Consider the following 115,343-nt stretch of genomic DNA (forward strand, 5'->3'; position numbering starts at 1 on the left):
CATCCCCTATAACACCAGTAACCTGTTTCGGAGATTCCGATGGTGTGATGTCCTTACAGGTAAACAATTATGGAGGATCATATACCTATCAGGTATTCAGATCCAATGGCACGGCGTTGACCGGTATTGTTACATCAAACACCTCAACGAACCCAATAAGTATTACTGGGTTACCGGCAGGCAACTATTATGTAAATGTTATAGCTACCGGCACACCGTTCTGTGATGATGTTTCAAATACCATTAATATAAAATCACCAAGCAGTCCTCTTCAATTGAATACAGACATTTCTATTGAGATAAGCTGTACTGAACCAGGACAAATAACGGCCAACGCATTTGGAGGATGGGGCACATATACTTATGCCATCGCTCAAGGAACACCACCAGCGGCAGGATCTTTTAGCACTAATAATATTTTTGGCGGACTATCAGCAGGCACCTATGAGATATATGTTAGGGATTTGAACGGATGTGAGGTTTTCTCAACAGAAACCTTGGTGCAGCCTACCCAAATTACAGCAACTGCATTAGCAACCGCAACAATTTTATGTGAAGGCGATTTTGGAGGTCAAATAACCACTACGGTTACAGGTGGGGGAAGACCCGCTCTGGATTCTACTGCGAGATATAACTACATCCTTAACTTTTTGGATCAAGGATTGGTTGGTGCGCCACAAACGTCGAATATCTTTAACGATCTACCAGCAGGAAACTATTCAGTGACAGTTACAGATAGTTGGAACTGTGATTTTACCACGGCAACCGTATTAATAAACGAACCTTCAAAAGTGACGGCCTCTTTGGTAATAACGACGTTGAATACCTGTACTGTTGGTGCCGATCTTAGGCTGACAGCCATCGGAGGCACTGCGCCTTATAGCTATAGCACCTTAGCCTCTGGAGTGTTTACGCCAATGGGCGGAAGTACCGTATCGTTTACCAATATGGCGGTAGGTGCTTATCAATACTTTATTAGGGATGCCAATGGATGTATTTCAAACGTATCGAATACGGTAACTGTAGACGCAGTACCGGAACTGGTTATTACACCTCAGACTATTGTTAATGTGGGATGTTATGGGGAGGCCACAGGTCTGATCCAAGTAAGGGCCATTGGAGGATTAGGAAACTATTCTTATACCTTATTTGCACAAGATCAGATCACAGTGATTAGACCTGCCCAAAGCAGTACTATCTTCAACAATTTGACTGCGGGGACGTATTATATTCAAGTGGACAGTCAGGATTGTATGGATAGGGAACAAGTAGTCATCACTGAAGGAAATGTTTTGACAGCTAACACCCCAATTGTAAATAATCCAATATGTGCTACTGATTTTGGCAGCATAGAAGTTGGTTTGGTAGGTGGTACCGGTACATATCAGTATGCTATATCCCCAAACCTGAATCAGTTTAGCACTAAAAATGTGTTTACAGACTTGGTGCCTGGAACCTATACTATCATTGCACAGGATTCTAATGGTTGTTTGCCATTTATATTTGATCTTGAGATTGTAGCACCACTTCCTGTGGAAGTAACTACTACCTCGGTTCAATCAGAAATTTGTGCCGGTAGCGAAGATGGATCCATAGCGATTAATATTACAGGTGGAACAGCACCATATAGTGCGGCCTTCAACTCTAATAATCCATCGGATTTTGTGCCTGGTCAAACATCGTTCACCGATTTGGGGGCAGGGACCTATGTAATCTTTGTAAAAGATAGTCAAGGCTGTGAAACCAACATCATCGTTGAGATAGAGGAGGGAGTTAATCTAAACGCTGTAATAGCCCCTGTATACGAGTGTACAGAGGCTATGCCAGAGGCCTCCATTATTCTTACTTTGGAGGATGCATCAGTTTCTGGTGATGTATTATACGCCTTGGATTCAACGGATCCAGCGGACATGGTATTGGATCCCAACTTTACCAATATTACCCCAGGCCAACATTATATTACGGTTTCCCATGCCAATGGATGTATCAGGACCATTAATTTTGAGATTGAACAATACGAACCTTTAATGCTAGTATTGGAACAAAATAACATCAATGAAATAACAGCGGTTGCAACAGGAGGAAGACAAAATTATACCTTCTATCTAGGGGATAGGGATAGGGGATCGGATACTACGTTCTTCATTAACAGAACTGACACCTATACGGTAACCGTAGTGGATGAAAATGGCTGTGAGGTTTCCCAACAGATATTTATAGAATTTATAGATATTGAAATTCCAAATTTCTTTACTCCTGATGGAGACGGGCAAAACGACTTCTGGAAACCAAGGAATGAAGAATCATGGCCCAACATACTAACCATAATATTTGACCGTTATGGTAGAGAGGTGTACAGAATGAGATTAAATGATCAGGGATGGGATGGTCTCTACAGAGAAGCAGAGCTACCGACCGGTGATTATTGGTACGTCCTCAAATTGAAGGGAGAAGAAGATGACAGAGAATTTGTAGGACACTTTACCCTATATAGATAAAAAGACTTAACCTAAGTAGAATTATGCGAAATACGGTGTTAACCCTAGTGTTGCTTTTTGTTGCGCTGGCCTCCAGAGGACAGGAGCTGACCCTACCCCAGCTTTCCCAATATTTGGCGGATAACCCTTTCGTTATTTCCCCTACCTATTCGGGTATTGGGGATCATATCAAGATCAGGATCAATGGGCTTACCCAATGGGTAGGCATCAAAGATGCGCCGGATACTCAATCTTTGGCTGCAGATGCCAGGGTTGGCGAAAAGTCGGGCGCAGGAATACTCTTGTACAATGACAGCAATGGGGAGACCAAGCAACGCGGAGCCAGGCTTTCTTTTGCGCACCATTTAACACTAGACAGGTACGATGATCAGTTTTTATCCTTCGGTATCTCCTATAATTTTAATCAGTTCCGAATCGATATTGAAAATTTTAGGGATAATAATGATGCTTCCGTAACAGATGACCGATCCACGACCAACCACAACTTTGACGTAGGGTTCTTATATCGGAAGGATAAATTTTATATGAGTGTCAATGCGTCTAACTTGTTGGATAAGGATTTAACCAAGTTCAATCCTGTTTTTGAGCCCAATAGGCTTAGGAACTACTATATTTACACAGGATACAGATATAAAAAGAGCAAGAATAGTGATATGGAGATAGAACCCTCTGTCTTCTTTCAATACTTTGAAAGTGATGGGCGTTCCGTAACCGACTTAAACTTAAAATTCCGATGGTATGATTTTGAGGATTACTATTACGCAGGGGTAAACTACCGTTTTCTTAATGATCAGATAGGGAATCCTCTTTATATTGCTCCTATCGTTGGTTTTAAGAAGAACAATTTCTATTTTGGATATTCCTACCAAGTAATATTGAATGAGATATTAGGGTTTAGTTCTGGGACACACGTGGTCACCTTAGGGGTAGACCTTTTTCAAGGGCTTAGTAATTGCAGGTGTATGTACTAACTATTCCATACAATTGGATTAAATTTGTTGAAATTTAGAACGATTGTGGGAAAAGTAAAATTAAGTAACATTAAAGCTTATGGTCATCATGGCTGCCTCCAAGAAGAAGCAATCATAGGAAGCGATTACAGAGTGGACCTTGAGGTCGTGGCCGATCTTACCAAAGCGTCACAATCAGATAATTTATTGGATACCGTAGATTATGTGCACCTCAATCGCATTGTAAAGGAAGAGATGAAGATTAGGGCGAAACTCTTAGAACATGTCGCAAAGCGAATTGTGGATAGAGTTTTTTCTGAACTTGCTATGGTAGAAGAAATAAAAATCTCTGTCTCCAAAATTAACCCCCCTATAGGTGGAGATGTAGAAATGGTCTCGATAAATTTGCAAAGAATTCGTTGAAAAACAACGGTTCGTTTTTGTAAAGTTAGAAATTAAAGTACATTTGTTTTAGTAATTGGCATTGTGGTCGAAATGGATAGACGGGGTCCCGCAAGGACCTTTATAGTGGTTCGAGTCCACTCGATGCCTCAAACAAAAACGGTCTTAAATTCTTAAGACCGTTTTTAATTATAAAGAAGGGAATTCCTCTTTTTTGATCATTAGGGAAGGAACCGTAACACTTGGTTCGGTTTAAAGAAAACTACTTTAAAATTAATTTTTTTTAGAATTAATTTTTGTAGATTTGCAATCCAAAATTGGCATCGTGGCCGAGTGGCTAGGCAGAGCTCTGCAAAAGCTTGTACAGCAGTTCGAATCTGCTCGATGCCTCAAAAAAAACCGTCCAACTGGACGGTTTTTTTATTTTATAAGATTTCGAGGTTAAAAAGTATAAATGTTCATTTTTATGCCTGTAATAAGAAAACCAAAAAGATGGCAGGGATAAAATATACTGCAATGGTCTTTGCCCCTTCGTAGTCTTTGGCTATTCGTTGTCCAAACAACAACATTAACAGGGCTGCACAGGATATAATGGCACTATAAAATGCAAGCTGACTTTCTCCTACCATGGCTAATTGGAACAAACCAACGGCAGACAGGACCCCTGCAATCATTTCCGTGACCACCACGATGCCCAATAACATAGGAACCATATTTTTTAGAGGTGTTTCAGCGAAATGGCCAGTTAACCATGATAGGTTGCCCTTCCAATCGATTAGTTTATCAATACCACTTTGTAAAAAGGTAATTAATAAGAAAAGTAATAATAGTATTTCTGTAGCATTATTAGTAATGTTTTCCATATTAGACTTAAGTTTAAAAAATTAGGTTTATTGGGATTATGCGGCCTTCTTATGAAGTAATCGCGTAAGTTTTATAGATAGGTCTGTCAGTATTATTTTAGAGTTCCCGTTGCGTTCTATATGATAGATGGCAGCTTCCAGTTCCTGAGTAATCTGTTGAATATTGTTTTCATGTATAAATGGGGCAAATTTTGCCAACTGGAAACCTTCTACATGAATTTTCATATAAGTCAGTTCAGACACATTGTAATTGGTCAACATAGCCTGTCTCATAATCGCAAGGCAGTAAAGCATAAATTTTTTTTGTGTTTCCCTTCCCGTTTTGGCGACCTCTTCGCTCCATAGGATAAGATCATGAATGGCAGCTTTGTTGCCTTTTGCCTTAAAAGCACTCCTCACCCATTGTACAAACCATCTTTCAAAAACTAGATCTTCAGAATCTTGGTTCATCAAATCCAATGCCTTCTTAAAATTACCATCAGCTTCATGGGAAATTCGCAAGGCCTCTTCTTTACTAAGGCCCTTTTCCAATAGCCCTTGGGCAATAACCTCTTCGGCCAATGGGGGAAAGTGCAAAATCTGACATCTGGAACGTATCGTCTGTATAATTTGTTCCTCCTCTTCTGCAATCAGAATAAAAACAGTCTTCGCAGGAGGCTCCTCTATTAGTTTTAACAATTTATTTGCTGCAGAATTATTCATTCTATCGGCCATCCAAATAATCATCACCTTATATCCTCCTTCATAGGATTTAAGGGCTAGTTTTTTCACGACCTCCTGTGCTTCATCCACGCCAATCATCCCCTGTTTTTTTTCTATGCCGATAAGTCGGTACCAATCGAAGAGATTGCCATAAGGCTGATCCCTTAGAAACTCTCGCCATTCCTCCATATAATGGTTACTAACGGCGTGACTCTTTATCTTATCGCTATTGGATACAGGAAAAGCGAAATGAACATCGGGATGTGATATGGAGTTGCATTTTGCGTTACAGGCGGTATGATCTCCTGTATTCTCTCCTTGAGTATTTGCACAAATGACATATTGCGCATATGCCATGGCCATGGGTAATGTTCCACAACCTTCTTGACCAACAAATAACTGGGCGTGCGGAATACGACCCGCATCAGCACTGAAGGTTAAGTGTTTTTTTATATGGGATAGTCCTAAAATGTCTTTGAAAAGCATAGGTCAAATATAGTTTATTTGCCTGTTCTTCCATAATAGCAACACCAATGTCACTTTCAATGGACCAAGAGCATTTTTAAAGGGGTTGGTTGCCAACTGGTTATAAAGTAATCAACAACAGGTAGTTTTGTGCCGGAACCCTAAAGAATATGCTTCCCTGGTTTAAACATACTAGAGAAATCTTTACATTTGCTTTTCTCAAAAAAATTCTTGTAAAGATGAAAACCATTAATGATTTTAATTTTAAAAATAAAAAAGCCTTAATCCGTGTTGATTTCAATGTTCCTTTGGATGCAGATTTTAAGGTAACAGATTCCAATAGGATTGAAGCTGCTAAACCAACAATCATCAAGGTTTTAGAAGATGGAGGAAGTGCAGTTTTAATGAGCCATTATGGTAGACCACATGGCACCCCTAATGCAGAGATGTCTTTGGGCCACATTTTAGATAAGGTTTCTGAAATCATTGGTGTACAGGTAAAATTTGTCAATGATTGTGTTGGTGAAGTCGCGGAGAAAGCAGTTGCCGATCTAAAGGATGGTGAGGTATTGATGCTAGAAAACCTTCGTTTTCATGCCGAAGAAGAAAAAGGAGACAGGGAATTTGCAGAGAAACTTTCAAAGTTAGGGGACATTTATGTAAACGATGCCTTTGGAACGGCTCATAGGGCACATGCCTCTACTACCGTTGTGGCTCAATTTTTTAAAGAAAAAAGATGTTTTGGAAGTTTGATGGCCAAGGAAATTGAGGCGATTGAAAAAGTAATGAGAACGGGAGAAAAGCCGGTAACTGCTATTTTAGGGGGTTCTAAGGTTTCTTCTAAAATTACTATCATAGAGAACATACTTAGCAAAGTAGACCATTTGATTATTGGAGGAGGTATGACCTATACTTTTATCAAAGCAAAAGGAGGAAAAGTAGGAGATTCTATATGTGAAGATGATAAGATGGAATTGGCTTTGGATATTCTAAAACAGGCCAAACAAAAAGGAGTAAAAGTCCATATTCCGGTGGATGTTTTGGCGGCTGACAGTTTCAGCAATGATGCCAACACCAAAATTGTAGCTGTAGATGCTATACCGGATGGATGGCAAGGATTGGATGCAGGTCCAAAAACGTTGGCTAATTTTAAAGAGGTTATCTTAGAAAGTAAGACCATTTTGTGGAATGGTCCTATTGGAGTTTTTGAAATGGATAGTTTTGCCAAAGGCACCATAGCAATAGGTAATTATATAGATGAGGCCACTAGTAAAGGAGCATTTTCCCTAGTTGGTGGAGGAGATTCTGTTGCGGCGGTAAAACAGTTTGGTTTTGAGGAAAAGGTAAGTTATGTTTCTACTGGTGGTGGGGCAATGTTAGAAAGTCTGGAAGGAAAGGTTTTACCCGGAATTGCCGCAATATTAGAGGATTAGAATCGTTATAAAAAGTATAAGAAAGTTCGTTTACAAATACTTTAAGAGGTTATGTTTTAATCTTTGAAAAATTTGTACGATTTTCGTCGCTTCCCATTTTAAATTGAAGAAAGCTTATGATGAAATTAAAAAACATTGGTCTAGTGCTTTGTTGCCTTTTAGCGGTGTCTGCTATGGCACAGGAAAAGGAAGGTGCGCGTAAAAAACAACGAAAGAATAACGTAGTTCAAGAGGCTTCCGTAGATACCGTTGCTATGGATATGGAAGGGGTTGAACAAATGGAACTCATGGAATCTCCTGGACAATTGGAGGATTCTCCAGCCATATTGGTCAAGGTTAGCAACAAATATAATTTGTCCGATAGGAACGATACTGCTAAATATGACAAATTGTGGCTAAAGGAACTCTACGAAAACCAAAGTCTTTTTGATTCCATTTACAGCACTGTAACCAATTTGGAAGTAGATTCACTTTACCATTACGATTTAGATACGGAGACACTTAAGGCTAGATTGAAGATATTGGATCAAAAGACGCCCTTTAACATCGCCTACAACCCATCTCTTGAAAATGTTATAAAGACATTTTTAACTAGAAAAAGAGGATTGATGCAGCGCATGCTAAAGGTAAGTCAGTTTTACTTCCCTATGTTTGAACAGGAACTGGATAGTTACAACGTGCCATTGGAGTTGAAGTATTTGGCCATTATTGAGTCGGCCTTAAACCCTAGGGCGAGATCCAGAGTTGGGGCTACAGGCTTATGGCAATTTATGTACAGCACGGGAAAGATGTATGACTTAGATGTGAGCAGTTATGTGGATGAACGCAGTGACCCAATTGCCTCTACCAAAGCAGCGGCAAAATATCTATCTAAACTTCATGGTATTTTTAACGATTGGGACTTGGCTTTAGCTGCCTATAATTCAGGACCAGGGAATGTGAATAAGGCAATTAGAAGATCTGGAGGATATACCAACTATTGGAATATAAGAAGAAACCTCCCTAGGGAAACAGCAGGATATGTGCCTGCATTTTTAGCGGCTATGTACATTTTTGAATATGCTGAAGAACACGGTTTGCAGCGAGAGAGGATTGAAAGACCAATTTTTGATACCGATACGGTGCATGTTAAAAACCTTATCACTTTTAATCAGATTTCTGAGTTGGTAGATGTTTCTATTGAAGAACTACAAATATTAAATCCTTCCTATAAATTAGATGTTATTCCATATGTAGAAGGAAAAAATTATGTGTTGCGATTGCCAAGAGAGGCCATGGGTAAATTTGTAGCTAACGAGACGGCTATTTATGCACATGTAAAAACAGAACTGGAAACAGAGGAGAAACCTTTGCCAGATCTAGTTAAGGCACAAGATAGGATCGTCTATAAAGTTAGAAGTGGGGATTATTTGGGAAGAATTGCAGAAAGACATGGTGTTGGGGTAAGCCAAATAAGACAATGGAATGGATTAAGGGGTAATACTGTGAGGATAGGACAACGACTCACTATCTATGCAAAAAACCCTGTAGCTTCAAATGTTTCTAGGACATCATCTTCATCATCAAATAATGCAACAAAGTCAGCAATAGCAAGCGACACAAAGATCCATACAGTAAAGAGTGGGGATTCGCTTTGGACCATTTCGAAAAAATATCCTGGAATTAGTATTGAAAATTTACGAGAATGGAACGGTATTAGAGGGAATGACATTAAAATTGGCGCTAAATTAAAATTGTGCAGTTGTTAAACCTAAATACTAAAACCAAAATGAAAAAATCAGGAACACTTCTTCTTGTTCTTTTAATGGCAGTTACTTCTTGTAAGGAGGGAAAAAAGATAGAGTACAAACCAGAATCAATTGGGTCTATAAATTCGGTGTCCGTAGTCATGGACAATGAGCTTTGGAAAGGGCCTGTAGGCGATAAGGTTAGAGAATACTTTGCTGCGCCTGTTCTTGGCCTTTCTTGGGAAGAGCCTTTATTTACAATAAACCATATGTCCTTAAATGTTTTTACGGGAGCCGTAAGAAACACTAGGTCTGTATTGTTTGTCGCTAAGGATTCCTTGAACTTAGGGCACATCAAAACTGATATGTATGCAAGGCCACAAAAAGTTGCTGTGATAAAGGGAAGTACAGATGCTGAAATCATCGATAACTTAGATGAGAATGCTGCAGAGATAATTGAGGCTTTTAAGTCAGTGGAAATTTCAGAAGCTCAAAAGAGATTTCTAAGATCTGTGAATAAAGAAAAAGTCCTCGAAGAAAAATTTGGAATAACCTTATCCATGCCCTCAGCCTATAAGGTTGGTAAGCAAGAGGATAATTTTGTTTGGATAGATAGGCAAATCCAGAAAGGGAATATGAATATTATTGTTTATAGTATGCCAGAAGATAGTTTTTCAAGTGACGCCACCTTTGTCAAGGATATTGTTGCTATGAGGGATTCCATTGGTAAAAAATATATCCCCGGACCAGATGTTCCAGGAAAAGTGACGTATATGATGACGGAAAAGGCTTTTTCTCCCTATGTTTCTCCTGTTGTAATTGCTGGTAAAATGGCTGTTGAGGTAAAAGGTATCTGGGAGATGAATGGCTATCCAATGGCGGGGCCATTTTTATCCTATATTATCAATGATGAGGCGAATGATAGAAAACTGGTCATAGAAGGCTTTACATTTGCTCCTTCTACAGAGAAAAGAGATTATATGTTTGAACTAGAAGCCATTTTGAAATCTGTCAAATTTGATATTCCTAAAAAATAGGGTACATGTATAAAAACTAAAACAAGAGCGACCTACACGGGTCGCTTTTTTGTTTTAATGGGGGTAATTATCTCATGGGCTTTAAAGGTGTTTTAGGCTGCTATGAGAGCAAATGGCAACTAAGGCAATGCTTTTTCTGGCTAATTAGTATTTATGGACAGGATCCATTAATAAAGGGCCACTGCAGCGACCCTTTATTTTAATTCAGAAACATATACGTAACCATTTTTGTGGAAAAATAGTATTTTAAAGATGTTACTTTTTTAATCGAAGGCATAGCCCGTTATCAATCTAAAAATAAAGGCATAAACCACAACTGCAAACAATCCAAAGCAAAACCATGAGAGTGCCTTAAAATAGTTTTTGATAAGTAAATTTCCTAGGTTTTTAAAACCCTCAAGATATATTTCTTTAACAAGTAGTAGTTTGCTCATAATCGTATTTTTTCGGATTAATACCTTATAAAGGTAATTCTACTGTACGTGTATTTATAATTTAATGGCTTAAGTGAGGATAAAACAGGTGTACGAAAGGCCCCAATAAATTTAATCTATGAATGGGTTTTTTTGTAAGACGAACGGTGTAGTCTGTTGAATAACAATTGGTTAATTGAATCGATAAAATGGTGTTTAGTGACTAAACACTAATGAGGCTTCAATTTGTTTCGGATATATTTAATTTCATAGAGACATTGAGGAACTGTTCCTCTTAAGAGAGAATAACATTTGGTGAAGGACATAAAAAAACCCCTATGGATATTTCCATAGGGGTTTTATATATGCTATTGGAATTTAATTAATCCCAAACAAATCCTGTTGACATTCTGAAAACCAAAGCGTACATGGCAACTGCGATTAATGTAAAACAAACCCAAGAAAACACCTTTAGGTAGTTCTTTAAGATGAGATGTCCTATATTTCTAAATCCTTCTAAATAAATTTCTTTGATAAGTAATAGTTTTGTCATACCCCACGTTTTAAGATTAAGTTAAAACAAAGGTCGGGGACATATGGGAGCTAACGAAAATTACTAGCTTAAATGGTCGCTTCTGCGGATGAAAATACGAATATTGTATACTAAATGATGAAGTGTAATTATATTCGATAAACTGTTAAGACGAAAGGAATAAAAAATCAGATAAACGGAAATAGGGCCTGTGATTCAAATTGTGGTAGGCTAATAATTAGGAGTATATAAACTGAGGACTAGGATACTACAATGAATATTTTAAGTAAGTGTTAAAATATAGGCCCAAATAATAAAGCTATTGATTTATTATTTGGGCCTTAAAACTTTAGTTTAATTGTGCTATAAAAAACAAATAAGTATAGCTATTGAATAATTTACATATTCACTATAATAATTTCCGACCGTCTGTTTAATTCGTGCTTCGTTCCAGAACAAGGAACCCTATTTGTACATTCATTTATCAATTGCTCTTCACCATACCCAATTGCACTTTCTATTCTTGTAGCGTTAATACCCTTCGAAATTATATAATCTCTGGTTGATTTTGCCCTTCTGTCCGATAGGTATTTATTGTAAACATCATTACCTCTAGAATCGGTGTGGGATTCAATCTTTATCACCATATCGGGATATTCGTTCATGACACTTACCACCTTATCTAACTCTAAACTTGCATCGGTTCTAATATTGAATTTATCAAAGTCGAAATAGATAATGTCGGTCTTGAGTTTCCTTATCCCATTTTCAATGGCAATGAGGTCTTTTAGCTTTTTAATGGAAACATCCACATTTATCAATTCATTATCTTTAGTGGTTACAGGAAATTCTTGATCAAAATAGGAGTCTTGGGTAATTTTTAAGACGTATTTGGTATTCCCATCTAAATCTTCAAAAACAAAGGTACCATCGTCCCTAGTAACGACCTCTTTTAGTTTGATGTTGTTTTCGTCTAATAAGGAGACCAAACTTTGTGGCATTACGTCTCCTGTAATTAGCTCCGTAACAACTCCAGCAATGGCATTTTGGTTTGGCACTACTTCTTCTACCAACAAACGCTTAAAGGAATAGATATCATCATCTCCTTTTCCACCTTTTCGGTTAGACGCGAAATAGCCTTTTTGGTTTTCTTCATTTACGATATAAGAAAAATCGTCTTTATTGCTGTTGATGGGCTGCCCCATATTCAATACTTCTTTAAAACCTTCCTCGTCGTAAGCAACTTCATATACATCTAGACCCCCCAGACCTATATGACCGTTAGAGGAGAAGTAAAGCTTTTTGTCATTTATAAACGGGAACATTTCCTTTTGTTCTGTATTAATTCCTGGGCCAAGATTTTTTGGTGCAGAATATTGTCCGTTTTCCAAAACGTCCACAACAAAAATATCTGTCTGACCAATGCTTCCGGGCATGTCGGAAACAAAGTATAGTTGTTTCCCGTCTGGACTTAGGGCGGGATGGCCCGTGGAGTATTCATCACTATTGAAGGGCACTTCCTCTGCTTCTGTCCATTCACCATCCACTTTAACTGATCGGTATATTTTCAGGTTGTTAATTCCGTTTTGATCTCTTTTTAATTTTTTACCATAATTATTTCTGGTAAAATACATGGTCATATTATCTGGAGTAAACGTAACCGAAGCCTCATGATACTTCGTGTTAATTTTTTTTGAAAATTTAATGGCGCTTTTTAAATCTTGTGATTCACCATTTATTTTGGATACGTACAGATCTAAATAGGGTTGATTGTTCCATTTATACCTCCTGGTTTTTAAAAAGGAAGAATCCTTAGCGGAGGCAAAGACTATTTCATCTCCATTGTGAAACATAGGTGAAAATTCAGAATACTTTGTGTTAATAGCCAAATTCTTTAAACCAAAATCCTGTTCTTTAGTTAAGATGTTATCCAGTACAGCTTCTTTCTTTTCTGCGTTCAGTGCTGTCCTGGTATTATTAGGCTTATTAGACTTCATGTTTTGATCATAAAGACGCATCAAACGCTTAGATCGAGCATATTTTCCTGTACCCTTTAAGGTATGGGCATATTTAAACAATTGATCAGGAGAAAGATCTTTCTCATAACGTTCATATAGGATATTGTACCAATAATAGGCCTTGGGCATATCGGTATTGTAATAATAGGCATCACCCGCTTTTTGAAGTACGGCAAAGGAGTAATTTTTAGAATCCTTTTTTAAAGCCTCTTCATAAAGTTCGGCAGCTTCTGCATACCACATTTTATTAAAGTACTCATCCGCTTTTTGAATCAGTCGGCTAGTATTGGGGTTGTCTTTTTCTTTGGAATAGGTTATTTGCCTTCTATTAGTCCTTCTTTTGGGTTTTTCGTCCTCCACCTCATCAACAGTATTGAGCATATCATAGGTAACTTCGTCTATGGACAATTCTTGTTCGCTCTTGGAATTGTTTTTTAATGGTTTTGTCTCCTGCAGGGGAGTTTTTGTCCCAGCCTCAACAGGAGATGATGGAATCGGAGATGTTGTCTTGTCCTTTAAGTCTATTTTATTGGCTTTTCCGCCATTATCAACATTCATCAACCAAAGAGGTTCAGTATAGGAGCCATTTAATTTGGAGTTACAGGACTCAATTGCTTGGTCTAAAGATTCATATTGAGCCAAATAGACATAATTAAGGCTATTTTCAGAATTCTTTATAAATCCAGCGGAAAATCCTTTCCCTTTAAGTTTTTGAACTAATTTTTTAGCGTTGATTAAATCGGAAAATACTCCGGTTACAATATAATACCCTTCACCTGCACCTTTCAGGTTATAGAAAGTTCTACTATGGATATTGTTTTTAGTCGCTGCTCTTTTAAACGCCTCTCCAGAAACTCTCTTGTTAGGTACAGAGGAATTACGAAATGTGGTCTTATTAACACGGGTAAGTGCAGCATAATCACCATTGCTTGCCATATAATTCTTCTCTATACCCTGCGCACTGCAAATTGCAGCGATCAAAAAAATATAGGCTGTAAGAAGGTTTTTCATCGATGCAGCTATTTGTTGGGATTATTGGTTTAAAGATCTTGGAATGATAACGTAAAAACCAACTTATTTATTGGGTTGGCATAGTGTTCTGATTTTCAGCAAGTTTAAATCCCTATTATCTTTAAACTACGAATTTAGCGGATGAAGTACCATCCAATTACTTTTTGTTGTGAAAGTGATGCATTTTGTCGTAAACAAGGGATTTATGGTTAAGAGGTAGATGGTAAAGATTGCTATTCTCAAAGAAAAGAGGGATTTCCACAAACTCTTGTAAGGATGGCATTAAATATTTTTTAATGCAATTATGGCATTAGCAGCCAAAGAATAGTAGATGTTAAAACAAAAAAAACACCCACAAGGGGCGTCTGGTTTTTTAGAATATATAAACTTATTTTTTTTCTTCGATCTTGTCATTTGGGGTATCATCTTCCTTTGAGGCGTCCTTAAATTCTTTAATTCCGCTCCCAAGTCCACGCATTAATTCCGGAATTTTCTTTCCACCGAACAATAAAAGAATAACCAAAACCACAATAACTATTTGCCAAGGGCCAACTGCTAAAAAAATGTTTGAAGATATCATTTCAGATGATTTAAATAGACTACAAATGTACTAAAAAAGTAACAAGTAATCCGTTATTATTATAAAGGAAATACTAATTTAACGATGTAAACCAAATCCTATTAATAAGCGTATACATTTTAACGATGGATTATATGTCTATGGTAGAATTATTAAATCTGCTCTTAATTATTCGAGAGTAACATTATATTTGTAGACTATGGCCAATAAAGGTGAAAAAAGAAAGGAAATAAAAAAGAAGCTTTTACATAAGTATCGCTTGGTGATACTTAATGAAAACACTTTTGAAGAAAAAATCTCCTTTAAATTGAGCCGATTAAATGTTTTTGTTACGGGCTCCCTTTTTATTGTGGCCCTTATTGCGTTTACAACGGTACTTATCGCCTTCACACCTTTAAGAGAGTATATTCCTGGCTATTCTTCAACTAAATTAAAAAGACAAGCCACTGAATTAACCTATAAGACAGATTCCTTAGTCACCGTTTTAAATTACACCAACAAGTATTTAGATAATATTAGAATGGTACTTAATGGTGATATAGCAAATAACCAAGTAAATAGAGATTCTTTGTTCGAACAGTTCAAGTTGGATCCATCTTCCATAGACCTTACTCCTATACGAGAAGATTCCTTATTGAGGGAACAAGTTGAAATGGAAGACAAGTACAGTTTGTTCGAAAGAGATATCAAAGATGTGAACCTTGTGCTTTTTCCTCCTGTAGGGGGAACCATTACCCAAGAATATAATCCACAGAAGAAGCACTATGCTGTAGATGTGGTTGCAGTTACTAATACACCTGTAAAGGCCGTAGCAGATGGGATGGTTATTTTTGCAGAATGGACAGCAGATACAGGATACGTCATTATTTTAGAACATAAAGAAGGCTTATTGTCTGTTTACAAACACAATGGTTCTCTAAACAAACAACAGGGAGATATGGTCAGGGCCGGAGAGGTCATTGCCTCTGTAGGTAACACAGGAGAATTAACTACTGGACCGCATCTTCATTTTGAACTTTGGAACAATGGTGGTCCGGTTAACCCTTTGGATTATATCGATTTTAAATAAATAAGCTATGTCACTAAAGTCTTTTGCAGCGCGGATTTTTGCAAGACGAATTTCAAAGAGGAACGCCAAATGGATTAATAACCCATTACAGGCACAAGAAAAGGTCTTTGCTCAATTGATTAAAAAGGCACAGCATACAAAATTTGGTCAAGACCATAACTTCGATGCCATAAAATCATATTCAGATTTTTCTAATAATGTCCCTATTAGGGATTATGAAGAATTAAAACCGTATGTTGATGAGGTAGTAGCGGGTAAAGAAGATATTTTGTGGCCGGGGAAACCTGCCTATTTTGCAAAAACCTCTGGCACTACTTCAGGTGCTAAATACATCCCTATTACCGATGAGTCTATCAAATACCAGATAGAGGCCTCCAGAAATGCCATCTTGAATTATATTGATGAGACGGGGAATGCCGATTTTGTGACCGGTAAAATGATATTCCTACAGGGAAGTCCGGAGTTACATGAAAAAAATGGCATTAAATTGGGAAGGTTATCTGGAATCTCCGCCCATTATGTGCCTGCCTATCTGCAAAAAAATCGACTCCCATCTTGGAAAACCAATTGCATTGAAGATTGGGAAACAAAGGTCAATGAGATTGTAAAGGAGACGGAACAGGAGGATATGACTGTTATTGCAGGGATTCCTTCATGGGTGCAGATGTACTTTGAAAAATTGAACCAAAAATCAGGGAAGAAGGTTGGTGAGCTTTTTAAGAACTTCCAGCTTTTTATCTACGGGGGTGTAAACTTTGAACCCTACCGGGCAAAATTTGAGAACTTAATGGGCAAAAAAGTAGATAGTATAGAGCTTTTCCCTGCCAGTGAAGGTTTTTTTGCCTATCAAAATTCCCAAAAGGAAAAGGGCATGCTTCTTTTGTTGGATTCGGGAATCTTTTACGAGTTTGTAAAATCAGATGAGTTTTTTGAAAAAGGTGCGCAACGATTGACTTTAAAGGACGTTGAAATCGGAGTGAATTATGTGATGATTATTTCTACCAATGCTGGGTTATGGGCCTATAATCTGGGAGATACTGTTCAGTTTATTTCCTTAAAACCTTATAAAATTATTGTATCCGGAAGGATTAAACATTTTATTTCTGCCTTTGGGGAGCATATAATTGGCAAGGAAGTAGAAGAGGCCATGCGAAAGGCGATCTCGGCATCAGATGCCAGAATCAACGAATTTACCGTAGCCCCACAGATTGCACCAGAAGGAAATCAGTTGCCCTATCATGAATGGTTGGTGGAATTTGAAAAGGAGCCAACAGATCTTGTAACGTTTATAAAAATACTGGATAAGGAACTGCAGGATCAGAACAGTTACTATTTTGATTTGATAGAGGGGAAGGTACTCCAAACCCTAAAAGTAACTCCAATCAAACAAGGAGGGTTCAATGAATATATGAAATCCTTGGGCAAATTAGGAGGGCAGAATAAGGTGCAACGATTATCTAACGACAGGAAGGTAGCCGGTGCCCTAAAGGCCTATACAATAGACTAGTAACAATCCTATTTTAGAAAATAAGCGCACTTATGGGATATCCTAAATAATAACCGTAATTTTGCCAGCAGAATTATGAATAAATTAAAACATACAACGAGAGCTCAAGAGTCTACCAATGCTATTGAGCGGTTATATATTACCATGCGCCACCTATTCAATAGAGGGTTTTACAAACCAATGGGCGTTTCAGGGGAGACCCTGAGAAATGCCTTATTGCAATTGCGACCAGAGATTTACGGTTCTATTGCGGAAGAAAAGACAGAGTTGAACGGATTGATTTATGTCTTGGAACGTTTGCCAGAAGGAATTGAACAGTGCAGGTTTATAAACCTTACATCTGATGAAGGCTATGCAAAATCACATTTCAAGGCAATTATTCCTCCCAAAAGAAGAAGAAACTGCTATCGTATAGACGATGAGCAGATGAATATTGAAATTACCAGGGGACGTTCGGACATTTATGACATCCTTACCCATCTTACCTTTTTGTTTGTCGAGTCCCAAAAAATAGCCAAAAGGGTTTTAATAGAGGATACCGATAGGACCATTAGGGACTGGATGAAATTGGAGGAGGCCATTTCAAAGAATAAATTGACCCAAACAGAAAGGGAGGTGGCATTGATTCATACAGCCAATATATTGGGAAGGTCTTTTACGGAAGCCATAGAAATACACAAAAAATTTGCTACAAAAACAGAACCAGATCGATTTCTTAAGATTGTTTATTGGTTAGGGAAACTAGCTATAGAGGAAGAAATTACTGGTGATAAAAGGGCTATTACCTTTACCCCTCTTTTACGGGAGCGCCTGGGTCACCACATTCATGGAGAACGATGGGCCAACGCAATTAAGGAATGTTTGAATGAGCATGGACTTTTGAAAAGGCCAATTCACATTATCAGTGCGAATATGCATAGTGTCATGAATTCGCTATTTGCCAAAAATGCCCTTGTAAAAGAATTTGGAAACAAACCAGAATTGGAAATTTATGAAGCACTTAGTTCACCTGAAAATGGGGCATTGAGAAACAAGGTGACATCTGTGGCGAAGAAAAATGGAATGCTTACTGTGGATGATACTTCAGGTACCAATATAGATGTGCAAATATTTGATACCGCCAAATTAGGAAAGGATGTCTGCTGCTTTGAATTAAGGGAAGGAATTCCTGATGATAAAAAGCCTGTTATTTTTGTAATGGACTATGCGTTCGGGGAACAAGCTTATGAAACTATTGATGAGTTTTTAAAACCTTATAAAAAGAAAAAAAACCAAGAGGTATTCTTAGATGTAGCTTCTATTTCCATTATGGGAAAGGCGGGGATCTTGGAAGGCGGCAAAGGAGATCTGATGATTCCAACCTCCCATATTTTTGAAGGTACGGCAGATAATTATCCTTTTAAGAACGAGTTCAGCGCCAAAGATTTTGAAGGCAACGGACTTAAGGTATTGGAAGGCGCCATGATCACGGTATTGGGAACGTCTTTACAGAATAAGGATATTTTGAAATTCTTCCATGAATCCACTTGGAATGTCATAGGTTTGGAGATGGAAGGGGTGCACTATCAAAAAGCGATACAAGCAGCTTCCAAAGTGCGTAAGAGCATACGGGAAGATGTAAAAGTACGCTATGCCTATTATGCGTCAGATAATCCTTTGGAGACAGGAAGCACTCTGGCCTCTGGAGGCTTGGGGACTACAGGCGTAAAGCCAACTTATTTGATCACAGATAAAATACTAACACAAATATTTAATTCATAGCATATGGCTAACCAGCAACCGGTAAATAACAATTCATCTTCTGAGGAAGTAGATTTAGGCCAATTGTTCCAATTGATTGGCAATGGCTTTAGAAAGTTTTTTAATTTTATTGGGAATATCTTTAAGGGGATTTTCAATATTATCATCCATTTTTTACTCTTCATCCAAAAGCATTTTTTAAAGTTTGCTATAGCAGCTATGGTAGGCCTGGCTATTGGAGTTTATTTGGATATCATTAAAGAACTTAAATATATTTCTACTATGGTGGTAGAACCCAATTTTAACAGTGTACAGCAATTATACAACAACGTTAATTTTTATAATGAATTGGCAGAGACACAAGATTCTACAACATTGGCAGAGGTTATGAATATTACCACTTTAGAAGCCAGTCACATAATAGAATTTACAGTGGAATCCTATTCCGATGAAAATCAGAAGATACTTTTGTTCGATAGGTTTGTGAGGAGTTTAGACACAACTACCCAAAAAGCCATTGACATGGAAAAGTATATTTTGAATTTTAATTCCTTTGATGCCCGTTTTCACACCATTTCAGTAACGGCAACGGACAATAGTATCGCCAAAAAAATCCAACCAGCAATCATTAATTCAATTTCTAATAACGATTATTTCAGCTTACAAAAGGACATAAGTGATATAAATCTTAATCTTCAAGACAGCCTACTTAAAAAGCAAGTTACTGAAATTGATTCCTTGCAGTTGTTGTATAAACGAGTGATGATTAAGGAAGCGGACAAACTAATGCAAGGCACAAATATCAGTTTAGGAGAAAATGGCGGTAAGGATAATAGAGAATTGGCACTGATTAATAAAATTGAGGATTTAAAAAATGGCTTAGTTCTCATCAATGAAGAACGAGCTAATAAATCAAGTATCCTAAATGTGATCTCATCTTTCCCTAAAAGTGGAGTAGAGATAAAAGGGATATTGGATAGTTTTAAGTTTTGGATACCATTTGGTTTTATTGGTGTTCTGCTATTGATATTAAGTGTTTTGGAATTAAACAAATACCTAAAGAAATTTAAATAAAATAAAGTATGAAAATTTTAATAACCGGGGGAGCCGGATTTATAGGGTCTCATGTAGTTCGTAGATTGGTGAATATATATCCAAAGTATCAAATCTTTAATTTAGACGCACTGACCTATGCTGGCAACTTAGAAAATTTAAAAGATATAGAAAATGCCCCTAATTACACTTTTATCAAAGCAGATATCACCGATGCTAACTTTATAAATACACTTTTTAAAAAGTTTAAATTTGATGGGGTTATTCATTTGGCGGCAGAATCGCATGTTGACAGATCAATAACAGACCCATTGGCATTTGTAAAAACAAATGTTATCGGAACAATGAATCTATTGAATGCTGCTAAAGAATTATGGAAAAATGATTTCCAAGGAAAACGCTTTTATCATATTAGTACGGATGAGGTATATGGGAGTCTGGGTGAAACTGGACTTTTTACGGAATCAACCTCTTATGACCCTAATTCACCTTATTCTGCATCCAAGGCAAGTTCAGACCATTTTGTAAGGGCGTACGGGGAAACTTATGGTCTGCCATATGTGATTACAAATTGTTCCAACAATTACGGGCCCAATCATTTTCCTGAAAAATTAATCCCCTTATTTATTAATAACATTATTCAGGAAAAACCATTGCCAGTTTATGGCGATGGAAATTATACCCGTGATTGGTTATATGTAGAAGACCACGCTAGAGCGATTGATTTGGTTTTTCATAAAGGTAGAAATACCGAAACGTATAATATAGGCGGATTCAACGAGTGGAAAAATATAGACTTGGTAAAATTATTGTGTAAGATAATGGACGCCAAATTAGGAAGGGATAGTGGCAAAAGTGAGGAGTTGATTACCTATGTAAAAGATAGGCCAGGCCATGATTTGCGTTATGCCATAGACGCAAATAAAATAAATAAAGAATTAGGGTGGAAGCCTTCGGTTACATTTGAAGAAGGATTGGAAAGAACAATTGATTGGTATTTGGAAAATGAAGTTTGGTTAAATAATGTCACTTTTGGAACTTATCAGGATTATTATAAAAAACAATACCATTAAAACATATTCAATATGAAAGGAATAATTTTGGCAGGAGGTTCAGGAACTAGGTTGCACCCACTTACGTTGAGTGTTAGTAAACAGTTAATGCCCATTTACGACAAGCCTATGATTTACTATCCTTTGTCTACTTTGATGTATGCGGGGATTAAGGAAATATTGATAATTTCTACTCCTAAAGACCTTCCGCTTTTTAAGGATCTATTAGGTGACGGCACCAAGTACGGTTCTACCTTTCAATATGCTGTACAAGAAGCTCCTAATGGACTTGCTGAAGCTTTTATTATTGGGGAGGAATTTATCGGTGATGATAAGGTGGCTTTGATTTTAGGAGATAACATATTTTATGGTTCAGGATTGGCGAAATTGCTACAAGCAAATAGTGATCCTGATGGAGGAATCATCTATGCATATAGGGTTCATGATCCTGAACGATATGGTGTAGTAGAGTTTGATGCTGACGGAAAAGCCATTAGCATTGAAGAAAAGCCAGAAAACCCAAAATCAAATTATGCAGTTCCAGGAATCTATTTTTATGACAATGATGTTGTAGAAATCGCAAAGAATATACCTCCAAGTCATAGGGGAGAGCTCGAAATTACTGATGTAAATAAGGTGTATTTGGAAAGAAACAAGCTTAATGTTAGTATTTTAGATAGGGGCACGGCTTGGTTAGATACCGGAACATTTGCATCTTTAATGCAGGCCTCTCAGTTTGTAGAAGTAATTGAGGAAAGACAAGGCCTAAAAATAGGAGCCATAGAAGGCGCTGCTTATGAAATGGGATATATAAGTAAGGAGCAATTTATTGCTTTGGCAGAACCTCTAATGAAGAGCGGATATGGTAAAAATTTATTAGGAATATTGAATAAGAATTAATGAAAGTAACAGAAACGGAGTTAAAGGGGTGCTTTATTTTAGAACCTACTTTATTTAAAGATGAACGAGGATATTTCTTTGAAAGTTTTAATGCTAAAAACTTTAATGAAGCAATAGGTGAAGAAGTATCATTTGTGCAAGACAATCAATCTTACTCTTCAAAAGGAGTAGTAAGGGCAATACATTATCAACAAGGCAAGTTTACCCAAGCTAAATTGGTACGTGTGCTTAGTGGAAGGGTATTGGATGTTGCTGTAGATTTAAGAAAAGGCTCCCCAACTTTTGGGCAACATTTCTCGATTGAATTATCTGCCGAAAATAAAAAGCAACTGTTTATTCCAAAAGGCTTTGGGCATGGCTTTTCTGTATTAAGTGAAACAGCAGAGTTTTTTTATAAGTGTGATAATTTTTATAATAAAGCATCTGAAGGGGGAATTGTTTACAATGACCCGAGATTAAATATTGACTGGCAAATACCATTAAACGAAATAAAGGTGTCTGAAAAAGATTTGGAACTTCCTACAATGCAAATTGCATCTTTATAATGGAAGAACCAATTAATAAATTCATCAAAATTTTAGTTACCGGAGCTAAGGGACAATTAGGAAGATGTTTACAGGATGTTGCTATTCGTTTTCCGAACTATGATTTTCATTTTAAATCATCAACTGATTTAGATATAACTTCTAAGGCAGGTATAGAGACCTTATTTGAAAGCGAAAAATTTGACTATTGCATTAATTGTGCGGCCTATACAGCCGTAGACAAAGCAGAAACAGATCAGGAAAAAGCGTTTTTAGTAAATGCTGAAGCTGTAAAGTATTTGGCAGAGGGTTGTAAAGAGCATAAGACTATCCTAATACATATTTCTACTGATTTTGTGTTTGACGGAGCTAAAAGAACACCTTATACTGAGGAAGATATTCCAAACCCAAAAAACGTTTATGGGGCATCTAAATTAAAGGGAGAGCATTATGTTCAGGAAATTTTGGAACATTATTTCATCATACGAACCTCATGGGTTTATTCAGAATACGGACATAATTTTGTTAAAACAATGTTGCGTTTGGGAAAAGAAAGAAAGGAAATAAGCGTTGTAAATGATCAATTGGGTTCACCTACATATGCTGGAGACTTGGCTTCTGTAATATTGAAAATAGTAAGTTCAAAAAAGGTGAGATATGGACTATATCATTATAGTAATGAAGGAGTTGCAAGTTGGTATGATTTTGCTAAAGCTATTTTCGACAAAATTGGAAACGAAATACATATAACACCTATAACTACTTTGGAATTTCCAACACCTGCTAAAAGGCCTGAATTCAGTGTTATGGACAAATCTAAATTTAAAAATATATTCAAAGTTGAAACGGAAGAATGGAAGGATAGTCTGAATAAAGTTCTTCCGCTTATCAAATAGGCATTTTCCATAAATAATCATTCATTTATTTTATTATAGTAAAGCCTATTAATTCGTCCTAAACCCAGCATATGAAACTTATAGAACGAATTAAACGACTTTTTAAGGACCAGGATAATAGAACACTACTTTCTAGTTTCATTTCCTTGAGTGCACTTCAGGGTATTAATCTTGTACTACCACTGGTTATATTACCATATTTAGTTCGAATTCTTGGCATGGAATTATATGGACTAATAGCCTTTTCAGCAGCATTTGTTTATTACTTTCAGGTAATTACGGACTATGGATTTAATTTAACGGCGACCAGGGAAATTGCAATACACAGAAATAATCAAACAAAAATTATTGAAATATATAATTCGGTCATGATTATTAAACTAATACTTCTTTTGTTTAGTTTTTTAATTATGACGATGATTATTTTTAGCTTCAAGGTTTTAAGGGATAACTATGAAATATACTATCTTACATTTGGTGTTGTAATAGGTAATGCGTTATTGCCAACATGGCTTTTTCAAGGAATGGAAAGAATGAAATACATGACAATTCTTAACCTAATTACTAAGGTCTCTTTTACAGTTCTTATTTTTATTTTTGTCACTAAAAAAGAAGATTATTTGTTAGTGCCAATTTTCACATCAGCGGGCTACATTATATCAGGTCTTCTTTCCTTTCTAATTATAAAAAAATCGTTTAAAATAACATTATCAAATCAGCCCATTAGCGTTTTAAAAACCTATTTAAAGGATGGATGGTTTATTTTTCTTTCTCAATTGAAAATCACTTTTTTTTCTAATAGTAATATTTTGATTTTGGGGTTTTTTACTGGTAATATTGAAGTAGGGTATTTTTCAAGTGCAGAGAAAATTATTAGAGCCTTGTCTGCATTACAAACACCTATTGTAAGTGCAATGTTTCCGTATATTTCAAAAAATATACAAAAAAATCCAATTTTGATAATAAGTCGAATTCATAAAATTGCCAAAATTGGAACAGGTCTTTATTTAATAATTATAGTGTCGATTTTTCTTTTTGCGGAAAACATTGTTTTAATTATGTTTAATTCAGTAATACAACAAGTGGTTTTAACCTTAAGAATTATATTAATAATACCTCTATGTGTGTTCCTTAATAATTTATTTGGCACACAGATACTATTGAATTTAGGAAAGGATAGATTATTTTTTAGAGTTCTCTTGATGACAGCACTGATTAATTTAGGTCTAGTTTTTCCCTTAACCTATTGGTATAGTTATATTGGAACGTCAATATCAATGGTCATTTCTGAGATTTTTCTATTATCTGGGATGTATTATTTTGCCCAAAAGATCGAGTTATAGTTATAAAGTGACAAAAGCTGTGAGATTAATTCTAAAATTCATATTTATATTTACTCTTATAGAACTTTTCATAGGAGGAGGTGGTCGCGTATTTGAATTAGGCCCCCTTACATTGAGAATAATATTATTTTTTATAAATATAGTATTTGTTCTAGTACTATATATTTATAAGAGAAAAATTCCAAAATATGTCATTGTAGTATTATCAATAGCAATAATAGTTTTAATATTAAATTCGCTTATAGGATTAGTTAACGGGGCAGAAATTAGTTTTATAATCGAAGATGTAAAGCCATTGTCTTATTTCTTTAGTATTCTTTTTTTTAGTTACTACATAGATTCAACTAAAAGGATTCAACTTATTATTTCAATTCTCAAAAGAACAAGCTTTTATATTGCTTTGGTCTATATTTTCATTCAAATTCTTTTTTACTTCAATAAATTAGATTTTAGTGTATTCTATTCTTACGTAAATACTGAAATATCTTCTTCGGACTTTTTCTTTAGAGGAGAATCAGGGTTGTTTTTTTATAAAGGATTCTTTTTCATGGTTGTAGGTCTAATATTTTGGATTCATTGTTCTAATTCCAATAAAAAATTAGTTCCTATCATAACCATAATAATAGCTATGATATTATCGGGCACAAGGGGGTTCATAGTAATTTTTGGTCTTATTTATGCTCTATATTATGGGATCCCTCTCTTGTTAAGACTTAATTTAAAAATACTTTTTCTTACCACTGTTGTTTTATTGTTAAGTTTAAATTTTTTTAGCAATGCAGATATGGGTAATAAGGTAATCAGTGATTCTGTAAGATTCCTACAAATAGAGCAAGTATTTAAAAAGATCAATCCTGTTAGTTTTTTAATAGGCCATGGGTTTGGAATTGGCGTACCAATAAGAGAAGTTCATTTTGAAATCGCTTATTTAGAGGTTTTTCATAAGCAGGGTGTTATCGGCTTATTTTTATGGATAATCTTTTTTATAGTTTTATATAATGAATTCAAAATGGAAAGGAATCAATATGAGATTAGAAAGGCTTTTTTCTTAAGTGTAGTATTTACTTTTTTGCTTTCATTTACAAACCCATTCTTTAATAATCCTATTGGACTGTCATTATTGTTGATTTCTTGGGTGTCTTTTAAAGTCTTAAATAAAAACTCCATGGATGTTTCGTAGTGTGATATTAAAAATGAAGACAATTAGGAACATATCTTTTTTAAATAGGGTTTTTTTGGCAATGATTGCTGCTCTATTTTTTAATTTAGTTTTTGGGTATTTTTTAAAAGTTTCGTTGTCTCAACAAGAATACACACTCGAAGTAGAGGCAATATATAATTCGGATAGTAGTATGCAGTTATATTATGACTCTGGATCAGATTTTAATTCGAATCATATGGCCCATAGAGCACTAAAACAGGGCTCAAATCTTATTAATTTTTTTTTCAAACTAAAAGGAAAAGAGCACTTGAAATATATCCGTTTGGATTTTGGTAAAGACAGGGGTTTATCAAATGTTCAAATTAAATCTATAAAGCTAATTTCGAAAAGGAAAACAATATTTCATTTAAATGGAGGTGAAATATTTAAACAAATAGGATATAAATCAGATATAACCTCAATCGATTTATCTAAGGGAATAATGTATATTAATAATTGCAGCAAAGCTTTCGATCCTTATATAAATTTTAACCCAGTTAATGAGCTTATATATCCAAAATGGTTTTGGGTATTATTACTTGTGCTCCCCTTTATAATTTTATTTTTTACCCCAATCTATAAATGGCTATATAAATTAATTAAGGATAGAGATTATGGTTTATTTCTGATCTCTTTATTTTTGTGCTCTATTCCACTTAAAACTGCATGGGTTTCTTTCACGTCAATCTTGATGTTGTTTTATGCATTTTATCATTTTTATATTAACATTAAAATTAAATTAAAACCGGCACTTCTGGCTATAACAATGTTGTTTGTAATTCCTATGTTTTTCATTCAGGATGATAATTTTTCAAGTATAGATAAAACATTTGGATTCGTCATATTTCCGGTAATATTTTCAATATCCAATTATTCCGTAAAAATTACCCAAATTAAGAAAACATTTACAAATATTTTTTTAATTATTATGTCTTTAACTATTGTTAGTTGGTTGGTTTTGATTCTTGACAAAGGATTTTATTACAATATAGATATATATAATTATTTTATACACATCAAGATATATGCTAATAGAACATTGTATTGGCTTTATTATGATCATCCTACGTTCCTTGCTTTTTTTATTTTAATAGGATCAGTGTTTTTACAAGACCTCTTTAAGCGGAAAGAAATAACAAGAAACTATACCATTGTTTATTATATTTTAAGCTTAATTTTTATTATACTGATAGGCTCTAGATTTGCAATTATAATATTCTTTTTAATACCTTTACTGTATAGGATTAACACAAATTTCTTAGCAAAACTAATAGCTCCATTATGTATTATAATTGGAGGTGTTGCCACATACTTTATGGGTGCTTTTGATATTATGAGAGCACAATTATGGAAAATATCATGGACCGCATTTAAAGACAAAATTTGGTTCGGTTTTGGTACAGGGGCATCTGAAAAAATCATTAAAAACCCTCAGATGGTAAAAGAGGCAGGGTTTGAAAATATTTTAGATTTAAATCATCCTCATAACCAATACCTTACATATTTACTTGAAAATGGGATAATAGGAACTACCTTAATAATTTTAACCTTATTTTACCTACTTAATAAATTTGGATTGGATTTTAATAAACCGATGCTGTTAATATTCTTTATAATTTTGATGCTTATGTTTATTGAATCTCCTTTAAAAACAGCAACTCCAGCATATTTGATAAGCTTTTTGCTTTCAATTTTTGCAGCTCAAGGAGCGGATTCATGCAGAAATTAGTTTGTGTTATTAAATTTATATTATAATCAATGCCCTTGTTGATATTTAAAAAATAAAGTAATTATAATTTAATTTGATTAAAGAATTCAATATTTCTGTTAGTTATTATGAATAAATTCATTACTTCTTTAAGTATTATAATAGTTGTATATAATAAGGCTATTCACGAGTGTGAATCATTTCGTTCTATTTTGGAAATGAGAACAGATGATTCAAACCTTGATATATTTGTTTATGATAACTCTCCTGTGTCACAAAAAATAAATTACCACAAAGGAATAACAATTTATTATATGCACGACCCTAATAATTCGGGTGTTAGTAGAGCATACAATGAGGGGGCTTTATATGCGGCAAAAAACAAAAAATGTTGGGTGCTGTTATTAGATCAAGATACCTTGTTGCCAGTAAACTTGTTGGAAACATGCCAAAAGGCAGTATCAAAGTATCCTGAGATTAAATTATTTGTTCCCGTTTTAGAACTAAAAAGTGGCAAAATATTCTCACCTTGTAGATATAAGTTCAAAAGAGGTTTCTATATTAAAAAAATATCCGAAGGAATTCATAGTTTAGATAAATTATCACCTGTTAATAGTGGAATGTTAATTGATATTAGTTCATTTATTGATGCTGGAGGTTATAATAATAATGTGAAGCTTGATTTTGGTGATTTCCAATTTATAGAACGGTTTAGAAAAAAGTATAAATATTTTTATGTCTTAGATGCTAGATGTATTCAGGACTTCTCTAATGACGAGGTGTCTTACAAGAGCCAATTAACAAGATTTAAATTTTTTTGTGAGGGCGCTAGAAATATTGAAAAAGAGTTTAAGTCAGATTGGTTAACTTATTCGCTTCTCGTTGGGATAAGAGCAATAGTCCTAACGTTGAAACATAAAAAGTTTTCTTTTATTTTTACATACTATTATTCATTTCTGAAATCAAAATAATCGTTTGTGAATAATATTTAATAATTAAAAACAAAATGAAGATTTCAGTCTGTATGGCAACATATAATGGAGAAAGATATTTAAAAGAACAAATTGATTCTATTTTGAGACAACTTGGTTCAGATGATGAATTAATAATATCAGATGATGGATCCAAGGATAGTACAATTAACATTATTAAGTCCTACGATGATAGAAGGATAAAGCTGTATCATTCAATACATAGGAATTTAATTTTTAATTTTGAGAATGCATTATATCATTCAGAAGGAGACATCATATTTTTATCTGATCAAGATGATATCTGGAACGATAATAAAGTAACAAGAACACTACCTTTCTTAAAAAACCACACACTAGTTTTTTCTAATGCCACCATATTTAGCGAAAACCCTCGAGAGTCTGATAAGTTATTATTTAATAAGAAGCTTGAAAACCTAGGGGGATTTAAAAATCTATTTAAAAACAATTATATCGGAGCAACTATTGCTTTCCAATCGAGACTGTTAAAAAGTACTCTGCCATTTCCAAAAAAAATCCCAATGCACGATATGTGGCTGGGTTTAATGGCTAGTTGCGTAGGTAAAACCTATTACATAAAAGAACCATTAATTTATTATCGGAGACACGAAAATAACGTCTCTATGACTGGGCAAAAAAGCAATTTTTCTTTATCTGAAAAATTGTTATTACGATGGGAAATATTAATTCAATTAATATTAAGGGTATTAAAATTCAGGCAGCACAAATAATATTATTTATTTGATATTAATTAACTATGATTTTTTGAAATGGATATAAATATTACTGGCTGTATAGTTTTATACGACAATAATGCAGAAATGTTAAAAAGAGTTATTGATAGTTTTTTAAATACAACTTTAAACGTAAAACTATTCCTCATAGATAATTCTTATTCAGATAGATTAAGGGATATTGCCACTGACAATAGGATAGATTATTTTCATAATCCTTCAAATCCTGGTTTTGGGACTTCTCATAACATTGCAATATTAAAAGCAATAGATTTAAAGTCAAAATATCATCTTATTTTGAATCCAGATATTTATTTTGATAAAGAAGTAACCAATACGTTATTTGAATATGGTGAAATTCATCCAAATATTGGATTAATGATGCCATTGGTTTTATACCCTAATGGTTCTATACAACATCTATGTCGCCTATTGCCCTCACCTTCTGGTTTATTTTTTAGAAGGTTCTTTTCGAAATTTAATTTTGTTAAAAAAATCAAAGAAAAATCGGAATTAAAATTTACAGGATACAATAAGATTATTAATGTTCCTTATTTGTCCGGTTGTTTTATGTTTTGCAGAACAGAGGTTTTATCGGAAATTGGCGGATTTGATGAACGATTTTTTATGTACATGGAAGATGTTGATTTAAGTAGAAGAATACATAAAAGGTATAATACAGTTTTTTATCCTAATGTTAAAATTTATCATAATTTTGAAAAAGCGTCTTTTAAAAATTTAAAAATGTTTAAATACCACATCATATCAGCAATAAAATATTTTAATAAATGGGGTTGGATTTTTGATATCGAAAGAATAAAAATTAATAGGCAATGTCTTAAAAATTTAAAATAGCAAGATGTATTTTCTCGAAACCGCCATAGCATTATTTATTGGAGCATTTCTCCTTACTTATTTAACAATACCTAAAATAATAGGTGTGGTTGAGCATAAGAGATTAATGGATGATCCTAACAAAAGAAGTTCTCATTTAAACAAAACACCAACTTTAGGTGGGGTTGCGTTTTTTTATACGCTTATTTTCGCGCTTTTTTTTATTAAAGGTTATAGTATCTCTAATGAGGCAATGTACATTATACCCGGTATCACAATTCTCTTTATTGTTGGTTTAAAAGACGACCTTGTTGTTTTGTCTGCGGGAACAAAGCTTATAGCGCAAATTGTTGCCGTAACGTTTATCTTGACAAATGATAGCTTCATAATTTATTCTCTCAACGGATTTTTAAATATCTATGAAATACCTCATTATTTGTATTTAGGGATTGCTGGTTTTATGATGATAACCATTATTAATTCTTATAATCTTATTGATGGAATAGATGGATTAGCTTCTGTAGTTGGGATTGTTATAATGGTGATTTTCACTACTATATTCTATTTAACTCAAGAATATTTTTATGCTTTGCTGGCAATTTCCTTGAATTCGAGTTTAATGGCATTCTTGGGGTTTAATATTTCCTCGAATAGAAAGATTTTTATGGGAGACACAGGCTCATTAATTGTCGGTTTTATTATTAGTATTTTAACATTGAAGTTTTTAGCGCTTAAGCCAGATTCATATATAGAACTCCCTTTCCTATTGGAAAATGCGCCCTTAATAGCGATTAGTATTTTGATAGTTCCACTTTTTGATACTGCTAGGGTTTTTGCCATTAGGCTGGCAAACAAAAAGAGCCCATTTTCTCCTGACAGAAATCATACACACCATGTTTTGATTGATTATTGGGGGCTTAGCCATAAACAAGCAAGTTTTATAATTGGATGCTTTAATTTAATATTTGTTATGCTTTTTATTGTATTAGGAAGCAAGGCAAAAAACACTGGCATGGTTATAATGTTGGTGTCCGTTGTGGTTTTCCTTGCATATATATTCTTTAAGTATAATTATAACTTTAGCACCCTAAAGCAGAAAATAATTCTAAAAAGAAAGGTGGATAAGATTAAGGCTAAGGTTGAGGTTGCAGGTAAAAAAACGATATCCAAATAGAGTAACAAAAACATTACAAATTAAATAGCTGTTGAGTAATAAGTTTTGGTGGCTTGAAATTCGATAGTTTATATATTCAAAACTGGTCATTATTTATGGATATTAAAATTGTTATCCAAACAGTATTAAACGCCATATCCGGAGAGGAAAATGCATATTAAATATAGTTACAACGTTTAAAATGAAAAAGGTTCTTATAACTGGAGCTGCAGGCTTTTTGGGTTCTCATCTCTGTGATAGATTTATTAAAGAAGGATTCTATGTTATTGGCATGGACAACCTAATTACGGGTGATCTCAAAAATATAGAACACCTGTTTCGTTTGGAAAATTTTGAGTTCCAGCATCACGATGTGACTAAATTTGTACATATTCTAGGTGAGTTAGATTATATACTTCATTTTGCTTCTCCAGCAAGTCCAATCGATTATTTAAAGATTCCCATTGAAACCCTTAAAGTAGGATCTTTGGGGACCTTAAATTTATTAGGGGTGGCCAAAGAAAAGAATGCTAGGATATTAGTAGCATCTACCTCGGAAGTATATGGAGATCCATTAGTGCATCCACAGAGCGAAGAATATTACGGGAATGTTAGTCCTGTGGGTCCTAGGGGCGTTTATGATGAAGCGAAACGATTTATGGAGGCTATTACAATGGCCTACCATCGTTTCCATGGTGTAGACACGCGTATTGTGCGAATCTTTAATACGTATGGTTCAAGAATGCGTCTGAATGACGGAAGAGTAGTACCTGCTTTTATGGGGCAAGCCTTACGTGGGGAGGATTTAACAGTCTTTGGGGACGGTTCTCAAACCCGATCTTTTTGTTATATAGACGACCAAGTTGAAGGAATCTATCGCTTATTGATGAGTGATTATACAAATCCCGTCAATATTGGGAATCCACACGAAACCACTATCAAGCAATTTGCTGAAGAGATTATCAAATTAACTGGAACAGATCAAAAAATCATTTATAAGCCCTTACCACAAGATGACCCAATGCAAAGAGAACCGGATATCACCAAGGCCAAGGAGATTTTGGGGTGGGAACCTATGGTAGAAAGGGCAGAAGGACTAAAAAAGGTTTATGAGTATTTTAAGTCACTTTCTCTAGACGAATTACAGAAAAAGGAGCACCGAAGTTTTAATGGGTTATAAGATCATATTGAATTAAAAATTCCCTTCAAAAGCTGGAGGGGATTTTTGTTTTATCTCTAGGGTAGCCAAAGTTTATTGAATAGAATCCAATTCCAATTCCTCTAGTTCTTTTAGGGCTTCTTTTTTTGAAGTTTCCATTTTTTCTTCATAGGCCTTTTCAATGATTACTTCTTCTGTAGTAAAGAACATTTTCCCAAGACCAACCAATACCAAAAGTACACCAATCCCTAATAACCCTTTTATAAAGAAGGTTTTAGTATCGCTAAGTTTAAAGGCTAGAAGAGAAAATGTTACTGCGGCTAAAGCAGGAATTAGTGCAATGGATCCCATGGGAAGGAAAGCCAAGATCAAAGCTAAAATAGTGATACTAATGGACAGGGTTAAAAATAGTTTTTTCATGTTTTGATTATTTAGAGTTGTCAGTTGCTTTTTTCAAGGTCAGTTCACCTGTTCCCACAGGGATGCTAAAACGCATCATCACGGGTATTTTTCTTTCGTCGGCTGTAAACCAGACCAAATTCTTGTCCTTGCCCTTCAGTTTGTCCGTAGCCGCGGAAATCGACATCTTATAACAGGTCTTATTTCCCAAGGGCCCTGCTTTAACCGTTTCTTTACCTAAGTCTTTAAGGGAAACTGGAATTTCCTTGGCATCGAACAAAATAGAGAACGACTTACTTTCACCGACTTTCATTTTGCCAAAGTCTGCATTTCTAATTTTATATAGGGTGGTAACCACATCATCAATGCCATTTTTGTAGGTAATAGTTCCTTCTTCCTTTTTTCCTTTACGAATTTTGGTGGTGTTTATTTTTTTTGTGGAAGGGAGGTAGACATATTTCTCTTCTTTTTCATATCCCCCTTCAGAGATATTCCTTTTATATAAGCTAGGCGCTAAAGTGTTTGGATTTACATAGGATTCATATAGATCACGGATTTTAAAAAAGGAATCCCATTTGGTAAAGGTTGCCGCACTGCAGCGTAAATGCATTAATGTAGATTTTGAAGTTTTAACCGTTTCGGTACTTAAAGTGACTTCGGCCAGGTTGGTGCCAAGTCCACTCATATTGTAAGAGGCGTCGAAAACCAAGGTTTCGCCCGGTCTAACTGCGGTATTGGTTTGTGCTATGCCTAAAGCAGATAGCAAAACAACGGCCAAAAGAAAATTTATCCGTATCATAATTTAATTTTTAAAAATCGTGCAAATGTATTTTATTTTCTAATAGGTTGAGAAATAATTTTGTGAGGAGAATTTTATAAATACCAATGGTTAATTAATTGATGCATGGTGAGATGCTTTTAAGGATGTTTAGTGATGTATGGAACACTTTTTGTACTGGCAACAGTGATTTTTATCCCCTTAGAAGTCTTCTAGGGGTAATATCGTAGAGAAATCTGTATTTTTGCCCAAACATTTAGAAAATGAACATCTTGATCCTTGGTGCTGGTGGTCGTGAGCATACGTTAGCATGGAAATTGAAGCAAAGCCCGAAATTATATCAACTTTTTGTTGCGCCTGGGAATGCCGGCACGGCAGCTATTGCAAAAAATTTATCCATTGGTGTTAACGACTTCGAAGCCATAAAAAAGGCGGTTATAGCCAATAGTATCAACATGGTTGTTGTAGGTCCTGAAGATCCTTTGGTGAACGGGGTTCATGATTTTTTCTTGAATGATCCTGAAATAAAACACATTCCAGTTATTGGTCCTCAAAGGGCTGCTGCTACTTTGGAAGGCAGTAAGGACTTTGCCAAGGAGTTTATGATGCGACACAATATTCCTACTGCAGCGTACCAAAGCTTTACAAGTAATACCTTGGAAAAAGGTTTTTCTTTTTTGGAAACCCTAAACCCACCGTATGTACTTAAAGCCGATGGCTTGGCCGCAGGGAAAGGGGTTGTGATTTTGAACGATTTGGAAGCCGCCAAAAAGGAACTGCAAAGCATGTTGGTGGATGCTAAATTCGGAAATGCAAGCGCCACGGTGGTTATTGAAGAATTTTTAGCGGGAATAGAATTAAGCGTTTTTGTATTGACGGATGGGAAGAACTACAAAGTTTTGCCAACGGCGAAAGATTACAAACGCATTGGTGAAGGCGATACTGGACTCAATACAGGCGGTATGGGCGCTATATCCCCTGTTCCTTTTGCTGATACCGCTTTTATGCATAAGATACATGAGCGCGTAGTGAAGCCTACCGTAGAAGGTCTTAAAAAGGATAATTTGCCATATAAAGGATTTATATTTATCGGCCTCATCAAAGTTGGAGATGAACCCAAGGTGATTGAATACAATGTTCGCTTGGGAGATCCTGAAACCGAGGTGGTGTTGCCTAGAATTCAGAACGACTTAGTGGAAGTTTTTGAGGCAGTGGCCAATCAGACCCTGGATCAAATAGATCTTAGGATAGATGAACGAACAGCAACAACAGTTATGACGGTTGCGGGAGGATATCCTGAAGCCTATGAAAAGGGAAAAGAAATAAAAGGCTATGATTCAATTACCGATTCTTTGGTTTTCCATGCTGGAACGACCTTAAAAGATGGTAAAGTAGTGACCAACGGAGGTAGGGTCATGGCGATTACTTCTTTCGGAGAAAATTTCCAAGAAGCCTTGGCAATATCTTATAAGAATTTGGAAAAGCTTCATTTTGAAGGCATGTATTTCCGAAAGGATCTTGGTTTTGATCTAAAATAACAAATAGTGTAATAAATATAGAATCCTCATTTAATATAGCTTTCTATATCCAATGAGGATTTTTGTTTTTGACTGTGGAGCCCTTTTTAGATATAGGAATGAGCTGAAACATCCTTGCTCTCTTCTCCGCTATCGTTGAATTTTTTCAATTGTAACATCCAGTAAACCATGGCTACCGCACCAATGATCATAAAGGTCCAGTTTAAAAAACTAGCCGTCCACCAATTCTCCATAAAACGCAATTGGTCAAATGGCCAAAACAAGTAGTTTACAAATAAATCCGCTATGCCTTCAAAAAATGCTGTCATCTTATTTATCTTTACTTCACAAAAGTATAAAAACCTAGGATGATTTCAAGCATTTTTGGAAAAACAAAACCCATTAACTACATTATTTTGTTAGTGTTTTTATTTTTGTTCTATTGGTTTGCCCATTTTGTTCAGACAGAGCTGTCCGATGATCTATTTTACAAAATGGGTTTTTTGGTGCTTTTGATGTTGAGTATTTTTTTGGTTGATTTTATAGTAAAGCGAAACAAACTCACAAAAACAAACTCCTTTGCCATCTTATTTTTCACCATGTTAATGGTCGTTTTCCCTGAGGTACTTACAGATGAAAATGCAATATGGTGCAACGTTTTCCTGCTGTTAGCCGCTAGAAGGTTACTGAGCATAAAATCTTTAAAGAACATCAGGGTAAAGATATATGACGCCTCCCTTTGGATAGTAGTGGCTAGTCTTTTCTATGATTGGGCCATTTTATATATATTGCTTGTCTTTACAGCAATTTCTTTGTACGATCCAAAAAATGGAAGGAATTGGTTGATGCCGTTTACGGGCCTTTTTACCGTTGCTATGATTGCCTATGCAACCCTATTGATTTTGGATAATCCGGATTTTTTAAAAGAACACTATCAATTTAATTTTGAGTTTAATGTGGCATATTTCACCCATATTGGGAATAGTATTAAATTACTAATTTATATTCTGATGACTGCCATTGCAGGGCTAGTGGCATTTGTAAAACTCCGAAATTCTGGCTCAGGAAAGTTAATCACCATGCGAGTAATTGCCTTGTATTTTTTGATTTCGATAATTACCGTGGTGCTCATTTCAGCGGATAATACCTATCCTGTTTTGATGACCTTCTTTCCTGCGGTTATATTCTTTACCCATTATATAGATTCCATTAAGAAGCCAAACATGAAGGAGATTGTGCTTATAGCAGCAGTAATGGTTCCCTTCCTTATCTTCTTTGGGGATCTTTTGAATAAATAAAAAGTATCTTTGTCTTAAAATAAGCGTAAAAATGTTCAGTGAATTTGCATATACTATTTTTGAAGAAAGCATTCAGAAGTATCACATAAAGGATGATGTTTATCAAGACTTTACCAATCCTTATGAAAATGATGATATCGCAGATTTATTATACCGAAAAAATTGGATTGATACTGTTCAATGGCACTATGAGGACATTATAAGAGATCCAAATATTGAGCCAGGAGCAGCTTTGGTTTTAAAGCGTAAAATTGATGCCAGTAATCAGGATAGAACAGATTTGGTGGAGTTTATCGACAGTTATTTTCTTCAAAAATACCAATCGGTTGAAAAGAAAGCAAATGCAACTATCAATACTGAAAGTCCAGCTTGGGCAATAGATCGACTTTCCATATTGGCATTGAAGGTGTATCATATGAGGGAAGAAGCGGAAAGGAAAGATGCTTCAGAAGTACATATCATAAAATGCCAACAAAAGCTGAACGTCCTTTTGGAACAAAAGAAAGATCTTTCTAACGCAATTGACCAATTACTTGCGGATATAGAAACTGGTACTAAGTACATGAAGGTGTACAAACAGATGAAAATGTATAACGATGAGGAATTAAACCCTATTCTTCGTGGCCAAAAAGGGTAAATTTCCTAATATAGCATCAGAAAACAGCAGGCATATTCTGGTTATCAGGCTGTCTGCCATGGGCGATGTGGCCATGACGGTTCCCGTACTTTCGGGATTGATACGTCAATATCCAAATGTCCAGATCACTGTTTTAACCAGAGGCTTTTTCGCCCCTTTATTTCAGGACCTATCCAATGTTACAGTTTATGCCGCTGAGGTAAAGGGTAAACATAAAGGAATAATCGGGCTATACAGACTTTTCAAAGAGCTAAAAGGCCTGCATATAGATGCTGTAGCCGATCTTCACCATGTATTGCGAAGTACCATCTTAAAAGGCTATTTTAGGCTAACTAATATACCCTTTGTTCAAGTGGATAAGGGCCGTGCCGAAAAAAAAGCCCTCACTTCAGTTAACAATAAGAAATTCAAACCTCTTAAATCTACCCACCAACGGTATGCTGATGTTTTTAATCAATTAGGGTTCAGCATAAATTTAGAGTTGGTTACCCCTACCTCAAAAAGAGACATGTCTCCATCCACCAAAAAGATCCTAGGACCTAAAACTGAAAAATGGATTGGAATAGCACCAAATGCTGCTTTTGAAGGAAAAATGTATCCTTTAAAGCAAATGTATAAGGTGGTTAAAGCGCTTAATGAAAGTTCCAAATATAAAATTCTATTGTTCGGAGGTGGTCAGATAGAAGAGGAACAGTTGGACACTTGGGCTACAGAGTTCAATAATTGTATAAGTGTTGCAGGGAAGATCCCTTTCGAAGAGGAATTGACGGTGATATCTCACTTAGACCTTATGATTGCCATGGACAGTGGGAATGCCCATTTAGCATCTATCTATGGAGTACCTACAATAACTATTTGGGGAGTAACCCATCCTTATGCTGGTTTCTATCCGTTTGGTCAAGACATGACTAATGCGGTATTAGCTGATAGGGAGCAATTTCCCTTAATTCCAACTTCTGTGTATGGCAATAAATTCCCCAAGGGTTATGAGAACGTTATGGAAACCATAACCCCAGAGGTAATTATTGATAAGGTTGATTCGATTTTAAATAGAGCGTAGTTTTCTTTTTAGGCTATCGTTTTATAAGAGATTAACTTAAAATAGTTTTTTAATTGTTGGATGTACTTATAGCGTAGCATTTTTGGGTTGCCTTCTACCATTAAGGTGCGTATGCCTATATAGGATGAGATCACATAAGTGGCTACAGCTTCACTATCTACATGCCTGTCTATATACCCGTCTGATTTTCCCTTTTGTAGCGTCGTGATTAGGTTAACCTCCCACACTTTCAGTATATCCATAAGATACTTCATGATTTCAGGATTTTTTCCATTGAACTCCGTAATAAAGTTGCTCAACACAAACCCATAATCTAAATCATTATGCTCTGCCGTTTCAAGTGCATCCTCTATGGCTTTGGAAATAACATTTAAAGGGTCTTCCCGACCTTCAATGGGCTCCACTAGCGTACTGTATACTTTTTGGAACAAAAGGTTCTGGACAATACTTATAAAGAAATCTTCTTTGGATTGAAAGTGATAGTAAAAAGCACCTTTAGAAAGGGATAACTTTTTCAAAATATCATCTATACTGGTGTTATAATATCCTTGTTGGTAAAACAATTCTAATCCAGTACATTGCATACGTTGCATGGTTGCCATGCGTTTTAGGTTCTTTTCCATAAGATTTAGGTTTTGGGGTAAAACAGACCCGAGAGTCTCTAACAAAGAACAGATAGATATGAGATTTGGTAAATATTAAAAGACGAATCGCATGTTAAATTCGTTATAATGGTTATTTTCTACAAAAAAGCGGTTATTATAAAAAATAAACCGACCAATCAGTTGGTAATTGGTCGGTTTTAATTTCGGATGAAGTGTATTTACCGCTATTTTACTTTTAATAAAAGGGACAGAATTAGGCGACCGTGCCCTGACAACTGCTACCAGCACCTGCGGTACAACCATAACAGTGTTGTGATATGATGATGTTTCTGTCATTAAGAACATCTTCATTATAGTCCTTTATATGTTTTACCTTACTAGCTACCTTTAGATCTAACATTTGGTTGAAATCGCAATCGTATAACCACCCGTCCCAACTAATGGATATGGTATTGGTACACATTACACTTGCAACGGCTGATGGATTATAAGCTTCTACTAAGGCGTACATATAGTCCTCATAATTTTCTGAAGCTATTAAATAATCCAAAAAGCGCGCAATAGGTAAATTGGTAATAGCAAACAAATTATGAAAATTTATATCAAAATCATTTTTCAATGCTTTTTTGAAATCGCGTTCCATGGCCGCCTGATCTCCGGGCAAATAAGCACCTGACGGGTTGTATACCAAATCTAAACGCAGTTCACTATCTGGCATTCCATATCCTACAGCGTTCAATTCTTGCAGTGCTTTGATGGATTTGTCAAAAACGCCATCACCACGTTGCTTGTCTGTTTTGCCTTTTGTGTAATGGGGCATAGACGAAATTACGTGTACGTTGTGCTTTTTGAAAAACTCAGGAAGATCGTAATACTTTTTGTTAGCCCTTATGATGGTAAGGTTAGACCGAACAATAAAATCTTTGATTCCTGCTTTAGATGCTTCCTCTACGAACCAGCGAAAATCGGGGTTCATCTCAGGGGCACCTCCGGTAAGATCAAGGGTATGTGCGCCTGTATTGCGGATAACCTCCAAACACTGCTCCATAGTATCGCGGGTCATAATCTCTTTTCGGTCCGGTCCTGCATCTACATGGCAATGCTCGCAAACTTGGTTGCACATATATCCTACATTGATTTGCAATATTTCTAACTTCTTGGGACGAAGTGGGAAATGTCCTGTTTGGGCAATCTTATCCTTAAAGTAGGGGAGTTCTCCATCTTTGAAGATACCACCATTAAGAATTTCTAATTGTTTGTTGCCAATTACAAGATCATCATGTCTTGCTTTTAAAGATTTTGTAGCCATTTTTTTGTATTCAATATTTAGTACGCAGAACTTTGAAAAGATTACATAAAGAAGAAGGTTTCTTCTATATCATGAATTCTACGATGCTGCACTTGTATTCGTTTTATTTACATGGATAGTTTGTCGTACTTCTTCATCATTTGTACACCATGTACCAAGGTTGCACCGCTTTCAATAGCGGCACCAACATGCACTGCTTCCATCATTTCCTCCTTGGTTATTCCTTTTTGTAGTCCATCTTTGGTATAGGAATCTATACAATAGGGACATTTTACGACATGTGAGACGGCCAAAGCGATGAGCGATTTTTCACGGGCGGTCAATGCTCCTTCCTCAAACACTTTCCCGTAATAGTCGAAAAATTTAGTTCCCAATTCTTCACTCCAATCAGTAATCTTTCCGAACTTTCGTAAATCTGCTGGATCATAATATGAATCTGCCATTTTATTATTTTTTTTAGTTATTGTATGTTCTGTTTGGTCCACGTTGGGACCAAAATTATATGGAATTCCCTTCAACTGCCTTTCGGCCAAGGGAAGAATTTCCATGTTGTCCCAAAAGCCAGTTAAGAGGGTGTCCGCATAGGCTTCGGGCAAATTGTTTTTTAACATTAGTTTATTTGTAGTGCGGTGGTCATATTCAAAATACCGATGAGAAATATGTATTTCTCCGTTTATTTCTTCTAATACCATGTACCAGACTCTTGTTTCGCCTTCATTCGCTGGCATCCCAATGACTCCTGGATTGAGCCATAAATGATCTTCAAATTTTTGATGGAATGGTAGGCCACAATGACCGGCTATGATGACATTGCTCTGGGTTTGGTCAAAATGTGCGCGCTTAATAGGTTCTGGGGTCGATTCAAAGATAAATTCTGACACGTTGTTATATGACCCATGAACTACCATTACCTGTTTATTACTATAGCTAAAGTTTAAATGATTGGGCAACTCGCCCATCCATTCTATGGCGTCTTTTGATAAGTTCATTTGGGAATAAGGATACCACAGTTTTGAAAACCCATCACACCTACTGCCTTTTGTAAAATCACAGCCACAATCTTCCGCACCCTCAACTAATTGCTGCTCCACGTTACCGGATATGCTCCTTGCTCCCCAATGTCTAAAAAGAGAGACGGTTTCTTCTGGTTGGGCGCAATAGCCTACGATGTCACCAGTGCAGATACAGTTTTCAGGGGATATTCCTTCTGTAGTGGCAATATCCACAAGCCGCTCCAACGCCTGGAGGTTGCTATAGACACCTCCGAATAGCAAGAGTTTTCCTTTTAAAGTTCCTAGATGTGTTATCTTTTTATCCATTTTGGTATAAAATATAATAAGATGCAGGAAAAAATTCCCCAAAAATTAATCCAAAGTAAATCGGCGTACTTTCCACTTGTAAAGATCATGCGTTGCGGAAATACTTCAAAAAGCAATAAAAATCCAAATAATATTCCACAAAATACACTTAAATAGAAGCTGATTTTAGGCGTTTCGCTTTTCCAAAATAAGAATACAGGGGTAAGGCCAATGACCATGGTCCCACTTATCGTAGTAGCCGATAATATTTCAGCATTTAAAAATACGGGAATTGTACCCAAAACAGCAATTAAAGCCATGGACCAACGCCCAAATTTTAAGGTGTTTCCCAAATTTAAATCAACCGATAAGAGCTTTGAAAAAGAAGAAAAAGTAGAATCTAGGGTGGAAGCGGCGGAAGTGATCATAATAAAATTGATGACCAATAGAATTATCACCCCAAAAGCCTTGCCTACTTCAACGGCCGCTTGTCCTTGTAGACCGGCATGTTTTGCATAGACGCCAATTATACTGAAAAGTATAATACATAGTGCACCTACTAAACTTGCCCATAAGAAACTTTTTCTAGTCACTTTTGGACTGCTGATAAAACCTCTATCGGTTAGGACCGGATCGTGAAAGGGGTAGCTGAAGGATTGTAAAAGTGCTGCCAAAAGTAAATTAACACCCATCTCAAAACTCCATACTCCAGTCGTAATAGCCTTGGTTGGGGTGAATGTGTTATCTACATGGAAAACATTCCAAAGTATAATGAATAATAAGATAGAAAATAGAGCCATTTGGATAACATCCGTAAATATGGAACTACTGAGTCCCCCTTTTAGGGTATATGCCAAGGTAAGTGCTGTAAATAATAATATCGACCAATAGTATGGAGATGAACCAGTTTCCCCGAAGTAGGTGCCAATGACCATGGTGTTGCTCCAAACTTCATTAAAAAGGCGGATGGCTATGAGGATGGAAAATACAGCAACGGCTCCTTTTCCAAAACGGAAGGTTAAGAAGTGATGTATACTCTTAAAATTTCCTTGAACTCTCATTTGGTAAATGATCAGCCCAGCAACAGCAAATGAGACATAATAAGCTGCGTAAGCTACGCCGCCAACAATACCATAATCTAACCCTAAATTTGCGGCATTGGTAATACTTTTGGCGAATATCCAAGATATCACCAGACTCCCCATTAGCATAAAGGTATTGGGGGCCTTTTTTCTGTGGACTGCCTTAAAAAACTGATTGGTACTTTTAGCAAGAGGAGATAGCAAAAAGAGTATCACACTAGAAGTGATAATCAATCCCCATTGCCAGTATTGTTCCATATCTAATTTTTTGGTTATCTCTTACTTTTTATTTTCACTAATGGTTCAGCAGGTTTAAGGGACAGACTTACTGGTCCCACCAGACTTTTATATTAATGCTATTATCATCGGTTGCAGTTGCAGCGGTGGTATAATTTTTATTATTTAGGGCCTCTTCCTCGGCTGGATAGGGCATTCTTACCGGAATCAGATCATTGTTTAAACTAGCCGAAATGGTTTTTAGTTGGGGAAACCCCGTACGGCGGTATTCTATCCAACCTTCATATCCATTAATCATATTGGCTATCCACTTTTGGGTGATGATCTGTTCAATTGGATTAGCACCTGTTAAGCCATATGCAGCGTCTATCGTCAAGTAAGTAGATGATAAGGGTACCTGCCAGTATTCAAAAGCCTGGGTTACTCCAGTCTCGTACAATTGTTGTGCATTGGCAACGATAATTCCTTTTTCGGCAGCTTCTGCCAAAAGGAACTGAGTTTCCCAACTGGTCATAAAATTAGCGTCTAAAAGTCCTGTATTTTCCCTGAATATTGTTCCTGTTAAGGAATAATCAGCTAGGGCTATAGAAGTTTGGGAGGCGTCAATGCCATTCAAAAGGCCATTAAAATCTCCATTGGTACTATTGGCAAAAGGGCGGAACAAACGTTCTACTCTATCATCATTTAGATTGATCAGAACTTCCTCCATGGTTTCAGAAAGGACAAAATTATTGAAATCCCCAATGCGCAATCGTGCCAATCTAAAATTATTGGGCTCCCCATCTGAAAAGTCAAAAACAGCATTTTGCGAATTTAAACCAATGTATTCACCACCATCATAAATGGCTTGTAAATCAGTGGTAACATCCGTCTTATTGGAAATCCTCATCAATGATTTTATTTTTAGGGAATTGGCAAAACGAACCCAAGCCTGTAGGTTACCATTAAACAAAATATCTCCTTGAAGCGCAATGGTGCCCGAATAGTTTTGAATGGCTACTATTCCTTTATCTAAATTGTCTAATATTCCCCCTTCTGCTAAATAAATAGCTTCTTGGGCGTCATAAACGGGAGTTACCGTTTCATCTTTTCCCCTAAAGCCTTCAGAATAGGGCACATCTCCAAAAATATCTGTTAAGGCAGCGGTCATATAGGCCTTTAAAATAAGAGCGGGACCTTCATAAACGGCATAGGTTTCCACTGTGCGTGCCTGGTTCAAGATAATTTCATTATCACGGAGATTTTTATAGAAAATGGGCCAAGGATTACCACCCAATTGCGGGGATTTTAGGTTGTGCCTATCAAAAAGGTTAAAATCTAACGCCGTCGTATATTGTCCTAAGAGGTTTCCTGCTGTGAAGCCTTCATAAGACATTTGTTCTCCATAGTCATAAATCACTTGGCGCAAGAGTAAACTTGGTTGTACACTAACAGGTGCATTCGGATTTGTATTGATTTCCTCAAAATCCTTAGTGCAAGAGGTAATAACGGCCAAAGCCATTATATATCCCCAAATTTTTATGTGTATATAATTTTTCATCTTTCTTTTTTAAAAATTAAATCCAGTTTTTATCCCTATACTTCTAGTGGTGGCATAGGACATGTCTTCTACACCGCTTACAAAGCCTTGCCCTTGTACCGCTAGTTGTTCAGGATCAAAATGCGGGTTTTCTGTGAAGGCAAATAAATTTCTGCCAATTAGGGATATTCGTAGATTCGCATCGGTTTTAAAAACGTTCAGGTTATCAAAGGTATACCCAATGGCTACCTGTCTTAATTTTAAAAAGGAAGCATCGTAGGTGTTGTTTTCTTCATGGTTCCTATCGTAGAATTGACGGTAATAACTTTCGGCGGTAACAGCTACTGTATTAGGTTGGTAAACTGTAGCACTAGGTGTACCTACATTAACCACGCCTCTAGGTATAATTCCAGTTTCTGGTCTAAAGGAAGTTTCTGCCAATTGTCCCCCAACGTTGCCTAAGGCTCTAGTTCTTGAAACAATTATACCTCCTTGTTTCCAATCCCAGAGAACACCTAAATCCCAATTTTTATATTGAAATTGATTACTAAAGCCCAGCATAAAGTCCGGATTGTAATTTCCTAATTTCTGTAAGTTGTTATCAGCAATGTAGCGTCCTTGATCCGTTAGGATAAAGTCCCCATTTTCATTCTTTAGATAGCCAGTACCGTAAAGGTCACCAACCCTACCACCTTCTTCAACCTGTAAAAATACCGTTTGGTTTTGACTATCGTATATTCTGGAATAGGCCAACGTTAGCCTACCATCATCTTGAGGGAGGTCTTCAACTATAGCTTTATTAGTGCTAAAATTCAAAGTACTTTTCCAGGTAAAATTGAAAGTAGCAATTGGCGTTATCCCCGCAATAATTTCTATTCCTTTTGATCTAACAGCGCCGCCGTTGACAACTTGTTGGGTATATCCAGATGATATGCCAATAGGGAGAGAAATAATTTGATCTTTGGTTAACGCATTGTAATAACTTACATCAAAATTTAAGCGGTCCTTAAAAAATCGAATATCAGCACCAACCTCAAAGGAACTTGTGGTTTCTGGTTTCAGATTTGGGTTTGGAATGGTGTTTTGATCGCTAAAAGTGGGCTGTCCGTTAAAAGGGGTTTGGGCTACAAATGCACCGGTTGTTTGGTACGGATTAGTATCATTACCCACTTGGGCGTAGCTTGCTCGTAGTTTGGCAAAAGAAACAATTTCAGGAAGATCGGCAACTTCAGAAAGGATGAAGCTACTGGAGACCGAAGGGTAAAAGAAAGAAGTATTGTCCACCGAAAATGGTGTGGCTAAAGAGCTCGACCAGTCGTTACGACCAGTGATGTCCACAAACAAAAAATTTTTATAACCAAACTTTGCTAAACCATAAAAACTATTGATGCGTTTTTGTGATTCGAATTCAAAAACCTCAATCGGTGAGGCGGCATTTGAAAGTTTGAATATTCCTGGTTGTGCCAGGCTTGTGGTTTGTGATTGATTTGTAGCGGCCATTTGGTCCATTCTATTGCCGCCTAAGGAAACGTCAACTTTAAAATCATTAAACCTATTGGTGTAATTTAAAAGAAAATCTGTGTTGATTTCCCTAAAAAATACATCATGCTCTGCATATCCGCCATTTCTAAAACGGTTAGAGCTGAAAGCTCGTTTCAATTGGCGCAATTCATTAGAATAGTCCATTCCCGTGCGAATTGTAGCACTGAGATGATCTGATATGGTGTATTTGGCTGAAATATTACCAAAAACCCTATCTCTGTTAAAAGAGTTCGTATTTTCTTTTAGAATAAAATAAGGGTTGTCAAAGAAGGTATAGTTATAAGAATACTGTTGCAGTCCTTCCAAACCAGGCTGCCAATAATCCTTTAAGTTATTAATGTTTAGGGAACGAGGCCCCCAAGCTACAAGGGAGTAATTTACATTTTCAGAGCCGTACCCATTTGAAGGTCTATTGTCACTCTGAGAATTCACATAGCTAATGGAAGAGTTGATACTTAATTTAGCTGTTGGCGAAAATCCTAAGCGGGCACTTATTGTTTGGCGGTCTAAATTTACTCCCGGAATAATAGATTCACTGCGAAGATCTGTAAAAGATAATCGGTAGTTGCCTTTATCAAATCCTGAGGAAATTGATAGGTTGTTGATGGTGGTGGTCCCTGTTTCGTAAAAGTCTTTTAAATTGTCAGGATTGGAAACAAAAGGGGTGGGAGTAATCGCAATACCATCGTATAACGCTGTATCGCCACCTCGCACTGTTCGGCCGTCTGGCAAAAGAACAGGACTGTCGAACTGGGGTACTAAAATCCCTTGGTCTAATCGCGGACCCCAGCTATAGGTAATATTGTCGTTTGTTCCCCCTCCTAGGCCATCAACAAACGCAAATTGCCCCGAATTTCCTTGGCCGAATTCATTTTGGAACTCGGGAAGTTTAAATGCAGAATCCACAAAGAAGCTCGAATTATAACTAATTCCAAGCCCTTTGCTAGTAGATCCATTTTTAGTTTCTATAACAATAACACCATTGGAAGCCCGTGTACCGTATAAGGCGGCTGCACTTGGACCTTTAAGTACGGATACCTCTGCAATATCATCCGGATTTACCTCCATCGCTCCGTTTCCAAAATCTATAGCTTGAAATCCGGCCGCCGCCTCATTGTTAAAATTGAAGACAGAGTTATTGTTGATAGGTACCCCATCTACCACAAAAAGCGGATTATTATTGGAAAAGGAAGCTTCACCCCTAATGGTTATCTTAGAGGAAGACCCTACCCCTGTAGCCCCTTGGTTAACAGTTACTCCTGCCAATTTTCCGGATAGGTTGTCTAAAAAATTCACCGATTTAACTTCAGTTAGCCCTTTTGTGTCTAGACTTTGTACCACATAGCCTAATTCCTTACTTTCCCTTTTAAGGCCAAAGGCAGTAAGTACTACTTCTTCCAATTCCTGACTGGATTCACGTAATACCAAATTGATTATAGCCCTATTGCGTATTGCAATTATTTGCGTTTGTAGGCCTAAGGCTGAAAACTCTAAGGAACCATAGGTGTCAGGAATATTAATAGCATATTCTCCGTCATCGTTGGTGGTGGTACCTTTATTGGTTCCAACATATATAATATTCACACCAGGCAGAGCTTCCCCTATTTCCGAGGTGACCTTTCCTGAAATAATAGTTTGTGATGATCCAAATGCAAAAAAGCATAGGGCCGTTAATAAAACGATTTGCTTCATTTTAATTGTAATAAATGGAATAATAACTATTTGTTTGGTGCAAGAGGTGAATGCTACTTGCTCTTAAGCTTGGTAAAGGTGAATTATAGGAGAACCCTTATTGTAGAAGCTATTTCCAAAGTCTTTGGAAAAAATATTTTGTGTGTGAGGTACTTCTTGACTTTTTACGCCAAGGATAGAAAGGATTAGATCAATAAAAACAGGAGGTAATGACGAATTGTATTTTATAAAATTTTTCAGGTCAGAAATACAATCTAGATCTGAAAGTGTCTCAAGTCTTGCAACAGAAATATTATTCTGTTGAACCAAATTAAGGACCGCAGTTGCAGTTCTGTTCGTCTGCCATGGTATATCCATCAATTTTGAGGCATCAAAATGGGATTTGTGGATACCCATAAGGTAGAAACCACCATCCGTGGAAGGACCTAAAACAAATTCTCCTTTATCCAAATGAATGGAAGCACTTTTAATTTGGGATGCTTTTAATTCTGGAGTGTCATTACCAATAGTAATGACTTTGTCGAATCCATGATCAAACACAGCTTGGATGGCATTGGTAAATCGCTCCCCAAAATTTGAGCCCGTTTGTTCGTGTTCCGTAAAAAGAAAATAGGAAAGCCCAGATTTCTCAACTGTTTGTAATGTTTTTGCCGTTAGTTCGTAATATAATGCGTTGGCTTTTGGGATTGGCTTATGCCGCACTTCTTCCGAAGGGGAATAGGCAAAAACCAATACGGCCGTGGTCATATGTGATATTGAGGGCATAAAAACAAATACTTTGTACTATTTACGTTAAAAAGGTGTTAAGTGTTTGGTCGAAGGAGCAACTTTTTAATTACAAGTTCCTAAAAATTTAACATTTTGCAATTTTTGTTAATTGGATAAGGGAATTTTTTTAAGCGTAAAGGTTAAAATTCAGAACAAGAGTTTCATAGTTTTGTTTAGGAATTTACATTTTGAACTAATTTCGACTTTGCGCCTATTTTAATAGTTCAAATCAATTTTTAAAAGGGTTGAGATGGCTGCTGGGTTGGGACAGAATTGCGCTGTAAATAAAAACAGTAACATAAAATCATGAACAAAACTATTCTGTTGGACAACAGACCTGAAGCTATAAAACAATTGGGACTGGGGTTGGGAGAAAGTAAATTAACTTACAAAGAGATCATTGTGGAGGGCTTTGAAAAAACACCCCAAGCCCTTATAGCTCTTTTAAAAGGAAAGAACAAAGGCAAGATGATTACTAAAGTTTAAATGGTTTTTTAGGCAACGCCTAGTAACCATGATCGTTTTTGAGAATGACAGCTTTTCTTCTTAATTAGTAAATCTCTAGGAGTCATGATGGAAATAGAAAGAATAATTGATGTATTTACTAAAACCGACCAATTAGTCGGTTTTAGTAATACTTAAATAACAGTTCCTATAACAATTTAAAGACTATTAGGTTATTTTGATCGTTGATTTACATGATGTTTATAAAAGGCTGGGTAGGCATTACAACTTACAGACCAAGTGGTTTGCAATCCCCCTTCTTTTACAAATACAAAATAGTGTATTATGGGTTTAAAAATGGTAGTTTTGATCAATTCAGTATCAGATTTTTCCTTGAAGAATTGAAAAAAATAGTAATTGAATTATGGAAGTAACGGAGTTGCAATCTAAATCAGTGGGCTTGGTGTTATCCGGAGGAGGAGTTAAAGGTATGGCTCATATTGGCATGCTCAAAGCTTTGGACGAATATGGAATCGCTGCCAATGTAATCTCAGGTACCAGTGTTGGAGCCTTGGTTGGGGCCCTATATGCCAATGGTAATCCAGTATCGGACATGCTTCATTTTTTTAAGGAAACTCCTTTGTTCCGATATAATTTTATGACTATTTTAAAACCAGGCCTTTTGGATACGGAGCGCTATTTCGATTTATTTAAGGCGTATTTTCCCGAAGATTCCTTTTCTAAATTGGAGCGTAAACTTCATGTGGTGGCCACAGACCTCCAAAAAGGAGATCAAAAAGTATTTTCAGAGGGGGAATTAATCAGACCCTTATTAGCTTCGGCAGCATTGCCTCCGCTTTTTAGTCCCGTAAGTATTCAGGGCAATTTATATGCAGACGGTGGTATCATGAACAATTTCCCTTATACTGAAATCGGAAATACTTCAGATTTTATCATTGGAAGCAATGTTTCCAGCATAAAGGAAATTGGGAAGAACTCCATTAGCACCTCTTTTCAGCTTGCTAGTAGGACCACGGCTTTAATGATCTATGCTATAAATAAGGAAAAGATCCAAAAATGTGATCTTGTATTTGAACCCAAGGAGCTGGAATTGATAGGAATATTAGATAAAAAGGGAATAGAAAAAGCGTATGCTATTGGGTATGAACACGCTGCTAGAAAATTGGACGAGGTTATGGGTAAATCCAAAGCCCTAAAATAAAAAACACCACTTAATAGGTGGTGTTTTTTATTTTATGTTTTCTTGATGGGTTATACATCATCGTAATCTACTTTCAACGTTGGCGTGGTAGGATGTGCCTGACATGTCAAAATTAACCCTTCTGCTATCTCTCCATCTGTCAAAATTTGGTTTTTCACCATTTCTGCTTTCCCTTCGGTTACCCTGGCAATACAACTACTGCAAACTCCTCCTTGGCATGAATAGGGTGCATCAATGTTTTCTTTAAGAACGGCGTCCAAGACTAGCGTCTTTTTATCCATGGAAAAGGTAAATTCCTCATCATCCAAGGTTATAGTTATTTGGGATTGCCCTTCAATATGCTCAGGAAGTTCATCCATTATTTCGGTAGAGGTAAATAACTCAAAGTGAATCTTATCCTCAGAAATACTAGCTTCTTTTAAAGTATCAGTTACCAGATTTATCATGGCTTCCGGACCACATAGATAGTAATCATCAAAATTGATATCCTTGTGTTTGTTATTTAAAGCAAAGTTCACCGTTGAAACATCTATACGTCCAAAAAGTGAATCCGCTTCCTGCTCTTGGCTACAGATAAAATAAATAAAAAACCGATTGGCATATTCCAATTGTAGTTTTACCAATTCTGTGTAAAACATGGTTTCTTTGTACGATTTGTTCCCATAGACCAGCATGAATTTGTTCTTTGGGTTACTAGCCAAAACAGTACGGGCAATACTGATGATAGGCGTTATTCCACTCCCTGCAGCAAAAGCGGCAACGTTTTTCACCTTATCGGTTGGTTTAAATAAAAATCTCCCTTCTGGGGGCATTACCTCCAACACGTCTCCCGCTGAAATTTTTGAATTAGCATAGTCAGAAAAACCGCCTTTGTCTACTTTCTTCACACCTATAGTAATATTACCACAAGATGGGGAAGAACTTATTGAATAAGCCCTTCTCAATTCTATGCCTTTAATTTCTTTTTTTATAGTGATATACTGACCTGACGTAAATAAAAAAGTCTGGATAAGATTTTTTGGAATGGTAAAAGTGATCGCAACGGAATCTGCTGTAAGTGATTTTACTTGATGAACCGTTAGGGAATGAAAATCTGCCATAGAATAAATTTCTCGCAAAATTAAGCAAAGCGCAGTTGATACAAAATGGGATTATGAAAAATTTATACCTAAAATTCTTATGTATAAGAAAATTAGCTATATTTGAGTCTGTTGTTATGATTATGGGAAACGCCAAATTGTATAAGGGAAGTTTAAACACCATCATTTTAAAATTGCTGGAGGAGCAGGGTAAAATGTATGGCTATGAGATTACTCAAAAGGTAAAGGAATTGACCAAGGGGGAGCTGCAGATAACCGAAGGAGCGCTTTATCCCGCCCTGCATAAGTTGGAGGCGGAGGGTCTTTTGGATGTTGAGGTGGCCAAAGTAGAAAATAGATTGCGAAAGTATTATAAGCTTACTGAGGCGGGGGTAAAGGAAACAAAAAATAGATTGGCGGAACTGGAAGAATTTATTAGGAGCATGCAGCATTTGGTAAACCCCAATTGGAGTATTAATTAATGGGATGATGAATTTAAATCAAGATCAAATACAGGAACTCTATACCTTCACTCGTAAACATTTTGTAGAGCATTACGACCTGCAAACAGAGATGGTAGACCACTTGGCCAATGGCATAGAGCTTCAATGGAAACAAACACCTACCCTTACATTTCACGAGGCCCTTAATAAGGAATTTAAAAAGTTTGGAATATTTGGGTTCCAAGATGTTATTAGCGAACGCGTGAAGGCTATGGAGAAAAGATATAGGGCCATCATCTGGCGGTTCTACAGGGAGTATTTTACATTGCCCAAAGTAGTCTTGACCCTGTTTTTAACCATGATCTATTTTAGTCTCCTAAGGGTGATGACCCAAGAGATGGTCTATTACTTTTTTGTTGCGAATAGTGCGGGTTTAATGATTCCCCTTTTTATTAGCAGCATTAGGTATCGAAAAAAACTGAATGCCAAGCCGCGAAAATGGATGATGGAGGAAATGATTTTCAATCAAATGGGACTATTTAATTTGGGGATTCTTCCTTTACACCTATTAAACCTTAACTTGCTCTCCCATAGATTTGTTCATAATCAATGGTTTTTATTGGCCCTTTCCTTTTTTCTTACCTGTTACATCCTTTTATTCTATATAATTGCTTTCATTATTCCTACAAAAGCGGAACAGCTCCTTTCTGAGACCTATCCCGAATATAAATTGGCTTAAAAGTGTAACAATCTTTTCCTTTGAAATACTAACCATCTAGAAAAACAAACCAACCTATATGTTTAAGCACTTTATCAACCTACAATGGAAATCGTTCATTAGGTCAGCTTCCTTTAAGACCAATGTGGCCCTTAAAATACTTATGGCCTTTGGTGCCCTCTATTTTATTGCCATCTTCCTATTTTTAGGGGTAGGGGTATTTTATATCATCGAAAAAGCCGAAATAGGGGATCCCTTGGTAATAGTGAATAAATACCTGATTTATTATCTGGGCATGGATCTATTCATTAGGTATATGATGCAAAAAATGCCTATCACCAATATAAAGCCTTTGTTGTATTTGCCCTTTAAGAAACAACAGGTCGTGAACTATTCTCTAGGGAAGACAGTTATATCTTTCTTCAATATAGCCCATGCTTTTTTCTTTGTTCCTTTTTCTATTGTGCTGCTAATAGAAGGATATAACCCTATAGGGGTTATTGGTTGGCATTTAGGGATGTTGGCCTTGATCTACGCTAATAACTTCATCAATATATTGGCCAACAATAAGGATAGCGTTTTCTATCCTGCCGTAGCAATTTTAGCGTTATTGGCAGGGTGCCAATATTTTAATCTTTTTGATATTACCGTTTTTACTGCTCCCTTTTTTGACGCCCTGTACAACCTGCCTTTGATGGCCATTGTGCCATGGGTACTACTAGTAGGAATGTATATGGCTGCATACACACATTTTAAAAAGCACATGTATTTAGATGCAGGGTTGGCCGTAAAACAGACCGAAGCCAAGACTGAAGATCTGAGCTGGTTGAACCGTTTTGGAAACCTCGGGACTTTTCTCAAGAATGATATTAAGCTCATTAAACGCAACAAGCGCTCAAGAACCTCGGTAATCATGAGCTTTTTCTTTATTTTTTACGGGTTCCTTTTCTTTACGGGATCTTTAGAGATGTATGAAAACCCAGTTTGGAAGATTTTTGCAGGAATATTTATTTCGGGAGGTTTCCTCTTTAGTTTTGGGCAATTTGTACCCAGTTGGGATAGTTCTTATTACCCGCTGATGATGAGCCAGAATATAAAGTATCGGGAATACCTCGATTCCAAATGGTACCTGATGGTGTTTGCTACCATTATTAGCACCGTAGTAGCTTCCTTTTACCTGTATTTTGGTTGGGAGGCTTACTTGGCCGTCTTGGTTGGGGCCATTTACAATATTGGGGTGAATTCCTATCTGGTGCTTTGGGGTGGAGCCTATATAAAAACACCCATCGATCTAACCTCTAATAAGAAAGCCTTTGGCGACAAACAAGCATTCAATGCCAAAACGCTCTTGCTAACGCTTCCTAAATTATTGTTGCCTTTGGGATTTTATGCCCTGGGTCACTATCTAATAAACCCAACAGCTGGCTATATTTTTGTAGCCTTGGCAGGTGTACTAGGGTATGCCTTTAAAAATCAAGTATTCAAAATGATAGAAGGCATTTACAAAAAGGAGAAATACAAGACCCTTTTAGCCTACAAACAAACAAACTAACCTAGCTTTATTTTTAATAAAAATCATACCATGATAACAGTTCAACAAATCACAAAGACATATGGCTCTGCCACTGTTTTGAATATCCCTAATTTAGAAATCCCAAAAGGCCAGAGTTTTGGTCTAGTTGGTAACAATGGGGCAGGGAAGACCACGCTTTTCAGTCTGTTATTGGATCTGATACAACCTAGCACAGGTGAGATTGTAAATAATGGGGTGCAAGTGGACAAGAGTGAGGCTTGGAAACCATTTACTTCTGCCTTTATTGATGAAACCTTTTTAATTGGATATCTAACTCCCGAGGAGTATTTCTATTTCATAGGAGAGTTAAGGGGACAGAATAAGGCCGATGTTAATGCGCTTTTGACAGGGTTCGAGGACTTTTTCCATGGTGAAATATTGGGGCAAAAGAAGTATTTAAGGGATCTGAGCAAGGGAAATCAGAAAAAAGTAGGGATTGTTGCCACATTCATCGGAAACCCCGAGGTCATTATCTTGGATGAGCCCTTTGCCAACTTGGATCCAACCACACAAATTCGTCTAAAAGGGATCATAAAGGAACTTACAGCTAAAAGGGATGTCACTGTTCTAATATCTAGTCACGATCTTATCCATGTAACCGAGGTTGCGGAACGTATTGTGGTTCTTAAAAAAGGAGAAATAGTGAACGATATAAAAACTTCCGCTGAAACATTAAAGGAGCTGGAAACCTTTTTTGCTGGGTAAGCAGTAGACCATAATTGGATGTATACAAAGGGTTGTATTTTCTTCTAATTAAAAATAAAGGTATTTTTACCGATCAACGGTATAATAAACGGGTTATTTTTTAGTTTAGGATACGTACGAATACTACTTATTTTGAAGCTTCGGTTAAAACTTATTTTATTTCTACTTTCTAGTGGATTGCTATTTAATGCATGTTCCACTAAAAAGGATGCCCTTATCAATCGTAATTGGCATGCCTTAAACACCAAATATAATGTTCTTTACAACGGGAACATTGCCTTTGAAGAAGGACGAGAAGAGCTCAATGCTTCCTATCAGGATAATTATTGGGAGGTGCTCCCTGTAGAACGTTTGGAAGTGACCGATGAAATAAAACTTGATTCCGAAGACAACAGCCCTAAATTTTTGTTGGCCGAGGAAAAAGCTTCCAAGGCAATTCAAAAGCATAGCATGGATATTAAAGATGAGGAGCGTAATCCAGAAACGGACGAAGCTTTTCTCTTGCTTGGTAAATCTAGATATTTTGACCAACGGTACATCCCCGCTCTAGAGGCCTTTAACTACATCCTCAACAAGTACAACGAAAGTGATAAGCTCAATGAGGCTACCATTTGGAGGGAAAAGGTACATATTCGTTTGGAAAATGAGGATCTAGCCCTCAAAAACCTAAAACGACTTTTAAAATATGAACGGTTAAAAGATCAGGAATATGCAGATGCCAGGGGAATGATGGCACAGGCCTACATTAATCTTAAAGTTCCTGATACTGCAATTCAACAATTAAAGATTGCATCGGCATACACCAAAAAAAACCAAGAAAAGGGCAGGTATTATTTTATAATAGGCCAACTCTACAATCAATTGGGGTATAGGGATAGTGCCAATTATGCTTTTGATAAAGTAATTGCATTAAATAGAAAATCGCCTAGGGTGTACATGATCAATGCCCACCTTCAGAAAATTAAGAATACTAAAGTCACTCCTGAGAACAAGGAAGTATTGTTCGAATATCTAACGGAATTGGAAGAAAATAGGGAAAACAGGCCTTTTTTAGACAAAATTTACCGTCAATTAGCAGAATATCATTTGGAAAACCAATCGGACAGTTTGGCCTTGGCCTATTTTAATAAGTCTTTAGTGGCCACCAAGAACGAACCCCGATTGAATGCCTTGAACTACGAAAATCTGGCAGAATATAATTTTGACAAGAACGCCTACAAGATCTCCGGGGCCTATTATGATAGTACCCTGACCAACCTTATTGTAGATTCCAAGAAATACCGCTCTATTAAAAAGAAGTTCGATAATTTAGAAGATGTCATTGCTTATGAGGATGTGGTACAATATGCGGATAGTGTTATTACTATTTATAATATGCCAAAAGAAAAACAACTGGGTTATTTTGAAGGGTATATAGCTGATTTAAAAGCGAAGGAAGAAGAAGCGGTTAAAAAGGAAAAGGAAAAAATAACCGCGGGCTTTGCTGCTTTTGTAGATTCTAAAGGGGGAAAAGAGAACAAAGGAAAATTTTATTTTTATAATATCACTAGTTTGGGCTATGGCAAGGCCGATTTTACAAACAAATGGGGAAAACGCGAACTAGAAGACAACTGGAGGTGGTCCAGTAAAAACATAGCGCAGCAGATCGGGCAGACAGATGCGGAATTGGCAAATGCCGATTCCGTGGAGACTCAGGAAATTACGGAAGAGCAAAAATATTCTACAGAGTATTATATGGGCAAAATACCTACTAGCCCTGTGGTCATAGATAGCTTGATGATAGAAAGAAATTTTGCCAACTATCAATTAGGGGTTATATACAAGGAAAAGTTTAAGGAAAATTTATTGGCGGCCAATAGGTTTAACGATGTGCTAAAAGCAAATCCTGAGGAAAGATTGGTTTTGCCTTCCAAATATAATTTGTATAAAATCTACCAGGAAACAGGGAGCCCCTTGGCCAATGGAATGAAGCAGGATATTATTGAAAACCATTCAGATTCTCGCTATGCAGTTATATTGTTGAATCCGGAAGCCGTTTTGGCGGACACTTCAGATAGTCCAGATGCGCGATATGCAGCTTTATACAGAGAGTACGAAAATCAAAATTATTTACAGGTTATTGCTGGAGCCGAGGAAAATATAAACAGATATACGGGGGATGAAATTGTTCCGAAATTTGAAATCCTAAAGGCTAATGCTATTGGAAGGATTGAAGGATTCGAGGCATTTAAGGAGGCGTTGAATTATGTGGCCCTTAATTATCCCAATAACCCAGAAGGGAAAAAGTCACGGGAAATGGTGGAAGAGCAACTACCAAAATTGGAACCCAGAGAATTCTCACAAGAAACAGAATCTGTTGGCACTGGAAATTGGAAACTGGTGTTTCCTTTTAAGATTAGAGATAACGAACAGGCACTTCAACTAAAGGAAAAATTAGAGAAATCTATCCAAGATCTAAAGTACCGGAATGTAGTTTCCAAGGATATTTATAATTTGGAAGATCAATTCGTGATTGTACATGGTTTCAGGTCTAAGGAATATGCTCTTGGCTACGCAGAGCTTCTTAAAAACAACAAGGATTACCGAGTTGCTTATCAGAATTTTGTAATTTTATCCAATAACTATAAAATCATTCAGGTACACAAAAACTTGGAGGACTATAAAAAGTTACGATTAACCCCAAAACCCTAGAACAATGTTTTCAGACAACAAAAAGACCCGCGTGGTAACGGAAATAGGCGGACAGCCCAACCGAATTGAAAAGAATACAAAGATCAAAGGCGATATCGTCTCTGAAGCCGATTTTAGAATAGACGGTAAACTGGACGGCAACGTCAAGACGTCTGGCAAAGTGGTCATTGGCAAGGATGGGTATATCCACGGGAAAGTGGAATGTGTCAATGCAGATATTGAAGGAAATTTCAATGGTGAGCTTTTAGTGGAAGACCTACTAACCTTAAAAGCATCTGCCGTAATAGAAGGGACCGTTATAGTGTCTAAATTAGCAGTTGAGCCTGGCGCTACATTCAATGCCGCCTGCTCCATGAAAGGGAAGGGTGGAACAGCCGACCTAAATAAGACTACAACTACTAATGGACCAGCAAAAGCCTCCTAAAAAAAAGAACACAGGGCTTCAAAATGCAGCAGCACTTTCAGGTGTTGGCATCCAAATGGGGCTTACCATATATTTAGGTAATCTTTTAGGTTCATGGTTAGATAGTACATTTGAGACAGGGTATTTGGAAATTACAATTACGTTGTTGGCAATTTTCCTGTCTATGTATTCTATGATCCGCCAAGTTAACAACCTTAATAAATAGAAAAATTGTTAAAAAAGGTTCTCTTCCAAGTCCTCCTGTTTGGATTTTTATTGTTTTTTGGATTTTATGTCCATAGTTTCATTTTAAAGTCAAATGACATATTAATTGGATTTCCGCTGTTTCAGATTTATCTCTTTCACGCCATTTTTTCATTGGCTATTTGTGCTTCATTACAGATTTTATCTTTTAAAGAAAGATTCGCTTCCCAACTTGGCTTTATATATTTAGGAACATTTCTTCTAAAACTGCTTTTATTCGCCATTATTTTTAGTGCGCTTTTATTTAAAAAAGAACCTAATTCATTTGCAAACAAGATGTCACTTTTGGCACCTGTGTTCCTATTTTTGCTTTTTGAGGTATTTATTATTGCAAAAATATTGGGTAGGGCGGGATACGAGAATAAATAATTTGAAAAAAGTTTAATTATTATTTTTAATAACTACCTTTGCGCAAATTTTAAGGGAGCCAAATTTTTGAAAATTTCATAATGAAGATAGTATCCAAATACTTAAGCAATATTGCCTTATTATTCATTCTTTTAACCGCCTTTAATGGTTATTCTAATTCTGAACCTTCTAAAGAAGGGCAAGTAAATGGGGAAGAAGAAGTTTCAGCATATATTCAGCACCATATTAAAGACGCTCATGACTTTCATTTGTTTTCCTATACAGATAGTGAAGGCGAGCGACAACATGTAGGTGCTCCGCTTCCAGTAATTGTATGGTCTAGCAATGGTTTGGTAACATTTATGTCATCCGAGTTTCACCATGATGACAATGGAGAGGTTCTTGTTGAAAGGAACGGACTTAAATTTGTCAAGTTTCACAGTAAAATATATGAGTTGCCTGCAACTGCTGAGGTGGCTGAATTTAATGAAGAGCACCATATAGAAAATGGAGCAAAGGTGTTAGACTTATCAATCACAAAAAGTGTTGTTGGTATTCTACTTGTTGGGCTATTAATGCTTTTAGGATTCTCTGCCTTAGCAAGACAATATAAGAACAAAAAGATTCCTACCGGTTTTGGTCGAGTTTTGGAACCATTGGTAATCTATGTGAGAGATGAGATAGCAAGACCTAATATTGGTGAAAAAAAATACAGAAAATTTACTGGGTATCTTCTAACGGTATTTTTCTTCATTTGGATTTTGAACCTTTTGGGATTGACTCCATTTGGATTTAATGTTACTGGTCAGCTTGCTGTAACTGCAGCGCTTGCCATTTTTACCTTGATCATATATACCGTTAGCGGAAACAGAGAATACTGGCAACATATATTATGGATGCCGGGTGTTCCAGTTCTTATCAGGCCAGTATTGGCTGTTATTGAATTGGCAGGGACATTTTTGATTAAACCGTTTTCATTGTTGGTTCGACTTTTCGCAAATATATCAGCCGGCCATATTGTGGTAATGAGTTTGATAGCAATTATGTTTACCTTAAAAAATAGCTTAGGTGTGGTAGGTGCAACGGGGCTTTCTTTGGTGTTATCATTTTTCATAACCTTGATTGAAGTTTTAGTAGCGTTTTTACAAGCCTATATTTTTACAATGCTTTCCGCTTTATTTATTGGTATGGCGGTAGCAGAACACGATCATGGTCATGCACATGACGATCATGGTCACGAAGTTCCAGATGCAAAAGATGTAAGAGAGAATTTCATTTAATAAGAGTTTGTTTAATTTAATATAAATCAATTACTATGTACAATTTAATTGGAGCAGGTTTAATCGTAATCGGGGCAGGAATTGGATTAGGTCAAATCGGTGGAAAAGCAATGGAAGGTATTGCTCGTCAGCCAGAGGCAACTAACAAGATTCAAACAGCCATGATTATTATTGCCGCACTTTTGGAAGGTTTGGCATTCGGAGCATTATTCTTAGGAAAATAATTCGAACAAAAACAGTAAAACATGTTTCTGCAACGGTTGGTTGCAGAACATGTTTTCAAAATTAAACAAAAAAGAAAATTTAATTTTTCAAGATAATGGAGACTTTATATAACGATTTTTCACCAGGTTTATTTATTGTTCAGACAATCCTATTGTTGGGATTAATTTTTCTAATGGTAAAATTTGCATGGAAACCAATTCTTAATTCTTTGAACGAAAGAGAAGAAGGTATTTCTGATGCACTTGCTGCTGCAGAGGCTGCGAAAAAGGAAATGCAAAATGTAACTGCCGATAGCGAAAGATTGTTGCAAGAAGCTCGTGTTGAACGTGAAGTCATGATCAAAGAAGCCCGTGAAATGAAGGAGAAGATGGTTTCCGATGCCAAGGACTTGGCCAAAGAAGAGGGGGACAAAATGATCAAGCAGGCGCAAGCTGCCATTGAAAGTGAAAAGAAAGCAGCAGTAGCAGATATAAAGAATCAAGTAGCTACTCTTTCTTTGGAAATAGCAGAAAAAGTAATCAAAGGTCAATTGTCCGGTGATAACAAGCAGTTGAAACTTGTTGAGGATATGGTTGGTGATATTAAGCTTAACTAATAGAGGGATATGAACGAATCAAGAGCAGCGATACGGTACGCCAAAGCAATTTTGGACTTGGCAGTGGACAATAAATCCACTGATGCCGTAGAAAAAGATATGCGTTCAGTATTGAACACTCTTGCCGATAGCAAAGAACTCCAAACAATGATGGCAAGCCCCGTCGTAAGTAGTGAGGCAAAGAAAAATGTTCTTTTAGAGGTATTTAAAGGTAGTAATACAATAACAACTGGCCTGATAGATGTTCTTGTAACCAACAAGAGAATTAATTTGTTGAACAATGTCGCTGAAAAATACATCATTCTAAACGAGAAATTAAAGGGCGAAGGTGTTGCTTTTGTAACCACTGCAGTGCCCTTAAGTGTGGATTTGGAAAAGAAAATCTTAGCCAAGATTGCAGGATTGACGACTGATAAAGTGGTTGTTCAAAATACGGTGGACGAAAGTATCATAGGTGGTTTTGTTCTTCGAATAGGTGATATGCAATTAGATTCAAGTATTGCAACCAAATTGAGCAATTTAAAGAGAGAATTTACAAATAGTTTATAATATTAAAATGGTCAAGGCAATCAAATGTCTTGCGTCTTATATCTAATAGCATGGCAGGAGTAAAAGCCGCTGAAGTATCAGCAATATTGAAAAAACAGTTATCAGGATTCGAAGCCTCAGCTTCATTGGATGAAGTAGGTACCGTATTACAGATTGGTGATGGTATCGCAAGGGTCTACGGTCTTTCCAATGTCCAATATGGAGAATTGGTAGAGTTTGAAGGGGGCCTTCAGGGAATCGTTCTTAACTTGGAAGAAGACAATGTTGGGGTGGTTTTGTTAAGCCCATCAAGAGACATCAAAGAAGGATCTGTTGTTAAACGTACGCAAACTATTGCCTCTATCAATGTTGGTGAAGGTATTGTGGGGCGTGTAGTGAATACCTTGGGTGTGCCAATTGATGGTAAGGGACCTATTGCAGGTGAAACGTACAAAATGCCATTGGAGCGTAAGGCGCCAGGGGTGATTTTCCGTCAGCCGGTAAACGAGCCATTACAGACAGGTATTAAAGCCATTGATGCTATGATTCCAGTAGGTAGAGGGCAGCGTGAGTTGGTTATTGGTGACCGCCAGACTGGGAAGACTACGGTTTGTATTGATACCATTCTTAATCAAAAAGAATTTTACGATGCGGGGGAGCCTGTATATTGTATATATGTAGCTATTGGCCAAAAGGCTTCAACAGTTGCAAACATCGCAAAAACATTAGAGGATAAAGGGGCTTTGGCCTATACTACTATTGTAGCTGCAAACGCATCTGATCCTGCACCTATGCAGGTGTATGCGCCATTTGCAGGAGCTGCAATTGGAGAGTATTTCAGAGATACTGGTCGTCCAGCATTGATCATCTATGATGATTTGTCAAAACAAGCTGTAGCTTACCGTGAGATCTCCCTATTATTAAGACGTCCACCGGGACGTGAGGCATATCCTGGGGATGTATTCTACCTTCACTCTAGATTGTTGGAGCGTGCTGCAAAAATTATAGCGGATGATAAGATCGCAAAGGACATGAACGATCTTCCTGATGTCTTGAAACCAATGGTAAAAGGGGGAGGATCTTTAACAGCTTTGCCAATTATTGAAACACAGGCAGGTGACGTTTCCGCTTATATCCCTACCAACGTAATCTCTATTACTGATGGTCAGATATTCTTGGAACAAGATTTATTCAACCAAGGGGTTCGTCCTGCAATTAACGTGGGTATTTCCGTATCTCGTGTTGGTGGTAACGCACAAATTAAATCAATGAAAAAGGTAGCAGGTACCTTAAAACTAGATCAGGCACAATTCCGAGAATTGGAGGCGTTTTCTAAATTTGGTTCGGATTTGGATGCTGCAACTTTGAACGTAATTGAAAAGGGACGCAGAAACGTTGAGATATTAAAACAAGCCCAAAACGATCCTTTTACCGTAGAAGATCAGGTAGCTATCATTTATGCAGGTTCCAAGAATTTGTTAAGAAATGTACCTGTGGATAAGGTAAAGGAATTCGAAAGGGATTATATCGATTTCTTAAATGCCAAGCACAGAGATGTATTGGATTTACTAAAAGCAGGGAAATTGACTGATGAGGTTATTGATACGTTGACCTCTGTTAGTAAAGATTTGTCCGCTAAATACGTGAAGTAATAAAGGAAGAAAAGTTGGGCGATGAAGGTCTCCCAACTTTGAATTTCATTAGTTCAAATAGTTAGATAAGTATGGATTTTAAAGGAAAAATTTAAACTTTCATACTCAACACTAAAATACAAATGGCAAACTTAAAAGAAATACGTAATAGAATAACTTCCGTTTCCTCAACGATGCAGATTACTAGTGCCATGAAAATGGTTTCTGCTGCAAAATTGAAAAAGGCCCAAGATGCCATCACGGCAATAAGACCTTATTCGGATAAGTTGACTGAACTATTACAAAGTTTAAGCGCAAGCTTGGATGCAGATTCTGGAAGTAAATTTTCTGATAGCCGTGAGGTTAAAAAGGTATTAATCGTTTCCATTACCTCCAATAGAGGGCTTTGTGGAGCTTTTAACACCAATATTATTAAACAAAGTGCCCTATTGGCCAAAGAAACGTACGCTGGAAAACAGGTAGAGTTTATGGCAATTGGAAAGAAAGCGAATGATATCCTTTCTAAGAGATTTAAAGTTGTCTCAAACCATAGTAAGGTTTATGAAGATTTAACTTTTGATAACGTTGCGATCATTGCAGAGGATTTGATGGAGCTTTTTGTTAAAGGTTCTTATGATAAGATTGATATTGTTTATAATAAATTCAAAAATGCAGCTACACAGATCGTGATGACAGAACAGTTTCTTCCTATTGTACCCGTGGAGGGACAAGCGCCTAATACTGCCGACTACGTTTTTGAACCTTCCAAACTAGAGATTATAGAGGAGCTAATTCCAAAGTCGTTGAAAACCCAATTATACAAGGGGATTCGTGATTCTTTTGCCAGTGAGCACGGCGCCCGTATGACGGCTATGCATAAGGCTACCGATAATGCTACCGAAATGAGAGACCAATTGAAATTAACATACAATAAGGCTAGGCAGGCAGCAATTACCAATGAAATCCTTGAGATTGTTGGTGGAGCAGAGGCATTGAACAATTAAATATAATACGTATGCTCTTATGAGGATTAACATACAATGGACCCCGCTATTAAGTGGGGTTTTTTTATTTACGCTTTTGTAGAAAACTTTAAATGGTATCTTGGCACTACTTTTGGTTAAACAATCCTAAACACTTTAAATAGGTAATCATGAAATCCATCATAACCATCATTTTAATTTGTATAATTATTTGTACTGGTCTTATCTCATGTGCATCGCAAAGGACATTGCAGAGTGCAGCTCCTTTTGAGATCGGTACAGTTACTGTGCAAGAGTGGTTGGGCGGTAAAGAAAAAAGTGGGACTGGCTATCTGGTGACTATTCCAGTTGCGGTAATTACAAAAGAAGTACGATTCCAAGAATTGTTTTATAGGGGACAAATTGCACAGGTTACTACAGAAATGAGGGAAGAGGGTTTTATTGTACAAGCCAATTTTATCAACACTCCTACTAAACCAGATCTCGTGATGCATGCCGATCCCAAAAAAGAAGTGGGGAACCAACCTTCATCAATAAAGGGTAGAAGTATTAAAGATTTTCCCTTTGATCTGGAACCTAAGGCGGCTATACTGAGTTATATTGTCAAAAATCGTGTTAAATATGTCAAGATTACAGGGGTGAAAGAGAAGGCACCTCTCATTTATTCCACGAAACCAAAGAACTAACTTTGTGATGAGGGTTTTAATACCTACTTTTAATCCCTAACTTTTGCACAATTGAATCCGTTAAAAAAACTTTTTAAACAGACCTTTATTTACGGTTTGGCAACGGTATTGCCCAGAATGCTCTCGTTTCTTTTAACGCCCTTATATGTTACTGTTCTTCCTACGTTTGAGTATGGAAGGGTTTCTATTATTTTTGCCTGGTTTGCTATTTTTAATGTGCTACTTGCCTATGGTATGGAAACCGCTTTTTTTCGTTTTTATCACGATGCAGCTCAAAATAGAAAAACGGTGGTTACTACCTCTTTAATGTCTATTGGTGGTACTTCCTTACTATTTATGCTCCTTGCTTTTATATTTAAAGGAGCTATTTCATCCTTTAGCGATATAGACCCCAAATTTATTACGTATGCTATATTTATCCTAGTCCTAGATGCTTTGGTGATTATCCCATTTTCCTGGTTAAGAGCTAATGAGAAACCTATGCGTTATGCCTTGGTAAAGATTACCAATGTGTTCATCAACCTTGGGTTGAATTGTTTTTTTCTCTTGGCACTTCCTGTTATCGTCGAAAGGGCTCCTGATTCTATTTTAAGCGGCCTCTACAAGCCTAACTTTGAAATCTCCTACATCTTTATTTCAATGCTCGTGGCGAGCGCTGTAACCTTATTATTGATGTTGAGGCTATATTTGAGGCGGCCGTATGTGTTCGATCGCATCTTATGGTCAAGTATGATGAAATATGCATCACCCGTATTGATTGCCGGTATAGCCTTTGCCATCAATGAAGTTTTTGATCGTATTATGTTGGAATGGCTTCTTCCAGAAGATATCGCAGAGAGCGAAATTGGTAAATATTCTGCTTGTTATAAGATCACCTTGTTTATGACCCTCTTTGCAACCGCATTTAGAATGGGCATTGAACCTTTCTTTTTTAGTCATTCAAAAAGTGAGAACCCTCAAAAGGCCTATGCGCAGATCACCAATTATTTCGTGATCTTGGGAAGTGTGATTTTATTATCCGTAGTGGTATTTGCAGATTTGTTGAAAAGGGTGATTGTTCCTAATTCTGATTATTGGGAAGCCATGTCCGTAGTCCCTATTATTTTATTGGCTAGCTTTTGCTTAGGGATCTACCATAATCTTTCAGTATGGTATAAGGTCACTGATCGTACTAAAATTGGAGCCTATATTTCTATTATTGGGGCCATCCTCACTATTGTCGTAAATTATGTCTTTATTCCCTATTTTGGATACAGTGCTTCTGCAGTGGCCACCTTATTAGCATATAGCGTCATGATGTTGTTGTCTTTCTATTTTGGTAATATGTACTATCCTATCCCTTATAATTTTCGTAAAATTGTATTCTATTTATCCATATCGACTACTTTTTCCATTATGTCTTTTTATCTATTTGATAGAAATCTCCTCATAGGAATTGTACTTTTGTTGTTGTTCTTTGGGATGGTCATGAAAATGGAAAAAGAACAGTTAAAAAAAATATTTCTTAAAAAATGAATATCAAGATAATCAATACGTCCAATCACCCATTACCACATTATGAGACGTTGGCATCGGCCGGCATGGATTTGCGCGCGAGTATAACAGAGGCAATCACGCTACAGCCAATGGACAGAGCTATTGTGCCTACTGGCCTATTTATAGAGTTACCTGTGGGCTATGAGGCACAAGTAAGACCTAGAAGTGGTTTGGCTGCCAAGAAAGGGGTAACGGTGTTAAATGCGCCTGGGACCGTGGATGCGGACTATAGAGGAGAAATAGGCGTAATTTTGGTGAATTTGTCCAATATGCCTTTCATTGTTGAGAACGGAGAGCGAATCGCCCAATTGGTCATAGCTAAACATGAACGTGCTGATTGGAAGCTAGTGCAGGAGTTGACTGAAACGGAAAGGGGAGAGGGAGGCTTTGGTAGTACTGGTGTAAAATAAGGACCACCTTAATTTGAGTGCTATCCAAGCCATCAAACACAAACCACACAATAATATATTTCCTTGTTTGGAAAGAACTATAAATAAAGTAATATCATGAAGATTATTGTACCTATGGCGGGCAGAGGATCCCGTTTAAGACCACATACATTAACCGTACCCAAACCATTAATACCAGTGGCTGGTAAGCCCATCGTACACAGATTGGTGAGTGACATCGCTAAAGTCCTTGGGGAAGATATAGAGGAGGTTGCCTTTATCTTAGGGGATCCTGCTTTTTTTGGAGAGGATGTAGTACAGAGTTTAAAAGAGTTAGCTCAAAGCTTAGGAGCCAAAGCTTCTATTTACCGTCAAGACCAGCCTCTGGGAACAGGTCATGCCATCATGGCGGCTAAGGATTCCTTGAGCGGACCCGCTGTTATTGCTTATGCGGATACCTTAATAAGGGCGGATTTTGATCTGGATAAATCTGTAGATAGTGTTATTTGGGTAAAACAAGTAGACCATCCTGAAGCCTATGGGGTAGTAAAATTGAACGAAAGTGGAAATATTGTGGAGTTAGTGGAGAAGCCCGCATCGTTCGTATCTGATTTGGCTGTTATAGGGATTTATTACTTTAAGGATGTTGCCGTTTTAAAAAATGAGCTTCAATACGTGTTAGACAATAATATAGTAAATGGTGGTGAGTACCAGATCAACGATGGGATTAAGCGAATGATGGAAAAGGGCATGAAATTTGCTCCTGGTAAGGTAGAGGAATGGATGGATTGTGGCAATAAAAATGTTACCGTAGAGACTAATAGGCGTATGCTGGGGTTTTTGGAAAAAGACGGTGAAAAATTGGTATCAGATACGGTTACCTTGCAAAATGCTCAAATAATTGGGCCGTGCTTTATAGGGCAACACGTAGTTTTGAAAAACACTACAGTTGGCCCTTATGTGTCCATTGGGGATCATACCGTGGTTGAAAACTCTACCATAAAGAATAGTCTTATACAAAATAGCAATAAGATTAGTAATGCTAATTTAGATAATGCTATGGTCGGTAACCATGTTGTTTTCAATGGTAATTTTGAGACCATTAGTATTGGGGATTATTCCGTCATGGAATAGTAAATTCTCAGAAAGGAAGTAGGTTATGAAAAAACAACTGCATTTTCTTTTTCTTTTAACAGCGGTTTTTGTGATCGCGGGGCAAGTCATGGCTCAAGAACCTGAGGAAAGTGCAGAATTGACTTTGGAAACGAATTTAGATGAATTTCAAGAGAAGTTTTTTGAAGCCTTAAAACAAAAGGGAATTGAAAATTATGATCGTGCCATCAATCTATTTCTAGAATGTAAGGCGATGGATGAGACTAATCCGGTCATAAATCATGAGCTTGCCAAAAGCTACGCTCTTAATAAGGATTTTATCAACGCACAGATCTATGTTCTGGAGGCGATAAACAAGAACCCTGAAAATTTCTGGTACGTACACACCCTTATAGAGATCCTAGATAGGCAAGGTAGTACGTTTGATGCTGTTAGGGCATTGATACCCTATAGCAACGAGGTTTTAAGGGAGCACTTAGCCCAAATCTATTATGATCGCCAGAACTTTGATAATGCCCTCTTTGTTTTAGAAGGATTAAAAAAAACGAATGCCATCACCATATTGAGGATGAAAATAGCCGATGCCAAAGGGGGTGCGAGCTCCATGGAAGCCGAGGAAGAAAATGAACAATCCGTTGAAAAGGAAGTAAACCCAATGGAGATGTATACCAATAGGATAGCGAAACTTATTGAAAATGCAGATTTTAAGCAGTTGGATGAGAGCTCTAAAGAAGCGCTGGAATTATTTCCGCTACAGCCCTATTTCTATTATACCAAAGGTTTGGCAATGAGTAAGTTAGGTAAGCTTAAAGCAGCGGTTTCCATAATGGAAGAAGGATTAGACTATTTGTTGGATGACCAAGAACTTGCTAATAAATTTTATAAAGAATTGACATCCACCTTTAAAGCATTGGGAAATTCTTCAAAGGCAAATATGTATCTTAGCAAAATAAAAATAGGTTCCTAAATATAATGAAAATGAGTTTTTTAAAAATACCAAAATTGATGGTTTATAGCCTTTTTGCGTTGTTGGTATTTTCTTGTAAATCCAATAAGGTTTTAACCGATGGCACGTTAGATGCCAATTTATCTGCAAAGACGATTATAAAGAATCACTATAACAATCAGATCAATTTTAGAACCTTGAGTGGAAAAATGAAGATTGATTATTCCGATGGGGAATCGTCCCAAGGAGTTAGTGTTAGTTTGCGTATGGAAAAGGATAAGGCCATATGGATCAGTGCACCTTTAGGTGTCGTAAAGGCTTATATTACCCCAGAAAGAGTCAGTTTCTATAACAAGCTAGACAATGAGTATTTTGATGGAGATTTTTTGTACTTAAGCAATTTATTGGGAGTGGAGCTCAATTTTGAAAAAGTTCAAAATATGTTACTGGGAGAAGCGCTTTTTGATCTAAAGGATGGAAAGTATGATACGTCTATAAGCCAGAATAACTACCAGTTGAAGCCTAAGAAATCTTTAGATCTTTTAAAGACCTTGTTTGAAATAGAGCCGAAGAATTTTAAAATGGCGACCCAACAGATAGCACAACCCTTAAAGAAGAGAATCTTACAAATACAATATAGAAACTATCAAAGTGTGGATAAGAAGGTGCTGCCCAACGAAATAGGAATACTTGCTATTGACGGGGATAAGAGCAATACGATATCAATAGAATATCGCAATATTGAGTTTAACAGATCAGTTAATTTTCCATATAAAATACCAAATGGTTTTAAAGAGATAGTATTGAAGTAGTATGAATAGTAAGCCCTTGATTCGTATATCTCTAAAATTGTGTATAGTTCTTTTCATAGGGACAGGAGCACTTGCGCAAACTAATGAGCAAAAAGCGCTAGAGGCAAAGCGAGAACAACTTCAAAAAGAAATTAAAAGTATTAATAGATTGTTGTTTGCAGAGAAAAAGCAAAAGGGCACTGTTTTGGAACAGATGGAGGCTCTGGAACAAAAAATAAATGTGCTCCAACAGTTGATCAATGTGACCAATCAACAGTCTAACCTGCTCAATAGACAGGTCAATACAAATATCAGGAATATTTCTAAGCTTAGGGATGATTTAGAATCCCTCAAAGAGGATTATGCAACCATGATCCAAAAGTCATATCAAAATAAGTCACAACAGAGTAGGTTGATGTTTTTATTGTCTTCAGAAAATTTCTTTCAAGCTTTTAAAAGGTTACAATACTTAAAACAGTATACCCAATATAGAAAAGAGCAGGGAGTACAAATTGCTGTAAAGGCAGATGAATTGACCCAATTAAACAGAGATCTCACAGAGCAACGCAAGGTAAAGGAGAAATTGGTGGCTGAAAATTTGGTAGCCAAAAATGAATTACAAGCGGAAAGGGCAGACCAACAAGGTCTTTTGGCCACGATTCGCAAGAACGAAAATAAGTATTCTGCAGCCATTCTTAAGAAAAGTCAGGAAACAAAAAAAATTGATCAGCAGATAGATGAACTTATCCGTAGTGCTATTGCTGCCAGCAATAAAAAGGCTGGTGGGAGTAGTAACAGTATCAAGTTTGTATTGACGCCAGAGGCCATCATTGTTGCAAATAATTTTTCTGCCAATAAGGGCAAATTGGATTGGCCGGTTGAAAGGGGGATCGTTAGTCGTGGTTTTGGTGTATATAACGACGCGGTCTATCCAGGCATAAAGCACCAAAACAATGGAGTTATCATAGCTACGGACGAAGGGTCCAAGGCACGTTCTATTTTTGAAGGGGAAGTTATTGGTATTATGGCGGTGCCAGGAGGAAATATGGGTGTGCAGGTGAAACATGGTAATTACATCAGTACCTATTACAACTTATCTAAACTGTTTGTAAAGAAAGGGGATAGGGTATCTAGAAAAGAGGAGTTGGGTGAAATTTATACGAATCGGTCTAATGGACAAACCCAGCTTAAGTTCTACCTTTATCAAGATGCCAATAGATTAAATCCTGAAGAATGGATCTATCGCCTTTAAGTGATAGTTAATTTAATGACTGCCTTAAAGCACTCAGGATTGAAAATACAGAAGTAACTTACTCCTCCATAAAAAGCGCACGAAGCTCTGTAGCCTCTTTTGGCTTCATTTTACCGGCTAGTACCAGGCTTAGCTGCTTTCTTCTCAAAGCTGCAGCAAAACGCTGCTTTTCTAGCTCTGTCTCCGCTTCAAGTTTGGGTACCGCTGTGGGTTTACCAGTATCATCAACGGCAACGAAGGTATATATAGCCTCGTTAGCTTTAGTACGTTCTCCGCTGAAGCGATCTTCCATCCAAACATCTATAAAAACCTCCATTGATGTGGAGAAGGCTCTAGAAACGGCTGCCTCTACAGTTACCACACTACCGAGTGGTACAGCCCTATTAAAGGCAACGTGATTGACGGAGGCGGTTACCACAATTCTTCGGCTATGTCGGCGCGCGGCAATACTTGCCGCCCTATCCATACGGGCAAGAAGTTCACCTCCAAATAAATTATTCAATGGGTTGGTTTCGCTTGGAAGCACCAAATCGGTCATAATAGTCCTTGAATCACTAGGAGTCTTAGCCTGCATACTTAAATTTTTTGCAAAGATACACCTATAATGCGGTGCAAAAAGAAGAAGTGGAATTATTCTTGGAACAACCAAGCATCGCTGGATTCCGTTCGTTTTATTTGTCTTAAGTATTGTAGAGCCTCCTCCACATTGGTAAAACTGCCATAGGCTACAAGGTGTAGGCCATGTTTGTTGATTCCTAAATTGGAGGCTTCAAATCCTTTTTCTGTTAACTGAGCCACCTTTTTATCGGCATTTTCCTGCGCTCTGAATCCACCGGCAACAATATGGTAGTGAACCTGGTTCTTTTTAGTTATTTCCAATTTTAAAGCTGGCAGTTCCAAAGGAGCTGTATTGAAGAATGTTGCTTCCTGTATGTTTCTCGCAACTTGTTCTTGGGCTTCTTCCTGAACCAATTGCAGGTCGTTTATAGTATTGTTGTAAAAACGCAAACCAGTAAGACCAGTGGCAAAAGCCAATAGTATTACAGCTGCATATTTTAAATAGGGTCTTAATCCATTAGATTGCTCCCTGACTTCAGGAGTAATCATAAAAGGAATTTTATCTTCTATTTCCAACACCTCTTCTTTAAGGACTTCCCTAACCACAGGGGCAGTAACAAAAGAGGAAAGACCAAATGAGGTAGTCAAATAATTTACCTGGTTGGAAGGTTGAAATTGTATTTTTTGGTCTTTATTTTCCCAAACTTCACCAACATTGGGCAAAGTCAGGCGCTTGCCATCTTTTAAGGTCTGTTTCCAAGCACTAGATTCTTTTTCAATGCGTTGTAGCATTTCTTCATAGGAAACTTTCTCAGATTCTGCCATATAGGACACCAATAATCCATCATTGGAAGAGAGTTGGCCATTAAAGGACAGCACTTTTGAAGGAGGGGAAAAGGAATGGGAGTTACTATGGATCACGGCAGATTTCATCTGAGTAAGAAATCCACCAAATCCGGGCATAATTACGCAATTGTAGCGATATAGTAGCTCTGCTATGTATTGTTCAGTTCCCATGGCGACAAATATTGTCATAAATTTAGCCTTTTCAAAACCTATCACCTAACTTTTTATTAACATTTTATTTTCAGTATTTTCAGTGAAATTAGAACTAAGCACAAATCACTAGTGATGAATTGATTGCGGTTTTGAGGCTTCAGAGCATTCCGAATATGGGCGATGTTACTGCAAAAAAATTAATTTCACATTGTGGAAGTGCCGAAGAGGTTTTTAGAAACAAAGCTCGCCATTTGTTAAAAATAGATGGTATTGGCAGTCATGCCCTTCGGAACTTACAGGATAAAGTTTATCATGAAGCGGCTATTGCAGAATTGGAGTTCATTCAAAGACAAAACATAGCGTATACTTATTTTAACGATTTGGATTACCCATCGTACCTTAAACATTGCATAGATAGTCCCATCTTACTCTTTAAAAGGGGTGCCATTGACCTTCAGGGAAGAAAGGTGATTAGTGTTGTCGGAACAAGGAACATAACAAGTTATGGGACTGCTTTTTGTTTCACAGACTAATTGGTCTCTCAGAACCTTATTGATAAACTAGGCTTGGCTAAAAATTATACTTTGTCGACATAATCAAATCATATACCTCCTAGGCAAACTATTAATAAGAAACGAGGAGGCTGGTAGTAGTCCTATTCTTAATAGCCTAATTTATTTCTCACTTTTGCTAAGACGCTGTCTGCTACTTTTTTTGCTTTTTCAGCGCCCAATGACAAAGCTTCATCCACTTCTTCCAAGTGGTTCATATAGTAATCGAACTTTTCACGGGCCTCTCCAAACGTGTCTATTATAACTTCATACAAAGCTTGCTTGGCATTCCCGTAACCGTAATTGCCATTTAAATAATTGGCTCTCATTTCGGCCACTTTATCGGCAGAAGCCAATATTTTGTAAAGGGCAAAAACGTTATCCGTGTCTGGATCTTTAGGATCTTCCATTGGTGTACTATCCGTTTGGATACCCATAATCTGTTTGCGTAATTTTTTATCAGTTTGAAATAGATCAATCAGATTGCCTTTGCTTTTACTCATCTTGGCACCGTCCGTTCCAGGAACATACATGGTTTCTTCTTGCACTTTGGCTTCGGGCATTACAAAGGTTTCTCCTAATTGGGCATGAAAACGAGATGCCACATCTCTAGTCATCTCTATGTGTTGTAATTGATCTTTACCCACAGGCACAATTTCTGCATCATACAGTAAAATATCCGCAGCCATTAACATTGGATAGGAAAAAAGTCCTGCATTTACATCTTCCAAACGATCTGCCTTATCTTTAAAGGAATGGGCTAGGGTTAACCTTTGGTATGGAAAAAAACAGCTCAGATACCAACTCAATTCTGTCACTTGTGGAATATCGCTCTGCCTATAAAAAACAGTTTTGTTGATATCCAAACCAAAGGCCAACCAAGTCGCTGCAGTGGCGTAGGTGTTGTGCCTCAAGGTTTTTCCATCTTTTATTTGTGTCAAAGAATGCATGTCTGCAATAAATAAAAATGAATCGTTTTTTGGGTCTTGTGCCATTTTTATGGCTGGCTTTATAGCTCCTAATATATTTCCCAGGTGCGGGGTTCCTGTACTTTGTATACCCGTTAAAATTCTAGACATTTGCTGTGTTTCAAAGAATCGCAAAGGTAAAATAAATACTAAAACACAATTCAAATTGTTACTTTTGATTTTATGTTTTCAATTTTGAAAAAACTCGGGCATATTCTTTACCGTATTTGGTTCTATATTTTGGTGGCCCTACCTATCTTATTGTTTCTGCCTTTTTTGGTGTTTTTTTCGATTTCGGAAAAATGGTATCCCCAATTCTTTTGGATGGCGCGTAATATTTGGGCCAATACCATTTTGTACGGGATGGGATGTGTCCCAAGAATTTGTTATGATGAAAAATTGGAGCGTGGAAAGAGCTTTATGTTGGTGGCCAACCACACGAGTATGCTCGATATTATGATGATGTTGAGGGTGAGTAGTACACCCTTTGTATTTGTTGGTAAAAAAGAGTTGGTAAATATCCCGTTGTTCGGTTTCTTTTATAAAAGGGTCTGCATTATGGTAGATAGAGAGGATACAAGAAGTAGGACTAATGTATATAGAAGGGCACAAAAGAGATTGAATCAAGGGCTCAGCATCTGTATTTTTCCCGAAGGTGGGGTACCGGAAGAACATATCCTATTAGATTCTTTCAAGGATGGGGCTTTTAAAATGGCTATTGCTCATAAGATTCCAGTGGTTCCCATTACATTTTACGATAATAAAAATCGATTTTCATTTACCTTTTATAGTGGAGGGCCAGGAAGAACCAGAGGTAAGGTGCATAGGTTTATAAATACAGCGCATTTGGGTGAGGTCGACAAAAGAAGTCTACGCGATGATGTGAGGGCGGTTATCTTAAGAGATCTTGAAAAGGATTTGGTCCCCAAGCAATCCAAATAAAAAACGATCGGTACAAATAAAATTACTCGTCGTTTTTTATTTATACTCCTGTAGGAATGTAGTTAAAGGACAACTTTAAAACTTAAAGTTAAAGCCACTATAGATGCCAATGGAGAAGGGGTTAAAATCTCCAGCAGTATTGGAAAAGGTATTCAGGTGATATTTAAATACCGGTTCAATATTCAATTTTATTTTAGGCGTAAACTTATAATTTAGACCAAAACCAATATTGGAACTAAAGTTGATATCATTAATATTGTTGGCCTCGCCTATCTGCGTATTTAAGCCGTCAGCTTCCAGAATTACTGCGTTATTGGTTAAGAACAAGGAACTAAAGCCTCCTACAAGGCTAATTCCAAAATCCTTGTCCAAAAGTGCGTAATTTAATTCTAACGGAATTTCTAAATATCCAAACTGTTGTATCATGCTTCCATTTCTTGAGGGTGTCTTTCCAGAAATTTCCCCCTGTATGTTAGAAGCAGGCTTGGTGTTGCTAGTGCTTACTACAATTATATTGCTGGCGTTGGCCGAATAACTAATATTGGTTAAACTACTGTTGTTAGCCGCCGCAAAGGAGGAGGTAAATGCAACGTCATTAGTGTTATAGCCATAATCTACTTTGTGAACCCCAGAACGAACACTTAATTTTTTGCTCACCTCATAGGAAACAAAGACTCCATAACTGAGGTTTACATTACCCGATTTTGAGTTGGAAGTAAATTCTGGGTGAATAGAGGAGCCAGAACCGAAGCCATTGAAATATACGGGAGCAACGCTTGGTTCCACGGACCATTTATTTGAATTAGCGGCTACAATTGCCTTATCCTTTTCTTCTGTATTTATTTCATCGTAGACCGACTTTTTATCCGATAGAGTTCCGTTATTTTTAGGTTCTTGACCTGCAATTTCTAAAGCTTCAGAATTTAAAGAATGAGGGGATAAGATATTTTTATTGTTGTCTGTGTCCAAAATAGTTGCTGCAGGGGTGTTTTTTTTAAGGCTTTCATTGATTGCTGCAACTATGTTTCCCTTTGCTGTCTGACCAGTCATTTTGGAAGGGTCACTTAGGTTTATAGGGGCAATAGCTTTTTCTTTTTTATTGTTTTGGGTAGTGCTTATTACATTATTGGATACACGATTATTTGTTTTTGGCGTGGATTGATTTTCAGTTGATGTTGATGTCCAAGCATTTTCTTCGTTTTTGGTTCCCGTCAAACCATCCTTAGGCTTATTTTGACTTTTTTCAGAGATTTCAGTATTTGTTAGGGTTCCCTTCTGGATTTCTAAATTCCTATCTTCATTTTCATCAACAACTTCTAGTGCTTCTAGATTCCTTTGCTCTGTATCTGTTATAATTGTATTGATGTTTAGGTCTGTAGCATTAGGTTGAACTATGTAAAAAAGAATTGCTACTAAGGCGGCCACGCCTCCAATAGTCCACCAAAGTGGCACTATGCGTCTCGATTTACTATGAGTATCCAGAGAAGTCTCAATAGACTTCCAAACCTTATCGTTTGGCAGTTCATGTAAATCTGTGAGTTTCTCTTGAAACAAGTTGTCTAAATTCTTTTTCATTGCTATCTATACCATCGCTTATAAAGCAATATTTATTATTTCTTTTTCTATTTTTTCCTTCAAGAGTATGCGTGCCCTAGCCAAATTAGACTTGGAGGTCCCAACAGAGGTCCCTAATAATTCTGCAATTTCTTTGTGGCTGTAACCGTCCAAAACATAGAGGTTAAAGGTTAACCTATATTTATTGGGCAAATCCTGGATGTATTTTAACAAAACAGGGAGTTCTACCTCTATATATCCAGTTTCAACTGGAGTTTCTTCTTCAACATTATCAATTAGTACATATAGGTATTCTTCTTTCCTATATTTCTGTAGCACGGTGTTCACGGTGACCCTTTTTAACCAACCATCAAATGAGCCTTTAAATTGATATTGGTCAATTTTCTTGAAAATAGTCATAAAACTGTCGTGAAGGTTATCCTCAGCTTCAGTTTTATTTCGCGAATATTTTAAACAAACCCCAAACAGTTTGCCAGCATACTGTTTATACAGTTGCTCCTGCGCATTTCTATTGCCTTTTTTGCAATTATGTACGAGCTCTTTTAAACTCAAAGTGCGTGTTGGATTGTTTGTGTTCTACATTCTGTTTTTATTCTGTGGTTACTGGAACTTCTATTTCCAAATATTCCGATTCACCATTTTCATTTTCACCCGTCCAAAATCTAAAGACGTATGTATCTGTGTAAAGTACCAAAAAATTAAATGATACATTAAATTCTTCCGAAATTTCTGCACAACTGCCATCATTGGGAAATGTAGATCCCACTACTACAACATCTCTAGCAGTCGTATCCAATTTAGCTACATCAAAGCCCTCAAAATAGGTACATTCATTAGGACGCTGATAAGTTACATTAATTTGATAGGTCTCATTAACTTTAAAAGACGGCGGGAGTTCTACACTCGCAACAGCTAGGGAAACATAAAAGAAGTCAGAAGCATCATCTTCATCACAAGAACTGAAAGTGATGGTGGTTAAAACGATTAAAAATAAGCACAGAGCCCGTTTCATAATATTTTAGTGTTTTAACAAAAGATGGGATGCCAACATAAAGGTTGCGTATAAAACGACAAAATCCCGATTTAATCGGGATTCTGTATTATTTTTTAACTGCTTTGATGGCTTCTGTGATTTTACCTTCCAGTTCTTCCAGCAACTCTGGATTATCGTGCAGGAGGTTTTTGAGAGCATCTCTTCCCTGTCCAAGTTTGGTGTCGCCATAACTGAACCAAGAGCCGCTCTTCTTTATTATCTCATACTCTACACCTAAATCTACTATTTCTCCTACTTTGGAAATTCCTTCACCATACATAATATCAAATTCTGTAGTTCTAAAAGGAGGTGCAACTTTATTTTTAACCACTTTTACCCTAGTCTTGTTTCCCTGAACATTACCGTCAGTATCTTTTATTTGGGTAGATCTTCTAATGTCCAACCTAACCGATGCATAAAACTTAAGGGCATTACCACCTGTAGTGGTTTCAGGATTACCGAACATAACCCCAATCTTTTCCCTTAACTGGTTAATAAAGATAACCGTACATTTTGTCTTGCTTATGGATCCCGTAAGTTTACGAAGGGCTTGAGACATCAACCTTGCGTGAAGACCCATTTTTGAGTCGCCCATTTCCCCCTCAATTTCACTCTTTGGGGTAAGAGCAGCAACGGAGTCTATAACCACAATATCAATGGCTCCTGATCGAATTAGGTTGTCTGCAATTTCTAGGGCTTGCTCTCCATGATCGGGTTGGGATATAATCAGGTTGTCTATATCGACCCCTAATTTTTGTGCATAAAAACGGTCAAATGCGTGTTCTGCATCAATAAAAGCTGCTATACCACCTAATTTTTGAGCTTCTGCCATGGCATGAAGGGTCAACGTGGTCTTACCAGAGGATTCAGGACCATAAATTTCAATGACCCTACCTCTTGGGTAGCCACCTACACCCAAAGCAATATCTAAACCTAAAGATCCAGAAGGAATGACCTCCACATCTTGGGCAACACTATCTCCCATCTTCATAACAGTCCCTTTTCCGTAGGTCTTGTCTAACTTGTCTAGTGTAAGTTTTAGTGCTTTTAATTTTGCGTCTTTTTCAGTGCTCATGTATCTTTTTATTAGGTCTGCTAAATTACCATTTCTTTTTTCATATTACAATGGAGAAGCAACCTTTTTGGAAAAGCTGCATCCTTATAACAACTAACTCAATTTAATGGTCCATATTTTATATTTGGATTATATAAGTCGACCTCTAGCTAAGAGTCTATTGAAAAAGAAACACCGTCAGTGGTTGACTATAAAAGGGCCCAGGATCTATCCGGGGCCCTTTTTATATTTTCTAAAAGCAAGAATGACTATTTTTGCACTTTCTCGAGAAGGTCGGGACTAATCTTTAACTTAAAATATTGGTATAGCATGCAACTGTACAATACATTAAGCGCAAAGGAAAGGGAAATTCTTATAGAAGAGGCCGGTAAAGACCGTCTTACTATTTCTTTCTACAAATATGCGCACATCGGGAATCCTGAGATTTTTAGAAATCATTTGTTTATCAACTGGGACTCTTTAGAAGTGTTGGGAAGGATTTATGTTGCCAAAGAAGGTATCAATGCCCAATTGTCCGTGCCTGCTGAAAAATTCGACGCCTTTAACGCCCACCTTGATACCATTACATTTTTAGAGAATGTTCGCCTCAATATTGCTATAGAACACAACAACAAATCATTTTTGAAATTAAAGGTAAAGGTGCGTAATCAAATTGTAGCGGACGGGTTGAATGATGGTACTTTTGATGTGACCAACAAGGGGATTCATGTAGATGCACAGATGTTTAATACGTTGATGGAAGATCCTGATACCGTTTTGGTAGATATGCGAAACCATTATGAGAGTGAGATTGGGCATTTTAAAAATGCCATTACCCCGGACGTAGATACCTTTAGGGATTCTTTGGATATTATTGAAAGGGATTTGGCCGATCATAAGGAAGATAAAAAATTGGTTATGTATTGTACTGGAGGTATTCGCTGTGAAAAGGCAAGCGCTTATTATAAGCACAAAGGATTTAAGCAAGTGTATCAACTTGAAGGGGGAATTATTGAATACACCAGGCAAGTGGAAAACAAAAAATTGGAAAACAAATTTTTGGGAAAAAACTTTGTTTTTGATCATCGTAGGGGAGAGCGTATATCGGATGATGTGATTGCAAATTGCCATCAATGCGGCAATCCCTGTGATACTCATGTCAATTGTGCCAATGAAGCTTGTCACTTGTTGTTTATACAATGTGAAGCATGCGCCAAGACAATGGATAGTTGCTGTTCTGACGATTGTAAAGAAATCCACGCCTTACCTTTCGAGGAGCAAAAGAAACTTAGAAAAGGAAAAGAGGTCAGCAATAAAATCTTCAAAAAAGGAAGGTCTGAGGTCCTTAAGTTTAAAAAATAGGGTTCTCAAGTTCGAGGTGTCATTTTTTAGAATTCTGTTGTATAAGATAAAGGGCATTCTTAGTAGTATAAAGGGTAAATTACGCTGTAGACTGCTAAGGCTGAAGGTAGTGTTCAATTGTAGGGATTATTTCGGTTCTGCCACAAATTATACTATCTTTACGTTCAAGTAATTATTTATGAACCTTTTTTAGTAATAGCCATGGCTATTTGCTAAATCAATATATAAAATATGGGTTGTAGCAGTTGTTCAACTGGTAAAGACGGACAGCCGCGTGGATGCAAGAACAATGGTACTTGTGGCACCGATGGTTGTAACAAACTGACAGTTTTTGATTGGCTTTCTAATATGTCGCTTCCGAACGGACAAAAACCGTTTGATTGTGTGGAAGTGCGCTTTAAAAATAGCAGGAAAGAATTCTTTAGAAATTCTGATAATATTACGCTTTCAATAGGTGATATAGTTGCCACACAGTCCAAAACAGGACATGATATTGGCATGGTCACCCTTACCGGAGAATTGGTAAAGGTGCAGATGAAAAAGAAAAAGGAAGATCATAACGATATGGAACTTCCTAAAATTTATCGTAAAGCCTCCCAAAAAGACATCGATATCTGGCAGAAATGTAGGGACCGGGAAGAAGAAATCAAAAAACGGGCCCGAGAAATTGCCATTGCAGTCAATTTGCAAATGAAAATCTCAGACGTGGAATTTCAGGGCGATGGTTCCAAAGCTACGTTTTACTATACCGCCGAAGAAAGGGTAGATTTCAGGCAGTTGATTAAGGATATGGCCAAGGCCTTTTCCATCCGTATAGAAATGAGGCAAATAGGGTACAGACAAGAGGCACAACGCCTTGGTGGGATCGGCTCTTGCGGTCGTGAATTATGCTGTTCTACCTGGCTGACAGATTTTAGATCAGTAAGTACGGCAGCTGCACGTTACCAACAATTGTCCCTTAATCCACAAAAATTAGCTGGCCAATGTGGAAAGCTTAAATGTTGCTTAAATTATGAGTTGGATGTATACTTAGACGCCTTAAAGGATTTTCCATCCCAAGAATCAAGGATTGCCACCGAAAAAGGGGTCGCTTTTTGTCAAAAAGTAGATATTTTTAAAAGCATGCTCTGGTTTTCCTACAGGGACGAGCCTGCCAATTGGCACGCCTTGACCAAGGATCAAGTCAATGAGATACTTGCAAAAAATAAGAATAACGAGAAAATTGTAAGCTTGGAGGAATATGCGGTGGACAATGATGTGGTGACCCTTGAAAAAGAAAAAGTTTTTGAAAATGTCGTGGGACAAGATAGCCTAACGCGTTTCGATAAACCAAAGCAAAAACGAAAAAGGAATAAAGGCCAAAACCAAAACGACAAGCGTAGAAATAACAAAAAACGACCCGCTGATAATGCCTAAGAATATCTTTTCGATTCTTGTATTCATGGTGTTGGTTTCCTGTGAAACGAACACTGTCCGATCGGAATTTAAAGCTACTAATGATGGCTTTTGGAACAAGGACAATACCATATCCTTTACGTTTACTGAACAAGACACCATCTCTAAAAATAATATCTTTATTACTATCAGAAATGATGAAACCTATTCCTACAGTAATCTGTTTTTGATTGCGGAACTAAATTTTCCTACTGGTGAGACCATTAAAGACACTCTTGAATATGAGATGTCTAGGCCTAACGGAGAATGGCTTGGTACTGGTAGTGGGAGTCTTAAAGAAAATAAATTATGGTATAAAGAGAACGTCGTTTTTCCAATGAAGGGCGTGTATACTATAGAAATTTCCCATGCCATGAGAAAAAATGGCACTGTAGACGGGGTTATGGATCTCAAGGGAATAACAGACGTCGGTTTTCAAATAGAAAAAAGTAAGTAATGGCAGCGGCTCCAAAGAAAAAAAAGAACACTAATTTTTCCAAGTATATTAAATGGTTTTGGATCCTGTTTGCCTCCGGTATTGGGGCAGTGGCACTTATTTTTTTATTGGCCTCTTGGGATGTCTTTGGGGAACTTCCTTCCTTTGACCGCTTGGAAAACCCACAGACCAATTTGGCAACCGAAATCATTTCCTCCGATGGGAAAACATTGGGCAAATTGTATTTGGATGACAACAGGACCCCTGTAGTTTATTCAGAATTGCCGCAGAATTTAGTGGATGCCCTAGTGGCAACAGAAGATGCCAGATACTACGAGCATTCGGGGATAGATGCCAGGGGAACTTTAAGGGCAGTCGCCTATCTGGGAACCAAAGGCGGTGCCAGTACCATTACACAACAGTTAGCAAGACAATTGTTTGTTGGGGTGCGCTCCAATAACATTTTTGAAACCATTACCCAAAAAATAAAAGAGTGGGTCATTGCCATTCGATTGGAACGCCAGTATACCAAGGATGAAATCATAGCCATGTACATGAACATCTATGATTTTGGATACGCAGCTGATGGGATACGATCTGCCTCTAAAATCTATTTTGGCAAGGAGCCAAGAGACCTTAAGATTGAAGAATCTGCCGTATTGGTAGGCATGCTTAAAAATTCCTCTTTGTACAACCCAATTAGACGGGAAGAGTTAGTGTTCAACCGAAGGAATACCGTCTTGGAGCAAATGGCAAAATACGATTTTATCTCCCAGGCTGTGAGGGATTCTTTACAGGCTACAAAAATGGATATTAATTTTAATCCAGAATCACATCGTGAGGGGCTGGCCACCTATTTTAGAATGTACGCTCAGGGCTTTTTAAATAAATGGGTAAAGGATAATCCAAAACCTGATGGGGAGCGATATAATATTTATTTGGACGGATTAAAAGTGTATACCACTATTGATTCTCGCATGCAGGAAAATGCAGAAGAGGCAGTACAGGAACACATGAAAAGATTACAGGCAGAATTCTTTCACCAGAATACCCCTGATAGAAATAGAACGGCTCCTTTTTTGGACATTACCCCAGAAGAAGTAAACGGTATTTTAGAACGAGCGATAAAATCTTCTGAAAGATGGAGAATTATGAAGAATGAAGGGAAATCTGAAAAAGAGATTAGAAACTCCTTTAAGATGCCGACAGAAATGACAGTATTTAATTGGAATAGTCCCACAAAGGAAAAAGATACCATACTTACTCCTCTTGATTCTATAAGGTATTACAAATCCTTTTTAAGGACCGCAATGATGTCCATGGAACCGCAAACAGGGCATGTAAAAGCTTGGGTTGGAGGTTTAAATTACAAACATTTCCAATACGATAACGTAATTCAAGGCGCACGTCAGGTAGGCTCCACTTTTAAGCCTATTGTATATGCCGCGGCCATAGATCAATTGCGATTATCACCATGTGATGTTCTCTCCGATATTCAATATTGTATTGAAGCCCACAAACACGGCAACATGGAAGCATGGTGTCCTTCCAATTCAGACGGTAAATATTCAGGGGAAAATATGACCCTAAAGTACGCCTTGGCCAATTCCGTAAATACTATTACTGCCCAACTGATGGACCGTATTGGTCCTAAATCTGTAGTAACCATTGCGAAAAATTTAGGAATCACCTCTAATATTCCAGAAGTGCCTTCTATAGCCTTAGGAACACCTGACATAAATGTATATGAAATGGTTGGGGCTTATGGCACTTTTGCTAACCAAGGAGTGTATGTTAAACCTGTAATGATTAGCAGGATAGAAGATAAGAACGGGACAGTGCTTTATGAGTATGTGCCAGAAACAAGGGATGTTCTCAGTAAGGATGTAGCGTATGCTATGGTCAATTTATTGGAAGGGGTTACACAGGGAGGATCAGGAACACGGTTAAGGACCACTGGGGCTAAAGATCAATCGGTTTATAAAGAAGTTGTAACGGGTTATCCCTATGAATTTAAAAACCCAATAGCCGGAAAAACGGGAACCACACAAAACCAAAGTGATGGATGGTTTATGGGAATGGTCCCTAATCTGGTGACCGGAGTTTGGGTTGGTGGAGAAGAGAGAGCCATACATTTTAAAGGTATTGCTTATGGTCAGGGAGCCTCTATGGCACTGCCCATTTGGGGACTTTATATGAAAAAGAATTATGCCAACAAAGATTTAGGAATTTCCGAAGGGGCATTCGAAATACCTGAGGAGATGAGCATAAATATAGATTGTAACAAATCTTCGAACGCTGCAATGGACAAGAAAAAACCTGGAGATGATTTGGATGATTTGGATTTCTAGTACAAGTAAGCTGTAATATTTCAATCTATATTTCTTCTGCCAAACCTTAAACTTAAATACGCCTAGTTTAAGTATGTTTTTTGTAAATTACTTTCACTAAACTTCAGTATATGATATCTAAAACAGTTGAATCTGTAGAAGAGGCCTTAAAGGGTGTAAAGGATGGAATGACCTTAATGTTAGGTGGTTTTGGACTCTGCGGGATTCCAGAAAATGCAATAAATACACTTGTGCAGATAGGAATAAAGGATCTCACTTGTATTTCCAATAATGCGGGCGTAGACGATTTTGGTCTTGGCTTACTATTACACAAACATCAAGTAAAAAAAATGATTTCCTCTTATGTAGGGGAGAACGATGAGTTTGAGCGCCAAATGTTGAGCGGGGAGCTCGAAGTGGAACTAACACCCCAAGGGACCTTAGCAGAAAAATGTAGGGCAGCACAATCTGGTTTTCCTGCGTTTTATACGCCTGCAGGGTACGGCACGGAGGTTGCAGAAGGAAAGGAGATCCGTGAATTCAACGGTAAAATGTATGTATTGGAAGAAGCTTTTAAGGCCGATTTTGCCTTCGTTAAGGCATGGAAAGGGGATGAGGCTGGAAATCTTATTTTTAAAGGAACAGCTAGAAACTTCAATCCTTGCATGTGTGGAGCTGCAAAAATAACAGTCGCTGAGGTAGAGGAGCTTTTGCCTGCGGGTGCTTTAGATCCAAACGAGATACATGTACCAGGGATCTTTGTGAATAGAATATTTCAAGGGAAGGCCTATGAGAAAAGAATTGAACAACGAACCGTAAGACAAAGATCATAGTATGCTAGATAAAAACGGAATAGCTAAGCGAATTGCGAAGGAAGTTAAGGACGGGTATTATGTTAACTTGGGTATCGGGATACCCACTTTGGTAGCCAATTTTGTTCGCAACGATATACATGTAGAATTTCAAAGTGAGAATGGTGTTTTGGGTATGGGTCCCTTTCCGTTAGATGGAGAGGAAGATGCAGATATTATCAATGCGGGAAAACAGACTATTACCACCTTACCTGGAGCTTCGTTTTTTGATTCTGCAACAAGTTTTGGAATGATCAGGGGACAACATGTAGACCTTACCATTCTCGGGGCAATGGAGGTTTCGGAGAATGGGGATATTGCGAATTGGAAAATCCCAGGCAAAATGGTAAAAGGCATGGGAGGTGCGATGGATTTGGTGGCTTCAGCTGAAAACATTATCGTAGCGATGATGCATACCAACAAGGCAGGGGAATCTAAATTGTTAAAAAAATGTACTCTCCCTTTAACTGGTGTGGGCTGTGTTAAGAAAATAGTAACCAATTTGGCCGTCTTGGAAGTGACACCTAAGGGATTTAAATTATTGGAAACTGCACCGGGGATCAGCGTTGAAGATGTTAAAAAAGCGACTGAAGGCACCTTGATCATAGAAGGAGAAGTTCCTGAAATGATGCTTTAAAATAATTGTCATAGGTAGTTCATCGGACACACCTAATATTTTAATTTTTTTGCCACATTTTGGAGTAAGTTCACAACAATAATTTTGATATTTCCATAAAAAAAAATATATTTAGGGCGAACTTAAAAATTAAACCCCAAATTTAATTTTTGCCTAAATTCATGTTATGGACGTACAAATTAACCATTTGCCTGAAGAAGAAGTAATTTACATTGACCGTAGTGGTTTTTATAGAGGTGTATTGGCCTTGGTAAAAAAGCTATTTATGTTGTAAATTTCTTTTAAAAAAGAATCAAAGAGCAATGTCCATGACATTGCTCTTTTTTTATGCCTTTTTTCTTTATCTTCAAACGACTTTAGATAACTTATATTAGGAAATGGAATTACGGCTTCAGAAATGTGAAATAGATCAGTTGGCTTTTCTTGTTAGCCTTTCAAGAAATACTTTTGTTGACGCCTTTGAAAAGGATAACAATCCAGAAGACTTTGAAAATTATCTCGATTTTGCATTTAATCCAGATCGTATTGCTGACGAGGTTTTAGACGCAGATTCTGATTTTTATTTTGTATACCTTAATAAAGATGTTGTGGGTTATTTTAAGCTTAATCAACTACAGGTACAGACTGATATTAAGGATGATTACTCCTTAGAGTTAGAAAGAATTTATGTATTAAAAGAGTTTCAAGGTAAACAGATAGGAAGATGGATGCTGGAGGAGGTCAAGGCTCTGGCAAGGGAAAAAGAAAAAACTTTTGTTTGGTTAGGGGTTTGGGAGCATAATATAAAGGCAATAGCCTTTTATGAAACTTATGGATTCCAGAAATTTGGGACACACCCCTATTATATAGGCACGGACAAGCAAACCGATTGGTTGATGCGCATTAACATTATATAATAAGTATTTGCTAAATATTCTTAAATGAAAAAGGTAAAGAGAAAAGGTTTGATGCTGTTTGTTATTTGTGGGTTGGCAATTGTCTCAGCTAAGGCTCAGGCGCCATATTATTATCCCACAAAGAATGTGGCATGGCTGCAGAGGAGTGCCAAGGACTTCCAAATAACAAACGAGGCCTTAGATGGGGCAATAAATTTTGCTATGGCGAACGAATATACTGGTTCTAGAGATTTGCGTATAGCTATTCTCGATGGATTTAAAAGTGAACCATTTCATGATGTTTTGGGTCCTACAAAAAAGCGAGGAGGGCCTGCAGGGATGATTCTTAAAAATGGATATATCATTAAAACTTGGGGAGACACTAAAAGGGTAGATATGACTTTTAGTGTAACCAAAAGTTTTCTGTCCACCATGGCAGGCGTAGCCATAGACAAAGGTCTGATCGCCAATGTGGACGATAAGGTAGGCGATTATGTTTGGGATGGAACATTTGACGGAGAGCACAATAAAAAAATTAGTTGGAGGCATTTGTTACAGCAGAATTCCGACTGGTCCGGAGAACTTTGGGGAGGAAAGGATTGGGCCGACAGGCCCCCAAAAGAAGGAGGTTTGGATAATTGGAAATATAGAACGTTACAAGAACCAGGGACGGTTATGGAATATAACGATGTACGTGTGAATGTCCTTGCTTATGCCTTAACCCACGTATGGCGTAGACCTCTGCCTATGGTTCTTAAAACAGAAATAATGGATAAGATTGATGCTAGTACCACTTGGAGGTGGTTTGGCTATGATCATGCGTGGACCGAAATTGATGGAATCCAGATGAAATCAGTCACTGGGGGCGGTCATTCTGGAGCAGGTCTATTTATAAATACCGAAGATATGGCAAGGTTTGGGTTGTTGATTCTAAACGATGGTAAATGGAATAGCGAACAATTAATCAGTAAAACGTGGATCAAAGAAGCTGTTACACCCTCTGTTCCCAATCCAAATTATGGATTTATGTGGTGGTTGAATACCAAAGGGGATAGGAACTGGAAGCAATTATCAGATAAAATCTTTTATGCCGCCGGATTTGGAGGGAATTTTATTGTGATAGATAAAAAGAATGATGTTGTAGTGGTGACCCGATGGTTGGAGCCCTCAAAGATTGAAGAATTTATGCAGAAAGTTAATCAGGCCTTTAATTAAACTTTTAAAAGGATATCAATAGCACGCTTTAGTGTATCATCCGTTTTTGCAAAGCAGAAGCGCAGCTGTTGGTGGTCCATTTGGTCTAAGTTAAATCCAGAAACCGGAATACTGGCTATTTTATGGTCTATTGCTAGTCGTTTTGCATAGACAGTATCTGGTTCATGCGTTATTTTGCTATAATCAAGTAATTGAAAATACGTGCCCTGTGCAGGAGTAGAGGTAAATTTAGATCCTTCTAAGCCTTTATTGAAAAGATCCCTTTTGGATTGGTAAAAATCATTGAGCTCTAAATAATGCTCTGGAGTCTTCAAATACGTGGTCAATGCCTGCTGTAAGGGATGGTTGGCACAAAAGACATTAAATTGGTGTACTTTTTGAAATTCTTTCATCAATGCTACTGGGGCAACACAATATCCCATCTTCCAACCAGTAATATGAAAGGTTTTCCCAAAGGAGGCACAAATAAAGCTTCTAGAAGCCAAATCGGCAAAGGAACTTGCAGATTGATGTATTTGACCATCAAATATAATATGTTCATAAACTTCGTCACTCAATAGTATAATAGCAGTGTCCTTCAAAATTTCTTGTAAAGTCAACATGTCCTCTCTTGAGAAAATTTTTCCAGTGGGATTGTGAGGAGTGTTGATGATGATCATCTTAGTCCTAGAATTTATTTGTTCTCTGAAGCCTTCCCAATCCATTTTATACTCTTTGCCTTTAAGCTGCACGAACACAGGTACACCTCCATTCACTTCAATAGCCGGTTCGTAACAGTCATATGCAGGTTTTATCACAATGACTTCGTCATTAGGGCGAATAAAGGTAGAAATGGCCGTATAAATTGCTTGGGTAGCGCCAGCGGTTACTGTTATCTCAGTTTCAGGATGATAGTAGGTGCCATGTAGACTTTCGATCTTTTCAGAAATTACTTCCCTTAATGAAAGTATCCCTTGCATAGGAGCGTATTGGTTGAAATCTCCCTTCATAGCCTCGACAGCCAATTTGATGAGTAGGGGATCTGGAGCAAAATCAGGGAACCCTTGGGAAAGGTTTAAAGCATTTTGCTCAGTTGCTAAACGGGACATGGTGGTGAAAATAGTAGTTCCCACCTTTGGTAATTTACTGGTATTTGCTTGTTTGAAGGATTGCATAGATCGTATTGTGTCATAAATGTAGGATAATTTGGTGACATCTTTTGGACGTAAGAATAAGAGAATGGGTATTCTTCTTTACTTGACTTAAATGCCAGATAACCTGTTTCAAGCCTCTAAGCAACTCTTTTTAATTTTCTGTTCTCTAAATAGAATATCGTTTATCCTAAAATTTCCAATGTGGTATAAAAGAGTCATTCCTCAATGAAACAAAGCAGTTTGATGCGTTCTTTATGATATGCCTAATACATATCAAGGATCATTGATTTTTAAAAATACATGTAAACAAAAACCCCATTCCAAATAGGGATGGGGTTTTTTCTGATAGTTCAGAAAAATATAACGTAAAGGATTATCCTTTTAAATTAGCACTTAGATATTCTCTGTTCATCCTAGCGATGTTCTCCAAAGAGATTCCTTTTGGACATTCTACTTCACAGGCACCAGTATTGGTGCAATTACCAAATCCTTCAAGATCCATCTGACGAACCATGTTCTGAACCCTCTCAGTTGCCTCTACTTGTCCTTGTGGCAATAGTGCAAATTGGGATACTTTAGCCGAGGTAAACAACATTGCACTTGCATTTTTACAAGCTGCCACACAGGCTCCACATCCAATACAAGCCGCAGAATAAAAAGAGTCGTCTGCATTTTCTTTGTTAATCGGGATGGCATTGGCATCAACAGTGTTTCCAGAGGTGTTTACAGATATGTAACCACCAGCTTGTTGAATCCTATCAAAAGCGCTACGATCCACTATTAAATCTTTGATAACAGGAAAAGCTTTAGCTCTGAATGGCTCTATAACAATGGTATCTCCATCATTAAATTTACGCATATGCAATTGGCAGGTGGTCACCAAACGATCTGGACCATGGGGTTCCCCATTAATCTGCATGGAACAAGACCCACAAATACCTTCCCTACAATCATGGTCAAATTCTACAGGTTCTTCACCTTTAGTAATGAGGTCTTCATTAAGGATGTCCATCATTTCTAAAAAAGACATATCCCCATCAATACCATCAATAGGATAATTCTTAATTTGACCTTTTGTGCGGGCATCTTTCTGACGCCATATTTTTAAATTCAGCTTCATAGCTTTTGCTTTGTTGTTAGTAGTTGGCGGTAAGCACCATCAATAGCGGTAACCTATTTATAACTTCTTGTCTTCAATTCTATATTTTCGTATACCAAGTCTTCCTTGTGAAGAACGGCATCTTTTGGTTCGCCTTTGTATTCCCAGGCAGAAACAAACTTAAAGTTTTCATCGTCTCTTAAGGCTTCTCCTTCAGGAGTTTGGTATTCCTCACGAAAGTGACCACCACAAGATTCATTTCTTGCTAGGGCATCTTTTGCGAACAATTCCCCCAATTCCAAGAAATCTGCTACTCTACCAGCTTTTTCCAATTCTTGGTTTTTTGTTTCAGGGCTTCCAGGTACACGTACATTTTCCCAGAAATCTGCTCTTAGGGCAGAAATCTCATCGATGGCTTCTTGAAGTTCTATTGCATTACGGGACATTCCACACTTGTTCCACATGATTTTACCTAATTTCTTGTGGTAATAATCTACAGAATGTGTTCCCTTCCCAGCTTTTAATTTTTCAATCCTGTCACGTACTTCTTTTTCTGCTGCATCGAATTCAGCAGTGTCGGTAGGAATTTTACCAGTCCTAATGTCTTTGGACAGGTAATCACCAATGGTGTATGGCAATACGAAGTATCCATCTGCTAATCCTTGCATTAAAGCTGAAGCACCCAATCTATTTGCTCCGTGATCACTAAAGTTGGCCTCCCCAGCAGCATAGCAGCCTTCAATGGTGGTTTGTAGGTTATAATCAACCCAAAGTCCACCCATCGTGTAATGCACGGCTGGGTATATCTTCATAGGAGTTTTGTATGGATTTTCATCTACAATTTTTTCATACATCTGGAAAAGGTTACCGTATTTGGCTTCTACTACCTCTTCACCTAATTGACGAATGGTATCGTCATCCGCATCTTTTAATCCGGAGGTCAATGCCTTTTCAGTACCGTATCTTATGATAGCAGTTGCAAAATCCAAATACACGGCTTCTCCTGTTTTGTTTACACCAAAACCGGCATCACAACGTTCTTTCGATGCTCTCGAAGCGACGTCTCGTGGCACTAGGTTACCAAATGCTGGATATCTTCTTTCCAAGTAGTAATCCCTATCTTCCTCTTTAAGTTGTGTTGGTTTCAATTGACCATTTCTTATGGCTTCTGCATCTTTTTTATGCTTAGGTACCCAGATACGTCCATCGTTTCTCAACGATTCTGACATTAATGTTAGTTTTGATTGATGATCACCAGAGACAGGAATACATGTAGGGTGAATTTGGGTGAAACACGGATTTGCAAAGTAAGCTCCTCTTCTGTGTGCTCTCCAAGCGGCCATTACATTACTTCCCATAGCATTGGTAGAAAGGAAAAATACGTTTCCGTATCCTCCAGAGGCTAATACCACGGCATGTGCAGAATGACGCTCTATTTCACCTGTAACCAGGTTGCGGGCAATAATTCCACGGGCTTTCCCATCAATCTTTACCAAATCCATCATCTCATGACGGTTGAATGATTCAATCTTACCCCTGTGTATTTGTCTGTTCATGGCAGAATAGGCACCAAGCAATAATTGCTGTCCTGTTTGCCCTTTAGCGTAGAAAGTACGTGAAACAAGTACCCCTCCAAAAGAACGGTTGTCTAACAACCCACCATATTCGCGTGCAAAAGGAACACCTTGTGCTACACATTGGTCTATAATATTTCCAGAAACTTCAGCTAATCGATAAACGTTAGCTTCACGGGAACGGTAATCCCCTCCTTTTACAGTATCGTAAAATAAACGGTAGTTACTATCACCATCTCCCTGATAATTTTTTGATGCATTAATACCTCCTTGGGCAGCAATGGAGTGTGCCCTTCTTGGAGAATCCTGATAACAGAAAGTCTTTACATTATAACCAAGTTCGGCCAGGGTTGCAGCAGCAGAGCCTCCAGCAAGTCCAGTACCAACAACGATAACGTCTATATTTCGTTTGTTGGCTGGGTTGACAAGGTCAATTTTGTTTTTATGATTTGTCCATTTGTCGGCCAAAGGACCGGATGGAGCTTTTGAATCCAATATTCCCATAATTAATGTATAATTGGGTTAAAGTGATGGTATAAAGCGATAAAAGCAAATCCTAATGGGATGCCGATCGCATATATCTTTGTGAATTTTTTAATGGCTGGAGAATATTTGTTGTTTAACCCCATAGTTTGAAAGGAAGAAGCGAAGCCGTGCAATAAATGTAATGCCAACAGTCCGAAGGAAATAACATATAAAACCGTACGCCAAATAGGCTCAAATTTCTCTACTGTTTCCGCGTAGTACCTCGTTGGATCTTGAGGATTGCTTTCTATGTATTTATAGGTCATTTCATGTACCCAGAAGTCATAAAAGTGTAATGCTAAGAAAGCCAAGATCACGGCACCTGAAATAATCATATTTCTAGATATCCATGGGGCGTTAGAACCTCCGTTGTACTTTACATACTTAATCCCTCTTGCTTTATTGTTCTGGATTTCCAAAACAAATCCCATTACAAAATGAACGATTACCCCTGCTATCAAAATTGGCTGAAGTAGGTATTGCACCAATGGATTGTAGCCCATAAAGTGCGACCACGAGTTAAAGGTGTCGGGCGCTATTACCGAAGTAATATTAATAGTAAAATGTTGCCCAAGAAATAAGACCAAAAAAAGGCCAGATAAAGCCATTATTACTTTTCTGGCGATAGATGATTTTGTCAAACCACTCATTAGTTATTAGTTTTAAAGACAAATTTACAGCAGAACGGAGTTATTAACAAACTTTAGACCGTATTACTGCTATTATTTAGAACCAGTTTAAAGAATTTTTCAGCAAGTTTAAGTTTTAAGGCGAAAACGATTTAGTTTTTTGGAAAATGTTCAACAAAAGTAGATTACAATCTTCATCTTTTTTGTGAGCTTGTTAATAGTTTAAGGAACAGATTGGTTCCCTTTTTAGAAGATATTTTCTGAGAACTTTTGAACTAAACCTTTGGAAGGCTTATTTTTGAGGTCAAATTTATAATGCTAGGAAAAATACCTAGCCAGTAGTGTAAGCGATTAAGAAAATGGACCTAGTAAAAGAAAATAAGGATATCGTAATTAGGGGAGAACGTGTGGCTCCTGGTCAACAGAAATTGTTACATATAAATATAGACCGACTTCCTACGGGAACATTAATAGACATCCCTATTTACGTATTCAATGGAAAAGAACCTGGGCCTACTGTTCTTATTCAGGCAGGGCTTCATGGGGATGAGATCAATGGTATAGAAATTGTAAGACGTATGTTGCACAAAAAATATTTCAAGGTGAAGAAAGGCGCTGTTTTGGTGGTGCCCTTATTAAATGTTTTTGGGTTTATACATTTTTCCCGTGATGTCCCAGATGGTAAGGATGTGAACAGAAGTTTCCCTGGAAGTAAAACTGGTTCTTTGGCAAGTAGAATAGCCCATCATTATACTTCGGAAATATTTCCCCAAATAGATTATGGAATAGATCTTCACACTGGAGGTGCCCGCCATAATAACTTTCCTCAGGTACGATATACCGAAGGGGACGAGGCCAGTAAACAAATAGCAGATATTTTTAATGCCCCACTGACTTTTTCTTCAGACCTAATTAGTAAATCCTTTCGGAAAGCCTCTTTTAGGAAGGGGATCCCAACTATAGTATATGAAGCAGGGGAAAGCATGCGTTTTGATGATTTTGCCATTAAAAGGGGAATTCAAGGCATTCTGAATGTGCTTATTAATTTTGAAATGATAGACAGAATCAATCCATTATTAAAGAAACAAGAGCGAAGCAAACATCTCTTATCCAAAAAATGGCTGCGTGCCCCAACGGCAGGGATGTTCATCCCAAAGATTACCAATGGCTCTGAGATCAATAAAGGACAGGTACTTGGAATTGTTGCGGATACTTTTGCTACCTATAACAAGGAAATAAAGGCTCCCTATGATGGGTATGTATTTTGTATTAATAATCAGGCAGTGGTGAATCAGGGGGATGCCCTTTTTCATGTTGGAAAATAAGGAAGTTTTTAAGAGTCTTGTATAGAATTAAAAAGCCCCGATTTATCAGGTTCGGGGCTTGTCTAATTTAAAAAGTATTCTACAAGAGCTATTTTAATTCGAAACTTACTTTTTCTATGCTGCCATTTCCAGAAACTTCGAGGGTGTATTTTCCTTTCGGCAAATAAGTTTTACCATCTCCAGCTTCTTTCAGTTCCATTTTGTGTTTCTTTAAAAATGCCGATTTACCAGCTTTGGAAAAGGCTACGTCGTACGAAAGCACATTAAAACCTTTTTCGGCATCAATTTGTGCCTGACTTACTTCTATACCGCCATCGTTCAAAACTTTGGCCGTTAAGCTTCCAGGTTTAGCAGTGTAAAAAGTAAGGTCTATACCAGGGGTACTTGGTTTGGACCAAGAGCTCCACGAATTGCCCCATCTTTCGGAATGTTTGATATCTTCTACCTTGAACACGACCAGGCTTTTATTTAGATCCCCTGCCTTCATTTGTTGCAAATGGCCAATATGAGTCTTGTAAATACTACGCCCATGAGTACCTACTAATAAGTGTTTTGCTTTTGCTTGTATCCTAAGGTCGTGTACTGCCACTTTTGGAAGTCCCTCAGAAAATGCCTCCCATGAAGTTCCTTGGTCAAAAGAAACATAAACCCCATTATCGGTAGCAACAAATAATAAATTTTCATTTTCTGGGTCTTCTATGATTGCGTTGACCGGTGAGGCTGGAATATTACCGGCAATGTTCTTCCAAGTTTTTCCATAGTCATTACTCATATACATGTAGGGCGTAAAGTTGTCCCATCTGTATCCGTTTAAGGTGGCAAAAACCCTTTCTTTTTTATGTTGAGAAGCTACAATACGGCTTACCCAAAGTTCAGCAGGTTTGTCTGTACCCATAGGGTTTAGGCTTTCCCAGCTATTACCCCCATTCTGGGTTACTTGAATAATGCCGTCATCACTACCCGTATAGATGAGTCCAAATTTAAAGGGAGATTCTGAAATGGTAGCTATGGTACCGTAGGCAACATTTCCTTTTTTGCCTCCATTCGTAAGGTCTCCTGATATGGTTTCCCAATCAGTACCTTGGTTCATGGATCGGTGGAGTTTATTACTACCCATATAAAGGATATCTTGATTGTGGGGAGAAAGTAAAATTGGGGTCTGCCAGTTAAAGCGATATGGGGTTTCCCCTAATTCATGTTTTGGTTGAATATACGTGCGTTTTTTGTTTTCCAAATCCAATCTGTAATAGTTGCCAAATTGAGATCCAGTATAGACTATATGATGGTTTCTGGAGTCTATTTGCACCTGCATTCCATCTCCGCCCATGATAGATTTCCAAGGGTATTGTCCGTCTTGGTGCCACTCTGTGTTCTCTTCGGCATTGTGAGCACCTACCCAAACGCCGTTATCTTGGAGTCCGCCGTAAACATTATAAGGTTCTTCATTGTCCACATTAATATAGTAGAACTGCCCAACAGATGGGGAGTTGTTCTTAATCCAATTGGCGCCATCATCGTAAGAGATATTAACTCCCCCATCATTCCCGTTCACAATATGCCCTGACATCTTTGGATTTATCCAAATGGAATGGTGGTCAGAGTGAACGTTGTCCCCATTTATGGAAGTATACGTTTTTCCGCCATCATCAGATTTTATGATGGGCACACCAGCCAAATAAATCTTATCCTTATTATTGGGGTCAACTGCAACCTGTGCAAAATAATAGCCATAGCTATAAAACAGATCGTTAATATATTCTTCATTCCTCTTCTTCCACGTTTTTCCACCATCATCACTTCTATAAACTTCCGCGCCTACTACGGGAGTGTCAAACATTATAGAATTAGCATCCTCTAAGTAGTTGGCGATATCAATAGGTTTTACAGTGCCACTTTCCACCAATTGTTTTACATTATTGGCCCTGTATTTTTCTTGAAATCCATTTGTTTTTAAAAATTCATTCAATTTTTTGTCTTCTAATTTAAGGAAAGCTTCGCTGCTCATAGTTTTAAAATCCTCTTTGATCAGACCTTCTGACTTCTTTTCGGACTCATTCATTTTTTCACGCCTAAATTGACTATCGTGCACGGCATAAACTGTGTTTTCATCAAAAACAGCTAAACCTATCCTACCAACGCCTTCGCCGGTTGGAAATCCGCTTTGAGGCGTGGAAACCTTGTTCCAAGAAGTTCCCCCGTCCGTACTTTTATATATTCCGGAACCATTACCATTACCAATAAAATCCCATGCCTTTCTATCTTTTTCCCAAGAAGCCGCGTATTGGATATTAAAATTATTTGGAGCCATGGCCACATCTATGATACCTGTATCTTTGGACACAAAAAGAGTTTTGTTCCAAGTTTTTCCACCATCTGTGGTTTTATAGATACCGCGCTCATCATTTGGTGAGTATAAATGTCCAGTTACACCTACTATTACCTCGTTTGGATTAGCAGGGTTTAAGATTATTCTCCCAATATGGTGGGAGTCCTCTAATCCCATTTGTTGCCACGTTTTCCCTTTGTCAACAGATTTTAGGAGTCCGATACCTGCGTAGGAAGAACGTGAGGCATTATTTTCTCCAGTACCCACCCAAATGTTTCCCGTCTTCCAGTCAACAGCGATATCCCCCACATTTTGGGTGAGACTATTGTCCATGATAGGGGTAAATGTTGTTCCATTGTTATTGGTATACCACAACCCGCCAGAGGCATAGCCCACGTAAAATTCGGTCGGGTTGCTAGGATTGACATCAATATCCACCACACGACCACTCATGATGGTAGGACCTATATTTTTAAAAGGAATATTTTTCACTAAGGAATTATCATCCCTAGACTCCTTCTGTTGGAGGGCTTTTTGAATTTCTGTCTTGGGCGTTGGAGCCATTTGAGCGGCACCAATTGCTGTGGATACCAAAATAACGGATAAGAATAGTTTTTTCATTGAAGTGTAGTAAGTTAAAGAATAGGGGGTAAGTTAAGCAATTTGTTTCATTGTCAAAACTGTTTGTGTAGGGTGGGTATCTGGATGGTTCAAAAGCTATATGTCTATTAAGACAAAAGTTAAAGAACTTTAATAATACGCCGCTTTTTTTTGATTGGATATTGATTTCGCTACTTTTGGGATTATCGAGGATATTGTAGAAATACTTTAAAAAGAAGTTGTGAAAAGCACCTGCTCTTTTAGGGCCTTTGTAATTAAAGAAGTAATCAAGACAAACAGATGAAATACGATCTTATACCCAATTCATTATTTATTAAAAATCGGAAAAAATTTATGGCTCAAATGAAGCCAAAGAGTATTGCGGTTTTCAATTCCAATGATGTATACCCCATAGGTGCAGACAGTACCTTGGCCTTTGAACAACATAGAGATATTTTTTATCTAAGTGGAGCCGATCAGGAAGAAACCATATTGCTGCTTTTTCCAGATGCGTTGGATACAAAACATAGGGAAATCTTGTTCGTGACCGAGACCAATGCCCATATTGCTGTTTGGGAAGGAGAAAAACTAACCAAGGAAAAAGCTACAGAAGTCTCAGGAATACAAACTATTTATTGGTTGAGTGATTTCGATAAGATATTTTTTGACCTTATGACAGAGGCCGAAATTATTTACTTGAATACTAATGAGCATTACCGTCAAGCCGTGGTCACCGAAACACGTGAAGATCGTTTCATTCAAAAATGCAAGCTAAACTTCCCAGCCCACCTATGGGCAAAAAGCAATCCGATTCTACAGGAAATCAGGGGGATTAAAGAGCCTGAGGAATTAGATATCATGCAGACCGCATGTAATATTACAGACAAGGGCTTTAGAAGGTTGTTGGGTTTTGTAAAACCAGGAGTTTGGGAATACGAGATAGAGGCAGAGCTGATGCACGAATTTTTAAGGAATAAATCCAAAGGATTTGCCTACACTCCTATCATCGCTTCAGGCAACAATGCCAATGTGCTACACTACGTAGTCAATAACCAACAGTGCAAGGATGGCGATTTATTGTTAATGGATGTTGCTGCAGAATATGCTAATTATTCCAGTGATCTTAGTAGGACCATCCCTGTTAACGGAAAATTTACAGACCGTCAAAAAGCTGTTTACCAAGCGGTGCTTCGAGTTAAAAAGGAGGCAACCAAGATGTTGGTGCCCGGAACTATTTGGGCAGAATACCATAAAGAAGTAGGACACCTGATGACCTCTGAACTTCTTGGTTTAGGATTGTTGGACAAGGCCGATGTGCAAAATGAAACTAAAGATTGGCCTGCCTATAAGAAATACTTTATGCATGGTACAAGTCATCATATTGGATTGAATACCCATGATTATGGTCTATTAAAAACTCCAATGAAGGCGAATATGGTTTTCACGGTGGAACCTGGAATTTATATTCCTAAAGAAGGTTTTGGAATCCGCTTGGAAGATGATGTAGTTATCCAAGAAAAAGGGGAGCCTTTTAATTTAATGGCCAATATCCCCATTGAAGTTGAAGAGATTGAGTCGATAATGAATCAATAAATCTTTCAGATATAGTTTAGCTTTAAGTTGAGTTAAAAATGAGGGGCTTTTTTAGTCCCTCATTTCTTATTTAAGAAATCACTTTCCTAGGGTTTTTTGGGGGCTGATTTTTAATAAGATTCACGATTATAAAAGTAACAAAAGCAGGCAAGACCCATCCCAGACTATAATCGCTTAATGGAATAAAGGGGTTTATCTTTTCCATATAAGTCCCAAGGCTTATGCTGTTCATAAAGTCGGGAACACTAAAAATGGTAGTCATTAATATCACTGCTTTAAAAACAAAGGCCGAGGCCCATTTCTCTGGCACCACATTCAATAAGATTAATACTATAGTTATAGGATATATAAACATGAGGGCGGGCAATGCCACTGCTATGATATAGGCCACATCAAATTGCCCCATGAGGACTCCTAAAAGACATCCAATGACTGCAGTGATATTATAGGCAAGTTGTGATTCTGAAAATCTTGATTTTATAAAGTCGGCAGTACCTGTTACTATTCCTACCGCTGTAGTAAAACAAGCCAAGCTCACTAAAAGGCTTAAAAAAAGGTTGGCAGTACCGCCGAGGGTTTTAATACTAATACCGGTCAGTAAAGCTACACGGGTGATTTCAGGATCAAAACTGTCGAACATCAAGGTTCCGGTAAAAATCAATCCTGCATAGATCAAAAAGAGGGCTAAGCCTCCCAACCACCCTGCGCGCCGGATAAGACTTCTTTTTTCAGCGTAGGAAGCAGTACTCTTTAAATTGATGGAAACAATGATCACACCTCCTACAACTACCGCGCCTATGGCATCAAATGTCTGGTAGCCTTCCAAAATTGCATCGGTAAAAGGACTTTTGAATAGGGAAATTCCAAAATTATAATCATATGAGAATAATGTAATCCCTATAATCAAAAGCAGAATTAAGATAATAGCGGGCGTAAGCAATTTCCCAAGGATATCCAGTAATTTGGAACGGTTCATGACAAAAAGAAACACTAGGCCAAAATAAATAATACTGGTAAGTAGGTAAGGGGTGTGAAAGAATGGTTGGATAGCAATCTCATGGGTAACGGATGCCGTCCTTGGGGAGGGCAAGCTAATGGAGATGGCGTAAATAATTAAGGAATAGACTAAGCTGAATGTTGGGGACACTTTTTTTCCGAAATCGAAGATGGTTCCCTGTAGTTTGGCGTGGGCCATAATGCCCATTATGGGAATAAGGACTGCGGAGATGCAGAACCCAAGGGTGACCAACCACCAAAGATTGCCGGATTTAAAGCCCAATAAGGATGGTAAAATTAAATTTCCTGCTCCAAAAAATAGCGAAAATAGGGCAAAGGCAGTGATTAAGGTTTCTTTGGTCTTATTCATATTTGATATAAAAATCGACCGAAAGATAGTGGAAATTCAAATACTGTAAAACGTGTAATTCATCGGATGAAAATTGGGCTTTTTTAGAAAAAAAGGAACGTTCATCGAAAAAAGTAAAAAAAACATCCGTTTTATCAAATATAACCGTAACTAGAGACGTTGTTAAATGAAAGCAGTTCAATGAGTTGCTATTACCCCGAAGAAACCTAGTCTAATTTTTGCATTTAAGGCCCCAAACCGATCCAATGCACACCTAAAACACCTACATTATGAAAAAAGTATTTTCTAACTACGGCTCAAAGCTCAACTCCTTTTGCTGCGGCATTTTTGGACATCACTACGCGGTATCAAAAAGAGTTACCTTTCACATTAAGGAGTATAAATGTATCCACTGTCAAAATGAAATGACCACGGATGTTAGTGGTAATCTTTCTAGGTTGACACCTGAACGACAGGATATCAACAATACCCTTGAACATTTATATCAGAAAAGGCATAGGACTACTGCTCAGCAGGTAGCCTAATCAGTCATTGGAAAACGAATTCCAGCCCTGAGCGGTCAAAGGAATTTTTGTATTATTCCTGGAGATTAAATGCGCCCCTTCGTTTTGATCTGTCATGTGCCCCACGACAGTTAAATTGGGATTGCCTTTTATTTTCAGGAATTCTTTTTGATCTATAGTGAACAAAAGCTCGTAGTCCTCACCTCCACTGAGCGCAACCATGGTGCTGTCAATGTTAAATTCCTCACAGGCAGCTATTACAGTAGGATCTAAAGGAATTTTATCCTCGTATAAATTACATCCTACCCCACTCTGCTTACATAAATGCAATATTTCCGACGAAAGTCCGTCACTTATATCGATCATAGAGGTGGGTTTTACACCTAGGGTTTCCAATATTTTAACAATATCCTCTCTAGCCTCTGGTTTTAATTGGCGCTCTACAATATAAGTATACATAGAAAGGTCTGGATTGCTATGAGGGTTCACTTTAAAGACCTCTTTTTCCCGCTCCAAGACCTGTAACCCACAATAGGCGGCTCCCAAATCCCCAGAAACTACCAAGAGGTCGTTTGGTTTTGCGCCATTTCTGTAGGTGATATTTTCTTCTATTGCCTCTCCAATGGCGGTGATGCTGACCAACATACCCTTGGTAGACGAAGTGGTATCTCCGCCTACAACATCTACTTTGTATAATTCGGCAGCTAGGGCAACGCCACTATAAAACTCTTCCAAAGCCTCTAATGGAAAACGGTTGGAAACAGCCATGGAAACAGTTATTTGGGTAGGTTTAGCATTCATGGCATAAATATCGGATAGGTTCACCATCACGGATTTGTAGCCTAAGTGTTTAAGAGGCATATAGCTGAGGTCAAAATGAACACCTTCAATTAATAAATCCGTTGAAATAATGGCCTTCTTATCTTTAAAATCCAAGACTGCAGCATCATCGCCAATTCCTTTGATTGAGGATTCGTTTTTTAGGGTGAAATTTTTGGTCAGGTGTTCTATCAATCCAAATTCTCCCAAAGACTCCAACGATGTTTTTTCTGTGTTTTTATTTTCAAGCATGCTGCAAAAATAAGTAGGATAAATGTGATAAAGAACCTTTTATATCCATAAACTACTAATGTTTTCATAAACAAGTGAATAACGGTATGATAATTTTGTAAGTTACCGATTAAGGAAAATGGTTTTACTTGCGAATTCTAGTAATTTTAGGAGCCTTTCTTCGACCAATTGAAATAGATAAAGTTTATACAGTAATTCGTTATAATAATGGTAGGAAGTATGGCAAAACCTTACATATACACTATATTTGTAAATTATTTAGAATAAATCCAATTAGATATGATTAAAGTATCGGAAACGGCTAAAAATAGAGTGGTCTCTCTAATGACTGAGGGCGGCTATAACGCGGAAAAGGATTATGTCCGCGTGGGCGTAAAAAGCGGAGGTTGCAGTGGCTTGTCCTACGACCTAACTTTTGACAATAAAATTGAGGAATCAGATAAAATATTTGAGGATAACGCCGTAAAAATCATTGTGGATAAAAAGAGCTTTTTGTACCTGGTGGGAACTACCTTGGAATACTCAGGGGGTCTTAATGGGAAAGGGTTTGTATTCAATAATCCTAATGCACAGAGGACCTGTGGATGTGGCGAAAGCTTTTCATTGTAACAAGAGTTTGCGGAATAAACAATAATATGTAAAATCCCTTTTTGGGAGTAAATTTGCTAATATGGCATATACAGAGGAAGAATTAAAGAAGGAGCTGGAGACCAAAGAATATGAATATGGTTTTTACACGGATATAGAATCGGACACCTTTCCAAAAGGTCTTAACGAAGAAATTGTTGTGGCCATTTCTAGAAAGAAAGAGGAGCCACAATGGATGACCGACTGGAGATTGGAAGCTTTCCGTGCTTGGAAGGAAATGATAGAACCGGAATGGGCCAATGTCCATTACACCAAACCTGATTTCCAAAATATTTCATATTATTCAGCGCCGAACAAAAAGCCTAAATATGACAGTTTGGATGAGGTAGATCCTGAATTATTGGAGACCTTCAAAAAATTGGGGATCTCTGTGGATGAGCAAAAAATGCTTTCAGGGGTTGCTGTTGATATTGTTATGGATTCGGTTTCAGTAGCTACAACTTTTAAAAAGACTTTGGGAGAAAAAGGAATTATTTTCTGCTCTATTTCAGAGGCTATTAGGGAACATCCCGAATTGGTGCGTAAGCATTTAGGAACAGTTGTGCCTCAAAAGGATAACTATTATGCCGCATTGAATTCTGCGGTATTTTCCGATGGGTCATTCTGCTATATCCCTAAGGGGGTTCGTTGCCCAATGGAGCTTTCTACTTACTTTAGGATCAACCAAGCCGGTACTGGCCAGTTCGAGAGAACGTTGGTGGTAGCGGATGAAGGAAGTTATGTTAGTTACTTGGAAGGGTGTACCGCACCGTCCAGAGATGAAAACCAATTACATGCCGCAGTAGTAGAACTTATTGCTATGGACGATGCGGAAATAAAATATTCTACCGTGCAAAACTGGTTCCCCGGAAATAAAGAAGGAAAAGGAGGGGTTTACAATTTTGTAACCAAAAGAGGTTTGTGTGAAAAAAATGCCAAAATTTCCTGGACACAGGTAGAAACCGGTTCTGCGGTAACTTGGAAATACCCTTCTTGTATTTTGAAAGGGGACAACTCTATTGGAGAATTTTATTCTATCGCCGTAACCAATAACCATCAACAAGCGGACACAGGAACCAAAATGATCCACTTAGGAAAGAATACTAGAAGTACTATTATTTCCAAAGGTATTTCTGCAGGGAAATCTCAAAACAGTTACCGAGGTTTGGTACAGGTAAATAGTAGGGCAGAAAACGCCAGAAACTTTTCACAGTGCGATTCCCTATTAATGGGTAACGAATGTGGGGCCCATACCTTCCCGTATATTGAGGTTAAAAACAAAACAGCCCAGATAGAACACGAGGCCACGACCAGTAAGATTGGAGAAGACCAGATTTTCTATTGCAACCAGAGGGGTATCAATACCGAAAAAGCCATCGCCCTTATCGTGAACGGCTTTAGCAAGGAGGTATTGAACAAGTTGCCGATGGAATTTGCAGTGGAAGCACAAAAATTATTGGAAATCAGTTTAGAAGGATCTGTAGGATAAATTAAAGGCGATGCAATTTCTAGAACGCGTTCTAAATTTTGCTGATTAGATAATGTGAAACACTAAAAGTGAAAATGAAAAGAGTATTAATGCTAATTATGGTGCTTGCAGCTATTTCTTGCAAGGAAACTAAAAAAGAAAATCAGGAAAATCCTGTTGTTGAGGAAGTAGCGAAACCTGAAATAAAATTGTATGCGTTTGATGGGGGTACGGTGATGGCCAACAATTTAAATCTGTTTGCCCAAGGTGATACCTATAAAGGAGAAAGTAAGGAATTAAGTGATGCTTTCTTTGTTATTGTGCACCCAAAAGGTACTTTATTGTGGGATACTGGACTTCCGGAAATGTTGGTGGGGAATGACCCATATACAACTCCAGATGGCAGCTTTACCATTTCAAGAAAGGACAGCACCTTGCAACAATTGAAATCCATCGGACTTGATTCTTCAAACGTGGACATCATAGCCTTTTCACATATTCATTTTGATCATACTGGAGGTGCAAATCATTTTCCAAATGCAAAATGGTTGATCCAACAAACCGAGGAGGACTTTATCAATAGTGATGCCATTAAGGGCAATAGTTTTTATGCTCCGGATTCGTTTTCAAAATTGAAAAATAAAAAGATTTTGAACGGGGATTATGATGTCTTTGGAGATGGCACTGTTGTGATTAAATATTACCCAGGACATACAGCAGGGCATCAGACCTTATTTTTAGATTTGCCCAATGAAGGTCCTACTATGCTATCAGGAGATATCTATCATTTTGAGGCCAACCGAGAAAACGGTATTGTACCACAATTTAATTATGATATCCCAGAAAGTGAGGCCAGTATAAAAGCTTTTGAGGAATTTGTTAAGGAAAAGAATGCCAAAGTATATATTCAACATGATAAGGGAAATTTTGACAGTATGCCAAAATCCCCTAACTATTTAAATTAAGAAACATGCTTAAAATCAATAACCTACATGCAAGTGTAGAAGACAAAGAGATACTAAAAGGGATTAACTTAGAGGTGAAGGCTGGAGAGGTGCATGCCATAATGGGTCCAAACGGATCTGGTAAAAGTACGTTGGCTTCTGTCATAGCCGGATCAGGAGAGTTCGAGATAACAAAGGGTTCGGTAGAAATGGAAGGTGAGGATATGGAAGATTTGTCACCAGAAGAAAGAGCTCACAAGGGAGTTTTCCTTTCTTTCCAATATCCTGTGGAGATTCCAGGGGTGTCCGTTACCAATTTTATGAAAACGGCCATTAATGAAACTCGTAAAGCCAATGGCCTAGAAGATATGCCCGCTAGTGAAATGTTGAAGTTGATCCGTGAAAAATCAGAACTTTTGGAGATCGACCGTAAATTCTTGTCCCGCTCCTTGAACGAAGGATTTTCAGGTGGGGAGAAAAAACGCAATGAAATTTTCCAAATGGCGATGTTGGAACCAAAATTGGCCATCCTAGATGAAACCGATTCAGGATTGGACATTGATGCCCTTCGTATTGTTGCCAATGGGGTAAACAAATTGAAGAGCAAGGATAATGCGGTGATCGTTATCACCCACTACCAGCGTTTGTTAGACTATATTGTTCCTGATTTTGTGCATGTATTGCATAATGGAAAAATTGTTAAATCCGGGGGCAAGGAATTGGCCATGGAATTGGAAGAAAAAGGATACGACTGGTTAAAACCAGAAACAGCAGTATAAAAGTAGTGAACAGCAGCGCTTTTGGCAGATGCGTCTTCCAAAGCAAGTTGAGAACTGAAAACCGAAAAAAATGGATTTAAAAGAGAAATTGGTTTCTTCCTTTATGGCTTTCGAGAATAATGTAGATGTGGACCATCCAGTACATGATATTCGTTCTGAAGCCATTAAGAATTTTGAGATTAAAGGATTCCCTACCAAAAAAGAGGAAGCTTGGAAATATACGTCATTGAACAACTTGCTAAAAGTGGATTTCAGTGTATTTCCTAAAAAGGAAACCTCCTTGGAATATAAAGATGTAAAGAAATATTTTTTACATGAAATAGATAGTTATAAAATTGTTTTCATAGATGGGGTCTATAGTTCCTATCTTTCAGAGACTACCCATGATGGCTTAGATATCTGTTTGATGAGTTCTGCCTTGAACAAACCAGACTACAAGGCGGTAATCGATGTGTATTTTAATAAAATAGCGTCTAAGGACGACTCATTGACCACCTTGAATACAGCTTTCAGTAAAGAAGGAGCCTATATCTATATCCCAAAGAATAAAGCGCCTAAAAAACCAATTGAAATCATACATTTTTCAACTGGTAATGAAGCGGCCATGATGTTACAGCCGAGAAGTTTAATTGTTGCGGAGGAAAATGCAGAATTGCAGGTGATAGAACGCCACCAGAGTTTAACTACTAATGAGGTGTTCACCAATTCGGTGACTGAGATCTTTGCGGCCAAACGTGCCAACGTAGACTATTATAAGGTTCAGAACGATAGCAGTTCGGCTACTTTGATAGACAATACCTATATAGATCAGAAAGATAAGAGTGTTGTAAAAGTACACACCTTTTCTTTTGGCGGAAAATTGACACGTAACAATTTAAATTTCTACCAGAACGGGGAATATATAGATTCTACCATGAAAGGGGTTACCATTTTAGGGGACAAGCAACATGTAGATCACCATACTTTGGTACACCATATAGAGCCTAACTGTGAGAGCCACCAAGATTACAAAGGTATTTATGGCGACAGTTCTACAGGAGTTTTCAACGGAAAGATCATTGTGAACAAAATTGCCCAAAAGACCAACGCCTTTCAGAAGAACAATAATATTTTGGTGAGCGATAAGGCAACCATTAATTCAAAGCCACAATTGGAGATATTTGCGGATGACGTTAAATGTTCCCACGGTTGTACTATTGGTCAGTTAGATGAGGATGCCTTGTTCTACTTGCAGTCTAGGGGTATCCCGAAGAAAGAAGCAAGGGCCTTGTTGATGTATGCTTTCGCCAATAATGTTTTGGCCAGTGTACGGATTCCGGAATTAAAGACAAGGATCAATAAGTTGATCGCCAATAAATTGGGCGTTAATTTAGGATTCGACCTATAATTTAGGAGTACGTCAATTATTTCTTTTAGAAGGGGCATTTATTGCCCCTTTTTTTATGAATACCCTTTCGGTTTCTAAACGAGAAACCTTGTCTTTTTTAGTTTATTTTAACGAATACAGAACTTTGTTTAAGCAGCATATAGTCAAATAGTTGTTACCTTTGTACCTATGAAAATAGCTATGATAGACGTACTAAAAATCCGTAAAGATTTTCCAATACTACAACGGGAAGTGAATGGTAAGCCTTTGGTTTATTTGGACAATGCTGCTACCTCACAAACACCGCAACAGGTGATAGATGTGATCGTGGATTACTACAGCAGGTACAATGCCAATATCCATAGAGGAGTGCATACGCTTTCACAAGAGGCTACCGATGCTTACGAGCAGTCCAGACAAAAAATACAACATCATTTTAATGCGGGTCATCCCTATGAGATCATATTTACATCTGGTACTACCCATGCCATTAATTTAGTGGCCAATGGGTTTGCATCTATCCTTAAAAAAGGGGATGAGATCATGGTATCCGCTTTAGAGCACCATTCCAATATTGTGCCATGGCAAATGCTGTGTGAGCGCACAGGAGCTATTTTGAAGGTCATTCCTATGGACCTGAACGGAGAACTGATCATGTCCGAATACCATAAATTGCTTTCCAATAAAACGAAATTGGTTTTCTGTAACCACGTGTCAAATGCCTTGGGAACGGTGAATCCAATCGTTGAAATTATTAATGCTGCCCATGAAATTGGTGCTGCGGTCCTCATTGATGGGGCCCAAGCTGCTCCTCATATTAAAGCCGATGTTCAGGCATTAGATGTGGATTTTTATGTGGTATCTGGACATAAATTATGTGGTCCTACGGGGGTTGGGGTATTGTATGGGAAAGAGGAATGGCTGCGGAAATTACCCCCATATCAGGGTGGGGGTGAAATGATTGCAGAGGTGAGCTTTGAAAAGACCACCTACGCTGATCTGCCCCATAAATTTGAGGCAGGGACTCCGAACATTTGTGGCGGTATCGCTCTGGGAGCAGCACTGGACTATATGAACAATATAGGTCTGGAGACTATTGCTGCCTATGAGCACGAGTTATTGGAATATGCAACGGAGCAACTTTTGGCCATTGAAGACTTGAAGATTTATGGGCAGGCCAAAGAAAAGACGGCTGTGATTTCTTTTAACATAGAGGGGATCCACCCCTATGATATTGGTGCTATCTTGGACAAATTAGGGGTGGCTGTACGCACAGGACACCACTGTGCCCAACCTATTATGGACTTTTATAAGATTCCAGGAACAGTAAGGGCCAGTTTTAGCTTTTACAATACCAAGGAAGAGGTGGATATTTTGGTGGCGAGTGTAAAGCGAGCCAAAAATATGCTCCAATAGCCTTTACTTTTTTTAGTATTTACCTACAAGCCCCAAAAAAAATAATATTTTTTTTGGGGCTTGTAGTTTTTGGACTACACTACGTTTATCGATGAAATGCAGTTTTTTGAAGTAGTTCTCATGGGAAATATATTTATCAATAAGCTAAGTATTTGTTAAAATATTATATATTCGGAACTGATAACTACAAAAACTAAATTGAATTATGAAAAAAGTATTTTTAGGTTTTGCGGCGTTTGCCATGGTGCTTACTTCTTGCGAGAATTAGCAAAATGAAATTAGTAATGATATCTCTCAAGAGGTGCAGGTAGATATGAGCGATTTTACATTGTTAGTTGCAGATGATGATATTGCAGGGAAATCTGCCAATGCTTTAGACAAATGCCATTCTATGAAAAACTTGGAGTATCGTCTTAAAAAGGACCCTGGTCTTCAAAAGAAAATGTATGATATAGAATACCAAACTAGAAAAGCTACAGCCATGAAATCTACCACTGGAAAGGGCAAGCCAGTCGGTGGCGGCGATGGCGGAACTCCACCACCAATTTATACAGCCCCAATTACTATACCAGTGGTAGTAAATATAATCGAAAGAAGTGAAGGAAATGTTACCCAAGCCCAGATCAGTTCGCAAATTGCCATTTTAAATCAGGATTTTAACAATAATAATCCAAGAACCAGTAACATACCAGGTGAATTTGCAGGGTTGGTTGCCAATGCGAATGTGACGTTTGCCTTAGCAAGCGTGGTGAGTATAGTAGATTCCAGAACATCCTGGGGTACTAATGATGCCATGAAGTTCTCTTCCCAAGGGGGAATAGATGCAACGGATAGTTCTAACTTTTTGAATATTTGGGTTTGTGAAATAGGAGGAGGTATATTAGGATACGCACAGTTTCCTGGAGGGTCTCCTGCCACTGACGGTGTTGTAATAGGGACTAATTACTTTGGTGAAACAGTTGCCGGAGGGATTTATGGAAAAGGTAGAACGGCTACTCATGAAGTTGGACATTGGTTGAACCTTCGTCATATATGGGGAGATGGAAGATGCAGACAAGATGATTTTGTAGCAGATACCCCATCTTCGGATGCGCCTAATTACAATTGCCCAGCTTATCCGACCGTAAATTGCCAATCAGCAGATATGACCATGAACTATATGGATTACGTACAGGATGATTGTATGTATATGTTCTCTAACGGTCAAAACGATAGAATGAGAGCTTTGTTTGTTCCTGGTGGAGCAAGGGAAGGTCTTGTTAATTAGTCAACCAACCTTTAGTTTAAAAGGCGCCAATAAAGGCGCCTTTTTTTTGTAATATTACTTGTAAATTTGAATAGAATGAAAATACAAATTTTACTCTTCATTTTTGTTCTGCCAATGATCAGTTGCTCACAAAGGACGGCAGATATCTCCAAAGTTAAATCTATTAATTATACGGCCAGTACCCGAGGTTTTTATCTGAATATTGAAATCAATGAAGAAAATATTTTGATAGAGCGAACTAGGGAAAGCGATACATCCATCAGCAAATCTTTGAGCGACGAAAAATGGCAACATTTAATCACCCTGATCTCAAAATTTGATGTCCGTAATTTGGATAAAATGGCCTCAACATCCAATAGGAGTCAAGTAGATGCCTCGGCAATAGCCATTCTGGAAGTTGAAACTGAAAATCATCTGTATTCTTGTTCCTTTGATCATGGCAGCCCCCCCGAGGCCCTAAAGGGGTTGATGGAGTACATGTTAACCTTGTCTGAAAGTATTGAATAGGTTAAAGAGTTGTTGTACCTTTGAGCAAAATTTAGTTATGGGGATAAAAGAGATACAGGATGAGATTGTAGATGAGTTTTCCATGTTTGAAGATTGGATGCAGCGCTATGAATATATGATAGAGCTCGGGAAATCTTTACCTATGATAGAGGGGCAATATAAGACGGATGACAATATCATCAAAGGTTGCCAAAGCAAGGTTTGGGTTCATGCAGAATTGCAAGAGGATAAACTAGTTTTCACGGCCGATAGTGATGCCATTATTACCAAAGGTATCATTGCTATTTTGATCCGGGTCTTTAGCAACCAAAAGCCCATGGATATCATGGGGGCAGATACTAAGTTTATTGATGAGATCGGGCTTAAAGAGCATTTATCCCCCACTAGGGCCAATGGTTTGGTCAGTATGATCAAACAATTGAAAATGTATGCCATTGCCTACCAAACACAATTAAATTAATAGACACCCAAATACTTAGGTAAACCCCTAAAAGGAAACAAAAATGAGCGAAGAAACAACGGAAGATACCCAAGAATTGGGAGAAAAAATAGTAAGGGTAATAAAGACGATATACGATCCGGAAATTCCTGTGGATATTTATGAATTGGGATTGATTTATGATGTCTTTGTCAATGAGGACAACGAGGTTAAAATTTTAATGACATTGACTTCTCCTAATTGTCCAGTTGCCGAATCATTGCCGATGGAAGTAGAGGAGAAAGTAAAATCAATAGATGCCATAAAGGATGTTGAGGTAGAAATCACCTTCGACCCGCCTTGGACCCAAGACCTTATGAGCGAGGAAGCCAAGTTGGAGCTTGGAATGTTGTAATAAGTAACCTTAAATAAAAAGCCTAAACAAATGTCTGAAATTGTAAACCGAGTGGCTAAAAGTACCTTGATCACCTTTAATTTGGAAGATCATTACCCCAAAGGGGACCGTGTGCTTTTAGATATAAAGGACTGGTTGTATGAAGGTTTTATTTTAAGGGAAAAGGATTTTAGGGCGGCCATAACCAGTCATAACTGGGAACAATACAAGGATGCCTATGTGGCCCTTACCTGTTCCAGTGATGCCATAGTTCCTGGTTGGGCCTATATGCTGATCGCTACCGAGCTACAGCCTTATGCAAAAAAAATGTTGATTGGTGATTTGGAGCAATTAGAGAGTTCTCTTTATCAGTCTATCATAGAAAAGTTGGACTTGTCCGAATATAAGGACAAACCAGTCATTATTAAAGGATGCAGCAATAGGCCTGTACCACCAAATGCTTATTTGTGGATCACTTCAAAAATGCAGACCGTTGCAAAGAGCGTTATGTATGGGGAAGCCTGTTCCTCAGTACCGCTTTTTAAAAGGAGGTAGTGTGCACTTCAAATTTGTTCTATATTTCATATTTCTTACCTTTGTTTTTTAACACTTAACACTGAAAGGAATGAGAAAAACACTTATAATCCTTGCCCTTATTGGAGGAACATTGGGAACCTATGCCCAGACTGTAGAAGAACTGAAAGCAGATATGGCTCCTAAAAAGGATTCATTAGTCGCTATCCAATCCAGGATAAATGCCATCCAGAAAAAGATTAATGCCATGCCAGGTTGGAAAATTGGTGCTTTTGGAACCATTGGTGGAAGCATTTCTGAGTTTAATAACTGGTTTTCTAAGGGTATTCCCAGTTCTTCAGCGGGGAATATTGGTTTTACTGTTAACTCTTATGCAAATTTAAAGGACGACAAATTCTTTTGGAGAAATGCGGCCAATTTAAATTTAAGCTGGGTTAAAATTGATGACAAAAACGATCCAACAGATGACGATACTTTTAGACAAGCCAATGATGTTTTTAATATTATCTCACTATATGGTCATAGGTTAAATAAAAAATTTGCCGTCTCTACTTTAGGAGAATATAGGACTACCATCCTAAGCAATTTTAATGATCCGGGATATTTGGACATTGGTGTTGGTGCCACATGGACTCCTATTGAGGATCTTGTGGTGGTGGTACATCCTTTAAACTACAACTTTGTGTTCAGTAAAGGGGATACTGTTTTTGAGTCATCCTTAGGAGCCAAAGTAGTGGCTGATTATACAAGACAAATTGGTAAAATAAGCTTTAAATCTAACCTGTCTGCTTTTCAAAGTTATAAGAGTGCTGATTATTCAAATTGGACATGGACCAATTCCTTTGGGTATACTCTGTGGAAAATGATTGGGGTAGGGTTCGATTTTGGCTTGCGTCAAAACAAGCAGGAGGCACTGAACTATGCCCTCAATAATCAGACTTTGCCAGGTCCTACACCTACCTTTGATACGGTAGATAATAAATTGCAAACCTATTGGGTCCTGGGATTAAATTATTCCTTCTAGAATTATACAATTGCATAAAAAAAGCCATCTATATAGAGGGCTTTTTTAGTTTAGTAGGGTTTGCAAACTTGGGGTTTGTCTTTGGTTAAGTACAGATTTGGGGAACCAAGCACTTTATGATAAAGGAAAGTTTTATTTGGGGTAAATGCTATTACTTAATTACAATGTAAAGATAACAATCAATTAAAAAAGCTAGTGAATATATATTGTGAAGGCTATTCATAGTGTTTGAAAAAAATATAAGGTTTGTTTTCTTCGATAAACAACAATTTATTTTTTAAAAGGACCATATATTAAGATAAAAGCGTGAGATTTTCTTGTAGGATATTATTTTCATTAAAATTTGATTTAATAAAGAAAACGGAGGATATGTGTAATGCAAAAAAGCCCTCTATAAGGAGGGCTTTTTGATAGACAAGTAGGTCTTTAAAAATTTAGTTTGGCTCCGATAAATTACCGGCATAATTCTTTAAAAGTTCAAGTGCGGAATTGGGTAACCATAACACTTTATTGCTAAAGCGATGGTTTTATTTGGGGATAAACACTATCACTTAATTTTAAATACACTTTAAAGATATGCCTTAAGTTTCTTCTGCCTAAATTTTTGATGTGAATCTATTGTAAAATGTGGTGTAATAATTAACTGTCGTTTTTTGTAGTTGAACAACACAAATATCCAAAGTTCTTTTCTCTCATATTAGTATTCGTCTAACTGCTCTGGATATAAGAAGTTGTTATAAGGAAAGCGGGTTACATGTATTTCTCTAACCTCATCGTAAACCCTTTTTCTAAATTGATCTATATTTTCTTTGTTCAGGGCAGAGATAAAGATGGCCTTGTCTCCAACTTTTTGCATCCAAGTCCTTTCCCATTCATCTATAGTGAAATGCTTCTGTGTTCTTTCGGTCATTAGATCGTCATCATCAATGGTCTCATGGTGGTACTGATCTATTTTATTAAAGACCATTATGGTTCTTTTGTCCGCACTATCTATTTCGTCCAAAATCTTGTTCACGGATTCTATTTGTTCCTCAAAGGTAGTGTGGGAAATGTCAACAACATGTAGCAACAGATCTGCTTCCCTAACCTCGTCTAAGGTGCTTTTAAAGCTTTCTATTAATTGGGTTGGTAATTTGCGTATAAATCCAACCGTATCCGTCAACAAAAATGGCAAATTTCCTATAACCACCTTACGTACAGTAGTGTCTAGGGTGGCAAAAAGTTTGTCCTCTGCAAAGACTTCACTTTTGCTTATCACGTTCATTAAGGTAGATTTTCCTACATTGGTATACCCAACCAAGGCCACCCTAACTAGGGAACCCCTATTACCTCTTTGGGTTTCCATCTGCCTGTCAATTTTCAACAGTTTCTTCTGTAACAAAGAGATGCGGTCTCTTACAATACGTCTATCGGTCTCTATTTCTGTTTCTCCCGGACCTCTCATACCAATGCCCCCTTTTTGGCGCTCCAAGTGAGTCCAAAGCCCGGTAAGTCTGGGTAACAAATATTCATATTGAGCAAGTTCTACCTGGGTGCGAGCATAACTGGTTTGGGCGCGCTGTGCGAAAATATCCAAAATAAGGGAGGTGCGATCCAAGATCTTACAGCGCAGTTCCCGTTCAATATTTCGTTGTTGCCCTGGTGAAAGTTCATCATCAAAAATAACGGTGCCTATATTATTATCGGCGACATATGCCTCTACTTCCAATAGCTTACCACTACCAATATATGTTTTGGGATTTGGGACGTCTATACGCTGTACAAATCGTTTTGAAACTTCGCCACCAGCGGTATAGGTGAGAAATTCTAATTCATCTAAATATTCCTTTACTTTTTTCTCGTTCTGTTCCCTATGGATAACTCCAATAAGGACTACTTTTTCATATTCAATTACTTTCTTCTCTATCATAGGAACAATTAAAGTACAAATCTAATGAATAGTTGCCAAGCGATTTCCGTATTTTTAAACCACAACCATAAAAAGAATGCTTTTTACACCTTCTAGATCAAACACCAAGGAAAATCTGTATACTATTGCTTTTTATAATTTGGAAAACTTGTTCGATATAAGGAATAATGATCAGATAATAGAGGAAGATCTTATACCCAAAGGGATTAAAAAGTGGACTCTAAAAAGGTATGGTAAAAAAATTAAGAACTTAGGGCTTGCAATCTCTAGGATAGGTGAGAAATTAAATCATTATCCTCCTGTGTTGGTTGGGTTATCCGAGGTAGAAAACGAACATGTTCTCATGGATCTTATAGCTACGGAGAGTCTATCAAAATCAGGGTATAGTTATTTGCATTTTAATTCTCCAGATGAAAGAGGAATAGATACAGCACTGCTATACAGAGAGAATTATTTTACATTGATCCGTACAGAAGCAATTCCTCTTAAGGTGTTTAGTTTAGAAGGAGAAGTGTATAGGACTAGGGATATATTGTATGTGTGTGGTTGTTTAAATGGGGAAGAGGTCCATTTATTCATTAATCATTGGCCCTCCCGTAGAGATGGGGCTGCTGCTACGGCATATAAAAGAATTCGTGCAGCGGATACCATAAAAGAGTACATGACGAAATTGGAGAAAATGCACTTAAATCCAAAATATATAGTAATGGGAGATTTTAATGATGATCCTAGTTCAGAGAGTGTCAAGAACCTGGTCACTTCTAAGCAATTGTATAACCCCATGGAGAAAATGCATACTCCTTTCCGAGGTAGTGTACAATATAGACGAAGGTGGAACCTATTTGATCAGATTATTGTGTCTCATAATTTTTGTAATTACGAAAAAGGAACACATAGTTTTACCCATGCCAATATATTTGATGAGCCTTTTTTAAAGGAAAGCAAAGGCAAATATAAGGGGAGTCCGTTGCGTACCTTTGTAGGGAGTAGGTACAAAGGTGGTTATAGTGACCATTTTCCTGTATACATCCAATTTAAATTGGATGTATAGCCTGCTTCGCTTAGGGTAATGGGATTTTGAACCTATTTAGTCTCTCTAAATAGGTTCAAAAAGTGATTAAGGCCTACAAAAATAATCCATTTACGAAAATAATAGTGTATTTCATCGAAAAAAATACGTTTTTTGTCGATAATGTGTGGTATTTTCCTACATTTATAATCCCAATCTTAATGAACCTACTGTTATGGATAGAAATATTCCTTTAAGTCTCCCAACTTGTAAGCGTATTTTTCTAACGCTTACACTTCTTACTTCGGTTCTGACCTTCGGTCAGAATAGGGAACAGGCATTACAAATCCAAGGGGAATATAACGTTTCTAAAATCCATTCTTTTACTTCAGAACTTAAAAAAGATTTTACTACTTCAAGGACAAAAGTATTGTCTATGGCGAAGTCCAATGGATGGAAAATTTCTGAGACTCTGGAAAATGGAAATTTTGTAGAGTTACAAGATGTTGGTCCAGATGGGTCCCCAATTTACTACAGTACTTTTAGCGATAATGTGAGCCAAGTTTCAAGAGCTAGTTCTTTATATAGTAACGGTAGCTTACATCTTGATCTTACGGGAGAGGGTATGCAGGTTGGTGTATGGGATGGTGGGGTTGCTTTAGCTACACACCAAGAATTCGATACTAGGGCAAATGTCGGCGATGCTACCAATGATATAAGTGCACATGCCACCATGGTAATGGGAACACTTATCGCATCAGGCGTTAAAGAAAAGGCCAAAGGTGTTGCTTATAAGGCTAAAGCCACTACAAACGATTGGTCTAGAGATAAAATAGAAGTATCCGAAGCAGCTGCTAATGGTCTTTTATTATCCAACCATTCTTACGGAATTAAAAGTGACCGTGTACCAGAATGGTATTTTGGATCTTATATTAAGGTATCCCAAGATTGGGATAAGATAATGTTCAACGCTCCATATTATCTAATGGTAAGTGCTGCAGGAAATTCCCAAAGAATGGGAGACAATAAGGCGCC

The 115,343-nt window shown here is 37.4% G+C and carries 108 protein-coding genes, 1 tRNA gene and 1 pseudogene (2 of these 110 only partly in view); 77 read left to right on the forward strand and 33 right to left on the reverse strand.

The features are described 5' to 3' along the window. From ABXZ36_RS02540 to ABXZ36_RS02555, 4 genes are all read left to right on the forward strand, one after another. Nucleotides 1-2,498: the end of a T9SS type B sorting domain-containing protein gene (locus ABXZ36_RS02540; protein ID WP_354613895.1), read on the forward strand. 14,428 nt of this gene lie to the left of the window's left edge; the window shows 2,498 of its 16,926 coding nt (coding positions 14,429-16,926); the start codon falls outside the window, past its left edge; the stop codon is at nt 2,496-2,498. 23 nt (nt 2,499-2,521) lie between these two features. Beyond that, nucleotides 2,522-3,469, forward strand: coding sequence for a PorP/SprF family type IX secretion system membrane protein (locus ABXZ36_RS02545; RefSeq protein ID WP_354613896.1), 948 nt, complete (start codon nt 2,522-2,524; stop codon nt 3,467-3,469). A 45-nt stretch (nt 3,470-3,514) separates the two neighbouring features. Beyond that, the gene (folB, locus tag ABXZ36_RS02550; RefSeq protein ID WP_354613897.1) at nt 3,515-3,871 is read left to right on the forward strand and encodes a dihydroneopterin aldolase; all 357 of its coding nucleotides are present in this window, start codon (nt 3,515-3,517) and stop codon (nt 3,869-3,871) included. A 298-nt stretch (nt 3,872-4,169) separates the two neighbouring features. Continuing rightward, a tRNA-Cys gene (locus ABXZ36_RS02555) sits at nt 4,170-4,240 on the forward strand. 74 nt (nt 4,241-4,314) lie between these two features. Here ABXZ36_RS02555 and ABXZ36_RS02560 read toward each other — a convergent pair. Continuing rightward, nucleotides 4,315-4,713, reverse strand: a complete 399-nt coding sequence (locus ABXZ36_RS02560; protein ID WP_354613898.1) for a DoxX family protein — start codon at nt 4,711-4,713, stop codon at nt 4,315-4,317. 36 nt (nt 4,714-4,749) lie between these two features. Continuing rightward, on the reverse strand, nt 4,750-5,901 hold the full coding sequence (locus ABXZ36_RS02565; RefSeq protein ID WP_354613899.1) for a DNA polymerase III subunit: 1,152 nt from the start codon (nt 5,899-5,901) through the stop codon (nt 4,750-4,752). A gap of 218 nt (nt 5,902-6,119) precedes the next feature. On the opposite strand from ABXZ36_RS02565, the gene ABXZ36_RS02570 reads away from it, so the two are divergent. The 3 genes from ABXZ36_RS02570 to ABXZ36_RS02580 all read left to right on the forward strand — a co-directional run bounded on the left by ABXZ36_RS02570 (nt 6,120) and on the right by ABXZ36_RS02580 (nt 10,077). Next, nucleotides 6,120-7,313, forward strand: a complete 1,194-nt coding sequence (locus ABXZ36_RS02570; protein WP_354613900.1) for a phosphoglycerate kinase — start codon at nt 6,120-6,122, stop codon at nt 7,311-7,313. 119 nt (nt 7,314-7,432) lie between these two features. Continuing rightward, on the forward strand, nt 7,433-9,061 hold the full coding sequence (locus ABXZ36_RS02575) for a lytic transglycosylase domain-containing protein (protein ID WP_435602043.1): 1,629 nt from the start codon (nt 7,433-7,435) through the stop codon (nt 9,059-9,061). A gap of 20 nt (nt 9,062-9,081) precedes the next feature. Next, entirely contained in the window at nt 9,082-10,077 is a 996-nt protein-coding gene (locus ABXZ36_RS02580; protein ID WP_354613902.1) for a DUF4837 family protein, read from the forward strand. Between the two features lie 263 nt (nt 10,078-10,340). Here ABXZ36_RS02580 and ABXZ36_RS02585 read toward each other — a convergent pair whose 3' ends face one another. The 4 genes from ABXZ36_RS02585 to tatA all read right to left on the reverse strand — a co-directional run bounded on the left by ABXZ36_RS02585 (nt 10,341) and on the right by tatA (nt 14,631). Continuing rightward, complete coding sequence (locus ABXZ36_RS02585) at nt 10,341-10,511, reverse strand: DUF6747 family protein (RefSeq protein WP_354613903.1); 171 nt, start codon at nt 10,509-10,511, stop codon at nt 10,341-10,343. Between the two features lie 361 nt (nt 10,512-10,872). Then, complete coding sequence (locus tag ABXZ36_RS02590; protein WP_354613904.1) at nt 10,873-11,043, reverse strand: DUF6747 family protein; 171 nt, start codon at nt 11,041-11,043, stop codon at nt 10,873-10,875. A gap of 377 nt (nt 11,044-11,420) precedes the next feature. Continuing rightward, nucleotides 11,421-14,051, reverse strand: coding sequence for an OmpA family protein (locus ABXZ36_RS02595; protein ID WP_354613905.1), 2,631 nt, complete (start codon nt 14,049-14,051; stop codon nt 11,421-11,423). Between the two features lie 388 nt (nt 14,052-14,439). Further along, the gene (gene tatA / locus ABXZ36_RS02600; RefSeq protein WP_354613906.1) at nt 14,440-14,631 is read right to left on the reverse strand and encodes a twin-arginine translocase TatA/TatE family subunit; all 192 of its coding nucleotides are present in this window, start codon (nt 14,629-14,631) and stop codon (nt 14,440-14,442) included. 199 nt (nt 14,632-14,830) lie between these two features. Here tatA and ABXZ36_RS02605 point away from each other — a divergent pair, with 199 nt between their 5' ends. The 16 genes from ABXZ36_RS02605 to ABXZ36_RS02680 all read left to right on the forward strand — a co-directional run bounded on the left by ABXZ36_RS02605 (nt 14,831) and on the right by ABXZ36_RS02680 (nt 32,517). Next, nucleotides 14,831-15,700, forward strand: a complete 870-nt coding sequence (locus ABXZ36_RS02605; protein ID WP_354613907.1) for a M23 family metallopeptidase — start codon at nt 14,831-14,833, stop codon at nt 15,698-15,700. Between the two features lie 7 nt (nt 15,701-15,707). Beyond that, complete coding sequence (locus ABXZ36_RS02610; protein ID WP_354613908.1) at nt 15,708-17,207, forward strand: GH3 auxin-responsive promoter family protein; 1,500 nt, start codon at nt 15,708-15,710, stop codon at nt 17,205-17,207. A 75-nt stretch (nt 17,208-17,282) separates the two neighbouring features. Beyond that, complete coding sequence (locus tag ABXZ36_RS02615; protein WP_354613909.1) at nt 17,283-18,968, forward strand: DUF6909 family protein; 1,686 nt, start codon at nt 17,283-17,285, stop codon at nt 18,966-18,968. Between the two features lie 3 nt (nt 18,969-18,971). Further along, on the forward strand, nt 18,972-20,021 hold the full coding sequence (locus ABXZ36_RS02620; protein WP_354613910.1) for a hypothetical protein: 1,050 nt from the start codon (nt 18,972-18,974) through the stop codon (nt 20,019-20,021). An 8-nt stretch (nt 20,022-20,029) separates the two neighbouring features. Then, the gene (gene rfbB, locus ABXZ36_RS02625; RefSeq protein ID WP_354613911.1) at nt 20,030-21,073 is read left to right on the forward strand and encodes a dTDP-glucose 4,6-dehydratase; all 1,044 of its coding nucleotides are present in this window, start codon (nt 20,030-20,032) and stop codon (nt 21,071-21,073) included. 12 nt (nt 21,074-21,085) lie between these two features. Continuing rightward, nucleotides 21,086-21,952 carry a glucose-1-phosphate thymidylyltransferase RfbA gene (rfbA, locus tag ABXZ36_RS02630; protein WP_354613912.1) on the forward strand — a complete coding sequence of 289 codons (867 nt, stop codon included), beginning with the start codon at nt 21,086-21,088 and terminating at the stop codon, nt 21,950-21,952. After that, complete coding sequence (rfbC, locus tag ABXZ36_RS02635) at nt 21,952-22,497, forward strand: dTDP-4-dehydrorhamnose 3,5-epimerase (RefSeq protein WP_354613913.1); 546 nt, start codon at nt 21,952-21,954, stop codon at nt 22,495-22,497. Before rfbA ends, rfbC begins: the two co-directional genes overlap by 1 nt. Further along, complete coding sequence (gene rfbD, locus ABXZ36_RS02640; protein WP_354613914.1) at nt 22,497-23,372, forward strand: dTDP-4-dehydrorhamnose reductase; 876 nt, start codon at nt 22,497-22,499, stop codon at nt 23,370-23,372. Before rfbC ends, rfbD begins: the two co-directional genes overlap by 1 nt. 71 nt (nt 23,373-23,443) lie before the next feature. Then, nucleotides 23,444-24,715 (forward strand): flippase, encoded by a 1,272-nt coding sequence (locus ABXZ36_RS02645; RefSeq protein ID WP_354613915.1) that lies wholly within the window; start codon nt 23,444-23,446, stop codon nt 24,713-24,715. A 19-nt stretch (nt 24,716-24,734) separates the two neighbouring features. Continuing rightward, a complete protein-coding gene (locus ABXZ36_RS02650) occupies nt 24,735-25,895 on the forward strand; it encodes a hypothetical protein (RefSeq protein WP_354613916.1) in 1,161 nt (386 codons plus the stop codon). A 13-nt stretch (nt 25,896-25,908) separates the two neighbouring features. Beyond that, nucleotides 25,909-27,645, forward strand: coding sequence for an O-antigen ligase family protein (locus ABXZ36_RS02655; RefSeq protein ID WP_354613917.1), 1,737 nt, complete (start codon nt 25,909-25,911; stop codon nt 27,643-27,645). A 107-nt stretch (nt 27,646-27,752) separates the two neighbouring features. Beyond that, complete coding sequence (locus ABXZ36_RS02660) at nt 27,753-28,595, forward strand: glycosyltransferase (RefSeq protein WP_354613918.1); 843 nt, start codon at nt 27,753-27,755, stop codon at nt 28,593-28,595. A 35-nt stretch (nt 28,596-28,630) separates the two neighbouring features. Continuing rightward, entirely contained in the window at nt 28,631-29,347 is a 717-nt protein-coding gene (locus ABXZ36_RS02665) for a glycosyltransferase family 2 protein (protein WP_354613919.1), read from the forward strand. Nucleotides 29,348-29,386: 39 nt separating this feature from the next. Continuing rightward, complete coding sequence (locus tag ABXZ36_RS02670) at nt 29,387-30,205, forward strand: glycosyltransferase family 2 protein (protein ID WP_354613920.1); 819 nt, start codon at nt 29,387-29,389, stop codon at nt 30,203-30,205. A 4-nt stretch (nt 30,206-30,209) separates the two neighbouring features. Further along, nucleotides 30,210-31,358 carry a glycosyltransferase family 4 protein gene (locus ABXZ36_RS02675; protein ID WP_354613921.1) on the forward strand — a complete coding sequence of 383 codons (1,149 nt, stop codon included), beginning with the start codon at nt 30,210-30,212 and terminating at the stop codon, nt 31,356-31,358. Between the two features lie 181 nt (nt 31,359-31,539). Further along, on the forward strand, nt 31,540-32,517 hold the full coding sequence (locus ABXZ36_RS02680; protein ID WP_354613922.1) for a UDP-glucuronic acid decarboxylase family protein: 978 nt from the start codon (nt 31,540-31,542) through the stop codon (nt 32,515-32,517). Between the two features lie 72 nt (nt 32,518-32,589). Here ABXZ36_RS02680 and ABXZ36_RS02685 read toward each other — a convergent pair whose 3' ends face one another. Together ABXZ36_RS02685 and ABXZ36_RS02690 are read right to left on the reverse strand one after the other, a co-directional pair. Continuing rightward, nucleotides 32,590-32,916 (reverse strand): hypothetical protein, encoded by a 327-nt coding sequence (locus ABXZ36_RS02685; protein ID WP_354613923.1) that lies wholly within the window; start codon nt 32,914-32,916, stop codon nt 32,590-32,592. 7 nt (nt 32,917-32,923) lie between these two features. Next, entirely contained in the window at nt 32,924-33,694 is a 771-nt protein-coding gene (locus ABXZ36_RS02690; RefSeq protein WP_354613924.1) for a DUF3108 domain-containing protein, read from the reverse strand. Between the two features lie 242 nt (nt 33,695-33,936). Between ABXZ36_RS02690 and purD the strand changes: the two genes are divergently transcribed. Further along, nucleotides 33,937-35,211, forward strand: coding sequence for a phosphoribosylamine--glycine ligase (gene purD / locus ABXZ36_RS02695; RefSeq protein WP_354613925.1), 1,275 nt, complete (start codon nt 33,937-33,939; stop codon nt 35,209-35,211). A gap of 86 nt (nt 35,212-35,297) precedes the next feature. Here the strand turns inward: purD and ABXZ36_RS02700 are convergent, their stop codons facing one another. Further along, nucleotides 35,298-35,519, reverse strand: coding sequence for a DUF6341 family protein (locus tag ABXZ36_RS02700; RefSeq protein ID WP_354613926.1), 222 nt, complete (start codon nt 35,517-35,519; stop codon nt 35,298-35,300). 39 nt (nt 35,520-35,558) lie between these two features. On the opposite strand from ABXZ36_RS02700, the gene ABXZ36_RS02705 reads away from it, so the two are divergent. Genes ABXZ36_RS02705 through ABXZ36_RS02715 form a run of 3 tightly spaced genes read left to right on the forward strand, consistent with a single transcriptional unit; the run spans nt 35,559 to nt 38,185 of the window. Further along, complete coding sequence (locus tag ABXZ36_RS02705) at nt 35,559-36,488, forward strand: DUF6427 family protein (RefSeq protein WP_354613927.1); 930 nt, start codon at nt 35,559-35,561, stop codon at nt 36,486-36,488. A 31-nt stretch (nt 36,489-36,519) separates the two neighbouring features. Then, on the forward strand, nt 36,520-37,125 hold the full coding sequence (locus ABXZ36_RS02710; protein ID WP_354613928.1) for a DUF4254 domain-containing protein: 606 nt from the start codon (nt 36,520-36,522) through the stop codon (nt 37,123-37,125). Beyond that, on the forward strand, nt 37,109-38,185 hold the full coding sequence (locus tag ABXZ36_RS02715; RefSeq protein WP_354613929.1) for a glycosyltransferase family 9 protein: 1,077 nt from the start codon (nt 37,109-37,111) through the stop codon (nt 38,183-38,185). The genes ABXZ36_RS02710 and ABXZ36_RS02715 overlap by 17 nt, the downstream gene beginning before the upstream one ends. 8 nt (nt 38,186-38,193) lie before the next feature. Here the strand turns inward: ABXZ36_RS02715 and ABXZ36_RS02720 are convergent, their stop codons facing one another. The 8 genes and pseudogenes from ABXZ36_RS02720 to ABXZ36_RS02755 form a co-directional block, all read right to left on the reverse strand. Further along, nucleotides 38,194-38,808, reverse strand: coding sequence for a TetR/AcrR family transcriptional regulator (locus tag ABXZ36_RS02720; RefSeq protein WP_354613930.1), 615 nt, complete (start codon nt 38,806-38,808; stop codon nt 38,194-38,196). 235 nt (nt 38,809-39,043) lie between these two features. After that, nucleotides 39,044-40,099 (reverse strand): arsenosugar biosynthesis radical SAM (seleno)protein ArsS, encoded by a 1,056-nt coding sequence (gene arsS / locus ABXZ36_RS02725; protein WP_354613932.1) that lies wholly within the window; start codon nt 40,097-40,099, stop codon nt 39,044-39,046. Between the two features lie 107 nt (nt 40,100-40,206). Further along, entirely contained in the window at nt 40,207-40,542 is a 336-nt protein-coding gene (locus ABXZ36_RS02730; protein WP_354614135.1) for an arsenosugar biosynthesis-associated peroxidase-like protein, read from the reverse strand. Nucleotides 40,543-40,815: 273 nt separating this feature from the next. Further along, nucleotides 40,816-41,418, reverse strand: a pseudogene (locus ABXZ36_RS02735) (metallophosphoesterase family protein); the annotation flags it as partial. Then, nucleotides 41,403-42,737: a sodium:solute symporter gene (locus tag ABXZ36_RS02740; RefSeq protein ID WP_354613934.1), complete on the reverse strand. Its 1,335-nt coding sequence runs from the start codon at nt 42,735-42,737 to the stop codon at nt 41,403-41,405. The gene ABXZ36_RS02740 and the pseudogene ABXZ36_RS02735, both read right to left, overlap by 16 nt. A 67-nt stretch (nt 42,738-42,804) precedes the next feature. Then, a complete protein-coding gene (locus ABXZ36_RS02745) occupies nt 42,805-44,256 on the reverse strand; it encodes a SusD/RagB family nutrient-binding outer membrane lipoprotein (RefSeq protein ID WP_354613935.1) in 1,452 nt (483 codons plus the stop codon). Between the two features lie 9 nt (nt 44,257-44,265). Further along, nucleotides 44,266-47,469 (reverse strand): SusC/RagA family TonB-linked outer membrane protein, encoded by a 3,204-nt coding sequence (locus tag ABXZ36_RS02750; RefSeq protein ID WP_354613936.1) that lies wholly within the window; start codon nt 47,467-47,469, stop codon nt 44,266-44,268. Between the two features lie 63 nt (nt 47,470-47,532). Further along, the gene (locus ABXZ36_RS02755; protein WP_354613937.1) at nt 47,533-48,234 is read right to left on the reverse strand and encodes a TIGR04282 family arsenosugar biosynthesis glycosyltransferase; all 702 of its coding nucleotides are present in this window, start codon (nt 48,232-48,234) and stop codon (nt 47,533-47,535) included. 309 nt (nt 48,235-48,543) lie between these two features. Here ABXZ36_RS02755 and ABXZ36_RS02760 point away from each other — a divergent pair, with 309 nt between their 5' ends. Continuing rightward, entirely contained in the window at nt 48,544-48,723 is a 180-nt protein-coding gene (locus tag ABXZ36_RS02760; protein ID WP_354613938.1) for a hypothetical protein, read from the forward strand. A gap of 382 nt (nt 48,724-49,105) precedes the next feature. Then, entirely contained in the window at nt 49,106-49,903 is a 798-nt protein-coding gene (locus tag ABXZ36_RS02765; protein WP_354613939.1) for a patatin-like phospholipase family protein, read from the forward strand. A gap of 50 nt (nt 49,904-49,953) precedes the next feature. On the opposite strand, the gene ABXZ36_RS02770 is transcribed toward ABXZ36_RS02765, so the two are convergent. Continuing rightward, entirely contained in the window at nt 49,954-51,003 is a 1,050-nt protein-coding gene (locus tag ABXZ36_RS02770) for a 2Fe-2S iron-sulfur cluster-binding protein (protein WP_354613940.1), read from the reverse strand. A gap of 122 nt (nt 51,004-51,125) precedes the next feature. Here ABXZ36_RS02770 and ABXZ36_RS02775 point away from each other — a divergent pair, with 122 nt between their 5' ends. The 21 genes from ABXZ36_RS02775 (at nt 51,126) to ABXZ36_RS02875 (ending at nt 70,082) form a co-directional block, all read left to right on the forward strand. Next, nucleotides 51,126-51,464, forward strand: coding sequence for a PadR family transcriptional regulator (locus tag ABXZ36_RS02775; RefSeq protein ID WP_354614136.1), 339 nt, complete (start codon nt 51,126-51,128; stop codon nt 51,462-51,464). A gap of 4 nt (nt 51,465-51,468) precedes the next feature. Next, nucleotides 51,469-52,164: a hypothetical protein gene (locus ABXZ36_RS02780; protein WP_354613941.1), complete on the forward strand. Its 696-nt coding sequence runs from the start codon at nt 51,469-51,471 to the stop codon at nt 52,162-52,164. A gap of 58 nt (nt 52,165-52,222) precedes the next feature. Continuing rightward, nucleotides 52,223-53,695, forward strand: coding sequence for a DUF5687 family protein (locus ABXZ36_RS02785; RefSeq protein WP_354613942.1), 1,473 nt, complete (start codon nt 52,223-52,225; stop codon nt 53,693-53,695). Between the two features lie 30 nt (nt 53,696-53,725). Continuing rightward, entirely contained in the window at nt 53,726-54,421 is a 696-nt protein-coding gene (locus ABXZ36_RS02790; protein WP_354613943.1) for an ABC transporter ATP-binding protein, read from the forward strand. Between the two features lie 132 nt (nt 54,422-54,553). Then, complete coding sequence (gene porW / locus ABXZ36_RS02795) at nt 54,554-57,112, forward strand: type IX secretion system periplasmic lipoprotein PorW/SprE (protein ID WP_354613944.1); 2,559 nt, start codon at nt 54,554-54,556, stop codon at nt 57,110-57,112. A 4-nt stretch (nt 57,113-57,116) separates the two neighbouring features. After that, nucleotides 57,117-57,536, forward strand: coding sequence for a bactofilin family protein (locus ABXZ36_RS02800; RefSeq protein WP_354613945.1), 420 nt, complete (start codon nt 57,117-57,119; stop codon nt 57,534-57,536). Continuing rightward, entirely contained in the window at nt 57,514-57,741 is a 228-nt protein-coding gene (locus tag ABXZ36_RS02805) for an AtpZ/AtpI family protein (protein ID WP_354613946.1), read from the forward strand. Before ABXZ36_RS02800 ends, ABXZ36_RS02805 begins: the two co-directional genes overlap by 23 nt. Before the next feature lie 50 nt (nt 57,742-57,791). Next, nucleotides 57,792-58,148 (forward strand): DUF6168 family protein, encoded by a 357-nt coding sequence (locus ABXZ36_RS02810; protein WP_354614137.1) that lies wholly within the window; start codon nt 57,792-57,794, stop codon nt 58,146-58,148. A gap of 80 nt (nt 58,149-58,228) precedes the next feature. Next, nucleotides 58,229-59,407: a F0F1 ATP synthase subunit A gene (atpB, locus tag ABXZ36_RS02815; protein ID WP_354613947.1), complete on the forward strand. Its 1,179-nt coding sequence runs from the start codon at nt 58,229-58,231 to the stop codon at nt 59,405-59,407. A 35-nt stretch (nt 59,408-59,442) separates the two neighbouring features. Beyond that, nucleotides 59,443-59,631 carry an ATP synthase F0 subunit C gene (gene atpE / locus ABXZ36_RS02820; RefSeq protein ID WP_062056832.1) on the forward strand — a complete coding sequence of 63 codons (189 nt, stop codon included), beginning with the start codon at nt 59,443-59,445 and terminating at the stop codon, nt 59,629-59,631. Nucleotides 59,632-59,726: 95 nt separating this feature from the next. Continuing rightward, a complete protein-coding gene (locus tag ABXZ36_RS02825; protein ID WP_354613948.1) occupies nt 59,727-60,227 on the forward strand; it encodes a F0F1 ATP synthase subunit B in 501 nt (166 codons plus the stop codon). A 9-nt stretch (nt 60,228-60,236) separates the two neighbouring features. Beyond that, nucleotides 60,237-60,776: an ATP synthase F1 subunit delta gene (gene atpH / locus ABXZ36_RS02830; protein ID WP_354613949.1), complete on the forward strand. Its 540-nt coding sequence runs from the start codon at nt 60,237-60,239 to the stop codon at nt 60,774-60,776. Nucleotides 60,777-60,826: 50 nt separating this feature from the next. Next, nucleotides 60,827-62,407, forward strand: coding sequence for a F0F1 ATP synthase subunit alpha (atpA, locus tag ABXZ36_RS02835; RefSeq protein ID WP_354613950.1), 1,581 nt, complete (start codon nt 60,827-60,829; stop codon nt 62,405-62,407). Between the two features lie 122 nt (nt 62,408-62,529). Then, nucleotides 62,530-63,390, forward strand: a complete 861-nt coding sequence (gene atpG / locus ABXZ36_RS02840) for an ATP synthase F1 subunit gamma (RefSeq protein ID WP_354613951.1) — start codon at nt 62,530-62,532, stop codon at nt 63,388-63,390. A 149-nt stretch (nt 63,391-63,539) separates the two neighbouring features. Continuing rightward, nucleotides 63,540-64,055 (forward strand): hypothetical protein, encoded by a 516-nt coding sequence (locus ABXZ36_RS02845; protein WP_354613952.1) that lies wholly within the window; start codon nt 63,540-63,542, stop codon nt 64,053-64,055. A 51-nt stretch (nt 64,056-64,106) separates the two neighbouring features. Beyond that, nucleotides 64,107-65,570 carry a lipopolysaccharide biosynthesis protein gene (locus ABXZ36_RS02850; RefSeq protein WP_354613953.1) on the forward strand — a complete coding sequence of 488 codons (1,464 nt, stop codon included), beginning with the start codon at nt 64,107-64,109 and terminating at the stop codon, nt 65,568-65,570. After that, nucleotides 65,567-66,001: a dUTP diphosphatase gene (gene dut, locus ABXZ36_RS02855; RefSeq protein ID WP_354613954.1), complete on the forward strand. Its 435-nt coding sequence runs from the start codon at nt 65,567-65,569 to the stop codon at nt 65,999-66,001. The genes ABXZ36_RS02850 and dut overlap by 4 nt, the downstream gene beginning before the upstream one ends. A gap of 96 nt (nt 66,002-66,097) precedes the next feature. Then, nucleotides 66,098-67,114 (forward strand): sugar phosphate nucleotidyltransferase, encoded by a 1,017-nt coding sequence (locus ABXZ36_RS02860; protein ID WP_354613955.1) that lies wholly within the window; start codon nt 66,098-66,100, stop codon nt 67,112-67,114. Nucleotides 67,115-67,139: 25 nt separating this feature from the next. Beyond that, complete coding sequence (locus ABXZ36_RS02865) at nt 67,140-68,060, forward strand: tetratricopeptide repeat protein (protein ID WP_354613956.1); 921 nt, start codon at nt 67,140-67,142, stop codon at nt 68,058-68,060. 11 nt (nt 68,061-68,071) lie between these two features. Beyond that, nucleotides 68,072-68,851: a lipoprotein insertase outer membrane protein LolB1 gene (gene lolB1, locus ABXZ36_RS02870; protein ID WP_354613957.1), complete on the forward strand. Its 780-nt coding sequence runs from the start codon at nt 68,072-68,074 to the stop codon at nt 68,849-68,851. A gap of 1 nt (nt 68,852) precedes the next feature. Continuing rightward, nucleotides 68,853-70,082, forward strand: coding sequence for a murein hydrolase activator EnvC family protein (locus ABXZ36_RS02875; RefSeq protein ID WP_435601990.1), 1,230 nt, complete (start codon nt 68,853-68,855; stop codon nt 70,080-70,082). 58 nt (nt 70,083-70,140) lie between these two features. Here the strand turns inward: ABXZ36_RS02875 and ABXZ36_RS02880 are convergent, their stop codons facing one another. Continuing rightward, nucleotides 70,141-70,656: an acyl-CoA thioesterase gene (locus ABXZ36_RS02880; protein ID WP_354613959.1), complete on the reverse strand. Its 516-nt coding sequence runs from the start codon at nt 70,654-70,656 to the stop codon at nt 70,141-70,143. A 56-nt stretch (nt 70,657-70,712) separates the two neighbouring features. Then, nucleotides 70,713-71,675, reverse strand: coding sequence for an HU domain-containing protein (locus ABXZ36_RS02885; RefSeq protein ID WP_354613960.1), 963 nt, complete (start codon nt 71,673-71,675; stop codon nt 70,713-70,715). A gap of 137 nt (nt 71,676-71,812) precedes the next feature. Between ABXZ36_RS02885 and ABXZ36_RS02890 the strand changes: the two genes are divergently transcribed. Then, entirely contained in the window at nt 71,813-72,172 is a 360-nt protein-coding gene (locus tag ABXZ36_RS02890) for a DNA-processing protein DprA (RefSeq protein ID WP_354613961.1), read from the forward strand. A 128-nt stretch (nt 72,173-72,300) separates the two neighbouring features. Here ABXZ36_RS02890 and trpS read toward each other — a convergent pair whose 3' ends face one another. Further along, a complete protein-coding gene (trpS, locus tag ABXZ36_RS02895; RefSeq protein ID WP_354613962.1) occupies nt 72,301-73,269 on the reverse strand; it encodes a tryptophan--tRNA ligase in 969 nt (322 codons plus the stop codon). 72 nt (nt 73,270-73,341) lie between these two features. Between trpS and ABXZ36_RS02900 the strand changes: the two genes are divergently transcribed. Next, nucleotides 73,342-74,100, forward strand: a complete 759-nt coding sequence (locus ABXZ36_RS02900) for a lysophospholipid acyltransferase family protein (RefSeq protein WP_354613963.1) — start codon at nt 73,342-73,344, stop codon at nt 74,098-74,100. Between the two features lie 75 nt (nt 74,101-74,175). Here ABXZ36_RS02900 and ABXZ36_RS02905 read toward each other — a convergent pair whose 3' ends face one another. From ABXZ36_RS02905 to recA, 4 genes are all read right to left on the reverse strand, one after another. Then, a complete protein-coding gene (locus ABXZ36_RS02905; RefSeq protein ID WP_354613964.1) occupies nt 74,176-75,675 on the reverse strand; it encodes an outer membrane beta-barrel protein in 1,500 nt (499 codons plus the stop codon). A gap of 18 nt (nt 75,676-75,693) precedes the next feature. Further along, on the reverse strand, nt 75,694-76,227 hold the full coding sequence (locus ABXZ36_RS02910) for an RNA polymerase sigma factor (RefSeq protein ID WP_354613965.1): 534 nt from the start codon (nt 76,225-76,227) through the stop codon (nt 75,694-75,696). 37 nt (nt 76,228-76,264) lie between these two features. Then, nucleotides 76,265-76,687: a hypothetical protein gene (locus ABXZ36_RS02915; RefSeq protein ID WP_354613966.1), complete on the reverse strand. Its 423-nt coding sequence runs from the start codon at nt 76,685-76,687 to the stop codon at nt 76,265-76,267. Nucleotides 76,688-76,775: 88 nt separating this feature from the next. Continuing rightward, the gene (gene recA / locus ABXZ36_RS02920; protein ID WP_354613967.1) at nt 76,776-77,783 is read right to left on the reverse strand and encodes a recombinase RecA; all 1,008 of its coding nucleotides are present in this window, start codon (nt 77,781-77,783) and stop codon (nt 76,776-76,778) included. A 309-nt stretch (nt 77,784-78,092) separates the two neighbouring features. Here recA and trhO point away from each other — a divergent pair, with 309 nt between their 5' ends. The 8 genes from trhO to ABXZ36_RS02960 all read left to right on the forward strand — a co-directional run bounded on the left by trhO (nt 78,093) and on the right by ABXZ36_RS02960 (nt 86,902). Then, nucleotides 78,093-79,124, forward strand: a complete 1,032-nt coding sequence (trhO, locus tag ABXZ36_RS02925; protein WP_354613968.1) for an oxygen-dependent tRNA uridine(34) hydroxylase TrhO — start codon at nt 78,093-78,095, stop codon at nt 79,122-79,124. 231 nt (nt 79,125-79,355) lie between these two features. Further along, a complete protein-coding gene (locus tag ABXZ36_RS02930; RefSeq protein WP_354613969.1) occupies nt 79,356-80,540 on the forward strand; it encodes a PSP1 domain-containing protein in 1,185 nt (394 codons plus the stop codon). Next, nucleotides 80,533-81,015, forward strand: coding sequence for a gliding motility lipoprotein GldH (locus ABXZ36_RS02935; protein ID WP_354613970.1), 483 nt, complete (start codon nt 80,533-80,535; stop codon nt 81,013-81,015). Before ABXZ36_RS02930 ends, ABXZ36_RS02935 begins: the two co-directional genes overlap by 8 nt. Further along, the gene (locus ABXZ36_RS02940; RefSeq protein ID WP_354613971.1) at nt 81,015-83,345 is read left to right on the forward strand and encodes a penicillin-binding protein 1A; all 2,331 of its coding nucleotides are present in this window, start codon (nt 81,015-81,017) and stop codon (nt 83,343-83,345) included. Before ABXZ36_RS02935 ends, ABXZ36_RS02940 begins: the two co-directional genes overlap by 1 nt. 110 nt (nt 83,346-83,455) lie before the next feature. Further along, nucleotides 83,456-84,157, forward strand: coding sequence for a CoA transferase subunit A (locus ABXZ36_RS02945; protein WP_354613972.1), 702 nt, complete (start codon nt 83,456-83,458; stop codon nt 84,155-84,157). A gap of 1 nt (nt 84,158) precedes the next feature. Then, a complete protein-coding gene (locus ABXZ36_RS02950; protein ID WP_354613973.1) occupies nt 84,159-84,812 on the forward strand; it encodes a CoA transferase subunit B in 654 nt (217 codons plus the stop codon). A gap of 377 nt (nt 84,813-85,189) precedes the next feature. Beyond that, nucleotides 85,190-85,708, forward strand: coding sequence for a GNAT family N-acetyltransferase (locus ABXZ36_RS02955; protein WP_354613974.1), 519 nt, complete (start codon nt 85,190-85,192; stop codon nt 85,706-85,708). Nucleotides 85,709-85,732: 24 nt separating this feature from the next. Next, on the forward strand, nt 85,733-86,902 hold the full coding sequence (locus ABXZ36_RS02960) for a serine hydrolase domain-containing protein (protein ID WP_354613975.1): 1,170 nt from the start codon (nt 85,733-85,735) through the stop codon (nt 86,900-86,902). On the opposite strand, the gene ABXZ36_RS02965 is transcribed toward ABXZ36_RS02960, so the two are convergent. The 4 genes from ABXZ36_RS02965 to ABXZ36_RS02980 form a co-directional block, all read right to left on the reverse strand. Beyond that, nucleotides 86,899-88,056, reverse strand: coding sequence for a methionine aminotransferase (locus tag ABXZ36_RS02965; protein ID WP_354613976.1), 1,158 nt, complete (start codon nt 88,054-88,056; stop codon nt 86,899-86,901). The genes ABXZ36_RS02960 and ABXZ36_RS02965 overlap by 4 nt on opposite strands. A 352-nt stretch (nt 88,057-88,408) precedes the next feature. Continuing rightward, nucleotides 88,409-89,155, reverse strand: a complete 747-nt coding sequence (locus ABXZ36_RS02970; protein WP_354613977.1) for a succinate dehydrogenase/fumarate reductase iron-sulfur subunit — start codon at nt 89,153-89,155, stop codon at nt 88,409-88,411. A gap of 53 nt (nt 89,156-89,208) precedes the next feature. Next, nucleotides 89,209-91,212, reverse strand: a complete 2,004-nt coding sequence (locus ABXZ36_RS02975; protein WP_354613978.1) for a fumarate reductase/succinate dehydrogenase flavoprotein subunit — start codon at nt 91,210-91,212, stop codon at nt 89,209-89,211. Nucleotides 91,213-91,214: 2 nt separating this feature from the next. Beyond that, nucleotides 91,215-91,883 (reverse strand): succinate dehydrogenase cytochrome b subunit, encoded by a 669-nt coding sequence (locus tag ABXZ36_RS02980; protein ID WP_354613979.1) that lies wholly within the window; start codon nt 91,881-91,883, stop codon nt 91,215-91,217. A 338-nt stretch (nt 91,884-92,221) separates the two neighbouring features. Here ABXZ36_RS02980 and ABXZ36_RS02985 point away from each other — a divergent pair, with 338 nt between their 5' ends. Beyond that, nucleotides 92,222-93,187 (forward strand): succinylglutamate desuccinylase/aspartoacylase family protein, encoded by a 966-nt coding sequence (locus ABXZ36_RS02985; RefSeq protein ID WP_354613980.1) that lies wholly within the window; start codon nt 92,222-92,224, stop codon nt 93,185-93,187. Nucleotides 93,188-93,275: 88 nt separating this feature from the next. On the opposite strand, the gene ABXZ36_RS02990 is transcribed toward ABXZ36_RS02985, so the two are convergent. After that, nucleotides 93,276-96,134: a VPS10 domain-containing protein gene (locus tag ABXZ36_RS02990; RefSeq protein WP_354613981.1), complete on the reverse strand. Its 2,859-nt coding sequence runs from the start codon at nt 96,132-96,134 to the stop codon at nt 93,276-93,278. A gap of 279 nt (nt 96,135-96,413) precedes the next feature. On the opposite strand from ABXZ36_RS02990, the gene ABXZ36_RS02995 reads away from it, so the two are divergent. Further along, complete coding sequence (locus ABXZ36_RS02995) at nt 96,414-97,706, forward strand: aminopeptidase P family protein (RefSeq protein WP_354613982.1); 1,293 nt, start codon at nt 96,414-96,416, stop codon at nt 97,704-97,706. A gap of 70 nt (nt 97,707-97,776) precedes the next feature. Here ABXZ36_RS02995 and brnQ read toward each other — a convergent pair whose 3' ends face one another. Next, a complete protein-coding gene (gene brnQ, locus ABXZ36_RS03000) occupies nt 97,777-99,072 on the reverse strand; it encodes a branched-chain amino acid transport system II carrier protein (RefSeq protein ID WP_354613983.1) in 1,296 nt (431 codons plus the stop codon). A 269-nt stretch (nt 99,073-99,341) separates the two neighbouring features. Here brnQ and ABXZ36_RS03005 point away from each other — a divergent pair, with 269 nt between their 5' ends. Beyond that, complete coding sequence (locus tag ABXZ36_RS03005; RefSeq protein ID WP_354613984.1) at nt 99,342-99,596, forward strand: DUF1660 family phage protein; 255 nt, start codon at nt 99,342-99,344, stop codon at nt 99,594-99,596. Here ABXZ36_RS03005 and thiL read toward each other — a convergent pair whose 3' ends face one another. Continuing rightward, a complete protein-coding gene (gene thiL / locus ABXZ36_RS03010) occupies nt 99,597-100,646 on the reverse strand; it encodes a thiamine-phosphate kinase (RefSeq protein WP_354613985.1) in 1,050 nt (349 codons plus the stop codon). 279 nt (nt 100,647-100,925) lie between these two features. On the opposite strand from thiL, the gene ABXZ36_RS03015 reads away from it, so the two are divergent. The 12 genes from ABXZ36_RS03015 to ABXZ36_RS03070 all read left to right on the forward strand — a co-directional run bounded on the left by ABXZ36_RS03015 (nt 100,926) and on the right by ABXZ36_RS03070 (nt 111,390). Further along, entirely contained in the window at nt 100,926-101,255 is a 330-nt protein-coding gene (locus tag ABXZ36_RS03015; protein ID WP_354613986.1) for a HesB/IscA family protein, read from the forward strand. A 61-nt stretch (nt 101,256-101,316) separates the two neighbouring features. Further along, nucleotides 101,317-102,762, forward strand: coding sequence for a Fe-S cluster assembly protein SufB (gene sufB / locus ABXZ36_RS03020; protein ID WP_354613987.1), 1,446 nt, complete (start codon nt 101,317-101,319; stop codon nt 102,760-102,762). Nucleotides 102,763-102,836: 74 nt separating this feature from the next. Beyond that, nucleotides 102,837-103,706: an N-acyl homoserine lactonase family protein gene (locus ABXZ36_RS03025; protein WP_354613988.1), complete on the forward strand. Its 870-nt coding sequence runs from the start codon at nt 102,837-102,839 to the stop codon at nt 103,704-103,706. A 5-nt stretch (nt 103,707-103,711) separates the two neighbouring features. Further along, nucleotides 103,712-104,464: a Fe-S cluster assembly ATPase SufC gene (gene sufC, locus ABXZ36_RS03030; protein WP_354613989.1), complete on the forward strand. Its 753-nt coding sequence runs from the start codon at nt 103,712-103,714 to the stop codon at nt 104,462-104,464. Nucleotides 104,465-104,534: 70 nt separating this feature from the next. Further along, nucleotides 104,535-105,851: a Fe-S cluster assembly protein SufD gene (gene sufD, locus ABXZ36_RS03035; RefSeq protein WP_354613990.1), complete on the forward strand. Its 1,317-nt coding sequence runs from the start codon at nt 104,535-104,537 to the stop codon at nt 105,849-105,851. Between the two features lie 180 nt (nt 105,852-106,031). Next, nucleotides 106,032-107,246: an aminotransferase class V-fold PLP-dependent enzyme gene (locus ABXZ36_RS03040; protein ID WP_354613991.1), complete on the forward strand. Its 1,215-nt coding sequence runs from the start codon at nt 106,032-106,034 to the stop codon at nt 107,244-107,246. Nucleotides 107,247-107,559: 313 nt separating this feature from the next. Further along, a complete protein-coding gene (locus ABXZ36_RS03045) occupies nt 107,560-108,513 on the forward strand; it encodes a zinc metalloprotease (protein ID WP_354613992.1) in 954 nt (317 codons plus the stop codon). Nucleotides 108,514-108,588: 75 nt separating this feature from the next. Further along, a complete protein-coding gene (locus tag ABXZ36_RS03050; RefSeq protein ID WP_354613993.1) occupies nt 108,589-109,020 on the forward strand; it encodes a hypothetical protein in 432 nt (143 codons plus the stop codon). 37 nt (nt 109,021-109,057) lie between these two features. Continuing rightward, entirely contained in the window at nt 109,058-109,480 is a 423-nt protein-coding gene (locus ABXZ36_RS03055) for a SufE family protein (protein WP_354613994.1), read from the forward strand. Between the two features lie 43 nt (nt 109,481-109,523). Continuing rightward, nucleotides 109,524-109,853 carry an SUF system Fe-S cluster assembly protein gene (locus ABXZ36_RS03060; protein ID WP_354613995.1) on the forward strand — a complete coding sequence of 110 codons (330 nt, stop codon included), beginning with the start codon at nt 109,524-109,526 and terminating at the stop codon, nt 109,851-109,853. 30 nt (nt 109,854-109,883) lie between these two features. Continuing rightward, on the forward strand, nt 109,884-110,387 hold the full coding sequence (locus ABXZ36_RS03065; RefSeq protein ID WP_354613996.1) for a DUF2480 family protein: 504 nt from the start codon (nt 109,884-109,886) through the stop codon (nt 110,385-110,387). A gap of 70 nt (nt 110,388-110,457) precedes the next feature. Beyond that, on the forward strand, nt 110,458-111,390 hold the full coding sequence (locus tag ABXZ36_RS03070) for a DUF3078 domain-containing protein (protein WP_354613997.1): 933 nt from the start codon (nt 110,458-110,460) through the stop codon (nt 111,388-111,390). Nucleotides 111,391-112,087: 697 nt separating this feature from the next. On the opposite strand, the gene hflX is transcribed toward ABXZ36_RS03070, so the two are convergent. Then, on the reverse strand, nt 112,088-113,299 hold the full coding sequence (hflX, locus tag ABXZ36_RS03075) for a GTPase HflX (RefSeq protein WP_354613998.1): 1,212 nt from the start codon (nt 113,297-113,299) through the stop codon (nt 112,088-112,090). A 76-nt stretch (nt 113,300-113,375) separates the two neighbouring features. Between hflX and ABXZ36_RS03080 the strand changes: the two genes are divergently transcribed. Beyond that, nucleotides 113,376-114,350 (forward strand): endonuclease/exonuclease/phosphatase family protein, encoded by a 975-nt coding sequence (locus tag ABXZ36_RS03080; RefSeq protein WP_354613999.1) that lies wholly within the window; start codon nt 113,376-113,378, stop codon nt 114,348-114,350. A gap of 193 nt (nt 114,351-114,543) precedes the next feature. Next, nucleotides 114,544-115,343 carry the beginning of a S8 family serine peptidase gene (locus ABXZ36_RS03085; RefSeq protein WP_354614000.1) on the forward strand. Its footprint extends 1,411 nt past the window's final position, so only the first 800 of its 2,211 coding nucleotides appear in the window; it begins with the start codon at nt 114,544-114,546; the stop codon falls past the right edge of the window.

This window comes from Sediminicola arcticus, assembly GCF_040566695.1.
Lineage (GTDB): Bacteria > Bacteroidota > Bacteroidia > Flavobacteriales > Flavobacteriaceae > Sediminicola > Sediminicola arcticus.

Excerpts from the sequence above, each read along its gene's own strand:
- ABXZ36_RS02965 (WP_354613976.1), bottom strand. The coding sequence starts at position 88,056 with ATGCAATCCTTCAAACAAGCAAATACCAGTAAATTACCAAAGGTGGGA.
- ABXZ36_RS02860 (WP_354613955.1), top strand. The coding sequence starts at position 66,098 with ATGAAGATTATTGTACCTATGGCGGGCAGAGGATCCCGTTTAAGACCA.
- ABXZ36_RS02845 (WP_354613952.1), top strand. The coding sequence starts at position 63,540 with ATGAAATCCATCATAACCATCATTTTAATTTGTATAATTATTTGTACT.
- atpE (WP_062056832.1), top strand. The coding sequence starts at position 59,443 with ATGTACAATTTAATTGGAGCAGGTTTAATCGTAATCGGGGCAGGAATT.
- ABXZ36_RS03040 (WP_354613991.1), top strand. The coding sequence starts at position 106,032 with ATGATAGACGTACTAAAAATCCGTAAAGATTTTCCAATACTACAACGG.
- ABXZ36_RS03050 (WP_354613993.1), top strand. The coding sequence starts at position 108,589 with ATGAAAATACAAATTTTACTCTTCATTTTTGTTCTGCCAATGATCAGT.
- rfbB (WP_354613911.1), top strand. The coding sequence starts at position 20,030 with ATGAAAATTTTAATAACCGGGGGAGCCGGATTTATAGGGTCTCATGTA.
- ABXZ36_RS02700 (WP_354613926.1), bottom strand. The coding sequence starts at position 35,519 with ATGACAGCATTTTTTGAAGGCATAGCGGATTTATTTGTAAACTACTTG.
- ABXZ36_RS02955 (WP_354613974.1), top strand. The coding sequence starts at position 85,190 with ATGGAATTACGGCTTCAGAAATGTGAAATAGATCAGTTGGCTTTTCTT.
- ABXZ36_RS02785 (WP_354613942.1), top strand. The coding sequence starts at position 52,223 with ATGTTTAAGCACTTTATCAACCTACAATGGAAATCGTTCATTAGGTCA.
- ABXZ36_RS02770 (WP_354613940.1), bottom strand. The coding sequence starts at position 51,003 with ATGGCAGATTTTCATTCCCTAACGGTTCATCAAGTAAAATCACTTACA.
- ABXZ36_RS02620 (WP_354613910.1), top strand. The coding sequence starts at position 18,972 with ATGGCTAACCAGCAACCGGTAAATAACAATTCATCTTCTGAGGAAGTA.
- ABXZ36_RS02765 (WP_354613939.1), top strand. The coding sequence starts at position 49,106 with ATGGAAGTAACGGAGTTGCAATCTAAATCAGTGGGCTTGGTGTTATCC.
- ABXZ36_RS02610 (WP_354613908.1), top strand. The coding sequence starts at position 15,708 with ATGTCACTAAAGTCTTTTGCAGCGCGGATTTTTGCAAGACGAATTTCA.
- ABXZ36_RS02615 (WP_354613909.1), top strand. The coding sequence starts at position 17,283 with ATGAATAAATTAAAACATACAACGAGAGCTCAAGAGTCTACCAATGCT.
- ABXZ36_RS02885 (WP_354613960.1), bottom strand. The coding sequence starts at position 71,675 with ATGACAATATTTGTCGCCATGGGAACTGAACAATACATAGCAGAGCTA.
- thiL (WP_354613985.1), bottom strand. The coding sequence starts at position 100,646 with ATGCTTGAAAATAAAAACACAGAAAAAACATCGTTGGAGTCTTTGGGA.
- ABXZ36_RS02680 (WP_354613922.1), top strand. The coding sequence starts at position 31,540 with ATGAAAAAGGTTCTTATAACTGGAGCTGCAGGCTTTTTGGGTTCTCAT.
- sufD (WP_354613990.1), top strand. The coding sequence starts at position 104,535 with ATGGATTTAAAAGAGAAATTGGTTTCTTCCTTTATGGCTTTCGAGAAT.
- ABXZ36_RS02825 (WP_354613948.1), top strand. The coding sequence starts at position 59,727 with ATGGAGACTTTATATAACGATTTTTCACCAGGTTTATTTATTGTTCAG.
- ABXZ36_RS02590 (WP_354613904.1), bottom strand. The coding sequence starts at position 11,043 with ATGACAAAACTATTACTTATCAAAGAAATTTATTTAGAAGGATTTAGA.
- ABXZ36_RS02950 (WP_354613973.1), top strand. The coding sequence starts at position 84,159 with ATGCTAGATAAAAACGGAATAGCTAAGCGAATTGCGAAGGAAGTTAAG.
- ABXZ36_RS02890 (WP_354613961.1), top strand. The coding sequence starts at position 71,813 with ATGGGCGATGTTACTGCAAAAAAATTAATTTCACATTGTGGAAGTGCC.
- ABXZ36_RS03055 (WP_354613994.1), top strand. The coding sequence starts at position 109,058 with ATGGGGATAAAAGAGATACAGGATGAGATTGTAGATGAGTTTTCCATG.
- ABXZ36_RS02580 (WP_354613902.1), top strand. The coding sequence starts at position 9,082 with ATGAAAAAATCAGGAACACTTCTTCTTGTTCTTTTAATGGCAGTTACT.
- ABXZ36_RS03065 (WP_354613996.1), top strand. The coding sequence starts at position 109,884 with ATGTCTGAAATTGTAAACCGAGTGGCTAAAAGTACCTTGATCACCTTT.
- atpA (WP_354613950.1), top strand. The coding sequence starts at position 60,827 with ATGGCAGGAGTAAAAGCCGCTGAAGTATCAGCAATATTGAAAAAACAG.
- ABXZ36_RS02790 (WP_354613943.1), top strand. The coding sequence starts at position 53,726 with ATGATAACAGTTCAACAAATCACAAAGACATATGGCTCTGCCACTGTT.
- ABXZ36_RS02545 (WP_354613896.1), top strand. The coding sequence starts at position 2,522 with ATGCGAAATACGGTGTTAACCCTAGTGTTGCTTTTTGTTGCGCTGGCC.
- ABXZ36_RS02805 (WP_354613946.1), top strand. The coding sequence starts at position 57,514 with ATGGACCAGCAAAAGCCTCCTAAAAAAAAGAACACAGGGCTTCAAAAT.
- lolB1 (WP_354613957.1), top strand. The coding sequence starts at position 68,072 with ATGAGTTTTTTAAAAATACCAAAATTGATGGTTTATAGCCTTTTTGCG.
- ABXZ36_RS03060 (WP_354613995.1), top strand. The coding sequence starts at position 109,524 with ATGAGCGAAGAAACAACGGAAGATACCCAAGAATTGGGAGAAAAAATA.
- ABXZ36_RS02985 (WP_354613980.1), top strand. The coding sequence starts at position 92,222 with ATGGACCTAGTAAAAGAAAATAAGGATATCGTAATTAGGGGAGAACGT.
- ABXZ36_RS02745 (WP_354613935.1), bottom strand. The coding sequence starts at position 44,256 with ATGAAAAATTATATACACATAAAAATTTGGGGATATATAATGGCTTTG.
- ABXZ36_RS02760 (WP_354613938.1), top strand. The coding sequence starts at position 48,544 with ATGAACAAAACTATTCTGTTGGACAACAGACCTGAAGCTATAAAACAA.
- ABXZ36_RS02670 (WP_354613920.1), top strand. The coding sequence starts at position 29,387 with ATGGATATAAATATTACTGGCTGTATAGTTTTATACGACAATAATGCA.
- ABXZ36_RS02935 (WP_354613970.1), top strand. The coding sequence starts at position 80,533 with ATGCCTAAGAATATCTTTTCGATTCTTGTATTCATGGTGTTGGTTTCC.
- ABXZ36_RS02995 (WP_354613982.1), top strand. The coding sequence starts at position 96,414 with ATGAAATACGATCTTATACCCAATTCATTATTTATTAAAAATCGGAAA.
- ABXZ36_RS02990 (WP_354613981.1), bottom strand. The coding sequence starts at position 96,134 with ATGAAAAAACTATTCTTATCCGTTATTTTGGTATCCACAGCAATTGGT.
- ABXZ36_RS02675 (WP_354613921.1), top strand. The coding sequence starts at position 30,210 with ATGTATTTTCTCGAAACCGCCATAGCATTATTTATTGGAGCATTTCTC.
- purD (WP_354613925.1), top strand. The coding sequence starts at position 33,937 with ATGAACATCTTGATCCTTGGTGCTGGTGGTCGTGAGCATACGTTAGCA.
- ABXZ36_RS02975 (WP_354613978.1), bottom strand. The coding sequence starts at position 91,212 with ATGGGAATATTGGATTCAAAAGCTCCATCCGGTCCTTTGGCCGACAAA.
- dut (WP_354613954.1), top strand. The coding sequence starts at position 65,567 with ATGAATATCAAGATAATCAATACGTCCAATCACCCATTACCACATTAT.
- ABXZ36_RS02655 (WP_354613917.1), top strand. The coding sequence starts at position 25,909 with ATGAAGACAATTAGGAACATATCTTTTTTAAATAGGGTTTTTTTGGCA.
- sufC (WP_354613989.1), top strand. The coding sequence starts at position 103,712 with ATGCTTAAAATCAATAACCTACATGCAAGTGTAGAAGACAAAGAGATA.
- ABXZ36_RS02880 (WP_354613959.1), bottom strand. The coding sequence starts at position 70,656 with ATGCAGGCTAAGACTCCTAGTGATTCAAGGACTATTATGACCGATTTG.
- ABXZ36_RS02800 (WP_354613945.1), top strand. The coding sequence starts at position 57,117 with ATGTTTTCAGACAACAAAAAGACCCGCGTGGTAACGGAAATAGGCGGA.
- ABXZ36_RS02690 (WP_354613924.1), bottom strand. The coding sequence starts at position 33,694 with ATGATACGGATAAATTTTCTTTTGGCCGTTGTTTTGCTATCTGCTTTA.
- ABXZ36_RS02780 (WP_354613941.1), top strand. The coding sequence starts at position 51,469 with ATGATGAATTTAAATCAAGATCAAATACAGGAACTCTATACCTTCACT.
- ABXZ36_RS02730 (WP_354614135.1), bottom strand. The coding sequence starts at position 40,542 with ATGGCAGATTCATATTATGATCCAGCAGATTTACGAAAGTTCGGAAAG.
- ABXZ36_RS02560 (WP_354613898.1), bottom strand. The coding sequence starts at position 4,713 with ATGGAAAACATTACTAATAATGCTACAGAAATACTATTATTACTTTTC.
- ABXZ36_RS02720 (WP_354613930.1), bottom strand. The coding sequence starts at position 38,808 with ATGGAAAAGAACCTAAAACGCATGGCAACCATGCAACGTATGCAATGT.
- arsS (WP_354613932.1), bottom strand. The coding sequence starts at position 40,099 with ATGGCTACAAAATCTTTAAAAGCAAGACATGATGATCTTGTAATTGGC.
- ABXZ36_RS03070 (WP_354613997.1), top strand. The coding sequence starts at position 110,458 with ATGAGAAAAACACTTATAATCCTTGCCCTTATTGGAGGAACATTGGGA.
- ABXZ36_RS03005 (WP_354613984.1), top strand. The coding sequence starts at position 99,342 with ATGAAAAAAGTATTTTCTAACTACGGCTCAAAGCTCAACTCCTTTTGC.
- ABXZ36_RS02980 (WP_354613979.1), bottom strand. The coding sequence starts at position 91,883 with ATGAGTGGTTTGACAAAATCATCTATCGCCAGAAAAGTAATAATGGCT.
- ABXZ36_RS02930 (WP_354613969.1), top strand. The coding sequence starts at position 79,356 with ATGGGTTGTAGCAGTTGTTCAACTGGTAAAGACGGACAGCCGCGTGGA.
- trpS (WP_354613962.1), bottom strand. The coding sequence starts at position 73,269 with ATGTCTAGAATTTTAACGGGTATACAAAGTACAGGAACCCCGCACCTG.
- ABXZ36_RS02775 (WP_354614136.1), top strand. The coding sequence starts at position 51,126 with ATGGGAAACGCCAAATTGTATAAGGGAAGTTTAAACACCATCATTTTA.
- atpG (WP_354613951.1), top strand. The coding sequence starts at position 62,530 with ATGGCAAACTTAAAAGAAATACGTAATAGAATAACTTCCGTTTCCTCA.
- ABXZ36_RS03080 (WP_354613999.1), top strand. The coding sequence starts at position 113,376 with ATGCTTTTTACACCTTCTAGATCAAACACCAAGGAAAATCTGTATACT.
- ABXZ36_RS02595 (WP_354613905.1), bottom strand. The coding sequence starts at position 14,051 with ATGAAAAACCTTCTTACAGCCTATATTTTTTTGATCGCTGCAATTTGC.
- ABXZ36_RS02945 (WP_354613972.1), top strand. The coding sequence starts at position 83,456 with ATGATATCTAAAACAGTTGAATCTGTAGAAGAGGCCTTAAAGGGTGTA.
- ABXZ36_RS02900 (WP_354613963.1), top strand. The coding sequence starts at position 73,342 with ATGTTTTCAATTTTGAAAAAACTCGGGCATATTCTTTACCGTATTTGG.
- ABXZ36_RS02585 (WP_354613903.1), bottom strand. The coding sequence starts at position 10,511 with ATGAGCAAACTACTACTTGTTAAAGAAATATATCTTGAGGGTTTTAAA.
- rfbC (WP_354613913.1), top strand. The coding sequence starts at position 21,952 with ATGAAAGTAACAGAAACGGAGTTAAAGGGGTGCTTTATTTTAGAACCT.
- ABXZ36_RS02915 (WP_354613966.1), bottom strand. The coding sequence starts at position 76,687 with ATGAAACGGGCTCTGTGCTTATTTTTAATCGTTTTAACCACCATCACT.
- rfbA (WP_354613912.1), top strand. The coding sequence starts at position 21,086 with ATGAAAGGAATAATTTTGGCAGGAGGTTCAGGAACTAGGTTGCACCCA.
- ABXZ36_RS02705 (WP_354613927.1), top strand. The coding sequence starts at position 35,559 with ATGATTTCAAGCATTTTTGGAAAAACAAAACCCATTAACTACATTATT.
- trhO (WP_354613968.1), top strand. The coding sequence starts at position 78,093 with ATGCAACTGTACAATACATTAAGCGCAAAGGAAAGGGAAATTCTTATA.
- ABXZ36_RS02645 (WP_354613915.1), top strand. The coding sequence starts at position 23,444 with ATGAAACTTATAGAACGAATTAAACGACTTTTTAAGGACCAGGATAAT.
- ABXZ36_RS02755 (WP_354613937.1), bottom strand. The coding sequence starts at position 48,234 with ATGCCCTCAATATCACATATGACCACGGCCGTATTGGTTTTTGCCTAT.
- ABXZ36_RS02865 (WP_354613956.1), top strand. The coding sequence starts at position 67,140 with ATGAAAAAACAACTGCATTTTCTTTTTCTTTTAACAGCGGTTTTTGTG.
- ABXZ36_RS02565 (WP_354613899.1), bottom strand. The coding sequence starts at position 5,901 with ATGCTTTTCAAAGACATTTTAGGACTATCCCATATAAAAAAACACTTA.
- recA (WP_354613967.1), bottom strand. The coding sequence starts at position 77,783 with ATGAGCACTGAAAAAGACGCAAAATTAAAAGCACTAAAACTTACACTA.
- ABXZ36_RS02960 (WP_354613975.1), top strand. The coding sequence starts at position 85,733 with ATGAAAAAGGTAAAGAGAAAAGGTTTGATGCTGTTTGTTATTTGTGGG.
- ABXZ36_RS02575 (WP_435602043.1), top strand. The coding sequence starts at position 7,433 with ATGAAATTAAAAAACATTGGTCTAGTGCTTTGTTGCCTTTTAGCGGTG.
- rfbD (WP_354613914.1), top strand. The coding sequence starts at position 22,497 with ATGGAAGAACCAATTAATAAATTCATCAAAATTTTAGTTACCGGAGCT.
- ABXZ36_RS02740 (WP_354613934.1), bottom strand. The coding sequence starts at position 42,737 with ATGGAACAATACTGGCAATGGGGATTGATTATCACTTCTAGTGTGATA.
- tatA (WP_354613906.1), bottom strand. The coding sequence starts at position 14,631 with ATGATATCTTCAAACATTTTTTTAGCAGTTGGCCCTTGGCAAATAGTT.
- ABXZ36_RS02710 (WP_354613928.1), top strand. The coding sequence starts at position 36,520 with ATGTTCAGTGAATTTGCATATACTATTTTTGAAGAAAGCATTCAGAAG.
- ABXZ36_RS03045 (WP_354613992.1), top strand. The coding sequence starts at position 107,560 with ATGAGCGATTTTACATTGTTAGTTGCAGATGATGATATTGCAGGGAAA.
- ABXZ36_RS02940 (WP_354613971.1), top strand. The coding sequence starts at position 81,015 with ATGGCAGCGGCTCCAAAGAAAAAAAAGAACACTAATTTTTCCAAGTAT.
- ABXZ36_RS02970 (WP_354613977.1), bottom strand. The coding sequence starts at position 89,155 with ATGAAGCTGAATTTAAAAATATGGCGTCAGAAAGATGCCCGCACAAAA.
- ABXZ36_RS02875 (WP_435601990.1), top strand. The coding sequence starts at position 68,853 with ATGAATAGTAAGCCCTTGATTCGTATATCTCTAAAATTGTGTATAGTT.
- ABXZ36_RS02905 (WP_354613964.1), bottom strand. The coding sequence starts at position 75,675 with ATGAAAAAGAATTTAGACAACTTGTTTCAAGAGAAACTCACAGATTTA.
- brnQ (WP_354613983.1), bottom strand. The coding sequence starts at position 99,072 with ATGAATAAGACCAAAGAAACCTTAATCACTGCCTTTGCCCTATTTTCG.
- hflX (WP_354613998.1), bottom strand. The coding sequence starts at position 113,299 with ATGATAGAGAAGAAAGTAATTGAATATGAAAAAGTAGTCCTTATTGGA.
- ABXZ36_RS03015 (WP_354613986.1), top strand. The coding sequence starts at position 100,926 with ATGATTAAAGTATCGGAAACGGCTAAAAATAGAGTGGTCTCTCTAATG.
- atpB (WP_354613947.1), top strand. The coding sequence starts at position 58,229 with ATGAAGATAGTATCCAAATACTTAAGCAATATTGCCTTATTATTCATT.
- ABXZ36_RS02665 (WP_354613919.1), top strand. The coding sequence starts at position 28,631 with ATGAAGATTTCAGTCTGTATGGCAACATATAATGGAGAAAGATATTTA.
- atpH (WP_354613949.1), top strand. The coding sequence starts at position 60,237 with ATGAACGAATCAAGAGCAGCGATACGGTACGCCAAAGCAATTTTGGAC.
- ABXZ36_RS02660 (WP_354613918.1), top strand. The coding sequence starts at position 27,753 with ATGAATAAATTCATTACTTCTTTAAGTATTATAATAGTTGTATATAAT.
- ABXZ36_RS02605 (WP_354613907.1), top strand. The coding sequence starts at position 14,831 with ATGGCCAATAAAGGTGAAAAAAGAAAGGAAATAAAAAAGAAGCTTTTA.
- sufB (WP_354613987.1), top strand. The coding sequence starts at position 101,317 with ATGGCATATACAGAGGAAGAATTAAAGAAGGAGCTGGAGACCAAAGAA.
- ABXZ36_RS02570 (WP_354613900.1), top strand. The coding sequence starts at position 6,120 with ATGAAAACCATTAATGATTTTAATTTTAAAAATAAAAAAGCCTTAATC.
- ABXZ36_RS02685 (WP_354613923.1), bottom strand. The coding sequence starts at position 32,916 with ATGAAAAAACTATTTTTAACCCTGTCCATTAGTATCACTATTTTAGCT.
- ABXZ36_RS03025 (WP_354613988.1), top strand. The coding sequence starts at position 102,837 with ATGAAAAGAGTATTAATGCTAATTATGGTGCTTGCAGCTATTTCTTGC.
- ABXZ36_RS02750 (WP_354613936.1), bottom strand. The coding sequence starts at position 47,469 with ATGAAGCAAATCGTTTTATTAACGGCCCTATGCTTTTTTGCATTTGGA.